Genomic DNA, 83102 nt, shown 5'->3' on the forward strand with positions numbered 1-83102 from the left:
TGGCCGTGCTTCGCAAACCCTGGGCACCCGTGGTGGCCTGTACCCGGAAACCAGCGCCATCACCGTGACTGGCAACGATATCCTGCCGAAGCTGCAAGCCCAGGCTGAAGCCGCTGTGCGCCTGCTGGGCTTCACCCCGACGCCAAACGCCTACAACGCGCCGCAGCTGACCGTGACCCTGGCCGAGCTGAAGTACCAGTCGCCCAAAGAAGGCATGTACGTGACGGAAGCCACCATCGGTGCAACCTTCAAAGCTGACGTGTCCAATGCCAACCGTCGCTACAGCGGCCGTTATGGTGCGTCCCTCGACCAACGCTTCGGCATGGCGCCCAACCAGGAAACCAACACCAAGCTGGTAGGCGACGTCCTCAGTGACGCCCTGACCCGTTTGTTCAAGGACCAGGCCATCGGCCAGATCCTGGGCGAGTAAGCCGGGCCGTTCGACTACAAACAAAAGCCCGATGGTTGCACTGCAGCCATCGGGCTTTTTGGTTTCTGGCTTCAGGCCGCTTCGACGTAGAAGTCCAGCACGCTGATGCCGGTCTGGCCATCGACCTCGGGCAGGTCGTCGTGGGCATGCCCGCCCAGGGCGCAGTACACCAGCCATTGGCGGTCCTGAACATTGAAGGCCAGGCCATCGATCAAGGCCTGCTGCTCGTCGCTCTGGGCGATCAGGTAGAGGCGGTCCTGGTTTTCGGCGTGCAGCATGACAAGCTCCGGTCCATTGCGAAGGCCGCTAGGGTGGACTGTGTTGATGACGAACGTATGACGGCGGGAATTATCGTCGTTTGTCGCAAAGGGCAGGAATACCCGCGGCGCTTGGGTAGAATGCGCGCCGTGTCGAGTGTTTCGATGTACTTCTTTTGAGGTTCTGCGATGTCGTTGCAAGTGATCTGGGGGCTGTTTGCCGCCCATCCGGCCAAGCTGATCAACCTGCTGGCCCTGGTGCTGACCTGTCCTGGCGGGCTGTTGCTGCACAGCGCCCGGCGTCGTGCGGCGCAAACCCTGGCCGGTATGGCCGCCGATGAAGCGGTGGTCGATGGCATGAGCCTGCGCATCAACCGCTTTTATTACATCCTCGGCTTTGCCTTCCTGGCATTGGCCTTGTTGCTCTCCTGGTTCAGTACCTGGGTTTGAACCGTAATCGCGGGGCAAGCCCGCTCCCACCGCAGTTAGTCCTGTGGGAGCGGGCTTGCCCCGCGATGATCAAAGCGCCAACCCGGCTTTAACCCGGTACTGATTACGCACCGGCGTCGCATACTGCTGCACCAGGTACGGCTGCTGCTCGACCGGGCAGGCATCCAGGCGGCGCTGCCATTCGGCCTGGGCGCGGGCCAGTTCATCGGCCGGGAACACCTTGGCCGCCGCCGGCACTTCCAGCGCAGGATCGGCCTCGGCCCATTGCGCATAGGCCAGGTAATGCACCGGGAACAACCGGTAACCGCCGAGAATCTGCCGATCGATTTCCGCCGCCAGTTGCTTGGTGTCCTCGAAGAACGCCGTCACCGGCGGGGCGAAGTTGATGTGCACCCGTCCCTTATAGCCGGTGATGCCCTGGGCAATGCTGATGTCGTCTTCCCCCGGCGCCTTGGTGTAGCTGCCGGTGGTGGCGCGGATGTACAGCTCGCGGGCCTTGGCCTGATCGCACGGGTCGTACTCGTAGCTGATCGATACCGGGCTCAGGTTCAGCGACTGGATCACCGCCCCGAACGGCTCGTCCTTACGGCTCATGTGGAACATTTTCAGGATTGCCGAATCGGTGCGATCGTCACCATCCTTGGCCCGGCCTTCAGCCTGGGCGATCCAGATCGACGCACCGTCGTTGCGGATCGAATGGTTGATGTAGGCTGAAAGCAGTTGGTAGGCCGCCAGTTTTTCCCGGCGTCCGCTGATCGAGCGGTGGACGATGAAGCTCTTGTTCAGGCGCATCATGTCGCTGACGAACGGCTTTTGCAGCAGGTTGTCGCCAATGGCGATCCGCGGCGTTGGCAGGCCGGCGTGGTACACCGCGTAATTGACGAACGCAGGGTCCATGACGATGTCACGGTGGTTGGCCAGGAACAGGTAAGCGGTGCCGGACTTGAGTTGCTCGACGCCGGTGTAGGTCACGCCGTCGGTGGCCCGTTCGATGGTATGGTCGACGTAGTACTCGACCTTGTCCTGCAGGGTCGAAACGCAACTGACACCGGCAAACTCTTTACGCAGGCGCCTGGCGATCAGCGGCTTGAGCAGCCAGCCGAACGCTCCGGCCATGCGCGGGAAGCGGAAGTGGGTGAGGATATCGAGGAATGCCGGGTCGCTGAGCAGGCGTGCCAGAACGGCAGGGACCTCAGCGTCGTCGTACGGTCGGATGGCATCGAATTCGCCCATCATGCTCTCTTGTTGGAAACGGCTAGGGTAATAGGTAGGGCCGGGGTTCGAAAAACGGCTCGAACACGCGCAGGTCCTGTAAATAGACCGGCAATTATACGCACAAGTCACTCGGGAGGCCGCGATGCTGGAAACTGCGATCTACGATTGTCCCTATTGTGGTGAAGAAGTCGAAACGACGGTGGACCTGTCTGGCGGTGACCAGGAATACATCGAGGACTGCCAGGTCTGCTGCAAGCCGATCAGATTCGTGCTTCAGGTGCATGGCGAGGAATGGATGCTGGACGTTTACGGTGAGAATGACTGATGCAGCGAATCTATGATCCGGAAAACCTGCTGGAAGCTGAAATGCTGATCGGCATGCTCGCCAGTGAAGGTATCCAGGTGCACCTGGTGGGTCGTGACCTGATGGGGGCCATCGGCGACTTGCCGGTGCACGGCCTGCTGGGCCTGGCGGTCGCCGATGAACAGGCCGACTGCGCACGCCAGCTGATCGCCGCGTACAATACTGCCCAGCCACTTGCGGGCGACGAACCGGAGAACATTCCCGGAACCCTGATTTGCTAGGTTTTTGCCCTCATGTGTGGACGTTATGCGCTGTTTCGCTGGTCTCCCGCCTTTGCTGCGTTGCCGGGATTTCCCGGTGATCAGCAGGCGCAATGGAATATCTCCCCTGGCGCCCAGGTGCTGATCCAGCGCCGCCTCGAAGCGGGCCAGCTGGAGCTGGCGCGGGCCCGCTGGGGGCTGACCCCGGCCTGGCTCACCGACTTGTCACGCACGCCCGCTCATGCCCGGGCCGAAACCCTGGCCGAGCAACCGATGTTTCGCGAGGCGTTTCGCCTGCGCCGTTGCCTGATGCCGGCCAACGGCTTTTATGAATGGCGCGGCACCCAGCGCAAGCGCCCCTATTGGCTGACGCCGGGGGAGGGCTCTTCGTTGTTCTTTGCGGCAATCTGGGAGGCGTATCCGGTGCAGGATCAGGTCTGGTTGAGCACCGCCGTGGTGACCCAGGCGGCGGTGAATCAGCGGCGGCCGCTGATGCTCGATGCGGCAGGGCAGGCCGCCTGGCTCGATCCTGAGACGCCAGTGGCGCGCTTGTACGAGCTGCTGGCGAGCAGCCAGGCCCCGCTGCGGGAGCGGGTGCTGGCCAATTTCGTCAATGATCCCAACCTCAATGGGCCGGAGTGCCTGACCCCGGCTTAACTGTGGGAGCTGGCCTTGCCAGCGATGCAGGCGCCGCTCAACACCTGGCACCGCAACGATGCCATCGCCGGCAACGCCGGCTCCCACAGGGTTACACCCTGAACTGATTGATCAAACGCCGCTGCTGCTCGGCCAGCTTGGTCAACTCGGCACTGGCAGTACTCGACTCATCCGCCCCGCCAGCCACTTCATTGGCCACCTGCCCAATGTTGATCACATTGCGGTTGATGTCTTCAGCCACCGCACTCTGCTCTTCCGCAGCGCTGGCGATCTGGGTGTTCATGTCATTGATCACCGACACCGCCTGGGTGATGCTCTCCAGTGCCTCGGCGGCGCGGGCCGCCTGCTGCACGCTGTCATCGGTCTTGCCCTGACTGTCTTCCATGACCCGCACCACATCGCGGGTGCCTTGCTGCAGTTGCTGAATCATCTGCTGGATTTCTTCCGTGGCCTGCTGGGTCTTCTGCGCCAGATTGCGCACCTCATCAGCCACCACGGCAAAGCCGCGACCCTGTTCGCCGGCGCGTGCCGCCTCGATGGCCGCGTTGAGTGCCAGCAGGTTGGTTTGCTCGGCAATGGCGCGAATGGCCGTCAGGATCGCATTGATGTTCTCGCTGTCGCGGGCCAGGGTCTGCACCACACCAACCGCCCGGCCAATCTCTTCGGCCAGGGCGCTGATCGAGTCTGAAGTGTTACGCACGATCTGCAGGCCCTGGTGGGCCGCCTGATCGGCGTTACTGGCGGCCTGCGCGGCATGGGTGGCATTACGCGCCACATCCTGGGCGGTAGCGGTCATTTCGTGCACGGCGGTGGCCACCAGGTCGATCTCGGCCATTTGCTTGTGCACGCCCTGGTTGGTGCGGATGGCGATGTCGGCAGTGTGCTCCGAGGAATCGCTGACTTTCTGCACCGAGGCCACTACCTGGCTGATCATCGCCTGCAATTTGGCCAGGAAGGTGTTGAAGCCCTTGGCGATCGAGCCCAGTTCATCGGCGCGGTCGCTGCTCAGGCGGCGGGTCAGGTCGCCTTCGCCCTGGGCAATATCGTCGAGCATCGCCACCATCTGGCGCAGCGGACGGGCGATGCCGTGGGCCAGCAGCCAGATCACCAGCAAGCCGAGGGCGGCGATGCCCAGGCCCATAAGGGTCATGCCGGTGAGGTCGGTGCTGCGCTGGGCACTAAGTTCGTCCTGAAGCTTGGTTACATCCGCCATTACCGCGCTCAGTGGCAATTCCAGCAGCAGGGTCCAGCGCGCATCGGTATTGCCGATCTTGAACGGCAAGTACAACTCGATGCGCCCGGCGTTCTGATTGACTTCGTAGCGCAGGTTTTCACCGCTGAGCTGGCTCAGGGTTTTGGCGACACTGGCATCGAGGGTATCACTGGCTTTCTCGCCGAACTTGCTCGGGTCTTTGGTAAACGCCACCAGGCGACCGTTGCCGGAGACCAGTGCCAGTTCGCCGGCACCGTCATAGAGTTGTTTGTCAGCAGTGTTGAGCAGCTCCTGGATGAAGTTCACCGACAGGTCGGCACCGGCAATCCCCTGGAACTGGCCGTCGATCAGGATCGGTTCGACGAACGAGGCGAGCATGACCATCTTGTCGCCCACCTTGTAAGGCGCCGGGTCGATCACGCAGGCCTTTTTCGATTCTCGCGAGCACAGGTAGTACTCACTGGCACGGACACCGGTGGCGAGAACGGTCTGGTCGTTGACGTCGGCCAGTTTGTCCAGGCCAAGGCTGCCGTCATCGTTACGGAACCACCAGGGCAGGAAGCGCCCGTTGGCACTGTCGATACCGCTGATGGCGGTGCCGACGAAGCGGCTGTCATCATGGTCCAGGGCGTTGGCTTCCCAGCCCAGGTAGGTGCCGAGGATCAACGGGTTGGTCACGGCGGTCTGCTTGAGCAGGGCGATCAGTTGGTCGCGCTCGATCCTGAGCAGCGCATTGCCGTTGGCATCCTTCATGCCCAGCATGGCGTTGCTGGTGGCCAGCCCGCGGGCGATCAGCAGCGGCGCTTCCAGGCCGCGCTGGATTTCGCTGACCTGGGTGCGGGCCAGAGCGGTCAGGCGTTGTTCGATCACTGCCTCGAACTGCTGCTGGGTGCGGGTCTGTACCAGTTCCTGGGTACGCTGGCCGGAATACACGGCGTAAAGTACCAGGGCGGCAACTATGCTTAAGACTATGGCGCCGGCCAGGGCCGCGACGGAAAACTGGATCGACCTGAACTTCATGAAGGGCTCCAAGCACAAGAAATTTCGTCTGCCTTGGGTTATCGGCGTGTGCGGGACAAAGCATGAGTGCCGTGCGGAGAATTCTTCGTGCGGGGTGTGGCGGGCTCAACCGAGTCGGCCTAGGATACGCGGCATGTTCGAACGGAGTGTTTTCATGCGTAAGTCATTAGTTATCGGCGCCCTGAGCGCCAGCGTACTGCTTTCCGGATGCCAGGCAGTGAACACCACCAGCGGCGGCGCCGTGGGTGTCGAGCGTAAGCAATATATGTTCAGCATGCTGTCGACCGACGAGGTCAACCAGATGTATGCCCAGTCGTACCAGCAGACCCTGGGTGAAGCGTCGAGCAAGGGTGTGCTCGACAAGACCAGTGCCCAGGCCAAGCGGGTTCAGGTGATTGCCGACCGGCTGATTGCCCAGGCGCCGAAGTTCCGCCCGGATGCGGCGCAGTGGAACTGGGAGGTCAACCTGATCAAGAGTGACGAGCTCAATGCCAACTGCGGTCCTGGCGGCAAGATCTTTTTCTACACCGGGCTGATCGACAAGCTGAAGCTGACCGATGACGAGATCGCTGCGGTGATGGGCCATGAAATTGCCCACGCCTTGCGCGAACATGGCCGTGAAGCCATGTCCAAGGCCTATGGTGTGCAGATGGCGCGTCAGGGCGCAGGCGCCTTGTTGGGGCTGGGCCAGGATAGCCTGGCAATTGCCGACACCGTGGTGCAGTACAGCATGACCCTGCCCAACAGCCGCGCCAACGAGAACGAAGCCGATCTGATCGGCCTGGAGCTGGCCGCTCGTGCCGGTTACAACCCCAATGCCGCGATCACCCTGTGGGACAAGATGAGCCAGGCATCGGGTGGTTCGCAGCCAGAGTTCATGAGTACTCACCCGGCTTCGGCCAGCCGTCAGGCGTCGTTGCAGGCGGCGATTCCGAAGGTGATGCCGTTGTACGAGCAGGCCAGGAAGTAAACGGCCTATCGCCGGCAAGGCCGGCTCCCACAAAGGCCAGGCCCTGTGGGAGCCGGCCTTGCCGGCGATGAATTCAACACCAATCAGCCTATCCAGCCACTGACCTGCATCGCCGAGTAAACCGCCACGGCGGCCAGTACGAAGAACGCGGCCGACGCCAGGCGACGGATCAGGGTCAAAGGCAGTTTCTCGGCGGCAAAGTTGCCCGCCAGCACGACCGGCACGTTGGCAATCAGCATGCCCAGGGTGGTGCCGATGATCACCATGATCAGGTGCGGATACTGGGCCGCGAGCATCACCGTGGCGACCTGGGTCTTGTCACCGATTTCGGCGATGAAGAAGGCAATCAGGGTGGTCAGGAACGGACCGAAGCGCCGCGCGGTGCTGGCTTCGTCGTCATCCATCTTGTCCGGGATCAGCGTCCACAAGGCAGTGGCCGCGAAGCTCGCAGCGAGGATCCAGTGCAGGGTGGCGGCGGAGAAGAAGGTGCTGACCCAGGCGCCGACAGCGCCGGCAGCCGCATGGTTGGCCAGGGTCGCGGCGATGATGCCGGCGATGATCGGCCAGGGCTTGCGGAAGCGGGCAGCGAGGATGAGCGCGAGTAATTGGGTCTTGTCGCCAATTTCGGCAAGGGCCACGATCGCGGTCGGGACGAGCAATGATTCCAGCATCAGGATTCCTACGGGGGCGGGTCGACACGGCTATGACACGTACAGCCTTCCCGCCCCGGGTAAGGTGTGCGTGTCATAGGTCTTGTCAAACCCTGGGTCCGTCTGTGCGGACCGTGGGTCGCACGCGCCATGGTCTGTGGACCAAGTATGTTGACGCGTACCGGGCGAGCTGGGCGCTCGCGGGAGACTACTCCCCTAGGACGGAGCGGATTCTGCCTAGGCAAATCCGATTCGGCAAGCGCTGATTTTATCCGCGTGTTGCCTGGTAGATGCGAAAGCCTTGCCCCTCGTCGCGTATCCGGCAATTGCCCAGTGCTTCTTCGATCAGCGGTTGATAGCGCAGGAAGCTGTTGGCGACCAAGCGCATTTCTCCGCCTTTTTTCAGATGATCGGCTGATTTTCTCAGCAGGTTTTCCGAGGCCTGGTAATTGGTGTGAACGCCGGTGTGGAACGGCGGGTTGCTCAGGATCACATCCAGATCGCGGGGGGCGGCATCGATGCCGTCACCGCAGATCACCTCACCTTCCAGACCATTGGCCGCCAGGGTCAGGCGGCTGCTGGCGACGGCAAAGGCGTCGACATCGAGCAGGGTGATCCGGCTCTGTGGATAACCACGTTTGATGGCTGCACCGAGCACGCCGGCACCGCAGCCGAAGTCGAGGACATGACCGACCGGCAGTTGATCAAGGTTTTCCAGCAGCAGGGCGCTGCCGCGATCCAGACGGCCGTGGCTGAACACGCCCGGCAGGCTGACGATCTTCAGTGGCCCGTCAGCCAGTTCCAGCTCGAAATGTTCGGCCAGGCTTTGCAGTGGCTTGAATTGCGGTGCGTGTTCTACGGTGACCTGCCACAGCTGGCAGTGGCGGGCGCTGTCGAGCTTGCGTGGCTTGCCAAAGGCATGCAGCTGTTTTGCCGCGCCTTCGATGCCGCCGCGCTTTTCCCCGACCAGGTACAGCTCGCGTCCAGCCAGGCGCGAGGCCAGGGCATTGAGCAGGTAGCTGGCCAGGTCGCGCGATTTGGGCAGGAACAGTACGGCAGCGTCGAACGCCTGGGCAGGCGCCTCTACGCCGAAATGGCTGCGACCGCCAAAGCGCGCATCGATAGCCGCCTGATCGCCGGCATGCCAGCTCCAGCCGTGGGCGGCCGGCAGCTTGCCGAGCAGGTCGTCGGCGGGCAGGCCTGCGAGCAACAGCGAGCCCTGGAAAAGCTCGGCCTGACGAAGCAACACTTCACTGCGCGGGTCCATGGGTGGGGCTCCTGAAAAAGTGGCGCAGTTTATCAGAGCCAGGCGCGGCTTAACCGACCTGTCGACGCGGGCTGCCGGCAAAAAACGCCTCGGCGTTTTCGCACAGCTGTTCGACGATGCGCTGACGTGACTCCACCGCGCCCCAGGCGCTGTGCGGGGTGACGATCAGGCGCGGGATGTCTTTGGCCAGTAACGGGTTGCCATGGACCGGCGGCTCGACACTCAACACATCGGTGGCGGCACCGCCCAGATGACCGGCGCGCAAGCTATCGGCCAGCGCCTGCTCGTCGATCAGACCGCCGCGGGCGGTGTTGATGACGAAGGCGCCGGGCCTGAGTAACGCCAGTTCGCGGGCGCCGATCAGGTTGCGGGTGTGTTCGTTGAGCGGGCAGTGCAAGGTCAGCGCGTCGACCTGAGGGAGCAGTTCTTCCAGCGGCAGGCGGTCTTCGCGTGGCGGGCGCCCGGGCAACTGTCCGAGCAGCACGCGCATGCCAAAGGCTTCGGCCAGGCGCGCCACGGCACCGCCCAGTTCGCCGTGACCGAGCATGCCGAGGGTCTTGCCCTCCAGCTCGACGATCGGGAAGTCCAGCAGGCAGAACTGCTTGGCCCGCGCCCATTGCCCCTCGGCCACGGCGTGTTGATAGTCCGGCAGGCGCGTGGCCAGCGCCAGCAACAGGGCCAGGGTGTGCTGAGCGACCGACGGTGTGCCGTAGCCCTGGCAGTTGCTGACCACAATGCCCTGCGCCTGTGCAGCCTGCAGGTCGACATTGTTGGTGCCGGTGGCAGCCACCAGGATCAGCTTCAGGTTGGGGCAGGCAGCCAGGGTGCTGGCGTCAATCATCACTTTGTTACTGATGGCCACGGTAGCGCCCAGCAAGCGTTCCATCACCTGATCGGGGGCGGTGGCCGCGTATAGTTGCAGCTCGTCGAAGCAACCGCGCAGGCGATCCAGGCTGAGATCGCCCAGGTCCAGGGAGTGATGGTCGAGGAAAACAGCGCGGCGCAGGGTGGACATGGAAGCTCCTGTGAGTGACGGGCGGGCTCAGGTCGAATAGGCAAATTATCGTCTTTTGCGGCCTGATTCCAATCCATCCTACTGGCAGCAGCCTTAATCTGTGGGAGCGGGCTTGCCCCGCGATGCGGTGTGACTGTTGCTAGCGCAATCGCGGGGCAAGCCCGCTCCCACCGGTTGTTACTTGGTGTGTCTAAGGCGTAATGTACTTTTCTTCTGACTTCACCCACTGCCGCAAGGAGCCCCCATGTACTGGGCTGAATTTCTGACTGTTGCCTTGATTCACCTGCTGGCCGTGGCCAGCCCCGGTCCCGATTTTGCCGTGGTGGTCCGCGAGAGCGTTACCCACGGGCGCCGCGCCGGCACCTGGACGGCCTTTGGCGTGGGTATGGCGATTTTCCTGCATGTCGGCTATTCGCTGCTGGGCATCGGCCTGATCGTGTCGCAATCGATTGTGTTGTTCAACGCCCTCAAGTGGCTGGCCGCCGCTTATTTGCTGTACATCGGTTTCAAGGCCTTGCGCGCAGGTCCCGCCGCACCCGGCAGCGATAGCGTGCAGGCCTCGACGGTCGAGCGCACGCCGCGAGCGGCGTTTGTCGCCGGCTTCATGACCAATGGCCTGAACCCCAAGGCCACGCTGTTCTTCCTGTCGCTGTTCACCGTGGTGATCAACCCGCACACGCCGCTGGCGATCCAGGCCGGTTACGGCGTGTACCTGGCGGCCGCCACCGGTCTGTGGTTCTGCCTGGTGGCCATGCTGTTCAGCCAGCAGCGCGTGCGCGCAGGCTTTGCGCGTATGGGCCACTGGTTTGATCGCACCATGGGCGCGGTGCTGATTGCCCTGGGTGTGAAGATCGCCTTCACCGAAATGCACTGATGGCAATTTGCCTCTAGCGATTTGCCCGGTCAAATCATTCCTTCGGCTGATTTGGCCGGCGTTGCGGCGTTCTAGAGTGGGTCATGTCTTGCCCAGCTCGTGCACTCTAGAAAAGGGACTCCTATGTTGCAGACTCGTGTCATTGCGCCTGCCGAGGGCGCTTATCAGTTTCCACTGTTGATCAAGCGCTTGCTGTTGTCCGGCAGCCGCTACGAGAAAACCCGCGAAATCGTTTACCGCGATCAGTTGCGCTACAGCTACCTGACCCTCAACGAGCGCATCGCGCGCCTGGCCAACGTGCTGACCGAGGCCGGGGTCAAGGCCGGTGACACCGTGGCGGTGATGGACTGGGACAGCCATCGTTACCTGGAATGCATGTTCGCGATCCCGATGATCGGTGCGGTGGTGCACACCATCAACGTGCGCCTGTCACCGGAGCAGATCCTCTACACCATGAACCACGCCGACGACCGCTTCGTGCTGGTCAACAGCGATTTTGTCGGCCTGTACCAGGCCATCGCCGGGCACCTGACCACGGTAGAGAAAACCCTGCTGCTGACTGACGGAGAGTCCAAGACCGCCGATCTGCCGAACCTGGTGGGCGAGTACGAGCAATTGCTCGCCGCCGCCAGCCCGGTGTATGACTTCCCTGATTTCGACGAGAACTCGGTCGCCACGACCTTCTACACCACCGGTACCACCGGTAACCCCAAAGGTGTGTACTTCACCCACCGGCAGCTGGTGCTGCACACCCTGGCTGCCGCGTCGGTAACCGGCAGCATCGACAGTGTGCGCCTGCTGGGCAGTAACGATGTGTACATGCCGATCACCCCGATGTTCCACGTGCATGCCTGGGGCATTCCTTATGTGGCAACGATGCTGGGGATCAAACAGGTCTACCCTGGGCGTTACGAGCCGGAAATGATGTGCCAGCTGTGGCGCAACGAGAAGGTTACCTTCTCCCATTGCGTACCCACGATCCTGCAGATGCTGCTCAATGCCAAAGGCGCGCAAGACCAGGACTTCGGCGGCTGGAAAATCATCATTGGCGGCAGTGCGCTGAACCGCGCTCTGTACGAAGCTGCCAAGGCCCGTGGCATTCAACTGACCGCCGCTTACGGGATGTCCGAGACCTGCCCGCTGGTCTCGGCCGCCCACCTCAACGACGAGCTGCTGGCCGGCAGCGAGGATGAGTGCATCACCTACCGGATCAAGGCCGGTGTGCCGGTGCCGTTGGTGGAAACGGCGATTGTCGATGGTGAGGGCAAATTCCTCCCCAACGATGGCGAAACGCAAGGCGAGCTGGTACTGCGCGCGCCCTGGCTGACCATGGGCTACTTCCGCGAGCCGGAAAAGGGCGCCGAACTCTGGCAGGGTGGCTGGCTGCACACCGGTGACGTGGCCACCCTCGACAGCATGGGCGTGATCGACATTCGTGATCGCATCAAGGATGTGATCAAGACCGGCGGCGAGTGGATCTCCTCGCTGGAGCTTGAAGACCTGATCAGCCGTCATCCGGCGATTCGCGAGGTGGCGGTGGTCGGGGTCGCCGATCCGCAGTGGGGCGAGCGGCCGTTTGCCCTGCTGGTCGTCCATGAAAACCAGGCCATCGATGCCAAGGCGCTCAAGGAGCACCTCAAGCCTTTTGTCGAGCTCGGACACATCAACAAGTGGGCGATTCCCAGTCAGATTGCCCTTGTTACTGAAATTCCCAAGACCAGCGTCGGCAAGCTCGACAAGAAGCGCATCCGCCTGGACATCACTCAGTGGCAAGCCAGTAACAGCACGTTTCTCTCGACCCTGTGATGGCTCGCGGGTCGTGCCCGATCGGGTGCGACCCGCAGGCTAGACACATATTCGCCTTGTCAAATGACATTTTTCAGCCATTCTTGCCCAGCCAGCACAGCGGCAGGTGTGCAACACCATGCCACAGGGGCAGACATGCAAATCACACTTTAGAGGGATCAAGCACCCGTACCTGCTGGCTATAGTCGGGTCAGGGGATTTTCAGGAATGGGGGGCAGCACATGAATGTGCCCAGCCACTTGCTCGACGATCAAGGTGCGCTCACACCTGTCGAACAAAGCGTTTCTGCAAAGGACTCACTGCCATAAAAATAAAGAAAGTACATGGAGTAGCGTCGATGACATCAGTAAATCTGTTCTGGCGCCGGGCGAAACTGCCTTTGGCCGTCAGCCTCGCTTCTACGCTCGCCGGTCCTGCATTCGGCGTCAGTTTCAACATCGGTGAAATCGAAGGGTCGTTCGACTCGTCGCTGTCCGTGGGGGCCAGTTGGTCGACGGCTAAACCGAACGAGAACCTGATTGGCGTCAACAACGGCGGCAAAGGCTTGTCGCAGACCTCCGACGACGGCCACCTGAACTTCAAGCGCGGTGAGACCTTCTCGAAAATCTTCAAGGGCATCCACGACCTGGAGCTCAAGTACGGCGATACCGGTGTGTTCGTGCGTGGCAAGTACTGGTACGACTTCGAGCTCAAGGATGAACACCGCGAGTTCAAGGACATCAGCGACTCCAACCGCAAAGAGGGCGCCAAGTCCGCCGGTAGCGAGATCCTCGACGCCTTCGTCTATCACAACTACTCCATCGCCGATCAGCCAGGTTCGGTGCGTCTGGGCAAGCAGGTGGTCAGCTGGGGTGAAAGTACCTTCATCGGTGGCGGTATCAACTCGATCAACCCGATCGACGTGGCCGCCTTCCGCCGTCCTGGCGCCGAGGTCAAGGAAGGTCTGATCCCGGTCAACATGTTCTATGTGTCGCAGAGCCTGACCGACAACCTCTCGGCCGAAGCCTTCTACCAGATCGAATGGGACCAGACCGTCGTCGACAACTGCGGCACGTTCTTCTCCCAGCCTGACGTGATCGCCGACGGCTGTACCGACAACCTGCGCCTGCTCAACAGCAGCCGCAGCCTGCCGCCACAGGCCCTGGGTTTCCTCGCCAGCCAGGGCGTCGACATCAACACCGAAGGTGTGAAGGTCGACCGTGGCCCGGACCGCGATGCGCGTGACAGTGGCCAGTTCGGCGTGGCCATGCGCTACATGTTCGAGCCGCTCGATACCGAGTTTGGCGCCTACTTCATGAACTACCACAGCCGTGCGCCGATTTTCAGTGCCACGGGCGCCTCTCCGTCAGTCTATGCCGGGCTGTCGCGCCTGCCGGCGTCACTGCGGCCCCTGGCGCCGTTGATCGTTGCGGGCAACTCGCAGTACTTCGTCGAATACCCTGAAGACATCCGCCTGTATGGCCTGAGCTTCTCCACCACCCTGCCTACCGGCACCGCGTGGAGCGGTGAACTGAGCTACCGGCCTAACGCGCCGGTCCAGCTCAACACCACCGATATCCTCTACTCCGGTGTCACGCCAATCCCGGGCTTTGGCAACGCGTCGCTGCTCAAGGGCGTTCCAGGCCAGGACCAGCATGGTTACACCCGTAAGGAAATCACCCAGTTCCAGACCACGCTCACCCACTTCTTTGACCAGGTGATGGGTGCCAGCCGCCTGACCGTGGTCGGTGAAGTCGGTGTTACGCACGTCGGCGGCCTGGAAAACGCGCACAAGATGCGCTACGGCCGTGACCCGGTCTACGGTCCAGGGCCGCTGGAGCCTACCGGCCCGGTGAATACCTGTGAGTTCCTCAATGGTCGGACCATCAGTGGTGCTGGCAACAATGCCTCTTCGGCCAACCTCTCGCGCAAATGCGAGAACGATGGCTTTACCACCAGCACCTCCTGGGGCTACCGCGCTCGGGCGATCTGGGACTACAACGACGTATTCGCCGGGGTCAACCTCAAGCCTAACGTGGCCTGGTCGCATGACGTCTCCGGTTACTCCCCGGGCCCTGGCGGCAACTTCGAGGAAGGGCGCAAGGCGATCAGCCTGGGTCTGGATGCCGAGTACCAGAACACCTATACCACCAGCCTGTCGTACACCAACTTCTTCGACGGCAAGTACACCACCGTGGATGACCGCGATTTCATCGCCCTCAGCTTCGGTGTGAACTTCTAAGAACACGGATTCAGGACGAGCATGAACATGAAAATGACCAAGAATCTGCTGCAAGCCGGTGTGTTGGGCCTGTCGCTGCTGGCAACCGGTGTCATGGCGGCGGTGTCCGCCGACGAGGCCGCCAAGCTGGGCACGACGCTGACGCCGATGGGTGCGGAAAAGGCCGGTAATGCCGACGGTTCGATCAGCGCCTGGAAGCCGCTGGCCACCAATGCCGGCGCCGTTGATGGCAAAGGCTTCCTGGCCGACCCGTACGCCGGCGAAAAGCCGCTGTATACCATCACCGCGCAGAACGTCGACCAGTACAAGGACAAACTGTCCCCGGGTCAGATCGCGATGCTCAAGCGCTACCCGGACAGCTACAAGCTGCCGGTCTACCCGACCCACCGTGGGGCGACCGTGCCGGCTGATGTGTTTGCCGCGATCAAGGAAAACGCCACCAAGACCAAGCTGATAGAGGGCGGTAACGGTCTGGAGAATTTCCACACGGCGGTGCCGTTCCCAATTCCGAAGAGCGGCCTGGAAGCGATCTGGAACCACATCACTCGCTACCGTGGCGGCAGCGTGACCCGATTGGTAACCCAGGCCACACCGCAAACCAACGGGTCGTATAGCCTGGTGTACTTCAAGGACCAATTTGTCTTCCGCGACAAAATCAAGGATTACAACCCGGCCGAGCCAGGTAACGTGCTGTTCTACTTCAAGCAGAATGTAACGGCACCAGCGCGTCTGGCTGGCACCGTACTGTTGGTTCATGAAACGCTTGACCAAGTCACGGAGCCGCGCAAAGCGTGGGTCTATAACGCCGGTCAGCGCCGGGTACGTGCCGCGCCACAAGTCTCTTATGACGGCCCAGGTACTGCTGCTGATGGCCTGCGCACTTCCGATAACCTGGACATGTTCAACGGTGCACCGGATCGCTACGACTGGAAGCTGGAAGGCAAGAAAGAGCTGTACATCGCCTCCAACAGCTACAAACTCGACGATCCAAAGCTCAAGTACAGCGACATCATCAAGGCCGGGCACATCAACCAGGACTTGACCCGCTATGAGCTGCGCCGCGTCTGGCACGTGGTCGCCACCCTCAAGCCAGGCCAGCGTCATATCTACGCCAAGCGTGACTTCTACATCGACGAAGACACCTGGCAGGCTGCAGTGATCGACCAATACGACGGTCGCAATCAACTGTGGCGCGTTTCCGAAGCCCACTCCCAGGACTACTACAATGTCCAGGTGCCGTGGTACACCCTGGAAGCCATCTATGACCTGCAGTCGGGTCGTTATTTGGCTCTGGGCATGAAAAACGAAGAGAAAAGTGCCTACGATTTTGGTTTCACTGCGTCAAAAGCTGACTTCCAGCCCGCAGCGCTTCGCCAGGAAGGTGTGCGCTAAGCTTCAAACCTCCGTGTGATCTCCCAGAACGCCCCGGCTTGCCGGGGCGTTTCTGTTTGCGCGGCCTGCCTGATCCGGGATTGTCGCTTTTTGTTGTAGTCTTTTTTCCGCAAAACGCGGCAATCATCTTCAAATGTGCGTTTTTAACCGCTAGTCTGCGCTGACCCGTACTGCCGAAGATTCTCTAACTAAAACGAGCCGGCCATGACTGATCTGTCCCGTACGCAAGGGTTCGCCGGCCAGGCCATGAGTGTCCTGGAAGGACGCTTCTATCGTCCGCCACTGCCTGAAGGGCATGTGCCGCGGGCGCGCTTGTGCCAACGCCTGCAATCCGGGCTGGGCGGCCGCTTGTTGCTGGTCACTGCGCCGGCCGGGTTCGGCAAGAGTTCCCTGGCAGTGGAGTTCTGTCAGGGCCTGCCCAGTCACTGGAGCAGCCTGTGGCTGGGGTTGAGCCGTCGCGACAACGATCCGGGACGCTTTCTCGAACGCTTGCTTGAAGGCTTGCAGCAGTATTGTCCGGTGCTGGGCAACCAGGCCCTGGGCCTGCTCAAGATGCGCCAGCGCCATCAGCCGTTCGCCTTTGAAGAGTGGCTCGATGGCCTGCTTGATGAACTGGCTTTCCATCTGCAGCCACACAATCCGTTATTGCTGGTGCTCGATGACTACCATCTGGCCCAGGGCCCGGTACTGGATCGCTGCCTGCAGTTTTTCCTCAACCATTTGCCACCGGGGTTGGTGCTGCTGGTTACCAGTCGCTTGCGCCCGGACTGGCACCTGGCGCGCCTGCGCCTGTCGCGCCAATTGCTCGAACTCAACGAACAGGACTTGCGCCTGACCCCAGACGAGTCGCTGGCGGTGCTGGGCCAGCAGTCGACCGGCTTGCGCGGCCAGGCCCTGGATAACCTGATCCAGCGCAGTGACGGCTGGATTGCCGGGCTGCGTTTCTGGCAGCTGGCGGCCAGTGAGTCTGGCGCCGACAGTGCCTTGCCGCAGGCCCTGCATGGCGGCGAGGGATTGATCCGCGATTACCTGCTCGAAGAAGTGATCGATATTCTGCCGGCCGACGTTCAGGGCTTCCTCAACGACACCGCGTGCCAGGAGCGCTTCTGCAGCGAGCTGTGCGATGCCCTGCGAGAGAGTCACGACAGCGCCGAGATCATCGCTTACCTGCAGGCGCATCAGGTGTTTCTGGTGCCGCTGGACGAACATGGGCGCTGGTACCGCTATCACCATCTGTTTTCCGACCTGCTGCGCAGCCGCCAACCCAGCCTGCCGCTGTCGAGCCTGCACCTGCGTGCCTGCCGCTGGTTTCAGGGCCAGGGGTTACTCGACGAGGCGGTGGAGCAAGCCTTGCGGGCAGGGCACCTGGATGTTGCCGCCAACCTGGTGCAGAACCTTTCCGAAGAGCAACTGCTGGCCGAGCAGAACGTCGGTATGTTGCTGCGCTGGAAGATGGACCTGCCCGACAGCCTGCTGATCAGTACACCACGGCTGATTGTGCTGTACAGCTGGGCCTTGGGCCTGGCCGGGCAGCTCGACGCCGCCGAAGAGCTGGCCAGTCACCTGAGTCGCTTTCTGCCAGCGCCTTCGGCGACGGCCCAACGCTCCATGCTCGCGCAATGGCTGGCCTTGAGTGGTGTCATCGCCCGTGGCCGTGGCGATCGCGAGCGCACCCGGGCCTATTGCGTCGAAGCCCTGCGCAGCTTGCCGCAGAAGCGCTATGGCCAGCGCCTGGTGTGCTTGTCGACGGTTTCCAACCTGGCCATTGCCGACGCGGACTTCTCGCGGGCCCGCAGCTGGAACCGCGAGGCCCTGGAGCTGGCGCAGCGGGTCGGTAACCCGTTGTTTGAAGCCCTGGCCCATTACGATCGCGCGCGGGTGCTGCATGCGCGCGGCGAAGTGCTGCGCGCACTCGATGAAGTGCGCCAGGGCTTGCAGCGTCTGCAGGGGCTGTCGGCGCAACGCTTGTACGCCGCGCGGGCGCGCCTGACCTTGTACGAAGGTTATCTGCTGGTCGCGCGCCTGCAACCGGAAGCTGGGCGCAGCCGCCTGCGCGCAGGCCTGGTCGAGGCCCGGGCCTGTCGCGACATCAGCGTGCTGATCGGGCATTGCGTGATCGCTTCGCAGGATGGCCGCGAAGGGCGCTTTACCGAAGCCTTCGCCGAACTGGCCGAGGCCGAGCGGCTGATGCACATCTGGGACGTACCGCCGATTTTCTATCTGGCGATGATTACCCTGATCAAATGCGAACTCTGGCTGGCCCAGGGGCGTACTGATCTGGCCGAGTCCTGGTTGTTGCGACTGGGCCAGACCTACGGCGGCAAAAAAGCGGCGGCGGCACCGGAGTTCCATCCTTTGCTGGGGCTGCATATCGAATTGCAACAGGCCTTGCTCGAGCGTACCCAAGGGCGCCTGGAGCAGGCCGGACAACGTCTGCAAGCGCTGGTAGAGCGCGGTCAGGCCAGTGGCGGCCAGTTGTTGTGTGTGACCGCGCTGTGCCAGTGGACAGACCTGTTGCTGGCCAGCGGTAACGAGATGCAGGCCCGTGATTTGTTGGCACTGAGCCTGGAGGCTGGCCGCGGTGGCGCCTTGCAGGCATTCCAGCGGCTGGTGCAGGAACACCCGCTGTGGCTGCGTGAACAGTTGCTGATGCAGCCTGCGGGTCCGGCGCAGGCCAGCCTGCTGGCGCTGTTGCCGGCCCTTGATGCTGCACCAGTCGCCAGGGCCAGCTGCGAGACCTTGAGCGCACGGGAGAAGGCGGTGCTGGAGTTGATCGCCCAGGGTTGTTCCAACCAGGAAATCAGTGACCGGCTGTTCATCTCCTTGCATACGGTCAAGACCCACGCCAGCCACATCAACAGCAAGCTGGGCGTCGAGCGCAGGACTCAGGCTGTCGCCCGGGCCAAATCCCTGGGCCTGCTGGCCTGACGACTGAATGTGCGGCCACGGGAGGAATATCTGCTGTACTGTCTGGCAGGTTCTTTTCCGCTGGAGGCCTCGCCCATGTCCCATGCACGCACCCTGGTGCTGCTGACCTGCTGGTTGCCCATAGGTACGGCACTGGCAGCAGAAGGGCCGTCGTTTTCCTGCGACAAGGCCGAGGGCGTGGCCCTGAAAGTGTGCCAGAGCCCGCAACTGAGCAAACTCGATCGTGACCTCGCCGCCCTCTATAAACGCGTGCTCGGCCAAGCCGACAGCGATTCGCAAAAGCAGCTCAAGGCAACCCAGCGCGGCTGGATCAAGGGCCGTGACGAATGCTGGAAAGCCAGCGATGTCGATGCCTGTGTCCTTGAGCAGTATCAGGTGCGCATGGTCAAACTGCAGATCCAGTCCGGTGCGGTTCAGGTGCCGGCCGCCGTCGAATTTGACTGCAATGACGACAGCAAACCCTTTACCGCCGTGTTCTACAACCAGCTCGAACCGCAAGCGGCGGTGCTTACCTATGGCGATGATCAAACCATCGCCATCGCCCAGCCTTCAGGCAGCGGCAGCAAGTACGGTGCCGAGGGCGTCGAGTTCTGGGAGCATCAGGGCGAAGCCAAAGTGAAATGGTACGGCACCGATCTGACCTGTCAGGCGGTACGCTGAACTAGCGTCTACACCAGGCTTTACGAGGGGCAGAGGATCGAAGATGATGGCTGCTTGCTATCATCATTGAGCGTTTCATCATGACGCAGATGCTGTACATCGTCGCGCCATGGATCGGCTTGGGGGCCCTGTCGATCCTGTGGATACGTGCGTTGTTGCGCGGGCGTGAGCTTGAACGGCAATTGTGTGAATTCCGCCGCTCCCTTGATGCTCCGGGCGGCAGACAGGCACCGGGCGGTGCGGTGCTGCCGGAAGACATCGAGCGCTACCAACGCAGCCAGTACTTTGCCCGCATTGGCACCTGGGACTGGGAGATCGACACCGAAAAGCTCTATTGGTCTGATGCTATCTATCCCATGTTCGGCTTTCAGGTCGGGGAAATCGTCCCCAGCTATGAGCGTTTCTGCGCCAGCGTGCACCCGGATGACCGTGATCAGGTCCGTGCCGGAGAACTGCGCTGCATTGCAACGGGTGAAAACCATGATGAGGAGTACCGCGTGGTCTGGCCTGACGGCAGCGTCCGCTGGCTGCGCGAGACCGGCAACGTGGTGTGCAACAGTCAAGGCAAGGCGGTGAAAATGATCGGGGTGGTACGTGATATCACCGAAGAAAAGGCCTGGGCCAGCCAGCTGCAGAACCTGGCGCATAACGATGCCTTGACCGGCCTGCCCAACCGGCTGGCCTTTGAGCAGCGCCTGGCCCGGGCCCTGGAAAAGGCCCGCACCAGCAACACGCGGGTGGCCCTGGCGTTTATTGACCTTAACGACTTCAAGACGATCAACGACCGTCACGGCCATGTCATCGGTGACCAGGTGTTGAAGTTTACGGCCAAGCGGCTCAAGCAAATGCTGCGCTCGGCCGATACCGTGGCGAGGATTGGCGGCGATGAGTTCGTCCTGATCCTTGAAGGGTTCTCGCCCGGTGTCGGGGTGGACGAGGAAGTGCGGCTGCTGTGTGGCAATGTGATCGAGTCGCTGGCTTTTCCCATGATCGTTGCCGGGGAGCTATTGCAGGTGGGTACCAGCTTGGGGGTGGCGATCTATCCGGATCATGCCGCGAGCATGGACACCTTGATTCACCTTGCGGACCTGGCCATGTATGAAGCCAAGCGCAGTGGTGAAAACCAGTTCCGCCTGGCCGCAGCAGGCGCTTGTGTGTAACCCCGATTGTCAGCCCATACGTGTCGACCCTGATGTCGCGCCGGATTTACCCGCGAAGCCAGCCTGTGGTTGTTGAGGTCTGTGCATCCTTTTTTTTATTTGCCATGTCAGGTTTCGTGGATGCAGGTCTACAGCCATAAAAGTTTTCTGATCGTCGATGATTTCTCGGACTTTCGCAGTTCGGCGCGGTCCATGCTGCGCGAGCTGGGCGTGCGTGATGTCGATACTGCCGATAGCGGTGAGCAGGCCCTGCGCATGTGCGCGCAAAAGCGTTATGACTTCATCCTCCAGGACTTTCACCTGGGCGACGGCAAGAAGAACGGCCAGCAGGTGCTCGAAGACCTGATCCTCGACAAGTTGATCAGCCATGAATGTGTGTTTCTCATGGTGACCGCCGAGACCAGCCAGGCGATTGTCCTCAGCGCCCTGGAGCATGAGCCGGATGCCTATCTCACCAAACCGTTCAACCGTATCGGCCTGGCTCAACGCCTGGAAAAACTGGTGCAGCGCAAGACCTTGCTCAAGCCGATCCTCCAGGCCCTGGACCGTGGCCGCCCGGCCGAAGTGCTGGCGGCCTGCGCTGAACTGTGCAAGAAGGACCCGCGCTTCGCGCCCTTGTGCCTGCGCTATCGCGCCGACGCATTACGTGACCTGAATCGTTACGACGAGCTGGGGAAATTCCTTACCACCATTATCTCCAGCCGGGCCACGCCCTGGGCCTATGCGGCACTGGGCAGCCTGCTGTACAAGCGCAATCAGCTTTCCCAGGCCCAGGGTGTATATGAACAGGCGCTCAAAGCCTTTCCGATGATGCCAGGCCTGTATGACGGGCTGGCTGAGGTGCTGGTCGCCCAAGGGGAAAGCAAGCGTGCCCAGGGTGTGCTTGAAGAGGCGGTACGCTTGTCGCCGCTGGCGGTACGCCGGCAGATGATGCTCGGCAAGCTGGCACTGAACAATGACGACTATGACACCTCCTCGAAGGCCTATCGGCATGCGGTCAGCCAGGGCCAGAGTTCGCGTTACAAAGACCCGGAGAGCAACCTCGGCCTGGTCCAGGCGCTGATGAACAAGAACGCGGGTAACGGCCTGGATGCGCGTACCCGCGTCGAGATCAACACCGTGCTCAGTGAAGTGGCCAAGGAAAACGTCGAGGACCAGGGCCTGCAGGTGCGTGCGCGGTTGATGAAAGCTGCCAGCCTGCAACAGGCCGGCGATGCCGAGACCGCTGCCAAACTGACCGAGCAGGCCATGGCTCGTCTGGACAAGATGGAGCAGTTCTTCTCGGTCGAAGCGGCACTGGTGGTGGCGACCCAGTTGCAGCAGCTTGGCCAGGCATCGGCCGGCACTTCGATTCTGAAAAACTGCGTGGAAACCTACGGTGATGACCCCAAGGTGATGCAGAGTGTGGCGCGCCTGACCGACGATCCGGCGGTGCTGGGGGCGGTGACCGAAGCCGTCGACCTCAACCGCCAAGGGGTGCGCAGCTATCAGGGGGGTCAGCTCAGCGAAGCGCTGGGACAGTTCCGCCGTGCCCTGACGCTGCAGCCGAAGAACATCAGTATCGCCCTCAATACCGCCCAGGCCTTGCTGCGTATTGGTGGTGAAACACCGCCGCCAGCCATCATGGACGAATGCCGCGCCTGCCTGACCTGTGTGGCCGGTATTCCCGAGAGCGACAGTCGCTACGACCGTTACCGCAAACTGCACATCCGGGCTTTTGGCGCATGAACCAGGACAATCAGGGGCTGGATTTCTCCACGGTGATCGCCTCCACCGTACATGATGTGAAAAACTCCCTGTCGGCGCTGACCCAGGCCCATGGCCAGTGGTTGGCACGTCTGCCGGCGGATCTGCGCGACACCAGTGAGCAGGGTGTGATGGAGTACGAGTTCACCCATCTCAACGGCATGCTCGTGCAATTGCTGGGGCTGTACAAGCTGGGCGTCAATCAGCTGCCAATGTGTCCGGATTATCACGAGCTGGACGATTTCATCGAGGCGCAGCTGGCAGCCCAGCAGAACCTGCTCCAGCACCGCGATATCCTCGCCAGCTGGCGAATCGAAACGGCCAGTCCGCTGGGGTTCTTTGATCGTGAACTGGTCGGCTCGGTGGTCGCCAACGTCCTCAACAATGCCATGCGCTATGCCGGTCACACCTTGCTGATCACGGTGAGTGATGAAGACGATCAGCTGTTGTTGAGCATCAACGACGATGGTGCGGGGTTCCCGGTACGTATGCTCGAACGCCAGCACGACTACGTGCAGGGTATTGATGCGCAGAGTGGCAGCACGGGGTTGGGGCTGTACTTTGCTGCGCGAATTGCAGCCTTGCACGAGCGCAACGGGGTAAAGGGGCGGATCGAGATCGCCAATGGCGGGGTGTTGGGCGGGGGCTTGTTCAAGCTTTATCTGCCGTGAGCAATTGATCGCGGGGCAAGCCCGCTCCCACCGGGGATATCCCGAACCGGTGGGAGCGGGCTTGCCCCGCGAAATTATCTCCACTGGTCGGCTTTCCACTGCGTCGCTTGAATCCCTGGGCGAAGGGGTCTAGTTTTTTCATGTGGGAAAATTTCCCACGAAATAAAAAATACAACGATACCCCACGATTTCCGACTTGATATTGCGTTTCTCGCGGTAATGACCAGGAGACGGAAGATGCAGACTCATCGGCTGTTCAACAAGGCTTTACTGGCAATGGCCATCGGCGGCGTGCTGTCGGCCTCCCTCGTTTTGATCCCCGATTCGATTTCACAGTATTCCAGTGCCTACGCCAAAGATGGTGGCGGTGGCGGTGGCGGTGGCCACGGCGGTGGAGGCGGTGGCGGCCATGGTGGAGGCGGTGGAGGCGGTCACGGTGGAGGTGGTGGCGGCCATGGTGGAGGCGGTGGCGGCGGTCACGGTGGCGGTGGCGGTGGTGGTGGCCACGGCGGTGGCGGTGGCGGTGGCGGTCACGGCGGCAGCGGCGGTGGAAGCGGAGGTTCAGGCGGCCATGGTGGAAGCGGCAATGGTGGTGGCCATGCTGGCAACGGCAGTGGCAGCAGCAGTGGCAGCGGTCATAGCGGCAGCAGCCATGGCGACGCCAGCGCGGGCCAGGCCGGCAACTCGAACTCCGGACGCAGCAGCAACCATTCAGAGCCTGGCGATGATCATGGCAATCATGTCGGTGGTGAGCCCGGTGATGACCATGGCAATCATGTGGGCGGTGAGCCCGGCGATGACCATGGTAATCATGTTGGCGGCGAACCTGGCGACGACCATGGCAATCATGTTGGCGGTGAGCCTGGTGATGACCGTGGTAATCATGTGGGTGGCGAACCGGGTGATGACCGTGGCAATCACGTCGGCGGCGAACCTGGCGACGACAACGGCAGGAGCTGATTGACCGCAATGCACTCGCCCACACTCCCGCCTTCGCTGTTGAGCGCTTTGCGACGGGTCATGCGTCCCCTGGTACGCCTGATGCTTCGCAAAGGCGTCACCTATACGGTGTTCGCCGACTTGCTCAAGGAGGTGTTCGTCGAGGTGGCTGATCGCGAGTTTCGTCTGCACGACAAAGCGTCGAGCGACAGCCGCATCAGCCTGCTGACCGGGGTCCATCGCAAGGACGTCAGGCGTCTGCGCAAGGACGGCGACCCGGCGAGCATGGCATTGCCGCAGAACATCACCTTGGGCGCGCAGCTGGTTAATGCCTGGAGCAACAGCCAGCCATTCTGTCGGGCGGCTGGCCAGGCGCTACCGCTGCCGCGCCTGGCCAGTGTTGGCGGTGAGGTGTCTTTTGACGCGCTGGTGGCGCAGGTCAGCACGGACATCCGCGCCCGGGTCGTGCTCGACGAATGGTTGCGCCTGGGCGTGGTGCGCCTTGATGAACAGGATTGTGTGCACCTTGAAGCCCAGGCCTTTGTTCCGCAGAAAGGCTTTGACGAAAAAGCCGCCTACCTTGCCCACAACCTGCACGACCATGCCAGCGCAGCGGTGCACAACCTGACCGCGCAAGGGCAGCCGTTCTTCGAACGCAGCGTGCACTACGATGCGTTGAGCCCAGCCAGCGTCGACGTGCTTCGCGAGGCTGTGGCCAGCGAGGGCATGCAGACCTTGCTCGGTTTCAGCCGGCTGGCTGCAGACCTTGAAAACGGCGATCTGTCCAGCCTCGATCCACGTCAGCGCATCACCATCGGGCTGTATTTCTACACTGAGCCTGAATCGTCGACGGCGCCTCCTCCATGATCTCGCCACTGCGCCGCTTTCATGCTGTCGTTCTGGTCCTGGGTTTTGCCTTGAACCTGGGGGTTCCCTCGTGGGGGAGTGCCGCACCGGTGTGTGTCAGCCGCGATGAAATCGGCATGACCGACGCTGCGGGCCTGCAGTTGCCGGGCGGCACCGGTGGTACTGGGGCCCGGCCGGGCGGCATGGGTGGCACCGGTATCCACAGCGACAATGGCGGGGTCGGTGGTAGCGGTGCGCCGATCCAGCAGCGACCCGGTGGAACCGGCGGTACCGGTGCGCCGCTCGGGTCGCCGGGCGGTACCGGTGGCACCGGTATCGTCGGCACCATCACCGGCTTTGCCTCGATCTGCGTCAACGGCATGGAAGTGCATTTCGGCAAAGACGTCCCCGTGAGCGAAAACGGCGTCGCCGCCAGCAGCGACCATCTGGCAATCGGCCAAGTGGTTGCAGTGGAGTCTTACCCGAGCAAGCGAGGCCTGGAGGCCGGGCGTATCGCGATCCTGAACGTCTATGAAGGGCCGCTGACGGCGCTGGCAAATGCTGCGTCGCCACTGCGGGTCATGGGCCAACCGGTGCATCTGGCCAAGGACGCGCGGGTCGCCACAGGGCTGCGCCCGGGTGAGCCGGTCAGGGTCAGCGGGCTGCGCAATGCCAGTGGTGAGGTGGTGGCCAGCCGCATCGAGCGGGCACCGGACCTCAAGCAGGCCAGCGCCATCGGCGCGATCGATCGCAGCGGTAGCCTTCAGGGCTTGAAACTGGGGAGCCGGGTGGCGCCTGCGCAGGAAGTGCTGGTCCGTGGTCAGTGGTCCGGTCGCCAGCTGGAAGTTGCCCAGAGCCGGCCAGACCCGAGCCTGCCATTCGCCGGGCGGGTACGTGAGGTGGTGGTCGAAGGCCTGGTGCAAGGCCGGCAGGATCAGCGCCTGGTGGTCGGCGGCTTCAATGTGACGGTGGCGCGCGATACGGTGGTGGTTGGTGAGCAAGCTTCCAGGCTGGCGCTGGATCAACGCGTACGGGTAAGCGGAGTGCTCAGTGGTGCACGGGAGGTACGGGCGACCCGGGTCGAACTCCACAGCGAGCGCGTCGATACTTCCGGCAGAGACCCTTCTGGACGCAAGAGTGGCACGCACGACGACACACAACAGCGCGAACACACCTCAGGTAGCTCCAGCGACGGCAACAGCGGTCATGGTGGTGAGGCGCGCAGCGAAGGGAGCCTCAGTAGTGGTCGTGAAGATAGCGGGAAGTCTGAGTCTGTGGATAACTCAGGCAAGTCGGAGCGCGTTGAGAAACTCGAGCAACCCGAGAAAGAGGACAACAGCGGGCGGTCCGAGAAGGTCGAGAGGGTAGAGAAAGACGAACGGCCGGAGAAAGTGGAAAAGGCCGAGAAGGTCGAAAAGCCTGAGAAAGTGGAGAAGGCCGAGAAAGTCGAACGGCCTGAAAAGGTGGAGAAGGTCGAGAAAGTCGAAAGACCTGAAAAAGTGGAGAAGGTCGAGAAAGCCGAAAGACCTGAAAAAGTGGAGAAGGTCGAGAAAGTCGAAAGGCCTGAAAAGGTGGAGAAGGTTGAGAAAGTCGAAAGGCCTGAAAAGGTGGAGAAGATCGAGAAAGTCGAAAGGCCCGAAAAAGTAGAGAAGGCCGAAAAAGTGGAAAAGCCTGAGAAGGTGGAGAAGACCGAGAAGGTAGAACGCCCGGAAAGATCCGGTCGTTAACCTCAAGCCGCGAGGCCAACCTGCATCCTGTGAATAAACAACTAGGCTGGGAAAGTCCGACAGCGTTTGCCTCCGGGACCTTGAGGTGAAGATGAGATCCACGCTTACCCTGTTTACCGGCCTGTTTGCCAGCCTCTGCGTACCGGCCGTGGCCGACACCTTCAGCACGGCCATTGGCCTCGATTACTCAAGCGGTGACTACGGCACCGAGACCACCTCGGAAATCTGGTACGTGCCGGTGGTGGGCAAGTACGAAACCGGCCCGATGACCTACAAGGTCACCGTGCCCTGGCTGCGCATCACCAACCCTGAAGTCGGGCCGGATGGTGATCCGTTACCCGGTGGCTGCCGGGACGTGGAAAGCGGCCTCGGCGATACCGTCGCCAGCGCAGGCTATGCCTTGCTCGACGGCAGTGAGGGCGGCGTGTTGGTGGATCTGATCGGTAAGGTCAAATTTCCCACCGCGGATGAAGACCAGTGCCTGGGCACCGGCGAAACCGACTATACCGCCCAGGTCGACCTTGCCAAAACCTTTGGCCCGGTGACTGGTTTCGCTACCCTGGGCTGGAAAAAGTTCGGCGACCCGCCCGATAGCGATTTCGACGATCCGGTGTTTGCCAGCCTCGGCTTCGCCACGCCTGTGGCGGTGCGCACCACGGCAGGCGCTTCCTACGACTGGCGGCAGAAAGTGCTGTCCACGGGATCGCAGATCCAGGAACTCACGCTGTTTGTCACCCATAAGCTCAACCAGCAATGGAAGGTCCAGCTGTATGCGGTCAAGGGCTTTTCCGACGCCAGCCCGGATGCCGAGGGTGGGCTGATGGTCTTTCACGCGTTTTGACCGAGTGGCTGGCAAGGATCCACTTTGATCTGCGTCAGTTCGCTCGTCGTACTATGCTCGCCCACGTTTATTTACTGCGCCAGAATGGGCCATCAATCGTCAAGGAACCTCCATGGAATCCGGAAAACCCTCGCTCATCCGCGAAACCTTCCCCGTCGGCCCGTTGCAGTGCAATTGCACCATCATCGGCGATCCGATCAGCAAAAAGGCCATCGTCGTCGATCCGGGTGGTAACCATGAGCAGATTCTCGCCCGCCTGGACGCGCATGGCCTGAAGGTGGTGAGCATCATCCACACCCACGCGCACCTGGATCATTTCCTCGCTTCCGGGCAACTCAAGGAAAAGACCGGCGCCACGTTGCACCTGCACAAGGACGATCAATTCCTCTGGGACAACCTGGAAATGCAATGCCAGATGTTCGGCGTGCCTTACACGCCAGTGCCCGCGCCAGACCGCTGGCTGGCCGATGACGAAGCGCTGGCCTGTGGCTGCGGGGTGGCGCTGCACACACCGGGGCACACGCCGGGCTCGATGAGCTTCTGGTTTGCCGATGCCAAGCTGCTGATCGCCGGCGACACCCTGTTCCGTCGTGGGATTGGTCGCACTGATTTGTGGGGCGGTGATCAAGCGACCATCGTGCGCTCGATCAAACAGCGCCTGTACCGCCTGGATGAGGACGCCACCGTGGTCACCGGGCATGGCCCGGATACTCGCCTGGGCGACGAGATGCGCCAGAACCCTTTCGTCCGCGCCTGAGATTTCAGGGAATTATTTGGCGTTTTTACAATCCAAGGCTGGCACAGAACCGCAATCGGTCTGCCTGCACTTTCGAATTACAGTAGGAGCTTGTCCATGTTCACCATGCGTCGTTTGATTATCGTCGCTACCGCTGCCGCCCTGATGACCGGTTGTGCGGGCCAGAGTCCGTACGACAGCCAGGGTCAGGCGCAACAAGGCTCCACCGGGATGAGCAAAACCGCCAAGTACGGCGGCCTGGGCGCGCTGGCCGGTGCCATTGCCGGTGCGGCCATCGATCACGACAACCGTGGCAAGGGTGCACTGATCGGTGCTGCCGCCGTCGGTGCCGCTGCTGCCGGTTACGGCTACTATGCCGACAAACAGGAAGCTGCCCTGCGTGCGAGCATGGCCAACACCGGTGTTGAAGTACAGCGTGAAGGTGACCAGATCAAGCTGATCATGCCGGGCAACATCACCTTCGCCACCGACTCGGCGAACATCGCCCCAAGCTTCTACTCGCCGCTGAACAACCTGGCCAACTCCTTCAATCAGTTCAACCAGAACACCATTGAAGTGGTCGGCTACACCGACAGCACCGGCAGCCGCCAGCACAACATGGACCTGTCGCAGCGTCGTGCGCAATCGGTGGTGTCCTACCTGACCTCCCAGGGCGTTGATGCCAGTCGTGTGAGCGCTCGTGGCCTGGGCCCGGATCAACCGATCGCCAGCAACGCCGACGCCAACGGCCGCGCGCAGAACCGTCGGGTAGAGGTCAACCTCAAGCCGATTCCTGGTCAGCAGTACCAGTAAGTTTCGACCGATGTGAAAAGGGGAGCCATGCTGGCTCCCCTTTTTTTTGTATCCTGCAAAAGCGCTCAGGTTCAGTGCTTGGTGGTGATCTTCAGTACATCGGTGAAAACCATGTCGACCGTCTGGCCAACCTCCAGCTTGTCCATCTTCTTCTGCAGCTCCGGATCTTCAACTTTCACCACCTTCTGCGGGCCTTCTGGCGGCAGCAGGGTGACTTCGTGTGTTTTCAGGTCGATCTTGGTGATCTTCGAGGTGATCTTGATCTGACGGAACGCTTCGCCACCCGGATTGGGGTTGTCTTTGGTGGCGCGGATCACGCCGGCTTCCTTGCTGGCCCCCGGCTCACCACCCACGGTGGTATCCAGCACGGTCGCCACCGAGCGGGTGACATGCACGTTGACCTGATCGCCGACTTTCAGATTACCGAGGGCCTTGGCCTGTTCGGAAAGCTGGATCGGCACCTGGCTGTTATTGGGGCCCTCGACGGTGACCACGCGCTTTTCCATATCAATGGCGAGGACCTTGGTGACCACATCGTCTTCAATGGCGGTGCCACTGATCAGAATGTCCTGCGCCTGTACCGAGAAACTGGCTGCAGTCATGAGCGAAGCAAGAGCGATGGCGTGGGTCAGGGTGCGCAGTTTCATAGGCATGCATTTCCATGTGATGGTATTTGACAAACATCGTGGGAAGAGCATAGATGCTGCGAGGGAATTCGGCGCGCAGCGGATGACTTTCTGTTGATCTGACGCAGTCCCAAGGAGAAGAAAGTTTCCCCTTGGGCAGCGCTTGAGCATCGATCAGGCGGGCGTGTCGCGTTCAAGACGTTCGAGCAGGGCTTCCTTGTCTTGCCACAGCTGGTTGATCCATTGCTGGAACGCCAGGCGATAGGCTTCATCCCGATCATAGTTCTTGCCCAGAAACTCTTCCGGGATCGCCAGTTCTTCCAGGTGCACAACGATGTGCTTGACCCGCCCGCAGAGCAAATCCCAGAACCCTGGCGCACCCGCCGGGTAGTGCAGGGTGACGTTGACGATCGACTGCAATTGCTCGCCCATCGCATCCAGGACAAAGGCAATGCCCCCAGCTTTGGGTTTAAGCAGGTGCTGGTAGGGCGATTGCTGCTGGCGATGCTTGGCCGGGGTGAAGCGCGTGCCTTCGGCGAAGTTGAAAATGGCCGTGGGTTTACCGCGAAACTTTGCACAGGTGCGGCGGGTGGTTTCCAGGTCTTTGCCGGCTTTTTCCGGGTGCTTGGCCAGGTAGGCCTTGGAATAGCGTTTCATGAACGGGAAGCCCAATGCCCACCAGGCCAGGCCGATCACCGGAACCCAGATCAGCACCTGCTTGAGGAAGAACTTCAAGGGGCGGATGCGGCGGTTGAGCACGTACTGCAACACCAGGATATCGACCCAGCTCTGGTGATTGCTGGTGATCAGATAACTGTGCTGGTAATCGAGTCCGGCCAGGCCTTCAACCTGCCAGCGCGCCTTGCCCAGCAGGTTGATCCAGGCGTTGTTGTTGCTGATCCAGGCTTCATGGATATGGCGCATCAATTCATCGGTGACCCGCTGCGCCGCCGCGAACGGCAGGCACAGCTTGAACAGGCTGACGATGAACAACGGGGTGCAGCAGACAATGGTGTTGAGCCCCAGCAGCAGCGAGGCAATCACCCCGCGCAGTGGCGCGGGTAGCAATCCGAGCATGTTCAGCTATCCAGTGAGCGGTTGGCCTGAATCGCGGTCAGGGCAATGGTGTAGACGATGTCGTCGACCTGGGCGCCGCGCGGCAGGTCGTTGACCGGTTTGCGCAGGCCCTGCAGCATCGGCCCGAGGCTTACGCAATCAGCGCTGCGCTGCACTGCCTTGTGAGTGGTGTTGCCGGTGTTCAGGTCGGGGAACACATAGACGGTCGCGCGCCCTGCAACCTGGCTGTTGGGCGCCAGTTGCCGGGCGATTTCCAGGTTGGCGGCGGTGTCGTACTGCAACGGGCCGTCGATCTGCAGACCGCGCTGGCTTTCCTGGGCCAGCAAGGTGGCTTCGCGGACTTTCTCCACCTCTTCGCCACTGGCCGAGTCACCGCTGGAATAGCTGATCATCGCTACCCGTGGGGCAATGCCGAAGGCCTCGGCGGAGTCGGCGCTTTGCAGGGCGATTTCCGCCAGTTCGCTGGCAGTAGGGTGCGGGTTCATCACGCAGTCGCCGTACACCAGCACCTGTTCGGGGAACAGCATGAAGAACACCGACGACACCAGGCTGCAGCCCGGCGCGGTCTTGATCAGTTGCAGGGCCGGGCGGATGGTGTTGGCGGTGGAGTGGACCAGCCCGGAAACCAGGCCATCTACTTCGTCCAGGGCCAGCATCATGGTGCCGATCACCACCGGGTCTTCCAGTTGCTGTTCGGCCATCGGCGCGTTGAGGCTCTTGCTCTTGCGCAGGCTGACCATCGGCTCGACATAGCGCTCGCGGATCAGGTCCGGATCAAGAATCTCCAGGCCTTCGGGCAAGGTGATGCCCTGGGCGCGGGCTACCGCCTGAACGTCGTCGGGCTTGGCCAGCAGCACACAACGGGCGATGCCGCGGGCCTGGCAGATGGCGGCGGCCTGCACGGTCATCGGCTCGGCGCCTTCGGGCAGGACGATGCGTTTGTCGGCTTGCTGGGCACGCTGGATCAACTGATAGCGGAACACTGCTGGCGACAGGCGCAGCTCGCGCGGGGTGCCGCAGCGCTGGTGCAGCCAGTCGGCGTCCAGGTAGCTGGCGACGAAGTCGGTGATGATTTCCGCGCGTTCGCGGTCATCCACCGGGATTTCCTTGTTCAGTTGGTTTAACTGGTTGGCGGTGTCGTAGGAACCGGTGCTCACCGACAGGATCGGCAAACCGGCCAGCAGCGCCCCTTGGCACAGTTCGAGAATGCGCGGGTCAGGCTTGCTGTCGCTGGTCAGCAGCAGCCCGGCCAGGGGCACGCCGTTGATCGCCGCCAGGCTGACGGCGAGGATGATGTCGTCACGGTCGCCCGGCGTTACCACCAGGGTGCCGGGCTTGAGCAGTGGCACGGTATTGGCCACGGTGCGCGCACAGATGATGATCTTGTTCATCCGCCGCTGCTCGTAATCACCGGCGTTGAGCACCTGGGCACCGAGCAGCTCGGCCACATCGCGGGTGCGCGGGGCATTGAGGTCGGCCTGATAGGGAATGCAGCCGAGCAGGCGGAAGTCACCGCCGCGCAGCAAGGGCGAGTGTTCTTTCAGGCGTTCGGCGAACACGCTCATGCTCTCGTCGGTGCGCACCTTGTTGAGGATCACGCCGAGCACTTTCGGGTCTTTCGGCCCGCCGAACAGCTGGGCCTGCAACTCGACCCGGCCGGAGAGCTCGGTGAGCACTTCGTTCTCCGGCGCCGACACCAGGATCACCTCGGCATCCAGGCTCTTGGCCAGGTGCAGGTTAACCCGGGCGGCGTAGCTGGCGTGACGGGTCGGGACCATGCCTTCGACCACCACCACGTCTTTGCCGACGCACGCTTGCTGGTACAGGGTGATGATTTCTTCGAGCAGCTCATCGAGCTGGCCATCGCCGAGCATGCGCTCGACATGGGCCAGGCTTAGCGGCTGCGGTGGCTTGAGCCCGTGGGTGCGCGCAACCAGTTCGGTGGAACGCTCGGGGCCGGTATCGCCGGGGTGCGGTTGGGCAATCGGCTTGAAGAAGCCGACTTTCAGCCCGGCGCGCTCAAGGGTGCGCACCAGGCCGAGGCTGATGGAGGTCAGGCCGACGCCAAAGTCGGTCGGCGCGATAAAAAATGTCTGCATGCGAGCTTCTCGAAATGAGCGGTGCACAAAGAATCAATTGCCAAGGGTATCGCTATCGGCACCCTGAGCGCACCCGTTTGTCCGGCTTGCGTTCGCTTTCAGGCTTTGCGTTGGTTACACTTGTTCGCTCTACATTCTTATGCAAAAGGTCTCGCCCCATGCTGATCGCCGCCAACAAGGCTGTCTCCATCGACTACACCCTGACCAACGACGCTGGTGAGGTCATCGACAGCTCCGCCGGCGGCGCTCCGCTGGTCTACCTGCATGGCGCAGGCAACATCATTCCAGGCCTGGAAAAAGCCCTGGAAGGCAAAGCTGCCGGCGACGAGCTGGAAGTTGCCATCGAGCCGGAAGACGCCTACGGCGAATACCTGGCCGAGCTGGTCAGCACCCTGAATCGCAGCATGTTCGAAGGCGTCGATCAGCTGGAAGTGGGCATGCAGTTCCACGCTTCCGCGCCCGATGGCCAGATGCAGATCGTTACCATCCGCGATCTGGACGGCGACGACGTGACTGTCGACGGCAACCACCCGCTGGCCGGTCAGCGCCTGAACTTCAAGGTCAAGGTCGTCAACGTGCGTGACGCCAGCGAAGAAGAAGTAGCCCATGGCCACGTCCATGGCGAAGGTGGCCATCACCACTGATTTTCTGCGCTAAGCTCAGAGAGTCGCGAAGGCGCCCGGGCAAGACCGTCGCATTCCAGTAGGGGAGCACGGCTTGGCAGGGCGCCTTTTTAATGGGCTGGTGTTACTGATTGCAGCCCGCAGCGGCAACCGGGATCTGGAGAGGGAATACGTCATGAGTGCATTTCACGACCTGAAGTTGCAGGCGCTGAATGGCCAGGAGTTGCCTCTGGCGCCGTTCAAGGGCCAGGTGGTGCTGGTGGTCAATGTCGCCTCCAAGTGTGGCCTGACCCCGCAATATGCGGCACTGGAAAATCTTTATCAGCAGTACAAAGGCAAAGGTTTCAGTGTGCTGGGCCTGCCGTGCAATCAGTTTGCCGGGCAGGAGCCGGGCACTGAAGATGAAATCCAGCAGTTCTGCAGCCTGAACTACGGTGTGAGCTTCCCGCTGAGCAGCAAGCTGGAGGTCAATGGCGCCGAGCGTCATCAGCTGTATCGCTTGCTGGCCGGGGAAGGCGCGGAGTTCCCTGGCGATATCACCTGGAACTTCGAGAAGTTTCTGGTCGGCAAGGATGGCCGGGTGCTGGCGCGTTTCTCGCCGCGGACTGCGCCGGATGATTCGACCGTGGTGACGGCGATTGAGAAGGCGTTGGCCTAATTCGGATACTGTTGCGTAAATTGTGGGAGCTGGCTTTGCCAGCGATCGAGTGCACAGCACTGGTATATTGGCCGACAGATGACCTGTTGTTTGTACGGGCCCTATCGCTGGCAAGGCCAGCTCCCACAAGTTCGATGCTGTTCAATCACTCAAATCAATAGTACTGGGCCACTCAAGCGGCTCACCCTATCCTCAGGCGCATTCCTACTTCCCTGGAGCGCCGCATGTCCGCCACCGCACTGTTCACCCCTGTCCAACTGGGTACCCTTGAGTTACCAAGCCGTGTGGTCATGGCACCGATGACCCGGACCTTCTGCCCCGGTGGTGTACCGCATGCCAAGGTCGTTGAGTACTACCGTCGTCGTGCCGCCGCAGGTGTCGGCCTGATCATCACCGAAGGCACCACAGTCGATCACAAGGCCGCCAATGGCTATCCGAACGTGCCGCGTTTCTATGGCGAAGACGCCCTGGCCGGCTGGAAAAAGGTCGTCGATGCCGTGCATGCCGAAGGCGGTCGTATCGTTCCGCAACTCTGGCATGTCGGCAGCGTGCGGCGCCTGGGCACCGAGCCGGACGCCAGCGTGCCGGGCTATGGCCCGAGCGAGAAGGTCAAGGACGGCCAGGTGGCGGTCCACGGCATGAGCGGTGACGATATTCGCGAGGTGATCGAAGCGTTCGCCCAGGCCGCCCGCGATGCCCAGGCCATCGGCATGGACGGGGTGGAGATCCACGGCGCCCACGGTTACCTGATCGATCAGTTCTTCTGGGCAGCCAGCAACCAGCGTACCGACGAGTACGGTGGCGATCTGGCTGGGCGTTCGCGTTTCGCCATTGAGCTGATCCAGGCCGTGCGCGCCGCCGTCGGCCCGGATTTCCCGATCATCTTCCGCTTCTCGCAGTGGAAGCAGCAGGATTACAGCGCTCGCCTGGTGGAAAGCGCCGAGGCGTTGGGCGCGTTCCTTCAGCCGCTGGTCGAAGCGGGTGTGGATATTTTCCACTGCTCCACCCGCCGTTTCTGGGAGCCGGAGTTCGAGGGCTCGGAGCTGAACCTGGCTGGCTGGACTCGCCAGCTCACCGGCAAGCCGACCATCACCGTCGGTAGCGTCGGTCTGGATGGCGAGTTCCTGCAGTTCATGGTTGCCACCGACAAGGTGGCGCAGCCGGCCAGCCTGGAAAACCTGCTGACGCGCCTGAACAATGATGAATTCGATCTGGTGGCGGTGGGGCGTGCGTTGCTGGTCGACCCGGATTGGGCAGCCAAGGTCCGCGATGGCCGTGAACAGGACATCCTGCCGTTCAGCCGCGAGGCGTTGACGACTCTGGTTTGATCGTCAGGGCTGCCGGGGGCTGGCGCACAATGGTGCTCTGGCCCTGGCGGCAGGCATCCTGCAGGTGGCTTTCGAACTGCTCGACAATCGCTGGCCAGCCTTGACGGCTGGCGTGCTGACGGGCATTCAGGCGCACCCGCCGCAGCGCTTCGGCGTCTTCCACCAGCCAGTTGCAGGCGTCGATAAACGCATCCTCGTCACCCGGCATGGCCAGCGCACCGCTGTGACCGTGACGGATGTGCTGGGCCGCGGCGGCTTGATCGTAGGCCACTACACCCAGCCCTGAGGCCAGTGCTTCGAGCACGACACTGCCGAACGTTTCGGTCAGGCTGGGGAACAGGAAAATGTCGCCCGAGGCGTAGTGTTCGGCCAGCGCTTCACCTCGTTGGGCACCGCAGAACAGGGCGTCAGGTATCTGCTGCTGGAGTGCGCTGCGCTGTGGGCCGTCGCCGACCACGATCAACTTGATCCGCCGCTGTGGATAGTTTTGCCGCGCAGCCTGCAGGCAGTGCTGGAGCACGCCGAGGTTCTTTTCCGGCGCCAGGCGTCCGACATGCAGCAGGGCGATATCATCGTTTTCCAGCCCCCACTGTTCCCGTAGCGCCTGGCTTCGTCTGCCCGGATTGAACAGTTGACTGTCCACGCCGTGGCCCAGCAGTGTCAGGTTGTCGAATCCGCGCCGTTGCAGTTCAAGGCGCTGGCTGACGCTGGGCACCAGCGTGGTGTGTGTACGTCGATGAAACCAGCGCAGGTAATGCGTGAGCATTCGTGCCAGCAGCCCCAGGCCGTAGTCGCTGGCGTATTGATGAAAGTTGGTGTGAAAGCCGCTGACCACGGCAATGCCCAGCCGGCGTGCTGCCCGCAGGGCACTCAAACCCAGCGGCCCTTCGGTGGCGATATACAGCACATCCGGGCGCTGTCGGCGCCAGCGCCGGATCAGCTTGTGCATCGACACCTGACCCCACTGTAAGCCCGGATAACCGGGCAACGGCCAGCCGCGGCAGAGCAGGTGCCGTTCATCAGTGGCACTCGCTGGATCATCGGCCTGGCGAGGGCGCACCAGCTCGACGTGATGGCCGCGCTCAAGCAAGCCTTCGCTGAGGCGGCCAAGGGTATTGGCCACGCCGTTGATCTCGGGTGGGAAGGTTTCGCTGATCAGGGTGATATGCAGGGACGGTGCGCTCATGAACACCAGTCTCTGCGGCCTCGATTGCGCGGCTGTGACGCATTCATGACTGATTTATGACGCCCGATTTTCGGCGTTTGTGGACGAAAAAATCCCACGCATGCACTCAAGAATGCTGGGCTATCAGCCGATGCAGAAGCATTCGAATGATCGATTTCGCTCCAGGAGAGCGTTGATGTTCAACAGTAAACTGAAACAGGAAAACCTCCGGCTGCGCGAAGAGCTGCTGTCCATGGAGCAGGTCAAGAGCAGTCTGGACAGCGAGATGCTGGTATTGCAGCTCGACCCCCAGGGGCGGATCGAGTCGGTCAACAGCAACTTCGAGAAGGAGATGCTGTACAGCAGCCATCAACTGATCGGGCGCAATATCGAGGAGATCGTTCCGGCCCACGTCAAACAGCTGGATTTCTATCACCGCATGAAGACTGCCATCACCCGTGGTGAGCATCTCAACGGAGCGTTTCGTCTGCTCCGGGGCGATGGCGAAGAGGCCTGGCTGCGCTCGATTCTGCAGCCGGTGAAGAACAGCGAAGGACGCCTGAAATACTTCACCCTGCATTCCAGCGATCTTACCCGCACCATCGAAACCTCGCGTGAGCATGAAAGCCTGATCAAGGCGCTGATGCGTTCCACCGCTGTAATCGAGTTCAACCTGCAGGGCGAAGTGCTGACTGCCAACGATCGCTTCCTGCAGACCATGGGCTATCGTCTGGAGCAGGTCGTCGGCAAGCACCACCGCCTGTTCTGCGAGCCGGAGGAGTACAACTCCCCGGCCTACCAGGCGTTCTGGGACCAACTGCGCCGCGGGGAATTTGTTGCCGAGCGCTTCAAACGGGTAGATGCCCATGGTCGTGTAGTGTGGCTGGAGGCCTCCTACAACCCGATCATCGATGCCCATGACGTGCTCTACAAAGTGGTCAAGTTCGCCACCGTGATTACCGAACAGGTCAATCAGGAAATGGCCGTGGCCGAGGCTGCGGATATTGCCTACAGCACCTCCCTGGAAACCGACAGCAGCGCGCGTAACGCCACTGCCGTGGTGACCCAGACCGTGGAGGTGATGCGCGGCCTGGAGACGTCCATGCAGGAGGCGGCCAACGGCATCGAGGCGCTGGACAAGCAGTCGCAGGTGATCGGCTCGATCATCAAGACCATCAGCGACATTGCCGGGCAGACCAACCTGCTGGCCCTCAACGCTGCTATTGAAGCGGCCCGTGCCGGTGAGCAGGGGCGCGGGTTTGCCGTGGTTGCCGACGAAGTTCGCCAGCTGGCCTCGCGCACCAGCACCGCCACCGAGGAAATCGCCCGCGTGGTGCAGCAGAACGAACAACTGGCCAAGGCCGCTGTGGATATCATCGACAGCAGCAAGCGTCAGGCCGAACAGGGCCTGACCTTGGCCGGCCAGACTGGTACGGTGATCGTCGAGATCCAGGACGGGGCGAAGAAAGTGGTCAACGCCGTGGGGCAGTTCTCCAGCAGGTTGGGTAACTGATAGCCTCAGCGGGTGGGAACACTCTCGGTGGGAGCGGGCTTGCCCCGCGATGCGATGTGGCTGACAGTCCGCAATCGCGGGGCAAGCCCGCTCCCACCGGTGCGCGCCCTTAGAGCGGTTTGTTGAAGAATGCGCTCAATGTCGCGCTAACTGCCCGTGCCCCCGTGGTGATAGCGGGCAGCTCCACGACAAAGCCGGGCGTATGGTTCATCGCCGCTGGCAGTTGTTTCTTCTCGACCAGGTTCTTGTACGCATCGGGCTTGCCCGACCCTACCTCGATAAACAGCACCTTGGTATCCGGGTAAGGACTGGCCAGCATGTGGAAGTCCTCCGAGCCCATCAGCGGTGGCACGCCCGGCAATACCTTGTCGGCACCCAGTTGCTGCACCAGTGCGGCCTGGGCCAGTTCGGTCTGCGCCTTGCCGTTGAATACCGGGGTGGCATAGCCCTTCATGGTGTATTTCGCCTGGTAGTCGGCCGGCATGTCGTTCATCACCAGCACGCCGCGGGTGACCGATTTGATGCCTTCAATCATCCGCTCGCGCACCTGGGCGTCGTACCAGCGCAAGTTGAGTTTGAGCGTGGCACTGACCGGGATGATGTTGTTGTTGACCCCGGCCTGAAAGGCGCCAACGGTGAGCACCGCAGGTTTGGACTGATCGAGCATGCGGCTGATGATGGTCTGGTAGCCCATGACCGCCATGGCCCCCATCACCACAGGGTCCTTGGTCACATGCGGGGTCGATCCGTGCCCACCGATGCCCGGCAACTCGACGTCGATCTGGTCGGTGCCGGCCAGGCGCGGCCCTTCGCGCAGGCCGACGCTGTCAGCCGGATAGACCGGCGACACATGCGCGGCCACCAGTACGTCAGGCTTGGGGGCAAAGTCGTAGAGGCCGTTGTTGACCATGGCCGTGGCCCCTTCGAGGAGTTCTTCCGCCGGCTGTGCGACCAGCACCAGGGTGCCTGACCACTGGTCCTTGAGCTGGTTCATGACCTTGGCCACCTCGATCAGCCAGGTGGTATGCGCATCATGGCCACAGGCATGCATGACCGGCTGGCTGGGGTTGCCGAGCCAGGGCGTGACCTTGCTGCTCTGGTAGGGCAGGCCGGTGGCCTCCTTGATCGGCAAGGCGTCCATGTCGGCACGGTACATCACCACCGGCCCCGGGCCGTTGCGCAGGATACCCACGACGCCGGTGGTCCCTATTGCCGTCTTCACCTCAAAGCCCTGCTCCTTAAGGGCTGTGGCCACCCGCGCGGCGGTTTCCTTCTCCTGGAAGGCCAACTCCGGATTGCGGTGCAGCTGTTTGAACAGCTCGATCATCTGCCCTTCGTCCTGCTTTACCAGGGTGTCGATACGGGTGTTCAGGTCGGTTGGCGCAGCGTGTACCGAGAGGGCGCTGAAACAGGCAAGGGCAAGAACGCTGGAGCGAAGAGGGAAGGGCATGGCGTCAATCCTTGTACGGATAATTATTGTTCTGAAGGTGCTGTGTTGCATGGGCAAACAAGTCTGTGTATCTATGCCTGGTGCGTCCAATGCAAAAATAATCAAGGATTGATGCAGTGACTGAATCAATTGATTTGAAGCGGATCCGCCATCTGGTGTTGCTCAGCGAGGAGTTGCACTTCTCCCGTGCGGCCGAGCGGGCCAACCTCTCGCAGACCGCTTTTAGCCGCAGCATTCAGTCGCTGGAAGCCGATCTCGGGGTGCGCCTGTTCGACCGTGACACCCGTTCGGTGATGCTTACCGCTGCCGGGCGGCAACTGTTGGCCAGCGGGCGGGAATTGCTCGGGTGTGCCGGGCGGCTGCTGGCCGAGGCGAATCACATTGCCCAGGCCGAAGGCGGCGAATTGAATTTCGGCGCCGGCATGATGGCGGCCAATTTGTACCTGCAGGATGCGCTGACCGTGCTGCGCAAGCGTCTTCCCAAGCTGGTGATGAAGGTCGAGGTCAATCACTGGAATCAGCTGGTTCAGCGTCTGGAGCAGGATCAGATCGAGTTCTTCGTCGCCTATACCTGTGATCCGGCCCGCACGTCCGATCCGCGGTTCGAGATCACCCCGTTGCCTGCGGTGCCTGCTTCAGTTTTCTGTCGGGGCGAGCATCCGCTGACTCAGCAAAGGTCAGCGCTGACTCGCCAGCAGCTGCTGGACTATCCGTGGAGTTCGGTGCTTTTCGATGAGATCGCGCCGGTGCGCTTGCGTGAACTGCTGGGGTTGGCCGAGGGCACCGTGGCGCCACTGGACCTGGGCTGCAATGACTTGCAGTTGTTACGCGGGACGACGCTGGGCAGCGATGCGTTGCTGTTCACCTGGCGCGCCTGGCTTGAACAGGACCTGCGCACTGGCGCGATCCGCGATCTGGGCGCGTTGCTGCAGCCTGGCCTGGCCGGTGGTGGCTGCAGCATCGCCAGTGCCATTGTCTGTCACGCCGGACGTAGCTTGTCGCCGATTGCGCGGCAGGCCATCGAGCTGATCAAGGCGGCGGCCGACAGGCCGCAGTGAGATCAGCGTTCGCGCACCCAGAACAACGTGGCACCTGCCACCGCGGCTGGCATCATCAGGATGTTGACGAAGGGAATCATCAACGCCAGGTAGGTGATGCCGCCAAAGCCCAGGCTCTGCCAGCGCTTTTCACGCAGCCAGGCGAGCATGTCCTGCCAGCTCATCTTGTGGTTGTCGGCCGGGTAGTCGATGTACTGGATGGCCATCATCCAGATGCCGAACAGCAGCCACAACGGTGCGGCGATGATGTTGATCACCGGGATCAGCGAGAGAATCAACAGCGCGATTGCGCGCGGCAAGAAATACCCCAGCTTGCGCATCTCGCGGCCCAGGGTGCGTGGCACCATGGCCATCAGTTCGGCCCAGCTGAAGGCCGGGAAGTCATCGGTGCCGCGCACCACCACTTCGACCTTCTCCGCCAGGAAACCATTGAACGGCGCGGCAATGATGTTGGCGAGCATAGTGAAGGTGAAGAACACCATCAGCGCTACAAGCGCCACGAACAGTGGCCACAGCACATAATTGAGAAAACTCAGCCAGCCCGGCAGGCTGGGCATCAGCGAGTCGACCCAGAGGCTGAACTGATGACCGGCAAAGTAGATCAGGCCGACGAACAGCAGCAGGTTGACTGCCAGGGGCAGCAACACGAACAGGCGCAGGCTCGGGCTCAGGACCAGTTTCAGTCCTTCGCGCAGGTACTGAGGGCCAGAGAGGACAGGGGCTTGCATAGAGGACTCCGGGTAAAGGCAAACGCGCTGACCTTACCGAGTTTGAGCTGCCGACGAAAGCGCGGCGCAAGCCGGGACACGGGCTGTAACAAAAGCTCGGCAGGTTGCGCGACATCCCTTAATAGGCAAACAGCCGTCGTCCCAGAAGATGAATAGAGGCGGCCTATAAGGTGGATTGTCTAAGGATATTTCCTTAATCTCTGCGGCCTCGCTAAAGTGCGCACATCTTTTCAACGCCTTCGAATTTTAATCTTCAAGGAGTTTTCATGAGCATTCTGGTTAACAAGCAAGCCCCTGATTTCGATGCGGCGGCGGTACTGGGCGACGGTTCGATCGTCGACAGCTTCAAGCTTTCTTCGCTGCGCGGCAAATACGTCGTGTTGTTCTTCTGGCCGCTGGACTTCACCTTTGTCTGCCCGTCGGAAATCATTGCCCACAACAACCGCATGGACAAATTCCGTGAGCTGGGTGTGGACGTGGTCGGTGTCTCCATCGACTCGCAGTTCACCCACCACGCCTGGCGCAGCACGCCGGTCGAGAAGGGCGGGATCGGCGAGGTCGAGTTCACCATGGTTGCCGACGTCAAGCACGAGATCACCCGTGCCTACGGTATCGAGCACGATGCCGGTGTAGCACTGCGTGCCTCGTTCCTGATCGACCAGCAAGGCGTGGTTCAGCACCAGGTGGTCAACAACCTGCCGCTGGGTCGTGAAGTCGACGAGATGATCCGTCTGGTCGAAGCCCTGCAGTTCACCGAACAGCACGGTGAAGTCTGCCCGGCCGGCTGGCGCCCAGGCCAGAAAGGCATGAAGGCTGACGCCAAGGGCGTTGCCGACTACCTGGCAGAAAACGCTGCCAGCCTGTAAGGCTCAGGCTTAACGATTTTCAGGACCTGCGGCCAAAAGCCTTCCCCAAGTGCTTCGCAGGTTCTTTTTTATTCCAGCCGGCGATCCCGGCGTGACGGGACTGGTCAGTGAGTGCCGGCCCGAGAGGAGTGTGAGATGTCTGAAGTACGTCATTCGCGAGTGATTATCCTCGGTTCCGGCCCTGCCGGTTACAGCGCTGCGGTCTACGCTGCGCGTGCCAACCTCAAGCCGCTGCTGATCACCGGCATGCAGGCTGGCGGCCAGCTGACCACCACCACCGAAGTCGACAACTGGCCGGGCGATGCCCACGGTCTGACCGGCCCGGCGCTGATGCAACGCATGCAGGAACACGCCGAGCGCTTCGAGACTGAAGTGGTGTTCGACCACATCAACGCCGTCGACCTGGCCAGCAAGCCGTACACCCTCAAAGGCGACAGCGCCACCTACACCTGCGATGCACTGATCATCGCCACCGGTGCCAGCGCTCGATACCTGGGCCTGCCATCGGAAGAAGCGTTCATGGGCAAAGGCGTTTCCGCTTGCGCCACTTGCGACGGCTTCTTCTACCGCAACAAGCCTGTGGCCGTGGTGGGTGGTGGTAACACTGCCGTCGAAGAGGCCTTGTACCTGGCCAACATCGCTAGCAAAGTCACCCTGGTGCACCGCCGCGAGACTTTCCGCGCCGAGAAGATCCTGATCGACAAGCTCAACGCCCGTGTGGCCGAAGGCAAGATCGAGCTGAAACTCAACGCCAATCTGGACGAAGTGCTGGGCGACGACATGGGCGTCACCGGTGCACGTCTGAAGAACAACGACGGCAGCTTCGATGAAATCAAGGTTGACGGTGTGTTCATCGCCATCGGCCACACCCCGAACACGTCGCTGTTCGAAGGCCAGCTGACCCTCAAGGACGGCTACCTGGTGGTCAACGGCGGCCGTGACGGCAACGCCACTGCCACCAACGTTGAAGGTGTGTTTGCTGCGGGCGACGTGGCTGACCACGTTTATCGTCAGGCCATCACCTCGGCCGGTGCCGGCTGCATGGCGGCGCTGGACGTCGAGCGCTACCTGGATGGTCTGCAGAACGCAGCGCACTGATCAAGCGGCGAGCGCTTTGCGCTCAATCGCTGGCAATGCCAGCTCCCACAGGTTCACTGTGGGATGCAATAAAAAAACCGGCCTGATGGCCGGTTTTTTTATGGGTGCTCTCAGAGGCTGAGGCGCATCGACAGATCCACCGCCTTCACATCCTTGGTCATGGCGCCAATCGAGATGTAGTCCACGCCGGTCTCGGCGATCACCCGCAGTGTGCTTTCATTGACCCCGCCACTGGCTTCGAGCTTGGCCTTGCCGGCGTTCAGGCGCACGGCTTCGCGCATGTCGTCCAGGCTCAGCTCGTCGAGCATGACGATGTCGGCGCCGGCCTCCAGCGCTTGCTTGAGTTCATCCAGGCTTTCCACTTCAACCTCCACCGGCTTGCCGGGGGCGATCTTGTGGGCGGCGTTGATGGCCTGGGCAATACCACCGCTGGCGGCAATGTGGTTTTCCTTGATCAGGAAGGCATCGAACAGGCCGATGCGGTGATTGTGGCAACCGCCGCAGGTAACCGCGTACTTCTGCGCCAGGCGCAGGCCCGGCAGGGTCTTGCGGGTGTCGAGCAGTTTGACCTGGGTGTCGGCGACCATGTCGGCAAGGAACTGCGCGCGAGTCGCCACGCCCGAAAGCATCTGCAGGAAATTCAGCGCACTGCGCTCGCCGGTCAGCAGCGAGCGTGCCGGGCCTTCAAGGTGAAACAACACCTGGTTGGCCTGCGCGCGCTGACCATCCTTGACCTGCCAATGCACCGCCACCCGTGGATCAAGCTGACGGAACACGGCGTCGACCCAGGCGGTCCCGGCGATCACGCAATCATCGCGGGTAATGATGGTGGCCTGGGCCAGGCGCTCGGCCGGGATCAGTTGGGCGGTGATGTCGCCGCTGCCGATGTCTTCAAGCAGCGCACGGCGCACGTTGGCTTCGATTTCGGCGGTCAGGTCGGCGAGGCGTAAATTCGGCATGGCAGGCTCCACAAGCTAAGTGCTCGCGATTATAGGGCAGCCGGTGTTGGCGAGTGTCTTGATTTTGGCAAATAATACGATATGTATTTTATCCGTGATCATGCCCGACCCGCTTGGCTGCCACACGTTTTAACGATGCATCCCGTCACGCCTCGGGGCATACTGGGGGCGTGCTCTTGTGCCTCAGGATCTTCTATGCAACTGGACCGCGCTACAGGCTGGTTCGCCGGTATCACCCATTGCCCTTCACCGAACTTCAATGCCCGCGCCGAAGGTGAGGTTATCTCCCTGCTGGTCATTCACAACATCAGCCTGCCACCGGCGCAGTTTGCCACCGGCAAGGTCCAGGAGTTCTTCCAGAACCGCCTGGATCCCAACGAACACCCCTACTTCGAAGGGATCAAGCATTTGCGCGTGTCCGCGCATTTTCTGATCGAGCGTGACGGCAAGGTCACCCAGTTTGTCTCCTGTCTGGACCGTGCCTGGCATGCCGGGGTGTCCTGCTTTGCCGGGCGCGAGGCGTGCAACGACTTCTCCATCGGTATCGAGCTGGAAGGCACTGACGAGCTGCCTTTCACCGATGCTCAGTATCAGGCGCTGCAGGGCCTGACCCGGCAGATCCAGGCGGCCTGGCCGGCCATCGACGCGCAACGGATTCAAGGTCACAGCGATATCGCCCCGGGGCGCAAGACCGACCCGGGCCCGGCTTTCGACTGGCCGCGCTACCGAGCGGCCCTCAAGGACAACGAGGACAGATCATGAGTTTTCTGGTGTTGTTACTGGTGTTGTGGGTCGAGAAATTCTCGGCACTGCGCCAGCGACTGCAACGCGATGGTTTCTTTCTCACTGAACTGGCGCGCCTGGAGCGCAACGGCAAGGATCACCCGTGGTGGGTGTTGTCGATCCTGGTGTTGTTGCCAGTGGCCGTGCTGGCCTTGTTGCTGCAGGTGCTGGAGCCAGTTGCCTATGGCCTGCTGGCACTGCCGCTGCACCTGCTGGTGCTGATCTACAGCCTGGGGCGTGGTGATGTAAAAGCTTCCCTCGGGCCGTTTCGCGACGCCTGGCGACGGGGTGATGAACAGGCCGCGGTGCATGTCGCCGAGCGCGACCTGGATGTGACCGGCGACGATGCTTCAACGCTGCTCGAACGGGTTCAGGGGCACTTGCTGTGGCAAGCCTACCAAAGCTTCTTTGCGGTGATTTTCTGGTATGTGCTGCTGGGCCCGGCGGCGGCGCTGGCCTACCGCTTGCTCGCGCTGACTGCCGAACGTGCCCAGGCGCCAGCGCTGCGCGAGCGTGCCGGGCAATTGCGCCATGCCTTTGACTGGGCGCCGGTACGGGTACTGGGTGTGAGCTTTGCGCTGGTCGGCAATTTTGTCGCGGTCAGCCGGGTGATGCTGCATGAGCTGCTGCACTGGAACATCACTGCGCTCAGGCTGATCGCCGCAGTCGGCCATGTTGCCGGAGAGATGCCCAAGGGTGCGCCAGCGGGCCCTGAAGGGTTGGTCGGGCTGGATTCGCTGTGGGAGCTGCTGCTGCGCTCCGCCGTGCTCTGGTATGCCTGTTTTGCCTTGTGGACGGTGTTGGGCTGATCCCCCCCCCGGTGGGAGCGGGCTTGCCCCGCGATGCGGTGTCACAGTGGGAATGCTATCGCGGGGCAAGCCCGCTCCCACCGAAGACCCGCTCCCACCGGGTAACTGATCTCGGATCGCTAGTCTTTAACCTTAAGTTACAAAACCTCAATCCGATATGCGTTATACAGGTACTGGTGATAATCATCAGTGGCCTAGTGCCATTGTGCGCGCAGAACAATAAGAATCGGAGGGGACTACCCGTGAAGAGCCTGTTGTATCCGGCCATCGCGCTGATGAATCGGTTGAGCTTCGCAATGAAGTTCAGCCTGATAAGTATCCTGTTTTTCCTGCCCATGCTGGTGACCAACTTTTATCTGGTCCGCGATTCCTATGCGCAGTTTCATGCGACCCGGGTCGAGCTGCAGAGCCTTGGGCTGCTGGCAGACAGCCTGGCATTGCGTGGCGACCTGGAGACCCTGGGCAACCTGGTGCAGATCAACGCCGTGCTGGGCCAGTCGGGTAAAGCCCAGGATGTCGAGGCGCAGATCGCCCGTCTTGAGCAGCAGGTGCTCAAACGCCTGGCGGGGCTGACTGCGGTGATTGCCGATGAAGAGCAGGCCAGGGATTTTCATGCCAAGCGCGACGAAATGCTCAACCAGCTCAAGGCTGCCCTGGCAGAGTCGTCGCTGCTGAGCAAAGTGGCTTACCTGGACAAGCTGTTGGGTCAGTCCCAGGTGCTGAGCAAAATGATTGCCAGCCAGGCCGGACTCAGTCAGGACAGCGATCCGGTGATTCGCCAACTCACCGAACTGATGACCACGGTGACTCCGGAAGTCACCCAGACCCTCGGCGAAGGCCGGACAATGGGCGCCTATTCCCTGGGCCAGGGATTTCTCAATTCTGCGGTCAGCACCCGCTTCGAGGATTTGCTGCAGCGCCTGGACAAGCTTGCCGCCAATTACGCCCTCAGGGTTCAGGATGCCTTGGCCACCGAGCCCGGGGCGCAAGCGCGTCTGGGCAGCCTGGCCGCTACTAGCCAGGCGTCGTTGAAACAGGCCAGCGAGCTGTTCGAAGAACAGGTGGTGGTGGCCGAAACCCTCGATGCACCGTGGACGGCGTTCTACAAGCAGGTCAGTGATCTGATGGCGCAGACTTACGCACTCAACACCGCTACGGGCGAGTTTCTCGATCAGCAGTTGCAACAGCGTCTGGGCGAGCATCGTTTGCACATGATCCTGCTGGTGTCAGCGCTGGCAGGGGTGTTTTTGCTGATTGTCTACCTCTACAGCGGCTTCTACGCCTCGACCCGGCATACGCTGAAAAGCCTCGGTGCCGTCATGGACAAGGTGGCCGCCGGCGACATGACCGTGAACTTCCGCGCCAGCAGCCGTGATGAACTGGGTGAACTGGGCCAGGTGTTCAATGGCACCGTGCGGCGCATTCATGACCTGATCGAGCAGGTCGGCCACACCGTGGTCGAAGTCGAGCGCCAGGCGGAACAGGTGCATGCCGTGTCGGCCCGCAGTAACCAGGCGGTCAGTGGCCAGCGCGGGCAGATCGAACAGGTCGCCACCGCCATGAACCAGATGTCGGCCACCGCCCAGGAAGTGGCGCGCAGTGCCGCAACAGCGGTCAACAGTGCCCACAGCGTCAATCAGGAAACCGTCAGCGGTCGCGGCCTGGTCGAATCCCAGCAAGGCAACATCGTGCGCCTGGCCGGCGAAATCGATCAGTCGGTGGTGGTGATCAACCAGTTGGCCAGCGACAGTCAGGCCATCAGCCGGGTGCTGGAAGTGATCAAGAGCATCGCCGAGCAGACCAATCTGCTTGCCCTCAATGCCGCCATCGAGGCGGCACGGGCCGGCGAGCAGGGACGCGGCTTTGCCGTGGTGGCTGACGAGGTCCGCACCCTGGCCAAGCGCACCCAGCACTCGACCGAAGAAATCGAACAGATGATTTCGCGCCTGCAGGGCGGTGTCGGTGCGGCGGTCAAGGCCATGGACGCCAGTCACCAGGTGGCTGCCGGCACGGTCGGGCAGTCGCAGCAGGTGCAGCAGGCGCTGGAGAACATTCTCGGCGCGGTCGGCAGTATCGTTAACCAGAACCAGCAGATTGCCGCGGCCGTGGAGCAACAGACGGCGGTTGCGCATGACATCGACCGGAACATCGTCGAGATCAATCGCGCAGCCGAACACACCACCCAGGGTGCTCACCAGACGGAAGATGCCAGCCGCCAGCTGTCCGCCCAGGTGATGGAGCTCAAGCGCCTGATCGGCGCGTTCAGGGTCTGAGATCTGCGGTTGCTGATCTTTTCCACGCTGTGACAAAGTAGCGCCCTGAAGGATTCCAGGGAGCCGGATGTGTCGGCAACGCTGCGGGTGTAGTCTCACCCTCACAGCAACGGAACCTCGAGTCCCCGCGATTCGGCTCCCTCAGCACATTCACTGACGAGGTACAGACATTGGCCATCATCCACCCTAAAGTTCGCGGTTTTATCTGCACCACTACGCATCCGACCGGCTGCGAGCTGAACGTACGTGATCAGATCGAAGCCACCCGCAAGCAGGGCGTGCGCAAGGATGGTCCGAAGAAGGTCCTGGTGATCGGTGCCTCCAGCGGCTACGGCCTGGCGGCGCGCATCACCGCAGCGTTCGGCTTCGGTGCCGACACCCTGGGTGTGTTCTTCGAAAAGCCGGGTACCGAGACCAAGCCAGGCACCGCCGGCTGGTACAACGCCGCAGCGTTCGACAAGTTCGCCAAGGCCGAAGGCCTGTACAGCAAGTCGATCAACGGCGACGCCTTCTCCGATGAAGCGCGGGCCAAGGTCATCGAGCTGATCAAGAACGAAATGGGCGGCCAGGTCGATCTGGTGATCTACTCCCTGGCCTCGCCAGTGCGCAAGCTGCCTGCCTCGGCCGGTGAGCGCGCGGGCGAACTGGTACGCTCGGCCCTCAAGCCAATCGGCCAGCCGTACAAGTCGACCGCCATCGACACCAACAAGGACACCATCATCGAGGCGTCGATCGAGCCTGCCAGCGAGCAGGAAATCGCCGACACCGTGACCGTCATGGGTGGCCAGGACTGGGAACTGTGGATCGATGCCCTGAACGCCGCCGGCGTGCTGGCGCCACAGGCCCGCACCGTGGCCTTCAGCTACATCGGCACCGAGATCACCTGGCCGATCTACTGGCACGGCGCCCTGGGCAAGGCCAAGCAGGATCTGGACGAGACCGCCCAGCGCCTGAGCAAAAAAGTCGGCGGTAGCGCCAACGTCGCCGTGCTCAAGTCGGTGGTCACCCAGGCCAGCTCGGCCATTCCAGTCATGCCGCTGTACCTGTCGATGGTCTTCAAGATCATGCAGGAGAAGGGCGTTCACGAAGGTACCCAGGACCAACTCGACCGCATGTTCCGTGACCGCATGTACCGTGCTGACGGTGCTCCGGCGCAGCTGGACGAGAAAGGCCGCCTGCGCCTGGACGACTGGGAACTGCGCGACGACGTGCAGGATGCCTGCAAGGCCATGTGGCCGCAGGTCACCACCGAGAACCTGTTTGAAATGACCGACTACGCCGGTTACAAGAAGCAGTTCCTCAACCTGTTCGGTTTCGAGCGTGCGGACGTCGACTACGACGCCGACGTCGCCACCGACGTGAAGTTTGACTGCATCGAGCTGTAACCCAGCCCTCGTCGCCACCTCTGGGTTCGCTCAGGGGGGGCGACTGATTGAGGTTCCCCTATGAGCAGCCTCGAAACATTTCCTCCTCTGCCAGCCGCCAGCAACACCGCACAGGCATTTTGTGAACGTGCAGGCGATGGTTATCCCCTTGGCGGCTTTTGTTGGCGCCACCCGCTGCCGGACAGCACGCGCCCGGTGGTGATCATCAACGCGGCCACTTCGGTGCGCTGCAGCTATTACGCCCGCTTTGCCCAGTACCTGTTCAGCCACGGCTTCGATGTCATGACCTATGACTATCGCGGCATCGGTGAGTCGCGCCCGGCGTCCATGCGTCACTTCCAGGCGTCCTGGACCGACTGGGGCAGATTGGACTTCGAGGCGATGCTGCAGCGTGCTGGCCGGGAATTTCCGGGGCAACCGGTCGATGTCGTCGGTCACAGCTTTGGTGGTTGTGCGGCGGGATTGGCGGCGTCGTCCGTGCAAGTACGCAGGCTGGTCACGGTGGGGGCGCAGTTTGCCTACTGGCGTGATTACGCCGCGGACAGCCGTTGGCAGCTGTTCGGTAAGTGGCACGTGTTGATGCCGCTGCTGACTCGCGTATTTGGCTATTTCCCCGGCAAGCGCCTGGGTTGGCTGGAAGACACGCCGGCCGGGGTGGTGAAGGACTGGAGCACGCTGACGGCGGCTTACGAGCTGCGCCCCAGCGGCAAGGCACTGGATGATTTGCCGTTTGCTCAGGTGACAGCACAGACGCTGGCGATCAGTCTGACCGACGATCCCTTTGGCACGGTCGCGGCGATCGAGCGGCTACTGGGTTACTTCAGGTCCAGCCCGCGTAGCCATTTGCGCATTGCACCTGGCGATATCGACGAAGTGCAGATCGGCCATTTCGCCTTTTTCCACAATCGCTTTCAAACTCGGCTCTGGCCAATTGCCCTGCAATGGTTGCAGCAGGGGCAACTGGCCGAAGGTACGCCGGGACGCTTGATTACGCCTGACGAGCCTTGAGCGGCTGGGCGGAGAACTTCACCCCGGCCAGGCCATGCTTGATCAGCGCGCGGATATTGCCGTGGTCGCTGCCTTCTGGGGTGGCCAGTACCGAGCGGTAGTGTTCGCCGAAGGCCAGCAGCGCTTCTTCATCGCTCAGGCCTTCAAGCAGGGCCAGGCCCAGGGTCTTGCACGAACCTTCGTTCTGCCCGGCGGCGTTTTCCACGCCACCGTTGTTGAACGCTTGCGGTTGGTAATCGTAGTTCGCAGCGATGAACGCCAGGGTGTCGGCGAATTGATGCTCACCGGACTTCAGGCTGCTGCGCAGGGTGTTCAGATCAGTCATTGGGCTTTCCTTTGGCGAACGCCGCTTGCTGTTCGGCGCTGGCTTCTTTCTGGTATTGGGCTTTCCACTCGGTGTAAGGCATGCCGTAGACCACTTCGCGGGCCTCGTCCATGCTCAGCTCGATCTGACGCTCGTCGGCCGCAGCCTTGTACCACTTGGACAGGCAGTTGCGGCAGAAGCCGGAAAGGTTCATCAGGTCGATGTTCTGCACATCCTTGCGGCTGTCCAGGTGAGCCACCAGGCGGCGGAAGGCCGCGGCTTCGAGCTCGAGTTTCTGTTGGTCGTTCATGGTCGTTCTCGTGACAAGGACAATTCAGTCTACCGCGATGCGGTTTTTCAGGTGGCGGCCACCGTTGATGACCACGTTGCTGCCGGTGCTGTACTGGCTGTCGAGGAGGAACTGCACCGCCTCGATCAGCGGTTGAGCGCCGGGCTCGAATTCCAGCAAGGCCTTCTTCAGGGTTTGCTGCCGATAGGCTTCGTCGCTGTTTTCCTTGAGGATCAGCAGCCCCGGCAGGATTGCGTTGACCCTGACCACCGGCGCGTATTTTTCCGCGAAAGACAGCACCATGTTCTGCAGCGCGGCCTTGGTGGCGGCATAGCCGATATGACTCTTGCTGCCGCGCGAGGAGGTCTCGTCGCAGATGTGGATGATATCGGCCTTGGCCATTTTCAGCAGTTGCTCGCCCAGCGCCAAGTTCAGGTGATAGGGCGCTTCGACATGCAGCTTGAACATGGTGTTGAGGTTGGCCAGATCGTCATCGAGCCACAACGAAGCGTTGTGGATGATTGCCCGCAGGCCGTCATAGTTGCTCTTGAGGTGCTCGATCAAGGCCTGGCGGTCTTCTTCGCGGCACAGGTCGGCCTGGAACTGGATGATGTTCGGGTGCGCAGCCTCAGGGCTTTTGCTACGGCTGGCGCTGACCACGGTATGGCCGGCCTGCGCCAGGTTCAGGGCCAACGCCAGTCCGACTCGCTGGCTGGCTCCGGTGACAAGAATTGGGCTGTTCATGGTGGGGGCAGTCAACTTTTACAGGTTCGCTTGGATAACCCCCAGCATACCCGAACTAGGCCGGGTTGCGCGCACCCTGCGGCCCACAGCCGCGCGTCGGGGCATTGAGCCAGTTGGCCAGCAAGCGGGTCGACAGCGGAATGAAGCAATACACCATCATCGGCGTCAGCCCCAGGGTGCTGAGAAGGATCCGTGGCACCAGGTCGAGGGCACTGAGCCAGTGGCCGAACAGCAGGTTGAACAACAGCGAGACCGGAAAGAACGCCAGCCAGATTGCCACGGCTTGTTTCCAGCGCGGCGGACGATGCACCGGATTGCTGCCGAACCAGCCGTCCAGGCCGCTGGCGCGCAGCTCTTGCGGTTGCTCGAACAGGCCGTTGCCACGATCCAGCCAGGCCCTGCGCGAGGCCGAGTGCTCCCAGGCCTGCATGGTCTGCTCGCTGGTGAAGCGGAAGATGATCTGAAACTCGTCACCCTGCGGCGGTGGCGCAAGGACGCCGGAGCCCAGGTAGCCGGTGAAGTCGGTGGCCAGTTGTTCGCCTTCGTGCAGCCAGCTCATCAGATCCTGATAACGGCCTTGGGCGACACGGCGCGTCACCATCAAGGTAACGGGTGGGGTAGACATTGTGTATCTCCTGGCAACTGGGCGTGGCGGGTGGCCGGCCCATGGCATGCGTCCGGGGTGGTGGACGGCATCTGCTTGCATGCAAAAAGCGGGCACGGATTATTCCTGAAATAACCTGACTCGTCAGTGCTGAGGCGTTGCCAGCCCGAACAAATGCCAATGGTCGCTACCTACTGCGCGGAGTAGAATGGCCGTCATCCCTCAAGAATCGTGGTTTTCCGGCAATGCTTGAACCTGCCCAGCCTTCGTTGAATCCCGGTGATCTCGCTCATGAGGAGCTGTTCCCCATTCGCGAAGTCTCGCGTCTGACAGGCATCAACCCGGTCACCTTGCGCGCGTGGGAGCGCCGTTATGGGCTCATTCAGCCGACGCGCACCGAAAGTGGGCACCGGCTGTATTCCCAAGCCGATATCGATGAAGTCCGTAATATTCTCGGCTGGATCGAGCGGGGGGTGGCGGTCAGCAAGGTCGGCAAGATTCTCTCCCGCAGCCAAAGCCTTAAACCGCAGGCTGAAGCGGTGCACAGCCAGGCTTCCCAGGACGACTTCAAACAATGGCAGCTGCAGTTGCGCCAGGTGGTCAGAGCGTTCGATGAGCGGCGTCTGGAGCAGGTCTACGGCCAGGTGTTCAGCAGTTATCCACTGGTGGTGGCATTCCAGGACATCCTCTTGCCGGTCTGGCAGGAATTGCGTTGCACTCAGGACGCCTTCGGCCACCTCAGCGAATGGCTGTTTCTCGACGGTTTCCTGCGTGGGCGGGTACTGCAGCGTTTGCAGCTGTCTGCTGACCAGCAAGAGGTCAGGGTGGTGCTGGCGGCGATTCCCGGGCATTGCCACGAGCTGGAGTTGCTGGTGACGGCCTTGTTGCTCGGCACCAGTGAAATCGGCGTGACGGTATTGGGCTTGGGTCAGCCTGTGGAAGAACTCAGCCTGGTCTGCGAGCGCATGAATCCGCATGCCCTGGTGCTGTTCTCCAATCACGCCCCGGCGCAGGACCTGCCCAAGCGTCTGGCCCGCCTGGCCTTGGCACTGGAGTGTCCGTTACTGCTGGCAGGGGAGGCTGCTGACCTGGCCCAGGATAGCCTGATCGGCTCGCAAGTCGCGTGCCTGGGCAGTGAAGGGCGTTTGATGCGTCGGCGCTTGCAGCAGTACCTGGCCGGTCACCTGGACAGCTGAGGGTGCAACTCCGGGTGGGCCTGACGGTGGGCCTGGAGGATGTACTCGCGTAGCCGCTCGATCTCCGAGTGCTTGCTCTCACTCAGGTTGTACGCGGCCAGGCTCTTGCCGGTACGCCGCTGCAGGACGCCATGCAAGGCGATGGGCGCGCAATTGTCGGGGGCGAACCACAGGTCGAACGTGCTCGGCGGCTTGGGCTGGTCACGGCATTCCACCAGCACACCCTTGAACGAAATTTCCTTTACCCACAGGCCGGTACTCAGGCCCAGCTCGTCTTCCAGCGCCACCGGCGAATCCAGGGTCAGGCGCCACGGGCGTACCATCGGGCCTTCTTCATAGATGTGCGGTGCGCCCAGTTGCAGCTGCAGGGAATGGAACTCGTCCTCGACCAGGTGCAGGGGAAAGGTCATCTGGTGGTTGTCGAATTGCGCCTGCAAGGTGACCTGCTCCTGGGCGATCAGCCGGGTCAGCAGGTCCTTGATTTCGCTGCCGCCATTGACCATCAGGCGCGACACCGACTCAGCCGCTGAGGGCTGTGAGGTGTGTTGCATGGACCTGATGAAGTCCAGCTCGTCCTGGGTCAGGAGGGCACTTGCTTGCATGGTCGAACTCGAAAATGTCAGTTGTGAATGCAAATCTTCACCGTCATGGACAGCCAAACGGCGTTTTGGTTTTTACCGTTCGTCGCCTTCCAGTTCGGCAATGCGTGCCCGCGCCTGTGCCAGTTCGCGTTCCAGTTCGAGCACCCGCTGTTCGGCCTCGACCTGACGGCTGACATCTTTCTGGATACCGATGAAGTACTTGCGCTTGTCGGCTTCATTGAGCACTGGGGTGATCGACAACTCGTTCCAGAAGGCGCTGCCGTCCTTGCGGTAGTTGCGCAGGATTTCCCGGCTCGGCTGTCCGCTTTTGATCGCTTCGCGGATCAGGGCTCGCGGGGCCTGGTCACGGTCGTCGTTCTGCAGGAAACGGCAATCGCGGTAGAGGATGTCGTTGGCGTCATAACCGGTCAGGCGCTCGAATGCCGGGTTCACATAGAGCAGGATGGTGTCGTCGTCACCTTCCTGTTCAGCGACCACAATGCCGTCGTTGGAGGCATCAATCATGCGTTGCAGCAGTGTGGCGTTGATCATCGGTGAGATCCGCAAGGTAGGTGAATGGGCACGGAGGCTGATTCTAGATGATTGATCTGGACCTCACACGAGGAATGAGGCCTTTTGCCAGTGTCGAATGCTAGTATCCTACGTTTTTACTCAGTTACGGAACCCAGTATGAAAGTCGTCATCCTTTCCGGTTCGGTCTACGGTACGGCCGAAGAAGTCGCACGGCATGCCGAATCGCTGCTCAAGGCTGCAGGATTCGAGGCCTGGCACGCTGCCCGCGCCACGTTGCAAGACCTCCAGGGCTTTGCCCCCGAAGCCTTCCTGGCGGTGACCTCGACTACCGGCATGGGTGAGCTGCCCGACAACCTGCTGCCACTGTTCAGCGAAATGCGTGACGTGCTGCCCGCCGCCTGGCGTGGTCTGCCCGGTGCGGTGATCGGCCTGGGCGACTCCAGCTACGGCGACACGTTCTGTGGCGGCGGTGAGCAGATGCGTGAACTGTTTGCCGAACTGGGCATCAACGAAGTGCAGCCGATGCTGCGTCTCGATGCCAGCGAAACCGTCACCCCGGAAACCGACGCCGAGCCCTGGCTGGCTGAGCTGATCGGCAAGCTGCGCGGCTGATCACGCCACCTGCGGTTGCTCGCGCAGCAATTGCAGCCAGGCCTGGGCGGCCCGCGACAGGTAAGCGCCCTGACGCCAGATGAAGGCGATGTCCCAGCGCAGGTCGGTCGCTTCGCTCAGGGTCAGGCGCACCACCCCGGGGCGTTCCAGGGCCCGCGCCACCACGCTTGGCAGCAGAACAACGCCCTGGCCTGCGGCGACCAGGGCGGCGAGGAAGTCGGCCTGGCCGCTGCGCCCGCCTTCCTTTGGGGTAAACCCCAATTGCTGACAAGCATTGAGCAGTCGGTCATTGAGCACAAAGCTGCGCTGATAGAGCAGGAACGGCGTATCGGCCAACTGCGCCAGGCTGACCTGACCGGCCCCGGCCAGGGGGTGAGCGATGGGCAGCAGGGCATCGAGCGCTTCATTGCAGAACGGCTGGAAGGCGAACGCCGGGTCGTTCGGGGTCAGGCTGCCACCCAGTTCAAGCTCGCCACTCAGTACCGCCTGCTCGACATTCCGGCTGCCGCCTTCAAGCAGGTGAATGGTGATGTTCGGGTAACGTCGGCGGTACTCGGCGAACAGCCGGGCAAACAGCACGTCGCTGCCCAGCAACGGCAGGCCCAGGCGCAGTTCTCCGCGTTCCAGCTGGCTGAGGTCATCGAGTTCGGTCTGCAACTCCTGGTGCAGGCGCAGCATGGCTTCGCCGCGTTCCAGGACGATCTTGCCGGCGGTTGTCAGGTGCAGCTGTGAACCTTGACGTTCAAGCAGCGGCACGCCGAGGTCCTGTTCCAGCTGGGCCACCTGCTTGCTGACCGCCGACTGGCTGATGTGCAAGGTGTGCGAGGCCTGGGTGAAGCCACCGCGATGGATCACTTCAATGAAGCTGCGGAGCTGTTTGAGTTCCATGAGCGGAATTCCATTGTGGAATGGAAGTCAGTCTAACAATTCGTTTTTAGCGTGGCGCAGGGACTTTTAGAATACAGTTCTGAAGAGGTCCCCCGCGATGAAACCCACACCCGTCAAACGTCTCCTGCGCCTGCTCGTCGAGCTGGCGGTATTCCTTGTGCTTTATTGGCTCGGTGGTCAGTTGGCAGCCTGGCTGGGTTGGCCAATCCCGGCCGGGGTCATGGGCCTGGCGCTGTTGTTGCTGGCGTTCGCCCTGGGCTGGTTGAAACCGGCGGCCTTGCAGCTCGGCGCTGGCTTGCTGATGGCTGAAATGCTGCTGTTCTTCATTCCTGCGCTGATGAGCCTGCTCGACTATGGCAGCCTGCTGCGCGATGAGGGCTGGCGGATCCTGCTGGTGATCGGCGTCAGCACCTTGCTGGTCATGGTGCTGACGGCGCTGACCGTGGAGTGGGTGTGCCGCTGGAGCATGCGCCATGACACTTGAGCCGATGCCGCTGTTCTGGCTGGCGCTGACCCTGCTGGCCTATCTGGGCAGCCGCTGGTTGTACCGGCGTACCGGCCGTTACCTGTTGTCGCCGCTGATCCTGGTGCCGCTGGTGCTGCTGGCGATTGCCGTCCCGCTGAACACCGCCTATGCCGAGTATGCGCGCGACACGCACTGGTTGATGTCGGTACTGGGGCCGGTGACGGTGGCCTTCGCCGTGCCGATCTGGCAGCAGCGGGCATTGCTGGCGCGTCACTGGCCGGCCTTGAGTTTGGGCATGCTGGTGGGCAGTGCGGTCTCGATTGCCAGTTCCTGGGGCCTGGCGCAGCTGCTGTCGCTGGATAGCGCGGTGAGCCTGTCGCTGTTGCCGCGTTCGATCACCACGCCCTTTGCCATGCCACTGGCCCGCGATCTGGGTGGGGTGCCGGAACTGACAGCGGTTTTCGTGATGTTTACCGGGGTGCTGGGCGCCATGTTCGGCGGCGTATTGCTCAAGTTCCTGCCGTTGCGCACGCCCCTGGCCCGTGGCGCGCTGTTTGGCGTCGGGGCACATGGTGCCGGGGTCAGCCGGGCCCATGAAGTGGGCGGCGAGGAGGGCTCGGTGGCCGGTTTGGTGATGGTCCTGACCGGGTTGCTCAACCTGTGTGCGGCGCCGCTGCTGACCTTGATGGTGTGAAACAGCACACTATTTTGCCGCCTGACTCACAGAGTCAATAAGCTGGCTGCCAATGCAACTTACCTTTGCCTGGGTGCTGACTAGACTGCACCACAGTAGAGCACACGAATGTGCCGAGGTGATTGCAATGATCGCAACTGATGCCTTGCTCAACACGACAGTCTGCAATTTCGCGAGGCCACGCTGATGTCTCTGGCCGAGATTCCATTGTGTGTCTGGCGTACCCGAGGCCTGAGTTTTACCTTCCGCGGTCAGACCATTCGCTACTGGACGGCAGGGCAAGGCGAGCCGCTGCTGCTTATCCACGGATTTCCCACGGCGAGCTGGGATTGGCATTACTTGTGGACGCCTCTGGCCCAGCGGTACCGGGTGATCGCCTGTGACATGCTCGGTTTCGGCGACTCGGCCAAGCCTGTGCAGCACACCTACAGCCTGATCGAGCAGGCCGATCTGCAGCAGGCCTTGCTTGACCACCTGAAGGTCGATCAGCCGGTGCACCTGCTCGCCCATGATTATGGTGACAGCGTCTCCCAGGAGTTGCTGGCGCGCCACCATGAAGGGCTGGCGAACATTGCCAGCTGCGTGTTTCTCAATGGCGGGCTGTTTCCCGAGTGCCATCGGGCGTTACTGATCCAGAAGTTGTTGCTCAGTCGTCTGGGCTGGCTGGTGGCGCGCTCGTTCGGGCGCGATGACCTGGTGCGCCATGTCACCCAGATCTACGGGCCGTGCACGCATCCCAGCGAAAGCGCGCTGGATGACTACTGGAGCCTGGTGGCCTCGAACCGTGGCACGCGGATCCTGCACAAGCTGGTGTGCTACGTGCCTGAACGTGCGGTGCAGCGCGAACGCTGGGTCGGCGCGTTGCAAAAAGAAGGCGTGCCGCTGCGTTTCATCAATGGTGCGGTCGATCCGGTTTCCGGCGCCCACATGCACGAACGCTACCGGGAGCTGGTGCCCAATCCCGACACCGTGCTGCTGCCAGGCATCGGCCATTACCCCCATACCGAAGCGCCGGTACAGGTGCTGCGCCACTATCTGGCTTTTCGCCAGCAGTCAGTGCAGCCGGTTGCGCAAATGATGGCCTGGTCCTGAGGAGCCGGGCCCGTTGCATCATCTTCCAGCCTTATCGCCTGCCATTCACCCTGTGCCCGCTTGATTGTGCGATGACTGGCGCTGGCCGACACTCGGGCATACCTCGCTGAATTCCCTGGAGTGTTGAGCATGAGCGATTCTGTGCGCCTGGACGATAAAGTGGTGATTGTCACCGGAGCTGGCGGCGGCCTGGGCCGGGCGCATGCCTTGCTGTTTGCCCGCCACGGTGCGCGGGTTGTGGTCAACGATCTGGGCGGTTCGACCCACGGCGAAGGCGCCAGCGCTTCTGCGGCCGACCGGGTGGTGGCGCAGATTCGTGAAGCCGGCGGCACGGCAGTGGCCAACCACGACTCGGTGGCCGACGGGCAGCGTATTGTCGAGCAGGCACTGGACAGCTTTGGCCGGGTCGATGTGCTGATCAACAATGCCGGGATCCTGCGTGACAAGACCTTTCACAAGATGGAAGACAGCGACTGGGAGCAGGTCTACCAGGTACATGTCGAAGGCGCCTATAAAGTGACCCGTGCGGCCTGGCCGCATCTGCGCGAGCAGAACTGGGGCCGGGTGATTTTCACCGCCTCGACCTCAGGTATCTATGGCAACTTCGGCCAGGCCAACTACGGCATGGCCAAACTGGGACTGTATGGTCTGACCCGAACCCTGGCCATTGAAGGACGCAAACACAACATTCTGGTCAACGCCATCGCTCCCACCGGTGGTACCCGTATGACTGAAGGGTTGATTCCGCCGCAGGTATTCGAGCAGCTCAAGCCGGAACTGGTCAGCCCGTTGGTGGTGTACCTGGGCAGCGAGCAATGCCAGGACAGTGGCGGTCTGTACGAAGTGGGTGGCGGCTGGGTCGGCAAAGTACGCTGGGAGCGTAGCCTGGGCGTGGGTTTCAACCCGCATCACGGCTTTAGCCCAGAGGATGTTGCGGCTAACTGGCAGGCAATTGGCGACTTTACTGATGCCGTACACCCGCGTGACACCCTCGAGGCGTTGCAGCAGATGATGGCCAATCTGCAGAGGTTTTCCCGCTAGCCAAGACTGTCTGAGGTTGTGGTCGCCGAACGATCTTCCCTATGCTGGGCGGCCATGATCGATGCAGGAGTACAAAGGATGTACGAGTCCAGAACCGAAGCGGTCATTTCGTCCCGCCAGTTCCGCTTTCGCTTGCTGCGCCATGGCCTGGCAGCCTGCCTGCTGCTGATCGCTTCGATCCTTTTCGGCGTGCTCGGGCACCTGTATTTCGAACCGCACATTCCCCTGCACGATGCAATCTTCAATGCCACCTTGCTGCTGGGTGGGGTAGGGCCGGTGATCTTGCCCGAGAGCATTGGCGGCAAGCTGTTCTTTGCCGGTTATGGTTTGTATGTCGGGTTGGTGTTTGTCGCCAGTATCGGCTTGATCCTGGCGCCTGTCGCGCATCGACTGTTGCATCGGTTTCACTTTGACGATGCGGATGATTGATCTCACCGGGTAGCCATAAAAAAGGCCGCTGCAGTGCAGCGGCCAAGTAAGACGTAGATCAAGGAGCTTCAAAATCAACGTCGGTGAACCCGATGCCGGGAGGCGGGGTGTACACGCCTGAAATGCCCGGGCCAGAGCGGCTGCCAGTGATGGCGCGGTCCAGCTGCAAACAGGATAAGCGGCTGACCCGGAAGGAAAAATAGCCAATTGTGACATTCACTGTTGCGCTGCTGGCAACAGTGCGGCGTTGCTCACACTAGCGCAGCATCCTGTGAATGAGTGTGAGCCTTTGTAAGCAATTCACTGGGCTGCTTCATAGCCCATGCGCCAGCTGATCATGTTCGCCGCTGCCATCAATTGCTGCGCAGCCGGGCCCTCTTCGTCGGCATGAAAGATCGACGTCGGGCCGACCACGGTCAACACCGCGACAATCTGGCCAAAGGCATTGAACACTGGCGCCGAGAGGGCATCGACGCCGGGCATCAGCAAGCCATGGACATGGTGCAGACCACGCTGACGGATAGTGGCGAACAGCGCCTCATAGTCGCTGGCGCTGTGCCCAAGGGCAGCCAGCTCCTGGTCACGCAGTTCGACAGTCTCACGCGCCGGCAAGTAAGCGCCGAACACCAGCCCGGTCGAGGAGCTGAGCAGGGGCAGCACCGAGCCGATCTGGGTCACGACGGTCACCGCGCGGACTGCCGGTTCGATATTGACCACGGTTGCCCCCTGGTTTCCCCAGACGGCAATAAAGCAGCTTTCGTTCAGTGCGTCGCGCAACTGCGACAACGGCATGGCGGCGACTTTCAGCACGTCCATCCCGCCCAGGGCCGCAAGGCCCACGCGCAAGGCTTCGCGGCCCAGCGCATAGTGGTTGGTGGCCGGATTCTGTTCGGCAAACCCGCTGGCAATCAGCGCCTGCAGGTAGCGATGCACCTTGCTCGCCGGCATGTCGACATGTTCGGCCAGGCGCGACAGGGAAGTCGAGGGTGACAGCTGCGCCAGGGCCTTGAGGATATCGGTACCGACTTCGGCCGAGCGGACCTTCTGTTTGCCGGCGCTATCGGCGGGGGAGCTGGCTTTGGCCATGGTGCATTCGATCCGGGTAGTCCAGGTGGGCGTCTTTATAGCTTGACGGTCTTCGTCAATCAAATTACGTTATGCGTAATGTAATTACGATAAAAATAACGCAGAAGTGTTGCTAGCGTGAACGGCGCGCAGCCAACTGCCATCAACCGGCCTGCACTGGGCCCGGAGGCTCGATGAACCTCGACAGTACCCCCGTCCTCGATTATCTGAGCGGTTTCGGCAACGAATTCGCCAGCGAAGCCTTGCCCGGCGCCCTGCCGGTCGGGCAGAACTCGCCGCAAAAGGCGCCTTACGGGCTGTATGCCGAATTGTTCTCCGGCACCGCCTTCACCATGACCCGCAGCGAGATGCGCCGTACCTGGCTGTATCGCATTCGCCCGTCGGCCCTGCATCCACGCTTCGAGCGTCTGGAGCGGCAGTTGGCCGGTGGCCCGCTGGGCGCGGTGACGCCCAACCGTTTGCGCTGGAGCCCGCAGCCTATCCCGAGCGAGCCGACCGACTTCATTGATGGCTGGGTCGCCATGGCGGCCAACGCCGGCAGCGAGAAACCTGCCGGTATCAGCATCTACAACTACTGCGCGAACCGCTCCATGCAGCGGGTGTTCTTCAACGCCGACGGTGAACTGCTGCTGGTGCCGGAGCTGGGCCGCCTGCGCCTGGTCACCGAACTGGGTGTGCTGGACGTCGAACCGCTGGAAATCGCCGTGATTCCGCGCGGCTTGAAGTTCCGTGTCGAATTGCTCGACAGCCAGGCCCGCGGCTACATCGCCGAGAACCATGGCGCACCCATGCGCATTCCGGACCTGGGACCGATCGGCAGCAACGGCCTGGCCAACCCGCGAGATTTCCTCGCACCGGTCGCGCACTATGAGGACCATCAGGGTCCAGTGCAGTTGGTGCAGAAGTTTCTCGGCGAGCTGTGGGGCTGCGAGCTCAATCATTCGCCACTGGACGTGGTCGCGTGGCATGGCAACAACGTGCCGTACAAATACGACCTGCGCCGTTTCAACACCATCGGCACGGTCAGCTTCGACCACCCGGACCCGTCGATTTTCACCGTGCTCACCTCGCCGACCAGTGTGCCGGGCATGGCCAACCTCGATTTCGTGATCTTCCCGCCACGCTGGATGGTGGCCGAGAACACCTTCCGCCCGCCTTGGTTCCACCGCAACCTGATGAACGAGTTCATGGGCCTGATCAAGGGCGAATACGATGCCAAGGCCGAAGGCTTCCTGCCCGGCGGCGCGTCCCTGCACAGCTGCATGAGCGCCCATGGCCCGGATGCGGAAACCTGCGCCAAGGCCATCGCCGTCGACCTTGCGCCGAACAAGATCGACAACACCATGGCCTTCATGTTCGAGACCAGCCAGGTGCTGCGTCCGAGCCGCCATGCCCTTGAGTGCCCGCAGCTGCAGGCCGACTACGATAGTTGCTGGGCCTCGTTGCCGAGCACCTTCACCCCGAATCGGAGATAACCCATGAATCAGTCCGCCATTGCCCGCAGTTGGGTCGAACACGCCAACGGGCATCGCGATTTTCCGCTGCAGAACCTGCCGCTGGGGATCTTCACGCACAAGGATCAGGCCAAGCGCTGCGGCGTGGCCATTGGCGATGCGATTCTCGACCTTGAAGGCGCGCTGGCTGCCGGTCTGTTCGAGGGCCAGGCGCGTGCCGCCGTCGAGGCGACCCGTGGTGGCGCCCTGAATGCTTACTTTGCCCTGGGCCGTGTTGCCCGCGTGGCACTGCGCGAGCGTCTGCTGCAACTGCTCGGCGAGCACAGCGAACATCAGGCGGCGCTCAAGCCACTGCTGCTTGCCAGCGCCGAGTGCCAACTGCACTTGCCGGCCCGGATCGGCGACTACACCGACTTTTATGTCGGCATTGAGCACGCCAAGAACGTTGGCAAGCTGTTCCGCCCGGACAACCCGCTGCTACCCAACTACAAGTACGTGCCGATCGGTTATCACGGCCGTGCTTCGACCATTCGCCCGTCCGGCACCGACGTGCGCCGACCCAAAGGCCAGACCCTGCCAGCCGGGCAGAGCGAGCCAAGCTTCGGCCCCTGCGCGCGCCTGGACTACGAGCTGGAACTGGGCATCTGGATCGGCCAGGGCAACGAGATGGGCGAGTCGATTCCGGTCGCCGAAGCGGCCGAGCACATTGCCGGTTTCTGCCTGCTCAATGACTGGTCGGCCCGTGATATCCAGGCCTGGGAATACCAGCCACTCGGCCCGTTCCTGTCCAAGAGCTTCATCTCGACGGTGTCTCCTTGGGTGGTGACCGCCGAAGCGCTGGAGCCTTTCCGCTGCGCTCAACCATCGCGCCCTGACGGTGATCCGCAGCCGCTGGCGTACCTGCTGGACAAACGCGACCAGGCGGCCGGTGCGTTTGATATCGAGCTGGAAGTGCTGCTGCTGACCGAGCGCATGCGCGAGCAAAACCTGCCGGCCCACCGCCTGACCTTGAGCAATACTTTAAGCATGTACTGGACCGTCGCGCAGATGGTCGCTCACCACAGCGTCAACGGTTGCCAGTTGCAGCCGGGTGACCTGTTTGGTTCCGGTACCTTGTCGGGCGCCCAGCCTGGCCAGTTCGGCAGCCTGCTGGAAATTACCCAGGGCGGCAAAGAGCCGGTGCAGCTGGCGTCGGGTGAAGTGCGCAAGTTCCTCGAGGACGGTGACGAGATCATCCTGCGTGCCCGTTGCGTGCGTGAGGGTGTGGCATCGATCGGTTTCGGTGAATGCCGCGGCAAGATTCTTCCAGCCAGGTAAGAGGGCAGGGCCATGGATCTGTTCAACTACTACCGCTCGACCTCGTCGTATCGGGTAAGGATCGCCCTGGCGCTCAAGCAGCTTGAGTACCAGTACGTGCCGGTCAATCTGCTCAAGGGCGAGCAGCGCGAGGAACATTTCCTCGCGCTCAATCCCCAGGGCCGGGTGCCGGCCTTGCGGATCGACTCCGGTGAACTGCTGGTGCAGTCACCGGCGATCATCGAGTACCTGGAGGAGGTTTATCCACAGCCGGCGCTGCTGCCCGAGGAGCCTGTGCTGCGCGCCCAGGTTCGTGGCGTGGCGGCGCTGATCGGGTGCGATGTGCATCCGCTGCACAACGTCAGTGTGCTCAATCAGCTGCGCGGGTTGGGCCATAACGATGAGCAGGTCAATGCCTGGATCGCGCACTGGATCAGCCAGGGGCTGGCGGCAGTGGAGCACCTGATCGGTGATAGCGGCTTTTGCTTTGGTGAAGAGCCCGGACTGGCAGATGTTTATCTGATTCCGCAGCTGTATGCCGCAGAGCGCTTCAATATCAGCCTCGCCGACTACCCGCGTATCCGCCGCGTCGCAGCATTGGCCGAGGAGCACCCGGCGTTTGTCCAGGCTCATCCGGCAAAACAGCCCGACGCGCCTTGAGCGCTGATGGCTAGTGCACCGAGGGGGGCGGTTGATGCAACTGCCCCAGCCGCTCCGTCAGGCGCAGGCGCTGGATCGGATCGTCACTGAGCAGCAGCGCGTACTCCAGGTCGTAGCGTTCGGCCTGGGGGCAGTCCAGGTGCTGGTACAGGGTGGCACGGGCCAGGTAGTCGCTGGCGGTGGCCGGGCCCAGTTGCAGCACCCGTTCGGCGTCCTTCAGTGCTGCCAGGTCATCGTCGTGGGTTGAATGCAGCTGGCGCAGGTTGCGTGACAGGCGCTGGAGCATCTGCTTGGGCGTGGCGGTGAGCAGGTGATCGGCGTTGAGCTGCAATTGCGGACCGAACTGGCGGCCGAGCAGTTCGCGACAGTCGGCAGGGTAAAGCCTGCGGCCACCGCAAGGGTCGAGCAGGTGGTCGGCACCGGGTACGCGCAAGAGAAAATGCCCGGGAAAATTCACCCCTTCCAGCGGAATCGACAAGCCACGCGCCAATTCCAGGGTCAGCAAGGCCAGGGCCAGTGGCTGGCCGCGCCGCCGCTCCAGCACCTTGTCGAGCAAGGCCGCTTGTGGGCGTATCGGGTGGTATTCATCCTGCTGGAACCCCAGCGCATTGAGACGGCGCAATAGCGGCTGGGCCAGCTCGCTGAGCGGCAGCATCGGCAGGCCGGCGCTGACTTCCTGTTGTAGTGTTTTGACTTCAAGCATGATCAGCTGGGGCTGAACGCAGCTGTCATGTTCGGCGGCGACCCACAGCGCGGCCTCCAGCAAGGCAACCGGATCACGTTCCAGGCAGGCGATACAGGCTTGGCGTGGGTTCATGAAAATCTCCGCTCAAGCTTATTTTGTAGCGCTGGCCAGGCCTTTCGTCCAGTGGTCCGGGTGTTGTCATCATTCGGCAAAGCGCGGCCTATACTGGGATCAGCACCTCACTGAGGAGCCCGCTGATGTTCGCGCTGATGCAAAGCACTCGCACGCAATCGCTGCACCTGTGCGTCGACCCGCCAACCGGTCTGAAAGCCGTGGTCGCCATTCACAGCGAGCACCTGGGACCGGCCATGGGCGGCTGTCGTTACCTGGCCTATCCAGACGATGACAGCGCCATGATCGATGCCATACGCCTGGCCCAGGGCATGAGCTACAAAGCCGCACTGGCTGGCCTGCCACTGGGGGGCGGCAAGGCGGTGATCATCCGCAACCCGCATGTGGAAAACCGCGCGGCCTTGTTTGAGGCCTTTGGTCGCTTTGTCGAGACGTTGCAAGGACGCTTTATCACGGCAGTAGACAGCGGCACCTCGACGCTGGACATGGATTGCATTGCCCAGAGTACCCAGCATGTCACCAGCACCACGGCAGCGGGCGATCCTTCGCCGCATGCTGCCATGGGCGTGTTCGCCGGCATTCGCGCCACCTCCATGGCACGCCTGGGCAGCGACAACCTCGAAGGATTGCGCGTGGCTGTGCAGGGGCTGGGAAACGTTGGCTATGCATTGGCCGAGCAGTTACATGCTGCTGGCGCCGAGTTGCTGGTCAGCGACCATGACCCGGGGCGGGTGCAACTGGCCATCGAGCAGTTCAATGCCCGACCGGTAGCCAACGAGATGCTGATCAGCACACCCTGCGACATCTTCGCCCCGTGCGGCGTCGGGCCGGTGCTCAATGGTCAGAGTGTGATGCAGCTGCGCTGTGCGGCAGTGGCGGGGGCGGCCAACAACCAGCTGACCACCTTGCAGGTGGCCGATCAACTGGAAAGCCGCGGGATCCTCTATGCACCTGACTACGTCATCAATGCCGGTGGCCTGATCTACGTGGCGCTCAAGCACAGTGGCGAGGACCTGGGCACCATTACCGCGCACCTGGCGCGCATTCCATCACGGCTGACCGAAGTGTTTGCCCACGCCCAGGCAGAAAAGCGCTCACCTGCACGGGTAGCGCAGATGCTTGCCGAACGCTTGATCTACAGCTGACGGGGTTACTCGGCGGCAGTGTCGGCGAGCAACTCGGACAAGGCGTCTGGCTGGCTTTTGAACGCCTTGGCAAATACGTCGCGGTTCTTGGCCATATAGATGCCGGCGTCCTCGACCTGTTGTTCGCTGAGCGACGGTACGGCTTTTTTCAGGACCTCGGCGAGCAGCTCGGCCAGTTCGAGCATCTTGTCGTGACGGTCAGCTTCGGCTTTATCCATGAACAAGCGCTCCAGATCGCGGCTGCTGCGGTATACCACTTCGACGGCCATTCATCACCTCACATGCCTTTTGATTATCGATGTGCTCGATACTGTTTATTTGTACAGTGTTAATGATAGGGTAATCCACAGGACTAAGATAGTGGCAATTCAGCATTCTGCTGAGCGTCGCCAGCCAGGCCGGCCTGAACGAGTCTGGCGCGGCACTTTTACCGTTCTTAAAGGTCTTGTTGAGCGTGTAGAATTGCGCGCAGGCAGTCGAGCCATTCAGTCAACCAAGGATATGCAATGAACGAGCAAACATCGCGCCTGAACCGGGAACGGCGCTTTCTGGTACTGCTGGGGGTGATCTGCCTGGCCTTGATCGGCGGTGCCCTGTACATGCAGATCGTGCTCGGCGAGGCGCCTTGCCCGCTGTGTATCCTGCAGCGTTATGCGCTGCTGTTTATTGCCGTGTTTGCCTTCATTGGCGCTGCCATGCCCGGACGCCGCAGCCTGACCGTCCTCGAAGGCCTGGTCGTTCTGAGTGCCATTGGCGGCATTGCTGCAGCCGGCAACCATGTGTATATCCTCGCCAACCCGGCGGTCAGCTGTGGCATCGATACCCTGCAACCGATCGTCGACGGCCTGCCGTTGGCGTCGTTGTTGCCGCTGGTGTTCCAGGTCGATGGCTTCTGCTCCACGCCGTACCCACCGGTAATGGGACTTTCCCTGGCGCAATGGGCATTGCTGGCCTTTATCCTGACGGCTGTTCTGGTGCCTCTGGGCATCTACCGCAACCGCCGCAAGCCTTAGACAAAAGTCACGTGTTGATGCAAGTCTGACGTGCAATGGAACTTTCATTCAATGTCGCACCTGCATTGACCTAGATCAAGCCTGAGCCCTTGCAATACAAGGGTTTCAGGGGTATTGAGCGGGGTGCGACAAACTGTCGCGAAACTGATTTTTCAGGCTTGATTGTTGTCAATTCTGTAAAAGACTGTTGCTCAATTAGTCATAGTCATTGAATGACGACCTATCTACAATCGCCCCCAATTTCCGTTCGGCACCGCTTGCGAGTCGCAGGATTAAAGGAGCTTCAGGGCTCTTTTTGCTGACTCTGACGAGCATCGCCTGCGGCGATGCCGGGCTGACCCCCCTCCGTGATTTCCCGCACCAAATGGAATTGGTCTGAACACAGGCCTGTTGCCTACGAAGTCAAAACAATAAACACCGTAATACCCGGTTTATGCCGAGCCGCCGCAGCTGGCCTCAAGGCATGACCGTATTCGATCCCATAAATGCTGACGCTTGGCAGGACGAAGTGTTGGCGACCAAAACACAAATTGCATTGAAGCAAGCTGCTCTAGAGGTCGTGAGATGAGTAAAAAGCGTTACCCCAGACTGTTTGGCATTCTGCCCTTTTTAGGCATGCTTTTACTCAGTGGGTGCAACTGGACCCTGCTCGACCCGAAGGGCCAGGTCGGCATTGAGCAAAAGAACCTTATCCTCATCGCTACCGGCTTGATGTTGCTGGTGGTGATTCCTGTCATTTTCATGACCATCGCGTTCGCCTGGAAGTATCGCGCTTCCAACAAGGCTGCGACCTACACCCCAGACTGGTCGCACTCGACCAAGATCGAAGTGGCGGTCTGGACCATCCCGGTCCTGATCATCATTGCCCTGGGCTATGTGACCTACAAGACCACCCACGAGCTGGACCCGTATCGTCCGCTGGTTTCCGACGTGAAGCCGGTGCAGATCGACGTGGTTGCCCTGGACTGGAAATGGCTGTTCATCTACCCGGAACAAGGCATTGCCACGGTCAACAAGATCGTCTTCCCGGCCAACACCCCGGTCAACTTCCGCGTGACCTCCGACTCGGTGATGAACTCGTTCTTCATTCCGGGCCTGGGCGGCCAGATCTACGCGATGGCGGGCATGACCACCAAGCTGCACCTGATCGCCAACGAGAACGGCGAGTTCGACGGTATCTCGGCGAACTACAGCGGTGCTGGCTTCACCGGTATGAAGTTCAAGGCAACTGCCACTTCCCAGGCCGATTTCGAGGCATGGGTGAACGAAGTCAAGCAATCGCCTAAACAGCTGGATGCGGCTGAATATGCGGCATTGGCCAAAACTAGCGAAAACAATCCAGTCGCGCTGTACAGCGTGGCCTCGCCTGAGCAGTTCCAGTCCATCGTCGACAAGTACGAAGGCATGAACCGCGGTCGGCCGGTCCACGAAAAAGAGCAGAGCAAAGAAGCGGCCGGTACCGAAGGGATGGACGTGAGTATGCATTCAGCTGCTGGGGCAGAGGAGTAAGAGATGTTCGGTAAACTAAGTCTGGATGCGATTCCGTATCACGAGCCGATAGTCATGGTGACACTCGCCATGATCGCGCTCGGCGGTCTCGCGTTGGTGGGTGCAATCACCTATTTCAAAAAATGGACCTACCTGTGGTCCGAGTGGCTGACTTCGGTCGACCACAAGAAAATCGGGGTGATGTACATCATCGTCGCGATGATCATGCTGCTGCGCGGCTTTGCCGACGCCATCATGATGCGCACGCAGCTGGCCATGGCCACCGGCGGCTCCGAGGGCTACCTGCCTCCCGAACACTATGACCAGATCTTCACCGCTCACGGTGTGATCATGATCATCTTCATGGCCATGCCATTCTTCACCGGCCTGATGAACCTGGCCCTGCCTCTGCAGATCGGTGCGCGTGACGTTGCCTTCCCGTTCCTCAACTCCCTGAGCTTCTGGCTGCTGGTGTCCGGCGTCGTGCTGGTCAACGTGTCCCTGGGTGTCGGTGAGTTCGCCAAGACCGGCTGGGTCGCGTATCCACCGCTGGCGGGTATCCAGTACAGTCCTGGCGTGGGTGTCGACTACTACATCTGGGCGCTACAGCTATCGGGTCTGGGTACGACGCTAACGGGTGTCAACTTCCTTGCCACCGTGCTGAAAATGCGCGCGCCTGGCATGAAGCTGATGGACATGCCGATCTTCACCTGGACCTGCACCTGGGCCAACGTCCTGATCGTTGCTTCGTTCCCGATCCTGACCGCTGCTCTGGCACTGCTGACTGTTGACCGTTATCTGGACTTCCACATTTTCACCAACGAGCTTGGTGGGAACCCGATGATGTACGTCAACCTGTTCTGGGCCTGGGGTCACCCTGAGGTTTACATCCTGATCCTGCCGGCTTTCGGTGTGTTCTCGGAAGTCACCTCGACCTTCGCCGGTAAACGCCTGTTCGGCCACAAGTCGATGATCTACGCTTCCGGCGCGATCGCGGTACTGGGCTTTGCGGTATGGCTGCACCACTTCTTCACCATGGGTTCAGGCGCCAGCGTCAACACCTTCTTCGGTCTGGCGACCATGCTGATCTCGATTCCGACCGGGGTGAAGCTGTTCAACTGGCTGTTTACCATCTACCAGGGCCGCCTGCGCTTCACCGCGCCGGTGATGTGGACCCTGGGCTTCATGGTTACTTTCTCGATCGGTGGTATGACCGGCGTGCTGCTGGCTGTTCCAGGTGCTGACTTCGTTCTGCACAACAGCCTGTTCGTAATCGCTCACTTCCACAACGTGATCATCGGTGGTGCGGTATTCGGCTACATCGCCGGCTTCGCCTTCTGGTTCCCGAAAGCCTTCGGTTTCACCCTGAACGAGAAGTGGGGCAAAGCTGCCTTCTGGTTCTGGATCTCCGGTTTCTACGTGGCCTTCATGCCACTGTACGCACTGGGCTTCATGGGTATGACCCGTCGTCTGAACCACTCCGACAACCCACTGTGGGAACCCTACCTGTACGTAGCCGTAGTCGGCGCCGTGCTGATCCTGTTCGGTATCGCCTGCCAGCTGATCCAGCTGTACGTGTCGATCCGCGATCGCAAGGACAACATGGACGTGACCGGCGACCCATGGGGCGGCCGTACCCTGGAATGGTCGACTTCGTCGCCACCTCCGTTCTACAACTTCGCCACCATGCCTGAGAACGTCGATCTGGACGCCTGGCACGAAACCAAGCAGGCCGGCAAGGCTTACAAGGTTCCGGCCAAGTACGAAGCGATCCACATGCCGAACAACACCTCTACCGGTGTGTTCATGGGTGCGTTGCTCACCGTATTCGGTTTCGCCTTCATCTGGCACATCTGGTGGCTGGTTGCTGCCAGCCTGGTTGGCACCATCGCTGTCTTCGTTGCCCACGCTGCGCGTGACGACCAGGGCTACATGGTTCCAGCAGAAGAAGTGGCGCGTATCGAAGGCGAGCGCATGAAGGCCCTGGGCCTGGCTACCGGTTCGCCGGCTGGCGCACGTGTCAAATCGTTTGAACGGGTTTAATCAATGTCCAGTCATGTAATCAATGCAGACACGCATGCTCATGGTCACGACCATGGGCATGACGATCACCACCACGACTCGGGCCAGATGACCGTCTTCGGTTTCTGGCTGTACCTGATGACCGACTGCATCCTGTTTGCGTCGCTCTTCGCCACCTACGCGGTGCTGTCCGGCAGTTTTGCCGGCGGCCCGTCGGGTCACGACATTTTCCAGCTGGACTTTGTCGCGGTTGAAACCGCACTGCTGCTGTTCTCGAGTATCACCTTCGGCTTCGCCATGTTGCAGATGTTCAAAGGCAACAAGGGCGGCGTGCTGGGCTGGCTGGCTGTCACCTTCCTGTTCGGTGCCGGCTTCATCGCGATGGAAGTCTATGAGTTCCATCACCTGATCGCCGAGGGCTTCGGCCCGCAGCGCAGTGGCTTCCTGTCGGCGTTCTTCGCGCTGGTCGGTACTCACGGTCTGCACGTAACCGCAGGTCTGATCTGGATGGCGGTGATGATGTACCAGATCAACAAGCACGGTATCACCGGCACTGCCAAGACCCGCATGAGCTGCCTGAGCCTGTTCTGGCACTTCCTGGACGTGGTCTGGATCTGCGTGTTCACCGTCGTGTATCTGCTGGGGGTTCTGTAAATGGCTAACGCACATAACAGCCACGCCGAGGGCAACCACGGTAGCGTCAAGTCGTACGCGATCGGCTTCATCCTGTCGGTGATCCTGACCGCGATTCCATTCGGTCTGGTGATGTTCCCGAGCATGCCGAAGGACATCACCATCATGGTGGTGGTGGCCCTGGCGGTCATTCAGGTGGTGGTACACCTGGTGTACTTCCTGCACATGGACAGTTCCAAAGAGCAGAGCTCCAACGTGTCGACCTTCCTGTTCACGGTGATGGTCATTGCACTGTTGGTCGGCCTGTCGCTGTGGATCATGTTCAGCATCCACACCAGCATGATGGCGAAGTGAGGTAAGACGACATGTCCGTTAAGCACTTTATCCAAATCACCAAACCGGGGATCATTTTCGGTAACGTGCTTTCTGTGGCAGGCGGTTTCTTCCTTGCCGCGCAAGGGCATGTCGACTTCATGCTGTTCCTGGCCACGGTGATTGGCACTTCGCTGGTGGTGGCGTCCGGTTGCGTGTTCAACAACTGCATCGACCGTGACATCGACATCAAGATGGAGCGCACCAAGAACCGTGCAATGGTTCAGGGCCAGATCTCGCTGAAAGTCGCGCTGGCCTACGCCACCCTGCTCGGGGTGGCCGGCCTTGGTCTGCTGTATGTGCAGGCCAATGCCCTGGCGGCGCTGTTCGGCCTGATCGGCTTCGTCATCTACGTGGGTTTCTACAGCCTGTACCTGAAGCGTAAATCGGTGCACGGCACCCTGGTTGGCAGCCTGTCCGGTGCCATGCCTCCGGTGATCGGCTACTGCGCCGTGAGCAACAGCTTCGACCTGGCTGCCTTGACCCTGCTGGTGATGTTCAGCCTCTGGCAGATGCCGCATTCCTATGCCATCGCGATCTTCCGCTTCAACGACTACCTGGCTGCTTCGATTCCGGTCCTGCCGGTCAAGCGCGGCATCCTGGTGGCCAAGAAGCACATCCTCTGGTACATCGTGGCGTTCCTGGTCGCGACCTTGATGCTGACCCTGGGCGGTTACGCCGGTATGAGCTACATGGCGGTTGCCGCCGCCATGGGCATGTACTGGCTGTACATGGCCTGGACCGGCTACAAGGCTGTCGATGATCGCCTGTGGGCCCGCAAGCTGTTCGTGTTCTCGATCTTCACCATCACTGCCCTGAGCGTGATGATGTCGCTCGACACCAAGGTGCCGACCGAGCTGTTGCTGACCTACGCACATTGATACCGATGTGCTGAAAAAAGCCCCGGGCGCAAACGCCCGGGGCTTTTTTTTGCCTGGAAAACCGCTCTCCAAAAGGCAGGATTGCCGACTGAACGACGCGCGTCGCGGTTGTTAGTGTGCGGCCACTTCAACCGAGGGAGAGCCCCACCATGAGTGTTTTGACAGTGTACTTCTGCGGTACCGGTTCGCACCGTTTCGACGACCGCAACCCCAATTTCTGGAACGGCGAGCTGGTCGCGACCCTGGCCGCCAACCATCAAGGCCACCAGTACGCCCACTGGATCGCCATCGATGGCCCTGGCAGCGGCAACCTGCAAAGTGACGACCTGTTCATCGAGAACCAGGCGTACGGCCTCAGCGGTACCCTGTTCGGCGCAGGCTGGGAACAGAACGTTGCCCATGCCCTGCAGGTGATCAAGGGGCGCTGCAGCTGGCAACGGGAAAAGCTCACCGAGGACGAATACAATCGCCTCAAGGCGGCCGGCGCGCCAATCGAGGATGTGAAGAAGGAAGGTTCCTGGTTCTGGCGTCACTTTGATTATGGCGACCGTGGCGTTACCCAGCAGGAGTTGCAGGAAGGCATCATCAAGTTGCACCGCAAGGGCGGGCTGATCCCCAGCCAGGTCAATATCGTTGGCTGGAGCCGTGGCGGTATCAGCTGCCATATGCTGGCCAACGCCATGGCCGATGATCCCGAACTCAGCCAGGTGCCGGTGAACATCTTCGCCATCGACCCCGTCCCCGGGATCAACAACCTGCAACCGCACCGCCTGCACCTGCGCGCCAACGTCAGGGAGTATGTGGGCTTCTACTCGCGTGACGAGCGCTCCAAAGGCTTCGCCTGTGTGATCCCGGCGGCCCATCCTGATACCCGTACACACATCTACCCGCTGCCAGGCCGCCATGCCACCCTGGTCGGCAATGCCTCGGCGGACGGTGCCGGCGATGGCAAACACCTGCCCGAGCCAGGCTTGCTCGTGCGTCACTTTGCCGAGACCTGCCTGACACGCTGGCAGGTGCCCCTGCAAAAGCGCCTGGAGCTGAGTGATGAGCAAGTTGCCGAATACCTGGATGTGCTGGATCGTGACGATGCGCAGTACAAGGCCATGCGCGCGCATTCCTACACGCTGATAAGCGAGTCCGAAGGTGACGACCGGCGCGTTCATCAGGGGGATCTCACCAAACCATTCAGCTATGTGCGCGGTAGCGATCTGTTGCCGCAAACAGGGCTGGATGTGGCCACCTGGCGCTCGATGGATTTCGATCCCATCCGCTGATGAGTTCATGCGTCGTGGCCGGGTACGGGTGCCCGGCCACGATCAAGGGGCTTTACAGCCACCCGCGTGACGTTCTATCTTGCCGCCTCGGCCACCGCAGTGGCCAACGTCGCTCGGACGGTTCCGGGCGCTTACGTCTTCGAGGAAGCCATGGCTGACCAAGGTTCGCCGCGCCGCTTTGCGCGCATTGATCGTCTCCCCCCTTACGTCTTCAACATCACCGCCGAACTCAAGATGGCCGCACGCCGTCGTGGCGAGGACATCATCGACCTGAGCATGGGCAACCCGGATGGGGCTACGCCGCCGCACATCGTCGAAAAACTGGTGCAGGTCGCCCAGCGTGAAGACACCCACGGCTACTCGACCTCCCGCGGCATTCCACGCCTGCGCCGGGCCATCTCGCGTTGGTACCAAGAGCGCTACGAGGTTGAGATCGACCCGGAAAGCGAAGCCATCGTCACCATCGGCTCCAAGGAGGGCCTGGCCCACCTGATGCTCGCCACCCTGGATCATGGCGACACGGTGCTGGTACCCAACCCCAGCTATCCGATCCATATCTACGGTGCCGTGATTGCCGGCGCCCAGGTGCGTTCGGTGCCGCTGGTGCCGGGGGTGGACTTCTTCAACGAGCTGGAACGGGCGATCCGCGAATCGATCCCCAAGCCGAAGATGATGATTCTCGGCTTCCCCTCCAACCCGACTGCGCAGTGCGTCGAGCTGGACTTCTTCGAACGGGTGGTGGCGCTGGCCAAGCAGTACGATGTGCTGGTGATCCACGACCTGGCCTACGCCGACATCGTCTACGACGGCTGGAAGGCACCATCAATCATGCAGGTGCCGGGCGCCAAGGACATCGCGGTGGAGTTCTTCACCCTGTCCAAGAGCTACAACATGGCCGGCTGGCGGATCGGCTTCATGGTCGGTAACCCCGAGCTGGTCAGCGCCCTGGCGCGGATCAAGAGCTATCACGACTACGGCACCTTCACACCGCTGCAGGTGGCGGCGATTGCGGCGCTGGAAGGTGATCAGCAATGCGTACGCGACATTGCCGAGCAATATCGCCAGCGCCGCAACGTGCTGGTCAAAGGCTTGCACGAGCTGGGCTGGATGGTCGAGAACCCCAAGGCATCGATGTATGTCTGGGCGAAAATCCCTGAGGAGTACGCGCACCTGGGTTCACTGGAGTTCGCCAAGAAGCTGCTGGCCGAGGCCAAGGTGTGTGTGTCGCCGGGTATCGGCTTTGGCGACTATGGTGATGACCATGTGCGCTTTGCCTTGATCGAGAACCAGGACCGGATTCGTCAGGCGGTGCGCGGCATTCGCCAGATGTTCCGGGCTGATGGGGTCGGTAAGGCGCAGAAATAAGGCAGTCACCACCTCTTTGCGCCTGACCTGGTCCAGATAATCGCCCGTCAGGCGCACTACTTTTCCACCTTTTCCCCCTTCCGAAAACGCAGGTGAAGCATTGGACGCGATGTTTCGCTTTCAGCGCGGGTGGAATGGCCAAAACCCGTTTTCGGTCCAACGGCGTGCCGCGATCCGGCGACCGGCTCCATCTTCCCGCCGTCACGCACAAAATCAATGACCTCTTTGATCCGGCGACTGCGTAGCCAGGCAATCCATTGGACAAGCTCGGTGTGCCCCTGCTGCTCAATCATCTGCAGGAAACGCTCCTTCCAGCGCGTACAGGCGCTTTCGCTAAGTCCAGTGCGTCGCTGCAGATCAACGATGCTCTCGCCATTGATCAGCCCTTGGGCAAAGCCCAGCCAGTGTTCTGGATAGTTTAATCGGCACAGCAACGTGCCTTTAATCAAGCTCACCGTGCTCCAACAGCCAGGACAGACAAAAGTGGGGCGTCGCTCATCGACACGCCGCATATCAGGCGAACCACACTTCGGGCAGACAGCCTGCCGAGTGCTCAGCACGTGCTCTAACCCACCCAGGAACGCCTGGGCTTGAGCCGCAATATGCGCGGGTGGCTCCAGCTTGGTGCGATCGTGTCGCGCAGACCACCAGTGGTACAGCGCCGGAAACTCTTTGGCCATTACGGCACGGCATGGCTTGATCCAGCGCCACGTGGTGGTGTGGGAAACACCCAAGGCTTTGGCAATAGCGGCGGGGGGCCAACCCGCTAACAAGTGATGAGCATGGGCTGGCCACAGGTGCGAAAGTCCATACTTCGAGAACGGATGCTTGGTCAGACAGTTAAAACCTTTATTGCAGGCAATGCAGCGGTAGTAGGGCAGGCGCAGGTTATGACGGGCTTCCAGCCTGAAACGTGGATGGCCGCACCGTGGGCACTTGACCGGTGATTTATTGGGTAGCTCATGTAAATGCTGGATAAAGGCGTCCGCCTGGCTGTGCAGTTCGACGGGCAGGCACCGGTGATAGTCGGGTGGAACCTGGACATCGGGCGTCGAGCTTGAGTTTTTCGTATCACTGTTTTTCACTCAGCGCCTTCCTCTTTTTTACTTTCCAGATCAACCAGGCGCGTGGTGGGGCCATTGGCTTTTAAGCGTTCAGTAACAAGGCTGGGCCAGCGGTTGCGGGAGCGGCGTTTGGCAATGCTGTAGGTGAATTCCTTTATTCGATCCTGGGGGTAGAGCATTGGCTCGAGTATCAGCAGTGCGAAATCACTGCCACTCAAGTAATTCTTGCCACCCGCCTCCTTCTTCGCCTGTTTGATCCGCGCCAGAGTATGTTTGAAGCTGTCGCTCATATTGAATCGTACGGCCAGCTGGCTTTTTACGAATGCATCCGACGCACTGTGATTGCCGTGCTCGTCGAAGTAAGGGCCATTGTTCATATAGGAACGAATGTATTCCCAAAAACCTTTTTGTAACGCCAGTGATTTTCCGAAGGGTGCCCCCAAGCTGATCATCAGGGCTGTCTCCGGCTCTTCAGATTTCCACACTTTTATTTCCAGTGAAGCGTTTTGAATGCTACCGATATGGGTGCCAACCAGTTGAAACTCGTTGGTTACAGCGGTAATGCCGTCCCACGGGGTGTGGAATAGTTCGCCATCATGGTCGAAGTACACTTCACGGGTGCGGCGGTTGAACAGAATGGGAAGAGGTAGGGGGCGTAGGATTTCCCATAGGAATGGTGCCAAAAACATCGGCAGGCAAATTCCAAGCATGATGTACAGACCAGTTGGTTCAGAATTTTTCAAGAGGCTGTAAATACCTACAGCCACACCTCCGATAAGAACCCAACCACCAAGCCCAGAAAGCGCCCCTCGATCGGATTCCCCACCTGCTTGCAAAGTCAGGTAGTTCTCGGTGTGCTCATCGACGATAAACAACTCCATCGGCTGTTCCCCTGTCGACTTATCCGCCTCAAGTATTACCGTGGGTGTGGAGTTGTATCGGGATTCTTCTGGCGTATTCATATAACTTTACTCAGTGCCGCTCACACTCAAGATCAACAAGGCGCGTGGTGGGGCCATTGGTTTTCAAGCGTTCGGTAACAAGGCTGGGCCAGAGGTTACGGGAGCGGCGTTTTGCAATGATATAAGTGAGCTCCTGGATTCTGGCCATGGGGTAAAACATAGGTTCGAGTATCAGCATCGCAAAATCACTGCCACTTAAGTAGTTTTTTCCGCCCGCGTCCTTTTTCGCCTGTTTTATCCGCACCAGGGTATGTTTAAAGCTGTCGCTCATTTTGAATCGTACGGCCAACTGACTTTTTACGAACGCATCCGACTCGCTGTGATTACCGTGTTCGTCAAAGTAAGGGCCGTTGTTCATATAGGCACGGATGTATTCCCAGAAGCCTTTTTGTAATGCCAGTGATTTGCCGAAGGGCGCCCCAAGGCTGATCATCAGCGCCGTTTCCGGCTCTTCGAATTTCCATACCCTGATTTCAAGCGAAGCGTTTTGAATGCTGCCGATTTGAGCTCCAACCAACTGAAATTCATTTATTACAGCGATAATACCATCCCATGGGGTATGAAATAGTTCACCATCGTGATCGAAGTACACTTCTCGGGTGCGGCGGTTGAATAGAATAGGGAGGGGTAATGGACGTAAAGTCTCCCATAGAAATGGTGCCAAAAGTAAAGGTATGCCTGTAGAAAATGCCAAATAGGTGATGTCGAACTCGCCTTGCAGTGCTCCTATAAGTCCAACTCCAAGCATTGTGCAGCCACCAAATCCACCCAATATACCTGTCAGCATGCCTCGATCAAAGTCACCGCCCGCTTGCAAAGACAAATAATTCTCGGTGTGCTCATCGACGATAAACAACTCCATCGGCTGTTCCCCCGTCGATTTTTCAGCCGCAAGTATTACGGTGGACGTTTGACTATTTTGTGGTTGTTCTGACGCACTCATATCCATGCTCGTTCCGTAATGCTCACTGCAGGCAGCGTCAGCCCTTCACGCGGGGAGTAAATTAATTCGCCGTCTATACGCCGTAAGTCCCTATCACCAATTTTATGGTATACGCGGCGATAAGGTGTTATGCCGGCTTGTATAGGAATGCGGGTGCCGCTATGTCGAGCAAAGTCTCTACCTGTCCATTCGACTTTTATGATTTGATCGGCGTAATACCCGAGTGTGTCGCCCCAAACCTCCTGGCCTTTAAAATGGATCTCGCCGTCTATTAGTTCTACGTTTTCGCCGGGCAGCTTCAGTACTAGGTAAGTGGAAAAGACTTGCCCTTGGTAAGGGTTTAGCTCTGCTAATCGATAGGCATCAATGCTGACCGGAAAAAGAATGGGATATAACCTTTCCATGGACTGGGCATAGCTATGCGCCCAGTCCTTATTCGTTCTAATGCCGAAGTAGCTGTTCTTGACCCATTGTTCGAGCGGAGTATCTTTTGTGTAGATCCGAGCAATCACTCCACCTACAATCACTGTGGCGAGCCCAAGTAACTTGGCCCCCAGATGCGGAACTACGTTGAGCCCCCTGGCAATAGCCGCCGCATCCCCAGCTATCACCGCGGCCCGTGCGGCTCGGAATGCCCGGAATGCGTGGACCTGAATCCTGATACTGGCCAGCGACGCGCTAGCCACTACCAAGTTCGCGGACATGGTGTCAAAGTCGCCCATTTGGTAGGCCTCAAAGGCATCTACCCCGTAAAGCACGACATCGAATGCCAGAAAGATGCTTTGCGCCAAAGAAGTGATAGCGGTGAGTTTCAAGGCATTGGCTAAAAGTAGCCGGGATGAAATTGAGGTGCTACCGCTTTGCCGGGCGACTGATGCCCAATTAACCTCGGCCACACGTTGAATTACCGTAGCAGCAGCTGCAGCGACACCAACTGCAGCACCGGCCATGCTAAACGCGCTCTGGTACGTCCGCTTTTCATAAAACTGATCCGATGCCCATATAAAATTAACGCCCGCCACCAACGTCACAATCGACTTGATCGGCGCCTTGCTCAACGCACCTTTCAAATCAAAAACACTACTGAGATCAGCACCTGCTGCGAGGTTGACCGGCAATGGCGGCAGCTTGGTACTCGCCGGTACCAGGTGCATAAACGGGATGCTTTCACTTACCGCACCGGCCAAGGGAGCAACGTTGAGTCGGGCGGGCAAGGTGTTGCGGGTGCCTATCAGGTCGCTGTACCACTCGCCCAGTTGCCGCGGCGTGACGCCCACGGTCTGAATGCGCTGACCACTGCGGGCCAATGCGGCGGCCATGTAAATGCGTCCGGCGGTGCTGGCGGCATTTTCCGCTTGATGCAAGTGCAGGCCGGCAACCGGTGCGAGGGCTAGAAACAAGGCTTCAATACTGGAGGCCGGCGCACGTTGACTGAGCTTTTCAGCCGTCTTGTTCATTGCCTCTGCATAACCAAAGGCTTTGCTCAGCTGAGTGGCGCCGTCCTTGAGCGATGGGCCATTGTCGTGGGCCGTATCGCTCAGATCGATCAGGTATTTTATTTCACCAACGCCCAGCCTTTTCGGTAAGCCCAGCAATGCCCAGAGCAACCAGGGTTTGCCTTGTGCGTTCCCTTCAAGGCTCAACGTTATGGCCTTGGCGCCTGTACTGGTACTCGCTGGGCCCAGGCAGGCGGCAGCGAACTGCACCTCCAAGGCCTCGCGGCTGGCTGGCAGCGTGATGTCGAAGTGGCCGCAGGCGCTGTCCATACTGGACGGGCCTTTGCTCTGCAGGGTGTTGAACCAATCGACCCAGAGCTGCGCCAGCCGACGCATATCGACGGTGTAGTTGCATTGCTGCATGTTCTGGTCATCCCAGACGCGGTTCAACGCCTCATAGCGAGTGATCAAGCGCAACTGCGCTTTCAGTTGCTCATCGCTATTCATCAACGACTTTAAAACATCCGCAATGGCCCACTCTTCAGCGTGATGTTCCTGGTAACTGTCAAACCCCGCCTTATGCGCGCGCATCAGCGCGGCGAGATCGAGCAGCACGCCCCATGCATCATCAATGACCGCGTAAGTATGCTGTTCGCAACGCGCCATCTGCTTTTGCACGTTCAGCCAGTTCAGCGCGTGTTGCGTTTCAGGCTCACTGCTCCAGCCGTAGTGCGTTGCATCACTGTATTCGCCAATGTGCTTTTTGATCGCATCAATCTGGCCACTGAGCGGCGCCACACCCGGCACAAACGTGCGCATGATGCGCTGACGCACGGCGGGGTCTTGTTTGGCGGCTTGATACTGCGGCTCACTCCAGCGCACCGGCGACCACACCAAACCGGCAGGCTCGCCGGCCCTGAGCAACAGGTGCGGCTGGGTCCGGGTATCAATTACCCGCCCGGCCCGTGAGGTTTGCGTGAGTTGCGCCGATTCGACCTGATATTCCACCAGCTTGGCTGGCGTGCTTTCCCAAACGTAGAGCCAACCATCACGCAGCAGGCGCGAGGTGTAATTCAGCGCTCGCCCGCTGACGTCAGGATGGCGCGGGCCAAGCTCAGGAAATTGACCGTTCAGCGGCGGCAGATCGTAGGCGCTGACATCGACAGCCGCCGTAGGCCCCAAGGCATAGCGCAACGGCAATACCGCGGCAAGCAGCGGGCAGGTCCCGTAAGGGGCTTGATTATCCTGAGTCATGAATGTTGCTCCGTGTTGGCCGGCAAGCTGAGCGCGTGCATGAGCGCGTCGGGCAAGGTGATTTGTGCCGCCAGACCTTTATCCGCCGGAGCCGCATCACGCTCAGGCGCTTCGTTCGTCCATGCACACACCGAGGCGCCGCCATGGCGCAACCAGACGCTCTCCACGCCAAACCAGAAGCCTGCAGGCCATTGGGCACCTGCCAGGCGTGCGCGATCGAGTACGGGGCCATCAGCCAGGCGTAGCCAGAATTCGCGTTGTTGTTCATCAAGAATGCGTAAGCGGCGTTGCAGGAATGGCAGCAATTGCCAGGCGCTTTTATGCGAGGCCAGCCACACCCCGCGCTGCAACTCGTCGCCGCCCCACCAGGCGCGATGAGCGGCACCGCCGGGTGAGGCATCGAGTAAAAACGGCCCGGCCCCTGTAATCGGTTGGTATGGGGTTCCCCTGAACAGTGGCCGGGGATTGTCTGAGCCGTAGTGTTGATTCAGCCAGTCGAAGGCATCGTTGTAGTGAGCACCGTCAACTAGCAGGAGTCCCTTGTTCGGGGGCATGGACGTCATGCTTTTGCCTCCCCGGTTTCCGGCGGTTGTTGGGCGGCATCGCACACCGGGCAAATGCCGGAGCTGGCTTCACGGAAAACCGCGTTCTGTTTGAGCAGGGCTTCCATGGGGATGGCGTTGCTGCTGGTTGTCAGTGCGGCCCCAGGCAGCGCCGACATTGCAGGCATGGCCGCCACCGGTGCGCCGCCGATTTGAATTTCGCTACTGCTGAAGATGCCGCCTGGGCCAATGACGATATGCTGACCACCGCCTTTCAAGCTGAGGTTGGCCCCAGCGTCTAGCACGATTGAGTGGCCCGCCTTGAGGTGTACTTGCTGACCGGCCTCGATCACCAGCGTTTGCCCGACCCGGCTATGGCTGCTGTCGGCGACTTGCAGGTAGTCGTTGGCCTTGAGCTCGACCTTGCGATCGGCCGTCACGCTGCGCTGGTCTTCGCCTTCCAGCACCACGATGCTGTTGCCTTTGATGGTTTCCCGGCGTTCGTTACCCACTTCCAGCTGGCTGTCGTTCTCGATCTTCTGCTCCAGGTCGCGCTGGGCACGCAGGTAGATTTTTTCCTGCCCGGCCCGGTCTTCAATCGACAGCTCGTTGTAGCCACCACCGGCGGGCGAACTGCGGCTGCGCAACACGGTTTTGGTTTTGTTCGCGGGCAACGGGTACGGCACCGCCGTGCGGGTATTGGGCACGCAGCCGGTAATCAACGGCTGGTCGGGATTGCCCTCCAGGTAGGTCACCACCACTTCCATACCGATGCGCGGAATGGTCACCGCGCCAAAGCCCTCGCCAGCCCAACTGGATGAAACCCGTAGCCAGCAACTGCTCTTGTCGCTGTTCAGCTCGGCGCGGTCCCAATGGAACTCGACTTTGACCCGGCCATGCTCATCGCAAAAGATTTCTTCGCCTTCAGGTCCGGTAACGCGCGCTGTCTGGCTGACCAGCACCGATTCGCGTGTGACCAGCGGTGGCCGGTAGAACACGTCCCAGGGGATGGCGCTGAAGCTGTTCCGGTAGCCTTGACTGAAGCCGTCTTTAGGCGGTTTTTCGCTGCTGGCCGACTCCTCCAGCACCTGCGGCTGCTTGCCTTCGTGCGTCACACTGAGCAATAGCCACAAGTCGTTGCAGGCTTTGCGCGGGTGTTCGCGCAGGTCGAAGAAATGACCGCTGCGCAAGTTCGGCTGATCGCTTTTGCCTTCGGCCAGCTGGTAGTCGCTGCGGTGCCGTTCCAGGGCCTGACGGGCCAGCTGTTTGCCGCGTTCTTCGGTGTCGATCGGCGTGGGATAGTGGTAATCCTCAAGCGCCGGCTTGAACTCGGCGGTGCACTGG

80 protein-coding genes, 5 pseudogenes and 1 riboswitch (1 of these 86 only partly in view) are annotated in these 83102 nt (G+C 61.1%); of the genes and pseudogenes, 54 read left to right on the forward strand and 31 right to left on the reverse strand.

Annotated elements, in window-relative coordinates:
• A protein-coding gene (locus NPS47_RS13115) for a YajG family lipoprotein (RefSeq protein WP_274295344.1) crosses the window boundary here: on the forward strand, positions 1–430 show its 3' portion. It extends 155 nt beyond the left edge of the window; the window shows 430 of its 585 coding nt (coding positions 156–585); its start codon lies off the left edge, out of view; it ends in the stop codon at positions 428–430.
• A gap of 71 nt (positions 431–501) precedes the next feature.
• On the opposite strand, the gene NPS47_RS13120 is transcribed toward NPS47_RS13115, so the two are convergent.
• Positions 502–708, reverse strand: a complete 207-nt coding sequence (locus NPS47_RS13120; RefSeq protein ID WP_038614706.1) for a hypothetical protein — start codon at positions 706–708, stop codon at positions 502–504.
• Between the two features lie 168 nt (positions 709–876).
• Between NPS47_RS13120 and NPS47_RS13125 the strand changes: the two genes are divergently transcribed.
• Positions 877–1137 carry a hypothetical protein gene (locus NPS47_RS13125; RefSeq protein ID WP_274295345.1) on the forward strand — a complete coding sequence of 87 codons (261 nt, stop codon included), beginning with the start codon at positions 877–879 and terminating at the stop codon, positions 1135–1137.
• A 69-nt stretch (positions 1138–1206) separates the two neighbouring features.
• On the opposite strand, the gene NPS47_RS13130 is transcribed toward NPS47_RS13125, so the two are convergent.
• A complete protein-coding gene (locus NPS47_RS13130) occupies positions 1207–2370 on the reverse strand; it encodes a 1-acyl-sn-glycerol-3-phosphate acyltransferase (RefSeq protein ID WP_274295346.1) in 1164 nt (387 codons plus the stop codon).
• 124 nt (positions 2371–2494) lie between these two features.
• Between NPS47_RS13130 and NPS47_RS13135 the strand changes: the two genes are divergently transcribed.
• The 3 genes from NPS47_RS13135 to NPS47_RS13145 are packed head-to-tail and all read left to right on the forward strand — an operon-like array spanning position 2495 to position 3573.
• A complete protein-coding gene (locus NPS47_RS13135; RefSeq protein WP_010225771.1) occupies positions 2495–2677 on the forward strand; it encodes a CPXCG motif-containing cysteine-rich protein in 183 nt (60 codons plus the stop codon).
• A complete protein-coding gene (locus NPS47_RS13140) occupies positions 2677–2937 on the forward strand; it encodes a putative signal transducing protein (protein WP_274295347.1) in 261 nt (86 codons plus the stop codon). The genes NPS47_RS13135 and NPS47_RS13140 overlap by 1 nt, the downstream gene beginning before the upstream one ends.
• A gap of 12 nt (positions 2938–2949) precedes the next feature.
• Positions 2950–3573, forward strand: a complete 624-nt coding sequence (locus tag NPS47_RS13145) for an SOS response-associated peptidase (protein ID WP_274295348.1) — start codon at positions 2950–2952, stop codon at positions 3571–3573.
• A gap of 91 nt (positions 3574–3664) precedes the next feature.
• Here NPS47_RS13145 and NPS47_RS25725 read toward each other — a convergent pair whose 3' ends face one another.
• Complete coding sequence (locus tag NPS47_RS25725) at positions 3665–4507, reverse strand: methyl-accepting chemotaxis protein (RefSeq protein ID WP_425313510.1); 843 nt, start codon at positions 4505–4507, stop codon at positions 3665–3667.
• Positions 4508–4519: 12 nt separating this feature from the next.
• A pseudogene (locus tag NPS47_RS25730) lies at positions 4520–5806 on the reverse strand (HAMP domain-containing protein); the annotation flags it as partial.
• Between the two features lie 154 nt (positions 5807–5960).
• Between NPS47_RS25730 and NPS47_RS13155 the strand changes: the two are divergent.
• The gene (locus NPS47_RS13155; RefSeq protein ID WP_274295350.1) at positions 5961–6776 is read left to right on the forward strand and encodes a M48 family metallopeptidase; all 816 of its coding nucleotides are present in this window, start codon (positions 5961–5963) and stop codon (positions 6774–6776) included.
• An 83-nt stretch (positions 6777–6859) separates the two neighbouring features.
• Here the strand turns inward: NPS47_RS13155 and NPS47_RS13160 are convergent, their stop codons facing one another.
• From NPS47_RS13160 to NPS47_RS13170, 3 genes are all read right to left on the reverse strand, one after another.
• On the reverse strand, positions 6860–7447 hold the full coding sequence (locus tag NPS47_RS13160; RefSeq protein ID WP_010225776.1) for a TMEM165/GDT1 family protein: 588 nt from the start codon (positions 7445–7447) through the stop codon (positions 6860–6862).
• Between the two features lie 87 nt (positions 7448–7534).
• Positions 7535–7656: riboswitch (yybP-ykoY riboswitch) on the reverse strand.
• Between the two features lie 38 nt (positions 7657–7694).
• Positions 7695–8693, reverse strand: coding sequence for a class I SAM-dependent methyltransferase (locus NPS47_RS13165; RefSeq protein ID WP_274295351.1), 999 nt, complete (start codon positions 8691–8693; stop codon positions 7695–7697).
• Positions 8694–8742: 49 nt separating this feature from the next.
• The gene (locus NPS47_RS13170) at positions 8743–9708 is read right to left on the reverse strand and encodes a 2-hydroxyacid dehydrogenase (protein WP_274295352.1); all 966 of its coding nucleotides are present in this window, start codon (positions 9706–9708) and stop codon (positions 8743–8745) included.
• A gap of 244 nt (positions 9709–9952) precedes the next feature.
• Here NPS47_RS13170 and NPS47_RS13175 point away from each other — a divergent pair, with 244 nt between their 5' ends.
• From NPS47_RS13175 to NPS47_RS13245, 15 genes are all read left to right on the forward strand, one after another.
• Positions 9953–10582, forward strand: coding sequence for a LysE family translocator (locus NPS47_RS13175; protein WP_274295353.1), 630 nt, complete (start codon positions 9953–9955; stop codon positions 10580–10582).
• A 123-nt stretch (positions 10583–10705) separates the two neighbouring features.
• Entirely contained in the window at positions 10706–12388 is a 1683-nt protein-coding gene (locus tag NPS47_RS13180) for a fatty acid--CoA ligase (RefSeq protein WP_274295354.1), read from the forward strand.
• Between the two features lie 337 nt (positions 12389–12725).
• Positions 12726–14609 (forward strand): DUF1302 domain-containing protein, encoded by a 1884-nt coding sequence (locus NPS47_RS13185; protein ID WP_274295355.1) that lies wholly within the window; start codon positions 12726–12728, stop codon positions 14607–14609.
• Between the two features lie 27 nt (positions 14610–14636).
• Positions 14637–16001, forward strand: a complete 1365-nt coding sequence (locus NPS47_RS13190) for a DUF1329 domain-containing protein (protein WP_274295356.1) — start codon at positions 14637–14639, stop codon at positions 15999–16001.
• 204 nt (positions 16002–16205) lie between these two features.
• On the forward strand, positions 16206–18929 hold the full coding sequence (locus NPS47_RS13195; RefSeq protein WP_274295357.1) for a LuxR C-terminal-related transcriptional regulator: 2724 nt from the start codon (positions 16206–16208) through the stop codon (positions 18927–18929).
• A gap of 75 nt (positions 18930–19004) precedes the next feature.
• Positions 19005–19589: an MliC family protein gene (locus NPS47_RS13200; protein WP_274295358.1), complete on the forward strand. Its 585-nt coding sequence runs from the start codon at positions 19005–19007 to the stop codon at positions 19587–19589.
• Between the two features lie 80 nt (positions 19590–19669).
• Positions 19670–20749 (forward strand): sensor domain-containing diguanylate cyclase, encoded by a 1080-nt coding sequence (locus tag NPS47_RS13205; protein ID WP_274295359.1) that lies wholly within the window; start codon positions 19670–19672, stop codon positions 20747–20749.
• Positions 20750–20869: 120 nt separating this feature from the next.
• The gene (locus NPS47_RS13210) at positions 20870–22477 is read left to right on the forward strand and encodes a response regulator (protein ID WP_274295360.1); all 1608 of its coding nucleotides are present in this window, start codon (positions 20870–20872) and stop codon (positions 22475–22477) included.
• Positions 22474–23166 carry a sensor histidine kinase gene (locus tag NPS47_RS13215; RefSeq protein WP_274295361.1) on the forward strand — a complete coding sequence of 231 codons (693 nt, stop codon included), beginning with the start codon at positions 22474–22476 and terminating at the stop codon, positions 23164–23166. The genes NPS47_RS13210 and NPS47_RS13215 overlap by 4 nt, the downstream gene beginning before the upstream one ends.
• A gap of 237 nt (positions 23167–23403) precedes the next feature.
• On the forward strand, positions 23404–24126 hold the full coding sequence (locus NPS47_RS13220) for a hypothetical protein (RefSeq protein ID WP_274295362.1): 723 nt from the start codon (positions 23404–23406) through the stop codon (positions 24124–24126).
• A 9-nt stretch (positions 24127–24135) separates the two neighbouring features.
• Positions 24136–24972: a DUF6502 family protein gene (locus NPS47_RS13225; protein ID WP_274295363.1), complete on the forward strand. Its 837-nt coding sequence runs from the start codon at positions 24136–24138 to the stop codon at positions 24970–24972.
• Complete coding sequence (locus tag NPS47_RS13230; RefSeq protein WP_274295364.1) at positions 24969–26678, forward strand: DUF5666 domain-containing protein; 1710 nt, start codon at positions 24969–24971, stop codon at positions 26676–26678. The genes NPS47_RS13225 and NPS47_RS13230 overlap by 4 nt, the downstream gene beginning before the upstream one ends.
• Before the next feature lie 91 nt (positions 26679–26769).
• Positions 26770–27519 carry a hypothetical protein gene (locus NPS47_RS13235; RefSeq protein ID WP_274295365.1) on the forward strand — a complete coding sequence of 250 codons (750 nt, stop codon included), beginning with the start codon at positions 26770–26772 and terminating at the stop codon, positions 27517–27519.
• Between the two features lie 112 nt (positions 27520–27631).
• Positions 27632–28276, forward strand: coding sequence for an MBL fold metallo-hydrolase (locus tag NPS47_RS13240; RefSeq protein WP_274295366.1), 645 nt, complete (start codon positions 27632–27634; stop codon positions 28274–28276).
• Positions 28277–28372: 96 nt separating this feature from the next.
• Complete coding sequence (locus NPS47_RS13245; protein ID WP_274295367.1) at positions 28373–29068, forward strand: OmpA family protein; 696 nt, start codon at positions 28373–28375, stop codon at positions 29066–29068.
• Positions 29069–29139: 71 nt separating this feature from the next.
• Here NPS47_RS13245 and NPS47_RS13250 read toward each other — a convergent pair whose 3' ends face one another.
• From NPS47_RS13250 to NPS47_RS13265, 4 genes and pseudogenes are all read right to left on the reverse strand, one after another.
• Positions 29140–29715, reverse strand: a complete 576-nt coding sequence (locus tag NPS47_RS13250; RefSeq protein ID WP_274295368.1) for a hypothetical protein — start codon at positions 29713–29715, stop codon at positions 29140–29142.
• A 153-nt stretch (positions 29716–29868) separates the two neighbouring features.
• Positions 29869–30771, reverse strand: coding sequence for an acyltransferase (locus NPS47_RS13255; RefSeq protein ID WP_274295369.1), 903 nt, complete (start codon positions 30769–30771; stop codon positions 29869–29871).
• Between the two features lie 2 nt (positions 30772–30773).
• Positions 30774–32870, reverse strand: coding sequence for a phosphate acetyltransferase (gene pta, locus NPS47_RS13260; protein WP_274295370.1), 2097 nt, complete (start codon positions 32868–32870; stop codon positions 30774–30776).
• Positions 32871–32940: 70 nt separating this feature from the next.
• Positions 32941–33060 (reverse strand): annotated as a pseudogene (locus tag NPS47_RS13265) (DUF3565 domain-containing protein); the annotation flags it as partial.
• Here NPS47_RS13265 and NPS47_RS13270 point away from each other — a divergent pair.
• From NPS47_RS13270 to NPS47_RS13280, 3 genes are all read left to right on the forward strand, one after another.
• Positions 33029–33514, forward strand: coding sequence for an FKBP-type peptidyl-prolyl cis-trans isomerase (locus tag NPS47_RS13270; protein ID WP_274295371.1), 486 nt, complete (start codon positions 33029–33031; stop codon positions 33512–33514). The pseudogene NPS47_RS13265 and the gene NPS47_RS13270 overlap by 32 nt on opposite strands.
• Positions 33515–33668: 154 nt before the next feature.
• Positions 33669–34151 carry a glutathione peroxidase gene (locus tag NPS47_RS13275; protein WP_038614663.1) on the forward strand — a complete coding sequence of 161 codons (483 nt, stop codon included), beginning with the start codon at positions 33669–33671 and terminating at the stop codon, positions 34149–34151.
• 224 nt (positions 34152–34375) lie between these two features.
• Positions 34376–35479, forward strand: coding sequence for an NADH:flavin oxidoreductase (locus NPS47_RS13280; RefSeq protein ID WP_274295372.1), 1104 nt, complete (start codon positions 34376–34378; stop codon positions 35477–35479).
• On the opposite strand, the gene NPS47_RS13285 is transcribed toward NPS47_RS13280, so the two are convergent.
• The gene (locus NPS47_RS13285; protein ID WP_274295373.1) at positions 35448–36665 is read right to left on the reverse strand and encodes a glycosyltransferase family 4 protein; all 1218 of its coding nucleotides are present in this window, start codon (positions 36663–36665) and stop codon (positions 35448–35450) included. The genes NPS47_RS13280 and NPS47_RS13285 overlap by 32 nt on opposite strands.
• 265 nt (positions 36666–36930) lie before the next feature.
• Between NPS47_RS13285 and NPS47_RS25735 the strand changes: the two are divergent.
• Positions 36931–37611: pseudogene (locus tag NPS47_RS25735) on the forward strand (PAS domain-containing protein); the annotation flags it as partial.
• A gap of 147 nt (positions 37612–37758) precedes the next feature.
• Positions 37759–38157 (forward strand): annotated as a pseudogene (locus NPS47_RS25740) (methyl-accepting chemotaxis protein); the annotation flags it as partial.
• 109 nt (positions 38158–38266) lie between these two features.
• On the opposite strand, the gene NPS47_RS13295 reads toward NPS47_RS25740, so the two are convergent.
• Positions 38267–39607 carry an amidohydrolase gene (locus NPS47_RS13295; RefSeq protein WP_274295375.1) on the reverse strand — a complete coding sequence of 447 codons (1341 nt, stop codon included), beginning with the start codon at positions 39605–39607 and terminating at the stop codon, positions 38267–38269.
• A gap of 116 nt (positions 39608–39723) precedes the next feature.
• Between NPS47_RS13295 and NPS47_RS13300 the strand changes: the two genes are divergently transcribed.
• Positions 39724–40665 (forward strand): LysR family transcriptional regulator, encoded by a 942-nt coding sequence (locus NPS47_RS13300; RefSeq protein ID WP_274295376.1) that lies wholly within the window; start codon positions 39724–39726, stop codon positions 40663–40665.
• A gap of 2 nt (positions 40666–40667) precedes the next feature.
• Here the strand turns inward: NPS47_RS13300 and cysZ are convergent, their stop codons facing one another.
• Positions 40668–41393 carry a sulfate transporter CysZ gene (gene cysZ, locus NPS47_RS13305; RefSeq protein ID WP_274295377.1) on the reverse strand — a complete coding sequence of 242 codons (726 nt, stop codon included), beginning with the start codon at positions 41391–41393 and terminating at the stop codon, positions 40668–40670.
• A gap of 266 nt (positions 41394–41659) precedes the next feature.
• Between cysZ and NPS47_RS13310 the strand changes: the two genes are divergently transcribed.
• Together NPS47_RS13310 and trxB are read left to right on the forward strand one after the other, a co-directional pair.
• On the forward strand, positions 41660–42259 hold the full coding sequence (locus NPS47_RS13310; RefSeq protein WP_274295378.1) for a peroxiredoxin: 600 nt from the start codon (positions 41660–41662) through the stop codon (positions 42257–42259).
• A gap of 135 nt (positions 42260–42394) precedes the next feature.
• Complete coding sequence (gene trxB, locus NPS47_RS13315; RefSeq protein WP_274295379.1) at positions 42395–43357, forward strand: thioredoxin-disulfide reductase; 963 nt, start codon at positions 42395–42397, stop codon at positions 43355–43357.
• 110 nt (positions 43358–43467) lie between these two features.
• On the opposite strand, the gene nadC is transcribed toward trxB, so the two are convergent.
• Entirely contained in the window at positions 43468–44316 is an 849-nt protein-coding gene (nadC, locus tag NPS47_RS13320) for a carboxylating nicotinate-nucleotide diphosphorylase (protein WP_274295380.1), read from the reverse strand.
• A 195-nt stretch (positions 44317–44511) separates the two neighbouring features.
• Between nadC and ampD the strand changes: the two genes are divergently transcribed.
• From ampD to NPS47_RS13345, 6 genes and pseudogenes are all read left to right on the forward strand, one after another.
• Positions 44512–45078: a 1,6-anhydro-N-acetylmuramyl-L-alanine amidase AmpD gene (gene ampD / locus NPS47_RS13325; protein ID WP_274295381.1), complete on the forward strand. Its 567-nt coding sequence runs from the start codon at positions 44512–44514 to the stop codon at positions 45076–45078.
• Entirely contained in the window at positions 45075–45908 is an 834-nt protein-coding gene (gene ampE / locus NPS47_RS13330; protein WP_274295382.1) for a regulatory signaling modulator protein AmpE, read from the forward strand. The genes ampD and ampE overlap by 4 nt, the downstream gene beginning before the upstream one ends.
• Positions 45909–47119: 1211 nt before the next feature.
• Positions 47120–47326: pseudogene (locus NPS47_RS25745) on the forward strand (HAMP domain-containing protein); the annotation flags it as partial.
• Between the two features lie 150 nt (positions 47327–47476).
• A complete protein-coding gene (locus tag NPS47_RS25750) occupies positions 47477–48181 on the forward strand; it encodes a methyl-accepting chemotaxis protein (protein ID WP_425313511.1) in 705 nt (234 codons plus the stop codon).
• A gap of 170 nt (positions 48182–48351) precedes the next feature.
• Positions 48352–49566, forward strand: a complete 1215-nt coding sequence (fabV, locus tag NPS47_RS13340; protein ID WP_274295384.1) for an enoyl-ACP reductase FabV — start codon at positions 48352–48354, stop codon at positions 49564–49566.
• A 60-nt stretch (positions 49567–49626) separates the two neighbouring features.
• A complete protein-coding gene (locus NPS47_RS13345; protein ID WP_274295385.1) occupies positions 49627–50574 on the forward strand; it encodes an alpha/beta hydrolase family protein in 948 nt (315 codons plus the stop codon).
• On the opposite strand, the gene NPS47_RS13350 is transcribed toward NPS47_RS13345, so the two are convergent.
• Genes NPS47_RS13350 through NPS47_RS13365 form a run of 4 tightly spaced genes read right to left on the reverse strand, consistent with a single transcriptional unit; the run spans position 50555 to position 52536 of the window.
• Complete coding sequence (locus tag NPS47_RS13350) at positions 50555–50899, reverse strand: HopJ type III effector protein (protein WP_274295386.1); 345 nt, start codon at positions 50897–50899, stop codon at positions 50555–50557. The two genes, NPS47_RS13345 and NPS47_RS13350, sit on opposite strands and share 20 nt — an antisense overlap.
• A complete protein-coding gene (locus NPS47_RS13355) occupies positions 50892–51188 on the reverse strand; it encodes a DUF1244 domain-containing protein (RefSeq protein WP_274295387.1) in 297 nt (98 codons plus the stop codon). Before NPS47_RS13355 ends, NPS47_RS13350 begins: the two co-directional genes overlap by 8 nt.
• A gap of 24 nt (positions 51189–51212) precedes the next feature.
• Positions 51213–51911, reverse strand: a complete 699-nt coding sequence (gene folM / locus NPS47_RS13360; protein ID WP_274295388.1) for a dihydromonapterin reductase — start codon at positions 51909–51911, stop codon at positions 51213–51215.
• Between the two features lie 55 nt (positions 51912–51966).
• A complete protein-coding gene (locus NPS47_RS13365) occupies positions 51967–52536 on the reverse strand; it encodes an antibiotic biosynthesis monooxygenase (protein ID WP_274295389.1) in 570 nt (189 codons plus the stop codon).
• A gap of 224 nt (positions 52537–52760) precedes the next feature.
• On the opposite strand from NPS47_RS13365, the gene NPS47_RS13370 reads away from it, so the two are divergent.
• Complete coding sequence (locus NPS47_RS13370; protein WP_274295390.1) at positions 52761–53711, forward strand: MerR family transcriptional regulator; 951 nt, start codon at positions 52761–52763, stop codon at positions 53709–53711.
• Here NPS47_RS13370 and NPS47_RS13375 read toward each other — a convergent pair.
• Both NPS47_RS13375 and NPS47_RS13380 read right to left on the reverse strand, forming a co-directional pair.
• Complete coding sequence (locus NPS47_RS13375) at positions 53696–54313, reverse strand: hypothetical protein (RefSeq protein WP_274295391.1); 618 nt, start codon at positions 54311–54313, stop codon at positions 53696–53698. The two genes, NPS47_RS13370 and NPS47_RS13375, sit on opposite strands and share 16 nt — an antisense overlap.
• Before the next feature lie 72 nt (positions 54314–54385).
• Entirely contained in the window at positions 54386–54844 is a 459-nt protein-coding gene (locus tag NPS47_RS13380) for a PAS domain-containing protein (protein ID WP_274295392.1), read from the reverse strand.
• A 138-nt stretch (positions 54845–54982) separates the two neighbouring features.
• Between NPS47_RS13380 and NPS47_RS13385 the strand changes: the two genes are divergently transcribed.
• Positions 54983–55438 carry a flavodoxin gene (locus NPS47_RS13385; protein WP_274295393.1) on the forward strand — a complete coding sequence of 152 codons (456 nt, stop codon included), beginning with the start codon at positions 54983–54985 and terminating at the stop codon, positions 55436–55438.
• Here the strand turns inward: NPS47_RS13385 and NPS47_RS13390 are convergent, their stop codons facing one another.
• On the reverse strand, positions 55439–56326 hold the full coding sequence (locus NPS47_RS13390; protein WP_274295394.1) for a LysR family transcriptional regulator: 888 nt from the start codon (positions 56324–56326) through the stop codon (positions 55439–55441).
• Between the two features lie 97 nt (positions 56327–56423).
• Here NPS47_RS13390 and NPS47_RS13395 point away from each other — a divergent pair, with 97 nt between their 5' ends.
• The 5 genes from NPS47_RS13395 (at position 56424) to NPS47_RS13415 (ending at position 60048) form a co-directional block, all read left to right on the forward strand.
• Positions 56424–56810 carry a CidA/LrgA family protein gene (locus NPS47_RS13395; protein ID WP_274295395.1) on the forward strand — a complete coding sequence of 129 codons (387 nt, stop codon included), beginning with the start codon at positions 56424–56426 and terminating at the stop codon, positions 56808–56810.
• Positions 56800–57486: an LrgB family protein gene (locus NPS47_RS13400; protein ID WP_274295396.1), complete on the forward strand. Its 687-nt coding sequence runs from the start codon at positions 56800–56802 to the stop codon at positions 57484–57486. The genes NPS47_RS13395 and NPS47_RS13400 overlap by 11 nt, the downstream gene beginning before the upstream one ends.
• Positions 57487–57672: 186 nt before the next feature.
• Positions 57673–58578, forward strand: a complete 906-nt coding sequence (locus tag NPS47_RS13405; protein ID WP_274295397.1) for an alpha/beta fold hydrolase — start codon at positions 57673–57675, stop codon at positions 58576–58578.
• Between the two features lie 129 nt (positions 58579–58707).
• On the forward strand, positions 58708–59619 hold the full coding sequence (locus tag NPS47_RS13410; protein WP_274295398.1) for an SDR family oxidoreductase: 912 nt from the start codon (positions 58708–58710) through the stop codon (positions 59617–59619).
• Positions 59620–59697: 78 nt separating this feature from the next.
• Positions 59698–60048, forward strand: coding sequence for a hypothetical protein (locus NPS47_RS13415; RefSeq protein ID WP_274295399.1), 351 nt, complete (start codon positions 59698–59700; stop codon positions 60046–60048).
• A gap of 300 nt (positions 60049–60348) precedes the next feature.
• On the opposite strand, the gene NPS47_RS13420 is transcribed toward NPS47_RS13415, so the two are convergent.
• Positions 60349–61134, reverse strand: a complete 786-nt coding sequence (locus NPS47_RS13420) for an IclR family transcriptional regulator (protein WP_274295400.1) — start codon at positions 61132–61134, stop codon at positions 60349–60351.
• Between the two features lie 173 nt (positions 61135–61307).
• On the opposite strand from NPS47_RS13420, the gene hmgA reads away from it, so the two are divergent.
• The 3 genes from hmgA to maiA are packed head-to-tail and all read left to right on the forward strand — an operon-like array spanning position 61308 to position 64544.
• Positions 61308–62609, forward strand: coding sequence for a homogentisate 1,2-dioxygenase (hmgA, locus tag NPS47_RS13425; RefSeq protein ID WP_274295401.1), 1302 nt, complete (start codon positions 61308–61310; stop codon positions 62607–62609).
• 3 nt (positions 62610–62612) lie between these two features.
• Positions 62613–63905: a fumarylacetoacetase gene (gene fahA, locus NPS47_RS13430; RefSeq protein ID WP_274295402.1), complete on the forward strand. Its 1293-nt coding sequence runs from the start codon at positions 62613–62615 to the stop codon at positions 63903–63905.
• A gap of 12 nt (positions 63906–63917) precedes the next feature.
• Positions 63918–64544: a maleylacetoacetate isomerase gene (gene maiA / locus NPS47_RS13435; protein ID WP_274295403.1), complete on the forward strand. Its 627-nt coding sequence runs from the start codon at positions 63918–63920 to the stop codon at positions 64542–64544.
• Between the two features lie 10 nt (positions 64545–64554).
• Here the strand turns inward: maiA and NPS47_RS13440 are convergent, their stop codons facing one another.
• Entirely contained in the window at positions 64555–65361 is an 807-nt protein-coding gene (locus tag NPS47_RS13440) for a SirB1 family protein (RefSeq protein ID WP_274295404.1), read from the reverse strand.
• Between the two features lie 125 nt (positions 65362–65486).
• Here NPS47_RS13440 and NPS47_RS13445 point away from each other — a divergent pair, with 125 nt between their 5' ends.
• Complete coding sequence (locus NPS47_RS13445) at positions 65487–66506, forward strand: Leu/Phe/Val dehydrogenase (RefSeq protein WP_274295405.1); 1020 nt, start codon at positions 65487–65489, stop codon at positions 66504–66506.
• Positions 66507–66511: 5 nt separating this feature from the next.
• On the opposite strand, the gene NPS47_RS13450 is transcribed toward NPS47_RS13445, so the two are convergent.
• The gene (locus tag NPS47_RS13450; RefSeq protein WP_157194130.1) at positions 66512–66775 is read right to left on the reverse strand and encodes a YebG family protein; all 264 of its coding nucleotides are present in this window, start codon (positions 66773–66775) and stop codon (positions 66512–66514) included.
• Positions 66776–67012: 237 nt separating this feature from the next.
• Here NPS47_RS13450 and NPS47_RS13455 point away from each other — a divergent pair, with 237 nt between their 5' ends.
• From NPS47_RS13455 to alaC, 8 genes are all read left to right on the forward strand, one after another.
• Positions 67013–67519, forward strand: a complete 507-nt coding sequence (locus NPS47_RS13455; protein WP_274295406.1) for a disulfide bond formation protein B — start codon at positions 67013–67015, stop codon at positions 67517–67519.
• 564 nt (positions 67520–68083) lie between these two features.
• Positions 68084–69028 (forward strand): ubiquinol oxidase subunit II, encoded by a 945-nt coding sequence (gene cyoA, locus NPS47_RS13460; protein ID WP_038614564.1) that lies wholly within the window; start codon positions 68084–68086, stop codon positions 69026–69028.
• 3 nt (positions 69029–69031) lie between these two features.
• Positions 69032–71050 (forward strand): cytochrome o ubiquinol oxidase subunit I, encoded by a 2019-nt coding sequence (gene cyoB, locus NPS47_RS13465; RefSeq protein ID WP_274295407.1) that lies wholly within the window; start codon positions 69032–69034, stop codon positions 71048–71050.
• Between the two features lie 3 nt (positions 71051–71053).
• The gene (locus tag NPS47_RS13470) at positions 71054–71683 is read left to right on the forward strand and encodes a cytochrome o ubiquinol oxidase subunit III (RefSeq protein ID WP_026001353.1); all 630 of its coding nucleotides are present in this window, start codon (positions 71054–71056) and stop codon (positions 71681–71683) included.
• Positions 71684–72016, forward strand: coding sequence for a cytochrome o ubiquinol oxidase subunit IV (gene cyoD / locus NPS47_RS13475; RefSeq protein WP_038614561.1), 333 nt, complete (start codon positions 71684–71686; stop codon positions 72014–72016). It begins immediately after the preceding gene.
• A gap of 11 nt (positions 72017–72027) precedes the next feature.
• Positions 72028–72915: a heme o synthase gene (cyoE, locus tag NPS47_RS13480; RefSeq protein WP_038997062.1), complete on the forward strand. Its 888-nt coding sequence runs from the start codon at positions 72028–72030 to the stop codon at positions 72913–72915.
• A gap of 149 nt (positions 72916–73064) precedes the next feature.
• Positions 73065–74192 (forward strand): hypothetical protein, encoded by a 1128-nt coding sequence (locus NPS47_RS13485; protein ID WP_274295408.1) that lies wholly within the window; start codon positions 73065–73067, stop codon positions 74190–74192.
• Between the two features lie 150 nt (positions 74193–74342).
• The gene (gene alaC, locus NPS47_RS13490; protein WP_274295415.1) at positions 74343–75557 is read left to right on the forward strand and encodes an alanine transaminase; all 1215 of its coding nucleotides are present in this window, start codon (positions 74343–74345) and stop codon (positions 75555–75557) included.
• Between the two features lie 56 nt (positions 75558–75613).
• Here the strand turns inward: alaC and NPS47_RS13495 are convergent, their stop codons facing one another.
• The 6 genes from NPS47_RS13495 to tssI all read right to left on the reverse strand — a co-directional run.
• Complete coding sequence (locus tag NPS47_RS13495) at positions 75614–76642, reverse strand: helix-turn-helix domain-containing protein (protein WP_274295409.1); 1029 nt, start codon at positions 76640–76642, stop codon at positions 75614–75616.
• Positions 76639–77583 carry a hypothetical protein gene (locus NPS47_RS13500; RefSeq protein ID WP_274295410.1) on the reverse strand — a complete coding sequence of 315 codons (945 nt, stop codon included), beginning with the start codon at positions 77581–77583 and terminating at the stop codon, positions 76639–76641. The genes NPS47_RS13495 and NPS47_RS13500 overlap by 4 nt, the downstream gene beginning before the upstream one ends.
• A gap of 10 nt (positions 77584–77593) precedes the next feature.
• Complete coding sequence (locus NPS47_RS13505; protein ID WP_274295411.1) at positions 77594–78526, reverse strand: hypothetical protein; 933 nt, start codon at positions 78524–78526, stop codon at positions 77594–77596.
• Positions 78523–81216, reverse strand: coding sequence for a toxin VasX (locus tag NPS47_RS13510; RefSeq protein WP_274295412.1), 2694 nt, complete (start codon positions 81214–81216; stop codon positions 78523–78525). The genes NPS47_RS13505 and NPS47_RS13510 overlap by 4 nt, the downstream gene beginning before the upstream one ends.
• Complete coding sequence (locus tag NPS47_RS13515) at positions 81213–81779, reverse strand: DUF4123 domain-containing protein (RefSeq protein WP_274295413.1); 567 nt, start codon at positions 81777–81779, stop codon at positions 81213–81215. The genes NPS47_RS13510 and NPS47_RS13515 overlap by 4 nt, the downstream gene beginning before the upstream one ends.
• Positions 81776–83102: type VI secretion system tip protein TssI/VgrG (gene tssI, locus NPS47_RS13520; protein WP_274295414.1), on the reverse strand; the 1327-nt coding region annotated here is incomplete at its 5' end. The genes tssI and NPS47_RS13515, both read right to left, overlap by 4 nt.

Origin of the sequence: Pseudomonas putida (assembly GCF_028682475.1) — a bacterium.
GTDB lineage: Bacteria > Pseudomonadota > Gammaproteobacteria > Pseudomonadales > Pseudomonadaceae > Aquipseudomonas > Aquipseudomonas putida_AG.

What these genes read in the sequence shown, in the direction of transcription:
- NPS47_RS13470 (WP_026001353.1), top strand. Translation starts at nt 71,054, where the DNA reads ATGTCCAGTCATGTAATCAATGCAGACACGCATGCTCATGGTCACGAC.
- NPS47_RS13250 (WP_274295368.1), bottom strand. Translation starts at nt 29,715, where the DNA reads ATGAAACTGCGCACCCTGACCCACGCCATCGCTCTTGCTTCGCTCATG.
- NPS47_RS13450 (WP_157194130.1), bottom strand. Translation starts at nt 66,775, where the DNA reads ATGGCCGTCGAAGTGGTATACCGCAGCAGCCGCGATCTGGAGCGCTTG.
- cyoE (WP_038997062.1), top strand. Translation starts at nt 72,028, where the DNA reads ATGTCCGTTAAGCACTTTATCCAAATCACCAAACCGGGGATCATTTTC.
- NPS47_RS13505 (WP_274295411.1), bottom strand. Translation starts at nt 78,526, where the DNA reads ATGAGTGCGTCAGAACAACCACAAAATAGTCAAACGTCCACCGTAATA.
- NPS47_RS13165 (WP_274295351.1), bottom strand. Translation starts at nt 8,693, where the DNA reads ATGGACCCGCGCAGTGAAGTGTTGCTTCGTCAGGCCGAGCTTTTCCAG.
- NPS47_RS13350 (WP_274295386.1), bottom strand. Translation starts at nt 50,899, where the DNA reads ATGACTGATCTGAACACCCTGCGCAGCAGCCTGAAGTCCGGTGAGCAT.
- NPS47_RS13395 (WP_274295395.1), top strand. Translation starts at nt 56,424, where the DNA reads ATGAAACCCACACCCGTCAAACGTCTCCTGCGCCTGCTCGTCGAGCTG.
- NPS47_RS13145 (WP_274295348.1), top strand. Translation starts at nt 2,950, where the DNA reads ATGTGTGGACGTTATGCGCTGTTTCGCTGGTCTCCCGCCTTTGCTGCG.
- NPS47_RS13295 (WP_274295375.1), bottom strand. Translation starts at nt 39,607, where the DNA reads ATGCCCTTCCCTCTTCGCTCCAGCGTTCTTGCCCTTGCCTGTTTCAGC.
- NPS47_RS13195 (WP_274295357.1), top strand. Translation starts at nt 16,206, where the DNA reads ATGACTGATCTGTCCCGTACGCAAGGGTTCGCCGGCCAGGCCATGAGT.
- NPS47_RS13285 (WP_274295373.1), bottom strand. Translation starts at nt 36,665, where the DNA reads ATGAGCGCACCGTCCCTGCATATCACCCTGATCAGCGAAACCTTCCCA.
- NPS47_RS13440 (WP_274295404.1), bottom strand. Translation starts at nt 65,361, where the DNA reads ATGAACCCACGCCAAGCCTGTATCGCCTGCCTGGAACGTGATCCGGTT.
- NPS47_RS13415 (WP_274295399.1), top strand. Translation starts at nt 59,698, where the DNA reads ATGTACGAGTCCAGAACCGAAGCGGTCATTTCGTCCCGCCAGTTCCGC.
- hmgA (WP_274295401.1), top strand. Translation starts at nt 61,308, where the DNA reads ATGAACCTCGACAGTACCCCCGTCCTCGATTATCTGAGCGGTTTCGGC.
- NPS47_RS13120 (WP_038614706.1), bottom strand. Translation starts at nt 708, where the DNA reads ATGCTGCACGCCGAAAACCAGGACCGCCTCTACCTGATCGCCCAGAGC.
- NPS47_RS13230 (WP_274295364.1), top strand. Translation starts at nt 24,969, where the DNA reads ATGATCTCGCCACTGCGCCGCTTTCATGCTGTCGTTCTGGTCCTGGGT.
- NPS47_RS13310 (WP_274295378.1), top strand. Translation starts at nt 41,660, where the DNA reads ATGAGCATTCTGGTTAACAAGCAAGCCCCTGATTTCGATGCGGCGGCG.
- NPS47_RS13245 (WP_274295367.1), top strand. Translation starts at nt 28,373, where the DNA reads ATGTTCACCATGCGTCGTTTGATTATCGTCGCTACCGCTGCCGCCCTG.
- NPS47_RS13420 (WP_274295400.1), bottom strand. Translation starts at nt 61,134, where the DNA reads ATGGCCAAAGCCAGCTCCCCCGCCGATAGCGCCGGCAAACAGAAGGTC.
- NPS47_RS13130 (WP_274295346.1), bottom strand. Translation starts at nt 2,370, where the DNA reads ATGGGCGAATTCGATGCCATCCGACCGTACGACGACGCTGAGGTCCCT.
- NPS47_RS13215 (WP_274295361.1), top strand. Translation starts at nt 22,474, where the DNA reads ATGAACCAGGACAATCAGGGGCTGGATTTCTCCACGGTGATCGCCTCC.
- NPS47_RS13485 (WP_274295408.1), top strand. Translation starts at nt 73,065, where the DNA reads ATGAGTGTTTTGACAGTGTACTTCTGCGGTACCGGTTCGCACCGTTTC.
- cyoB (WP_274295407.1), top strand. Translation starts at nt 69,032, where the DNA reads ATGTTCGGTAAACTAAGTCTGGATGCGATTCCGTATCACGAGCCGATA.
- NPS47_RS13445 (WP_274295405.1), top strand. Translation starts at nt 65,487, where the DNA reads ATGTTCGCGCTGATGCAAAGCACTCGCACGCAATCGCTGCACCTGTGC.
- NPS47_RS13500 (WP_274295410.1), bottom strand. Translation starts at nt 77,583, where the DNA reads ATGAATACGCCAGAAGAATCCCGATACAACTCCACACCCACGGTAATA.
- NPS47_RS13170 (WP_274295352.1), bottom strand. Translation starts at nt 9,708, where the DNA reads ATGTCCACCCTGCGCCGCGCTGTTTTCCTCGACCATCACTCCCTGGAC.
- NPS47_RS13385 (WP_274295393.1), top strand. Translation starts at nt 54,983, where the DNA reads ATGAAAGTCGTCATCCTTTCCGGTTCGGTCTACGGTACGGCCGAAGAA.
- NPS47_RS13160 (WP_010225776.1), bottom strand. Translation starts at nt 7,447, where the DNA reads ATGCTGGAATCATTGCTCGTCCCGACCGCGATCGTGGCCCTTGCCGAA.
- ampD (WP_274295381.1), top strand. Translation starts at nt 44,512, where the DNA reads ATGCAACTGGACCGCGCTACAGGCTGGTTCGCCGGTATCACCCATTGC.
- NPS47_RS13375 (WP_274295391.1), bottom strand. Translation starts at nt 54,313, where the DNA reads ATGCAAGCAAGTGCCCTCCTGACCCAGGACGAGCTGGACTTCATCAGG.
- NPS47_RS13365 (WP_274295389.1), bottom strand. Translation starts at nt 52,536, where the DNA reads ATGTCTACCCCACCCGTTACCTTGATGGTGACGCGCCGTGTCGCCCAA.
- NPS47_RS13200 (WP_274295358.1), top strand. Translation starts at nt 19,005, where the DNA reads ATGTCCCATGCACGCACCCTGGTGCTGCTGACCTGCTGGTTGCCCATA.
- NPS47_RS13345 (WP_274295385.1), top strand. Translation starts at nt 49,627, where the DNA reads ATGAGCAGCCTCGAAACATTTCCTCCTCTGCCAGCCGCCAGCAACACC.
- NPS47_RS13180 (WP_274295354.1), top strand. Translation starts at nt 10,706, where the DNA reads ATGTTGCAGACTCGTGTCATTGCGCCTGCCGAGGGCGCTTATCAGTTT.
- trxB (WP_274295379.1), top strand. Translation starts at nt 42,395, where the DNA reads ATGTCTGAAGTACGTCATTCGCGAGTGATTATCCTCGGTTCCGGCCCT.
- NPS47_RS13190 (WP_274295356.1), top strand. Translation starts at nt 14,637, where the DNA reads ATGAAAATGACCAAGAATCTGCTGCAAGCCGGTGTGTTGGGCCTGTCG.
- cyoA (WP_038614564.1), top strand. Translation starts at nt 68,084, where the DNA reads ATGAGTAAAAAGCGTTACCCCAGACTGTTTGGCATTCTGCCCTTTTTA.
- fahA (WP_274295402.1), top strand. Translation starts at nt 62,613, where the DNA reads ATGAATCAGTCCGCCATTGCCCGCAGTTGGGTCGAACACGCCAACGGG.
- NPS47_RS13175 (WP_274295353.1), top strand. Translation starts at nt 9,953, where the DNA reads ATGTACTGGGCTGAATTTCTGACTGTTGCCTTGATTCACCTGCTGGCC.
- NPS47_RS13400 (WP_274295396.1), top strand. Translation starts at nt 56,800, where the DNA reads ATGACACTTGAGCCGATGCCGCTGTTCTGGCTGGCGCTGACCCTGCTG.
- NPS47_RS13455 (WP_274295406.1), top strand. Translation starts at nt 67,013, where the DNA reads ATGAACGAGCAAACATCGCGCCTGAACCGGGAACGGCGCTTTCTGGTA.
- NPS47_RS13275 (WP_038614663.1), top strand. Translation starts at nt 33,669, where the DNA reads ATGAGTGCATTTCACGACCTGAAGTTGCAGGCGCTGAATGGCCAGGAG.
- NPS47_RS13125 (WP_274295345.1), top strand. Translation starts at nt 877, where the DNA reads ATGTCGTTGCAAGTGATCTGGGGGCTGTTTGCCGCCCATCCGGCCAAG.
- NPS47_RS13280 (WP_274295372.1), top strand. Translation starts at nt 34,376, where the DNA reads ATGTCCGCCACCGCACTGTTCACCCCTGTCCAACTGGGTACCCTTGAG.
- NPS47_RS13240 (WP_274295366.1), top strand. Translation starts at nt 27,632, where the DNA reads ATGGAATCCGGAAAACCCTCGCTCATCCGCGAAACCTTCCCCGTCGGC.
- NPS47_RS13390 (WP_274295394.1), bottom strand. Translation starts at nt 56,326, where the DNA reads ATGGAACTCAAACAGCTCCGCAGCTTCATTGAAGTGATCCATCGCGGT.
- NPS47_RS13380 (WP_274295392.1), bottom strand. Translation starts at nt 54,844, where the DNA reads ATGATCAACGCCACACTGCTGCAACGCATGATTGATGCCTCCAACGAC.
- NPS47_RS13210 (WP_274295360.1), top strand. Translation starts at nt 20,870, where the DNA reads ATGCAGGTCTACAGCCATAAAAGTTTTCTGATCGTCGATGATTTCTCG.
- NPS47_RS13205 (WP_274295359.1), top strand. Translation starts at nt 19,670, where the DNA reads ATGACGCAGATGCTGTACATCGTCGCGCCATGGATCGGCTTGGGGGCC.
- alaC (WP_274295415.1), top strand. Translation starts at nt 74,343, where the DNA reads ATGGCTGACCAAGGTTCGCCGCGCCGCTTTGCGCGCATTGATCGTCTC.
- NPS47_RS13410 (WP_274295398.1), top strand. Translation starts at nt 58,708, where the DNA reads ATGAGCGATTCTGTGCGCCTGGACGATAAAGTGGTGATTGTCACCGGA.
- NPS47_RS13255 (WP_274295369.1), bottom strand. Translation starts at nt 30,771, where the DNA reads ATGCTCGGATTGCTACCCGCGCCACTGCGCGGGGTGATTGCCTCGCTG.
- cysZ (WP_274295377.1), bottom strand. Translation starts at nt 41,393, where the DNA reads ATGCAAGCCCCTGTCCTCTCTGGCCCTCAGTACCTGCGCGAAGGACTG.
- NPS47_RS13370 (WP_274295390.1), top strand. Translation starts at nt 52,761, where the DNA reads ATGCTTGAACCTGCCCAGCCTTCGTTGAATCCCGGTGATCTCGCTCAT.
- NPS47_RS13140 (WP_274295347.1), top strand. Translation starts at nt 2,677, where the DNA reads ATGCAGCGAATCTATGATCCGGAAAACCTGCTGGAAGCTGAAATGCTG.
- NPS47_RS13155 (WP_274295350.1), top strand. Translation starts at nt 5,961, where the DNA reads ATGCGTAAGTCATTAGTTATCGGCGCCCTGAGCGCCAGCGTACTGCTT.
- NPS47_RS13355 (WP_274295387.1), bottom strand. Translation starts at nt 51,188, where the DNA reads ATGAACGACCAACAGAAACTCGAGCTCGAAGCCGCGGCCTTCCGCCGC.
- NPS47_RS25725 (WP_425313510.1), bottom strand. Translation starts at nt 4,507, where the DNA reads ATGATCAGCCAGGTAGTGGCCTCGGTGCAGAAAGTCAGCGATTCCTCG.
- NPS47_RS13220 (WP_274295362.1), top strand. Translation starts at nt 23,404, where the DNA reads ATGCAGACTCATCGGCTGTTCAACAAGGCTTTACTGGCAATGGCCATC.
- NPS47_RS13405 (WP_274295397.1), top strand. Translation starts at nt 57,673, where the DNA reads ATGTCTCTGGCCGAGATTCCATTGTGTGTCTGGCGTACCCGAGGCCTG.
- NPS47_RS13235 (WP_274295365.1), top strand. Translation starts at nt 26,770, where the DNA reads ATGAGATCCACGCTTACCCTGTTTACCGGCCTGTTTGCCAGCCTCTGC.
- cyoD (WP_038614561.1), top strand. Translation starts at nt 71,684, where the DNA reads ATGGCTAACGCACATAACAGCCACGCCGAGGGCAACCACGGTAGCGTC.
- NPS47_RS13225 (WP_274295363.1), top strand. Translation starts at nt 24,136, where the DNA reads ATGCACTCGCCCACACTCCCGCCTTCGCTGTTGAGCGCTTTGCGACGG.
- maiA (WP_274295403.1), top strand. Translation starts at nt 63,918, where the DNA reads ATGGATCTGTTCAACTACTACCGCTCGACCTCGTCGTATCGGGTAAGG.
- NPS47_RS13135 (WP_010225771.1), top strand. Translation starts at nt 2,495, where the DNA reads ATGCTGGAAACTGCGATCTACGATTGTCCCTATTGTGGTGAAGAAGTC.
- NPS47_RS13510 (WP_274295412.1), bottom strand. Translation starts at nt 81,216, where the DNA reads ATGACTCAGGATAATCAAGCCCCTTACGGGACCTGCCCGCTGCTTGCC.
- NPS47_RS13185 (WP_274295355.1), top strand. Translation starts at nt 12,726, where the DNA reads ATGACATCAGTAAATCTGTTCTGGCGCCGGGCGAAACTGCCTTTGGCC.
- NPS47_RS13515 (WP_274295413.1), bottom strand. Translation starts at nt 81,779, where the DNA reads ATGACGTCCATGCCCCCGAACAAGGGACTCCTGCTAGTTGACGGTGCT.
- NPS47_RS13270 (WP_274295371.1), top strand. Translation starts at nt 33,029, where the DNA reads ATGCTGATCGCCGCCAACAAGGCTGTCTCCATCGACTACACCCTGACC.
- ampE (WP_274295382.1), top strand. Translation starts at nt 45,075, where the DNA reads ATGAGTTTTCTGGTGTTGTTACTGGTGTTGTGGGTCGAGAAATTCTCG.
- folM (WP_274295388.1), bottom strand. Translation starts at nt 51,911, where the DNA reads ATGAACAGCCCAATTCTTGTCACCGGAGCCAGCCAGCGAGTCGGACTG.
- pta (WP_274295370.1), bottom strand. Translation starts at nt 32,870, where the DNA reads ATGCAGACATTTTTTATCGCGCCGACCGACTTTGGCGTCGGCCTGACC.
- NPS47_RS25750 (WP_425313511.1), top strand. Translation starts at nt 47,477, where the DNA reads ATGTCGGCCACCGCCCAGGAAGTGGCGCGCAGTGCCGCAACAGCGGTC.
- nadC (WP_274295380.1), bottom strand. Translation starts at nt 44,316, where the DNA reads ATGCCGAATTTACGCCTCGCCGACCTGACCGCCGAAATCGAAGCCAAC.